The sequence below is a fragment of the Fluviicola chungangensis genome, assembly GCF_007558725.1.
GTDB lineage: Bacteria > Bacteroidota > Bacteroidia > Flavobacteriales_D > Crocinitomicaceae > Fluviicola > Fluviicola chungangensis.
This window is the reverse complement of record NZ_VLPL01000001.1, coordinates 117,326-232,668: the sequence shown is the minus strand read 5'-3', so window position 1 is coordinate 232,668 and position 115,343 is coordinate 117,326. Positions and strand designations below refer to the sequence as shown.

114 protein-coding genes and 1 other RNA gene (2 of these 115 running past the window's edge) are annotated in these 115,343 nt (G+C 41.5%); 47 read left to right on the top strand and 68 right to left on the bottom strand.

The genetic code is table 11. The annotated features are described in order from the left end of the window. The 16 genes from FO442_RS01110 to FO442_RS01035 all read right to left on the bottom strand — a co-directional run. Positions 1 to 881, bottom strand: the 5' portion of a protein-coding gene (locus FO442_RS01110) for a phosphatidate cytidylyltransferase (RefSeq protein WP_144331292.1). The gene continues 85 nt to the left of window position 1, outside the view; the window shows 881 of its 966 coding nt (coding positions 1-881); the start codon lies at positions 879 to 881; its stop codon lies beyond the left edge, outside the window. After that, positions 878 to 1,471: a CDP-alcohol phosphatidyltransferase family protein gene (locus tag FO442_RS01105; RefSeq protein WP_144331291.1), complete on the bottom strand. Its 594-nt coding sequence runs from the start codon at positions 1,469 to 1,471 to the stop codon at positions 878 to 880. Before FO442_RS01105 ends, FO442_RS01110 begins: the two co-directional genes overlap by 4 nt. Positions 1,472 to 1,474: 3 nt before the next feature. Further along, complete coding sequence (locus FO442_RS01100) at positions 1,475 to 2,221, bottom strand: hypothetical protein (protein WP_144331290.1); 747 nt, start codon at positions 2,219 to 2,221, stop codon at positions 1,475 to 1,477. A 160-nt stretch (positions 2,222 to 2,381) separates the two neighbouring features. Then, entirely contained in the window at positions 2,382 to 4,259 is a 1,878-nt protein-coding gene (locus tag FO442_RS01095) for a T9SS type A sorting domain-containing protein (RefSeq protein WP_144331289.1), read from the bottom strand. A 72-nt stretch (positions 4,260 to 4,331) separates the two neighbouring features. Further along, a complete protein-coding gene (locus tag FO442_RS01090; protein ID WP_144331288.1) occupies positions 4,332 to 6,278 on the bottom strand; it encodes a T9SS type A sorting domain-containing protein in 1,947 nt (648 codons plus the stop codon). 449 nt (positions 6,279 to 6,727) lie between these two features. Next, positions 6,728 to 7,270: an NADPH-dependent FMN reductase gene (locus FO442_RS01085; RefSeq protein ID WP_144331287.1), complete on the bottom strand. Its 543-nt coding sequence runs from the start codon at positions 7,268 to 7,270 to the stop codon at positions 6,728 to 6,730. Positions 7,271 to 7,505: 235 nt separating this feature from the next. Beyond that, complete coding sequence (locus FO442_RS01080; protein WP_144331286.1) at positions 7,506 to 9,794, bottom strand: M1 family metallopeptidase; 2,289 nt, start codon at positions 9,792 to 9,794, stop codon at positions 7,506 to 7,508. A gap of 2 nt (positions 9,795 to 9,796) precedes the next feature. Next, positions 9,797 to 10,297 (bottom strand): DUF6702 family protein, encoded by a 501-nt coding sequence (locus FO442_RS01075; protein ID WP_144331285.1) that lies wholly within the window; start codon positions 10,295 to 10,297, stop codon positions 9,797 to 9,799. Between the two features lie 252 nt (positions 10,298 to 10,549). Further along, a complete protein-coding gene (fsa, locus tag FO442_RS01070) occupies positions 10,550 to 11,215 on the bottom strand; it encodes a fructose-6-phosphate aldolase (RefSeq protein WP_144331284.1) in 666 nt (221 codons plus the stop codon). Between the two features lie 192 nt (positions 11,216 to 11,407). Next, complete coding sequence (locus tag FO442_RS01065) at positions 11,408 to 12,169, bottom strand: leucine-rich repeat domain-containing protein (RefSeq protein WP_144331283.1); 762 nt, start codon at positions 12,167 to 12,169, stop codon at positions 11,408 to 11,410. Between the two features lie 83 nt (positions 12,170 to 12,252). Then, positions 12,253 to 12,657: a hypothetical protein gene (locus tag FO442_RS01060; RefSeq protein WP_144331282.1), complete on the bottom strand. Its 405-nt coding sequence runs from the start codon at positions 12,655 to 12,657 to the stop codon at positions 12,253 to 12,255. 282 nt (positions 12,658 to 12,939) lie between these two features. Beyond that, positions 12,940 to 13,038, bottom strand: an RNA gene (gene ffs, locus FO442_RS01055) — signal recognition particle sRNA small type. A 176-nt stretch (positions 13,039 to 13,214) separates the two neighbouring features. Then, positions 13,215 to 13,724, bottom strand: a complete 510-nt coding sequence (locus tag FO442_RS01050) for a GNAT family N-acetyltransferase (RefSeq protein ID WP_144331281.1) — start codon at positions 13,722 to 13,724, stop codon at positions 13,215 to 13,217. Between the two features lie 61 nt (positions 13,725 to 13,785). Further along, positions 13,786 to 14,199: a hypothetical protein gene (locus FO442_RS01045; protein ID WP_144331280.1), complete on the bottom strand. Its 414-nt coding sequence runs from the start codon at positions 14,197 to 14,199 to the stop codon at positions 13,786 to 13,788. Then, a complete protein-coding gene (gene rpe, locus FO442_RS01040; protein ID WP_144331279.1) occupies positions 14,200 to 14,850 on the bottom strand; it encodes a ribulose-phosphate 3-epimerase in 651 nt (216 codons plus the stop codon). Between the two features lie 98 nt (positions 14,851 to 14,948). After that, a complete protein-coding gene (locus tag FO442_RS01035; protein ID WP_144331278.1) occupies positions 14,949 to 16,559 on the bottom strand; it encodes a L,D-transpeptidase family protein in 1,611 nt (536 codons plus the stop codon). Positions 16,560 to 16,614: 55 nt separating this feature from the next. On the opposite strand from FO442_RS01035, the gene FO442_RS01030 reads away from it, so the two are divergent. Genes FO442_RS01030 through FO442_RS01020 form a run of 3 tightly spaced genes read left to right on the top strand, consistent with a single transcriptional unit; the run spans position 16,615 to position 18,794 of the window. Continuing rightward, positions 16,615 to 17,241 (top strand): rhomboid family intramembrane serine protease, encoded by a 627-nt coding sequence (locus FO442_RS01030; RefSeq protein ID WP_144331277.1) that lies wholly within the window; start codon positions 16,615 to 16,617, stop codon positions 17,239 to 17,241. Continuing rightward, complete coding sequence (locus FO442_RS01025) at positions 17,242 to 18,096, top strand: aminotransferase class IV (RefSeq protein WP_144331276.1); 855 nt, start codon at positions 17,242 to 17,244, stop codon at positions 18,094 to 18,096. Continuing rightward, the gene (locus FO442_RS01020; RefSeq protein ID WP_144331275.1) at positions 18,084 to 18,794 is read left to right on the top strand and encodes a Dph6-related ATP pyrophosphatase; all 711 of its coding nucleotides are present in this window, start codon (positions 18,084 to 18,086) and stop codon (positions 18,792 to 18,794) included. Before FO442_RS01025 ends, FO442_RS01020 begins: the two co-directional genes overlap by 13 nt. Positions 18,795 to 18,847: 53 nt before the next feature. On the opposite strand, the gene FO442_RS01015 is transcribed toward FO442_RS01020, so the two are convergent. The 5 genes from FO442_RS01015 to FO442_RS00995 form a co-directional block, all read right to left on the bottom strand. Then, positions 18,848 to 20,011 (bottom strand): WG repeat-containing protein, encoded by a 1,164-nt coding sequence (locus tag FO442_RS01015; RefSeq protein ID WP_144331274.1) that lies wholly within the window; start codon positions 20,009 to 20,011, stop codon positions 18,848 to 18,850. 85 nt (positions 20,012 to 20,096) lie between these two features. Beyond that, positions 20,097 to 21,260, bottom strand: coding sequence for an AI-2E family transporter (locus FO442_RS01010; protein ID WP_144331273.1), 1,164 nt, complete (start codon positions 21,258 to 21,260; stop codon positions 20,097 to 20,099). Positions 21,261 to 21,371: 111 nt separating this feature from the next. Next, positions 21,372 to 21,920: a GNAT family N-acetyltransferase gene (locus FO442_RS01005; RefSeq protein ID WP_144331272.1), complete on the bottom strand. Its 549-nt coding sequence runs from the start codon at positions 21,918 to 21,920 to the stop codon at positions 21,372 to 21,374. A 454-nt stretch (positions 21,921 to 22,374) separates the two neighbouring features. After that, on the bottom strand, positions 22,375 to 23,022 hold the full coding sequence (locus FO442_RS01000) for a ceramidase domain-containing protein (RefSeq protein WP_186279813.1): 648 nt from the start codon (positions 23,020 to 23,022) through the stop codon (positions 22,375 to 22,377). A 53-nt stretch (positions 23,023 to 23,075) separates the two neighbouring features. Then, positions 23,076 to 23,447 carry a hypothetical protein gene (locus FO442_RS00995; RefSeq protein ID WP_144331270.1) on the bottom strand — a complete coding sequence of 124 codons (372 nt, stop codon included), beginning with the start codon at positions 23,445 to 23,447 and terminating at the stop codon, positions 23,076 to 23,078. A 279-nt stretch (positions 23,448 to 23,726) separates the two neighbouring features. Between FO442_RS00995 and FO442_RS00990 the strand changes: the two genes are divergently transcribed. From FO442_RS00990 to FO442_RS00980, 3 genes are all read left to right on the top strand, one after another. After that, positions 23,727 to 24,200: a hypothetical protein gene (locus FO442_RS00990; protein WP_144331269.1), complete on the top strand. Its 474-nt coding sequence runs from the start codon at positions 23,727 to 23,729 to the stop codon at positions 24,198 to 24,200. Positions 24,201 to 24,454: 254 nt separating this feature from the next. Next, positions 24,455 to 25,084, top strand: coding sequence for a hypothetical protein (locus tag FO442_RS00985; RefSeq protein WP_144331268.1), 630 nt, complete (start codon positions 24,455 to 24,457; stop codon positions 25,082 to 25,084). A 120-nt stretch (positions 25,085 to 25,204) separates the two neighbouring features. Beyond that, positions 25,205 to 25,531: an energy transducer TonB gene (locus FO442_RS00980; RefSeq protein WP_186279811.1), complete on the top strand. Its 327-nt coding sequence runs from the start codon at positions 25,205 to 25,207 to the stop codon at positions 25,529 to 25,531. Positions 25,532 to 25,643: 112 nt separating this feature from the next. Here FO442_RS00980 and FO442_RS00975 read toward each other — a convergent pair whose 3' ends face one another. Then, positions 25,644 to 26,033, bottom strand: coding sequence for a DUF5655 domain-containing protein (locus FO442_RS00975; RefSeq protein WP_144331266.1), 390 nt, complete (start codon positions 26,031 to 26,033; stop codon positions 25,644 to 25,646). 93 nt (positions 26,034 to 26,126) lie between these two features. Here FO442_RS00975 and FO442_RS00970 point away from each other — a divergent pair, with 93 nt between their 5' ends. The 5 genes from FO442_RS00970 to FO442_RS00955 all read left to right on the top strand — a co-directional run bounded on the left by FO442_RS00970 (position 26,127) and on the right by FO442_RS00955 (position 31,819). Beyond that, positions 26,127 to 27,674: an MFS transporter gene (locus FO442_RS00970; protein WP_144331265.1), complete on the top strand. Its 1,548-nt coding sequence runs from the start codon at positions 26,127 to 26,129 to the stop codon at positions 27,672 to 27,674. A gap of 97 nt (positions 27,675 to 27,771) precedes the next feature. Further along, positions 27,772 to 28,230, top strand: coding sequence for a MarR family winged helix-turn-helix transcriptional regulator (locus FO442_RS00965; RefSeq protein WP_144331264.1), 459 nt, complete (start codon positions 27,772 to 27,774; stop codon positions 28,228 to 28,230). 2 nt (positions 28,231 to 28,232) lie between these two features. Continuing rightward, complete coding sequence (ppsA, locus tag FO442_RS00960) at positions 28,233 to 30,677, top strand: phosphoenolpyruvate synthase (RefSeq protein ID WP_222101959.1); 2,445 nt, start codon at positions 28,233 to 28,235, stop codon at positions 30,675 to 30,677. Beyond that, positions 30,596 to 30,847, top strand: a complete 252-nt coding sequence (locus tag FO442_RS18805) for a PEP-utilizing enzyme (protein WP_222101958.1) — start codon at positions 30,596 to 30,598, stop codon at positions 30,845 to 30,847. Before ppsA ends, FO442_RS18805 begins: the two co-directional genes overlap by 82 nt. Before the next feature lie 111 nt (positions 30,848 to 30,958). After that, complete coding sequence (locus FO442_RS00955) at positions 30,959 to 31,819, top strand: M90 family metallopeptidase (RefSeq protein ID WP_144331263.1); 861 nt, start codon at positions 30,959 to 30,961, stop codon at positions 31,817 to 31,819. Between the two features lie 15 nt (positions 31,820 to 31,834). On the opposite strand, the gene FO442_RS18940 is transcribed toward FO442_RS00955, so the two are convergent. Together FO442_RS18940 and FO442_RS00950 are read right to left on the bottom strand one after the other, a co-directional pair. Continuing rightward, complete coding sequence (locus FO442_RS18940; protein ID WP_281281539.1) at positions 31,835 to 31,957, bottom strand: hypothetical protein; 123 nt, start codon at positions 31,955 to 31,957, stop codon at positions 31,835 to 31,837. 350 nt (positions 31,958 to 32,307) lie between these two features. After that, positions 32,308 to 32,730, bottom strand: a complete 423-nt coding sequence (locus FO442_RS00950; RefSeq protein ID WP_144331262.1) for a hypothetical protein — start codon at positions 32,728 to 32,730, stop codon at positions 32,308 to 32,310. Positions 32,731 to 32,996: 266 nt separating this feature from the next. On the opposite strand from FO442_RS00950, the gene FO442_RS00945 reads away from it, so the two are divergent. Continuing rightward, complete coding sequence (locus FO442_RS00945; protein ID WP_144331261.1) at positions 32,997 to 33,398, top strand: BlaI/MecI/CopY family transcriptional regulator; 402 nt, start codon at positions 32,997 to 32,999, stop codon at positions 33,396 to 33,398. A gap of 21 nt (positions 33,399 to 33,419) precedes the next feature. Next, entirely contained in the window at positions 33,420 to 35,288 is a 1,869-nt protein-coding gene (locus FO442_RS00940) for a M56 family metallopeptidase (protein ID WP_144331260.1), read from the top strand. 478 nt (positions 35,289 to 35,766) lie between these two features. Here FO442_RS00940 and FO442_RS00935 read toward each other — a convergent pair whose 3' ends face one another. Both FO442_RS00935 and FO442_RS00930 read right to left on the bottom strand, forming a co-directional pair. Beyond that, positions 35,767 to 36,231 (bottom strand): SRPBCC family protein, encoded by a 465-nt coding sequence (locus FO442_RS00935; RefSeq protein WP_144331259.1) that lies wholly within the window; start codon positions 36,229 to 36,231, stop codon positions 35,767 to 35,769. Positions 36,232 to 36,313: 82 nt separating this feature from the next. Continuing rightward, a complete protein-coding gene (locus FO442_RS00930) occupies positions 36,314 to 37,924 on the bottom strand; it encodes a hypothetical protein (RefSeq protein WP_144331258.1) in 1,611 nt (536 codons plus the stop codon). Between the two features lie 122 nt (positions 37,925 to 38,046). Here FO442_RS00930 and FO442_RS00925 point away from each other — a divergent pair, with 122 nt between their 5' ends. Then, positions 38,047 to 38,415 carry a hypothetical protein gene (locus FO442_RS00925; RefSeq protein ID WP_144331257.1) on the top strand — a complete coding sequence of 123 codons (369 nt, stop codon included), beginning with the start codon at positions 38,047 to 38,049 and terminating at the stop codon, positions 38,413 to 38,415. 217 nt (positions 38,416 to 38,632) lie between these two features. Here FO442_RS00925 and FO442_RS00920 read toward each other — a convergent pair whose 3' ends face one another. Next, positions 38,633 to 38,842 carry a hypothetical protein gene (locus FO442_RS00920; RefSeq protein ID WP_144331256.1) on the bottom strand — a complete coding sequence of 70 codons (210 nt, stop codon included), beginning with the start codon at positions 38,840 to 38,842 and terminating at the stop codon, positions 38,633 to 38,635. Between the two features lie 136 nt (positions 38,843 to 38,978). Here FO442_RS00920 and FO442_RS00915 point away from each other — a divergent pair, with 136 nt between their 5' ends. The 6 genes from FO442_RS00915 to FO442_RS00890 all read left to right on the top strand — a co-directional run bounded on the left by FO442_RS00915 (position 38,979) and on the right by FO442_RS00890 (position 45,155). Beyond that, on the top strand, positions 38,979 to 39,197 hold the full coding sequence (locus FO442_RS00915; protein WP_144331255.1) for a helix-turn-helix domain-containing protein: 219 nt from the start codon (positions 38,979 to 38,981) through the stop codon (positions 39,195 to 39,197). After that, complete coding sequence (locus FO442_RS00910; protein WP_144331254.1) at positions 39,197 to 39,619, top strand: very short patch repair endonuclease; 423 nt, start codon at positions 39,197 to 39,199, stop codon at positions 39,617 to 39,619. The genes FO442_RS00915 and FO442_RS00910 overlap by 1 nt, the downstream gene beginning before the upstream one ends. Next, entirely contained in the window at positions 39,612 to 40,853 is a 1,242-nt protein-coding gene (locus FO442_RS00905) for a DNA cytosine methyltransferase (protein WP_144331253.1), read from the top strand. Before FO442_RS00910 ends, FO442_RS00905 begins: the two co-directional genes overlap by 8 nt. Further along, positions 40,837 to 43,254: a sensor histidine kinase gene (locus FO442_RS00900; protein WP_144331252.1), complete on the top strand. Its 2,418-nt coding sequence runs from the start codon at positions 40,837 to 40,839 to the stop codon at positions 43,252 to 43,254. Before FO442_RS00905 ends, FO442_RS00900 begins: the two co-directional genes overlap by 17 nt. Further along, complete coding sequence (locus tag FO442_RS00895; protein ID WP_144331251.1) at positions 43,247 to 44,395, top strand: hypothetical protein; 1,149 nt, start codon at positions 43,247 to 43,249, stop codon at positions 44,393 to 44,395. Before FO442_RS00900 ends, FO442_RS00895 begins: the two co-directional genes overlap by 8 nt. An 82-nt stretch (positions 44,396 to 44,477) precedes the next feature. Beyond that, positions 44,478 to 45,155, top strand: coding sequence for an HNH endonuclease (locus FO442_RS00890; RefSeq protein ID WP_246073797.1), 678 nt, complete (start codon positions 44,478 to 44,480; stop codon positions 45,153 to 45,155). Between the two features lie 1,245 nt (positions 45,156 to 46,400). Here FO442_RS00890 and FO442_RS00885 read toward each other — a convergent pair. Next, positions 46,401 to 46,586 carry a hypothetical protein gene (locus FO442_RS00885; protein WP_144331249.1) on the bottom strand — a complete coding sequence of 62 codons (186 nt, stop codon included), beginning with the start codon at positions 46,584 to 46,586 and terminating at the stop codon, positions 46,401 to 46,403. Between the two features lie 58 nt (positions 46,587 to 46,644). Between FO442_RS00885 and FO442_RS00880 the strand changes: the two genes are divergently transcribed. The 14 genes from FO442_RS00880 (at position 46,645) to trxB (ending at position 62,062) form a co-directional block, all read left to right on the top strand. Next, a complete protein-coding gene (locus FO442_RS00880; protein ID WP_144331248.1) occupies positions 46,645 to 48,303 on the top strand; it encodes a T9SS type A sorting domain-containing protein in 1,659 nt (552 codons plus the stop codon). Between the two features lie 387 nt (positions 48,304 to 48,690). Next, complete coding sequence (locus FO442_RS00875; RefSeq protein ID WP_144331247.1) at positions 48,691 to 49,155, top strand: DUF4268 domain-containing protein; 465 nt, start codon at positions 48,691 to 48,693, stop codon at positions 49,153 to 49,155. 24 nt (positions 49,156 to 49,179) lie between these two features. Beyond that, positions 49,180 to 49,992, top strand: a complete 813-nt coding sequence (locus FO442_RS00870; RefSeq protein ID WP_144331246.1) for a T9SS-dependent choice-of-anchor J family protein — start codon at positions 49,180 to 49,182, stop codon at positions 49,990 to 49,992. Positions 49,993 to 50,026: 34 nt separating this feature from the next. Further along, positions 50,027 to 51,508, top strand: a complete 1,482-nt coding sequence (locus tag FO442_RS00865) for an LptF/LptG family permease (protein ID WP_144331245.1) — start codon at positions 50,027 to 50,029, stop codon at positions 51,506 to 51,508. After that, positions 51,505 to 52,671: a glycosyltransferase gene (locus tag FO442_RS00860; RefSeq protein WP_144331244.1), complete on the top strand. Its 1,167-nt coding sequence runs from the start codon at positions 51,505 to 51,507 to the stop codon at positions 52,669 to 52,671. Before FO442_RS00865 ends, FO442_RS00860 begins: the two co-directional genes overlap by 4 nt. Beyond that, positions 52,661 to 53,845: a glycosyltransferase gene (locus FO442_RS00855; RefSeq protein WP_144331243.1), complete on the top strand. Its 1,185-nt coding sequence runs from the start codon at positions 52,661 to 52,663 to the stop codon at positions 53,843 to 53,845. The genes FO442_RS00860 and FO442_RS00855 overlap by 11 nt, the downstream gene beginning before the upstream one ends. Then, entirely contained in the window at positions 53,791 to 54,258 is a 468-nt protein-coding gene (locus FO442_RS00850; protein ID WP_144331242.1) for a DUF6265 family protein, read from the top strand. Before FO442_RS00855 ends, FO442_RS00850 begins: the two co-directional genes overlap by 55 nt. A 52-nt stretch (positions 54,259 to 54,310) precedes the next feature. After that, the gene (locus FO442_RS00845) at positions 54,311 to 55,525 is read left to right on the top strand and encodes a bifunctional 3,4-dihydroxy-2-butanone-4-phosphate synthase/GTP cyclohydrolase II (RefSeq protein ID WP_144331241.1); all 1,215 of its coding nucleotides are present in this window, start codon (positions 54,311 to 54,313) and stop codon (positions 55,523 to 55,525) included. After that, positions 55,525 to 56,175 (top strand): ABC transporter ATP-binding protein, encoded by a 651-nt coding sequence (locus tag FO442_RS00840; protein ID WP_144331240.1) that lies wholly within the window; start codon positions 55,525 to 55,527, stop codon positions 56,173 to 56,175. The genes FO442_RS00845 and FO442_RS00840 overlap by 1 nt, the downstream gene beginning before the upstream one ends. Beyond that, positions 56,172 to 56,936, top strand: a complete 765-nt coding sequence (locus FO442_RS00835) for a TIGR02757 family protein (protein ID WP_144331239.1) — start codon at positions 56,172 to 56,174, stop codon at positions 56,934 to 56,936. The genes FO442_RS00840 and FO442_RS00835 overlap by 4 nt, the downstream gene beginning before the upstream one ends. A 129-nt stretch (positions 56,937 to 57,065) precedes the next feature. Beyond that, the gene (locus FO442_RS00830) at positions 57,066 to 59,117 is read left to right on the top strand and encodes a BatA domain-containing protein (protein ID WP_144331238.1); all 2,052 of its coding nucleotides are present in this window, start codon (positions 57,066 to 57,068) and stop codon (positions 59,115 to 59,117) included. Positions 59,118 to 59,121: 4 nt separating this feature from the next. After that, a complete protein-coding gene (locus FO442_RS00825) occupies positions 59,122 to 60,396 on the top strand; it encodes a dihydroorotase (RefSeq protein WP_144331237.1) in 1,275 nt (424 codons plus the stop codon). Next, positions 60,389 to 60,946, top strand: coding sequence for a class I SAM-dependent methyltransferase (locus FO442_RS00820; RefSeq protein WP_144331236.1), 558 nt, complete (start codon positions 60,389 to 60,391; stop codon positions 60,944 to 60,946). The genes FO442_RS00825 and FO442_RS00820 overlap by 8 nt, the downstream gene beginning before the upstream one ends. Before the next feature lie 168 nt (positions 60,947 to 61,114). Then, positions 61,115 to 62,062, top strand: a complete 948-nt coding sequence (gene trxB, locus FO442_RS00815; RefSeq protein WP_144331235.1) for a thioredoxin-disulfide reductase — start codon at positions 61,115 to 61,117, stop codon at positions 62,060 to 62,062. Between the two features lie 269 nt (positions 62,063 to 62,331). On the opposite strand, the gene FO442_RS00810 is transcribed toward trxB, so the two are convergent. The 3 genes from FO442_RS00810 to FO442_RS00800 all read right to left on the bottom strand — a co-directional run bounded on the left by FO442_RS00810 (position 62,332) and on the right by FO442_RS00800 (position 65,188). Continuing rightward, the gene (locus FO442_RS00810; RefSeq protein WP_144331234.1) at positions 62,332 to 63,420 is read right to left on the bottom strand and encodes a head GIN domain-containing protein; all 1,089 of its coding nucleotides are present in this window, start codon (positions 63,418 to 63,420) and stop codon (positions 62,332 to 62,334) included. After that, positions 63,407 to 63,913 carry an RNA polymerase sigma factor gene (locus tag FO442_RS00805; RefSeq protein WP_186279809.1) on the bottom strand — a complete coding sequence of 169 codons (507 nt, stop codon included), beginning with the start codon at positions 63,911 to 63,913 and terminating at the stop codon, positions 63,407 to 63,409. The genes FO442_RS00810 and FO442_RS00805 overlap by 14 nt, the downstream gene beginning before the upstream one ends. 621 nt (positions 63,914 to 64,534) lie before the next feature. Beyond that, positions 64,535 to 65,188, bottom strand: a complete 654-nt coding sequence (locus FO442_RS00800) for a hypothetical protein (RefSeq protein WP_144331232.1) — start codon at positions 65,186 to 65,188, stop codon at positions 64,535 to 64,537. A gap of 102 nt (positions 65,189 to 65,290) precedes the next feature. On the opposite strand from FO442_RS00800, the gene FO442_RS00795 reads away from it, so the two are divergent. Beyond that, a complete protein-coding gene (locus tag FO442_RS00795) occupies positions 65,291 to 66,073 on the top strand; it encodes a DnaJ domain-containing protein (protein WP_144331231.1) in 783 nt (260 codons plus the stop codon). A 68-nt stretch (positions 66,074 to 66,141) separates the two neighbouring features. Here FO442_RS00795 and FO442_RS00790 read toward each other — a convergent pair whose 3' ends face one another. Continuing rightward, positions 66,142 to 66,786 (bottom strand): protein-L-isoaspartate(D-aspartate) O-methyltransferase, encoded by a 645-nt coding sequence (locus FO442_RS00790; RefSeq protein WP_144331230.1) that lies wholly within the window; start codon positions 66,784 to 66,786, stop codon positions 66,142 to 66,144. Between the two features lie 99 nt (positions 66,787 to 66,885). Between FO442_RS00790 and FO442_RS00785 the strand changes: the two genes are divergently transcribed. The 3 genes from FO442_RS00785 (at position 66,886) to FO442_RS00775 (ending at position 71,138) form a co-directional block, all read left to right on the top strand. Next, positions 66,886 to 68,529, top strand: coding sequence for an acyl-CoA carboxylase subunit beta (locus tag FO442_RS00785; protein ID WP_144331229.1), 1,644 nt, complete (start codon positions 66,886 to 66,888; stop codon positions 68,527 to 68,529). 75 nt (positions 68,530 to 68,604) lie between these two features. After that, positions 68,605 to 69,063 (top strand): GNAT family N-acetyltransferase, encoded by a 459-nt coding sequence (locus tag FO442_RS00780; protein WP_144331228.1) that lies wholly within the window; start codon positions 68,605 to 68,607, stop codon positions 69,061 to 69,063. Then, complete coding sequence (locus FO442_RS00775; protein ID WP_144331227.1) at positions 69,063 to 71,138, top strand: M13 family metallopeptidase; 2,076 nt, start codon at positions 69,063 to 69,065, stop codon at positions 71,136 to 71,138. Before FO442_RS00780 ends, FO442_RS00775 begins: the two co-directional genes overlap by 1 nt. Before the next feature lie 163 nt (positions 71,139 to 71,301). On the opposite strand, the gene FO442_RS18935 is transcribed toward FO442_RS00775, so the two are convergent. Next, on the bottom strand, positions 71,302 to 71,430 hold the full coding sequence (locus FO442_RS18935) for a hypothetical protein (protein ID WP_281281538.1): 129 nt from the start codon (positions 71,428 to 71,430) through the stop codon (positions 71,302 to 71,304). A gap of 256 nt (positions 71,431 to 71,686) precedes the next feature. Between FO442_RS18935 and FO442_RS00770 the strand changes: the two genes are divergently transcribed. Next, positions 71,687 to 72,604, top strand: a complete 918-nt coding sequence (locus FO442_RS00770) for an SPFH domain-containing protein (RefSeq protein ID WP_144331226.1) — start codon at positions 71,687 to 71,689, stop codon at positions 72,602 to 72,604. A 42-nt stretch (positions 72,605 to 72,646) separates the two neighbouring features. Here FO442_RS00770 and FO442_RS00765 read toward each other — a convergent pair whose 3' ends face one another. Together FO442_RS00765 and FO442_RS00760 are read right to left on the bottom strand one after the other, a co-directional pair. Beyond that, on the bottom strand, positions 72,647 to 74,731 hold the full coding sequence (locus FO442_RS00765; protein WP_144331225.1) for a VWA domain-containing protein: 2,085 nt from the start codon (positions 74,729 to 74,731) through the stop codon (positions 72,647 to 72,649). Between the two features lie 18 nt (positions 74,732 to 74,749). Further along, positions 74,750 to 75,733 carry a DUF3078 domain-containing protein gene (locus FO442_RS00760; RefSeq protein WP_144331224.1) on the bottom strand — a complete coding sequence of 328 codons (984 nt, stop codon included), beginning with the start codon at positions 75,731 to 75,733 and terminating at the stop codon, positions 74,750 to 74,752. A gap of 134 nt (positions 75,734 to 75,867) precedes the next feature. Here FO442_RS00760 and FO442_RS00755 point away from each other — a divergent pair, with 134 nt between their 5' ends. Together FO442_RS00755 and FO442_RS00750 are read left to right on the top strand one after the other, a co-directional pair. Further along, complete coding sequence (locus FO442_RS00755) at positions 75,868 to 77,046, top strand: acetyl-CoA C-acyltransferase (protein ID WP_144331223.1); 1,179 nt, start codon at positions 75,868 to 75,870, stop codon at positions 77,044 to 77,046. 293 nt (positions 77,047 to 77,339) lie between these two features. Then, positions 77,340 to 77,612 (top strand): hypothetical protein, encoded by a 273-nt coding sequence (locus tag FO442_RS00750; RefSeq protein WP_144331222.1) that lies wholly within the window; start codon positions 77,340 to 77,342, stop codon positions 77,610 to 77,612. A 60-nt stretch (positions 77,613 to 77,672) separates the two neighbouring features. Here FO442_RS00750 and yajC read toward each other — a convergent pair whose 3' ends face one another. From yajC to FO442_RS00730, 4 genes are all read right to left on the bottom strand, one after another. Then, positions 77,673 to 77,936, bottom strand: coding sequence for a preprotein translocase subunit YajC (gene yajC / locus FO442_RS00745; protein WP_144331221.1), 264 nt, complete (start codon positions 77,934 to 77,936; stop codon positions 77,673 to 77,675). A 107-nt stretch (positions 77,937 to 78,043) separates the two neighbouring features. Continuing rightward, positions 78,044 to 78,454: a DUF1573 domain-containing protein gene (locus FO442_RS00740; protein WP_144331220.1), complete on the bottom strand. Its 411-nt coding sequence runs from the start codon at positions 78,452 to 78,454 to the stop codon at positions 78,044 to 78,046. Positions 78,455 to 78,458: 4 nt separating this feature from the next. After that, positions 78,459 to 79,406, bottom strand: coding sequence for a transcription antitermination factor NusB (gene nusB / locus FO442_RS00735; RefSeq protein ID WP_144331219.1), 948 nt, complete (start codon positions 79,404 to 79,406; stop codon positions 78,459 to 78,461). 23 nt (positions 79,407 to 79,429) lie between these two features. Continuing rightward, the gene (locus tag FO442_RS00730; RefSeq protein WP_281281535.1) at positions 79,430 to 80,527 is read right to left on the bottom strand and encodes a Glu/Leu/Phe/Val dehydrogenase dimerization domain-containing protein; all 1,098 of its coding nucleotides are present in this window, start codon (positions 80,525 to 80,527) and stop codon (positions 79,430 to 79,432) included. Positions 80,528 to 80,621: 94 nt separating this feature from the next. On the opposite strand from FO442_RS00730, the gene FO442_RS00725 reads away from it, so the two are divergent. Next, the gene (locus FO442_RS00725) at positions 80,622 to 82,397 is read left to right on the top strand and encodes an ABC transporter ATP-binding protein (protein ID WP_144331218.1); all 1,776 of its coding nucleotides are present in this window, start codon (positions 80,622 to 80,624) and stop codon (positions 82,395 to 82,397) included. 90 nt (positions 82,398 to 82,487) lie between these two features. Here FO442_RS00725 and FO442_RS00720 read toward each other — a convergent pair whose 3' ends face one another. Further along, positions 82,488 to 83,219, bottom strand: a complete 732-nt coding sequence (locus FO442_RS00720; protein WP_144331217.1) for a hypothetical protein — start codon at positions 83,217 to 83,219, stop codon at positions 82,488 to 82,490. A 332-nt stretch (positions 83,220 to 83,551) separates the two neighbouring features. Between FO442_RS00720 and mnmA the strand changes: the two genes are divergently transcribed. Beyond that, positions 83,552 to 84,730: a tRNA 2-thiouridine(34) synthase MnmA gene (gene mnmA / locus FO442_RS00715; protein ID WP_144331216.1), complete on the top strand. Its 1,179-nt coding sequence runs from the start codon at positions 83,552 to 83,554 to the stop codon at positions 84,728 to 84,730. Here mnmA and FO442_RS00710 read toward each other — a convergent pair. The 15 genes from FO442_RS00710 to FO442_RS00640 form a co-directional block, all read right to left on the bottom strand. Continuing rightward, positions 84,717 to 85,103, bottom strand: a complete 387-nt coding sequence (locus tag FO442_RS00710) for a helix-turn-helix domain-containing protein (protein WP_144331215.1) — start codon at positions 85,101 to 85,103, stop codon at positions 84,717 to 84,719. The two genes, mnmA and FO442_RS00710, sit on opposite strands and share 14 nt — an antisense overlap. A 125-nt stretch (positions 85,104 to 85,228) precedes the next feature. Beyond that, on the bottom strand, positions 85,229 to 85,417 hold the full coding sequence (locus FO442_RS00705) for a hypothetical protein (RefSeq protein WP_144331214.1): 189 nt from the start codon (positions 85,415 to 85,417) through the stop codon (positions 85,229 to 85,231). Positions 85,418 to 85,605: 188 nt separating this feature from the next. Beyond that, the gene (locus tag FO442_RS00700) at positions 85,606 to 86,382 is read right to left on the bottom strand and encodes a J domain-containing protein (protein WP_186279807.1); all 777 of its coding nucleotides are present in this window, start codon (positions 86,380 to 86,382) and stop codon (positions 85,606 to 85,608) included. Between the two features lie 49 nt (positions 86,383 to 86,431). Beyond that, a complete protein-coding gene (locus FO442_RS00695; protein WP_144331212.1) occupies positions 86,432 to 87,268 on the bottom strand; it encodes a DnaJ domain-containing protein in 837 nt (278 codons plus the stop codon). Positions 87,269 to 87,273: 5 nt separating this feature from the next. Then, a complete protein-coding gene (locus FO442_RS00690) occupies positions 87,274 to 87,486 on the bottom strand; it encodes a DUF3820 family protein (RefSeq protein ID WP_144331211.1) in 213 nt (70 codons plus the stop codon). Between the two features lie 9 nt (positions 87,487 to 87,495). Continuing rightward, entirely contained in the window at positions 87,496 to 88,704 is a 1,209-nt protein-coding gene (locus FO442_RS00685; RefSeq protein WP_144331210.1) for a sensor histidine kinase, read from the bottom strand. A gap of 64 nt (positions 88,705 to 88,768) precedes the next feature. Continuing rightward, entirely contained in the window at positions 88,769 to 89,437 is a 669-nt protein-coding gene (locus FO442_RS00680; protein ID WP_186279805.1) for a J domain-containing protein, read from the bottom strand. A gap of 93 nt (positions 89,438 to 89,530) precedes the next feature. After that, positions 89,531 to 90,982, bottom strand: coding sequence for an aminoacyl-histidine dipeptidase (locus tag FO442_RS00675; protein WP_144331208.1), 1,452 nt, complete (start codon positions 90,980 to 90,982; stop codon positions 89,531 to 89,533). Positions 90,983 to 91,098: 116 nt separating this feature from the next. Continuing rightward, on the bottom strand, positions 91,099 to 91,317 hold the full coding sequence (locus tag FO442_RS00670) for a VF530 family protein (protein WP_144331207.1): 219 nt from the start codon (positions 91,315 to 91,317) through the stop codon (positions 91,099 to 91,101). A gap of 188 nt (positions 91,318 to 91,505) precedes the next feature. Then, a complete protein-coding gene (ettA, locus tag FO442_RS00665; protein WP_144331206.1) occupies positions 91,506 to 93,188 on the bottom strand; it encodes an energy-dependent translational throttle protein EttA in 1,683 nt (560 codons plus the stop codon). A gap of 128 nt (positions 93,189 to 93,316) precedes the next feature. Then, on the bottom strand, positions 93,317 to 93,757 hold the full coding sequence (locus tag FO442_RS00660) for a hypothetical protein (RefSeq protein WP_144331205.1): 441 nt from the start codon (positions 93,755 to 93,757) through the stop codon (positions 93,317 to 93,319). A 72-nt stretch (positions 93,758 to 93,829) separates the two neighbouring features. Further along, positions 93,830 to 94,303: a hypothetical protein gene (locus tag FO442_RS00655; RefSeq protein WP_144331204.1), complete on the bottom strand. Its 474-nt coding sequence runs from the start codon at positions 94,301 to 94,303 to the stop codon at positions 93,830 to 93,832. 19 nt (positions 94,304 to 94,322) lie between these two features. After that, the gene (locus tag FO442_RS00650) at positions 94,323 to 94,790 is read right to left on the bottom strand and encodes a hypothetical protein (RefSeq protein ID WP_144331203.1); all 468 of its coding nucleotides are present in this window, start codon (positions 94,788 to 94,790) and stop codon (positions 94,323 to 94,325) included. 42 nt (positions 94,791 to 94,832) lie between these two features. After that, a complete protein-coding gene (locus tag FO442_RS00645) occupies positions 94,833 to 95,300 on the bottom strand; it encodes a hypothetical protein (RefSeq protein WP_144331202.1) in 468 nt (155 codons plus the stop codon). Between the two features lie 97 nt (positions 95,301 to 95,397). Continuing rightward, positions 95,398 to 95,799 carry a hypothetical protein gene (locus FO442_RS00640; RefSeq protein ID WP_144331201.1) on the bottom strand — a complete coding sequence of 134 codons (402 nt, stop codon included), beginning with the start codon at positions 95,797 to 95,799 and terminating at the stop codon, positions 95,398 to 95,400. A 265-nt stretch (positions 95,800 to 96,064) separates the two neighbouring features. Here FO442_RS00640 and FO442_RS00635 point away from each other — a divergent pair, with 265 nt between their 5' ends. Beyond that, positions 96,065 to 96,685 carry a carboxypeptidase-like regulatory domain-containing protein gene (locus FO442_RS00635; RefSeq protein ID WP_144331200.1) on the top strand — a complete coding sequence of 207 codons (621 nt, stop codon included), beginning with the start codon at positions 96,065 to 96,067 and terminating at the stop codon, positions 96,683 to 96,685. A 306-nt stretch (positions 96,686 to 96,991) separates the two neighbouring features. Here FO442_RS00635 and FO442_RS00630 read toward each other — a convergent pair whose 3' ends face one another. From FO442_RS00630 to dapF, 9 genes are all read right to left on the bottom strand, one after another. Beyond that, positions 96,992 to 98,533, bottom strand: a complete 1,542-nt coding sequence (locus FO442_RS00630; RefSeq protein WP_144331199.1) for a DEAD/DEAH box helicase — start codon at positions 98,531 to 98,533, stop codon at positions 96,992 to 96,994. A gap of 355 nt (positions 98,534 to 98,888) precedes the next feature. Continuing rightward, entirely contained in the window at positions 98,889 to 101,315 is a 2,427-nt protein-coding gene (locus FO442_RS00625) for a TonB-dependent receptor (protein ID WP_144331198.1), read from the bottom strand. Between the two features lie 139 nt (positions 101,316 to 101,454). Then, positions 101,455 to 101,898 (bottom strand): MarR family winged helix-turn-helix transcriptional regulator, encoded by a 444-nt coding sequence (locus tag FO442_RS00620; protein ID WP_186279803.1) that lies wholly within the window; start codon positions 101,896 to 101,898, stop codon positions 101,455 to 101,457. 70 nt (positions 101,899 to 101,968) lie between these two features. Next, complete coding sequence (locus FO442_RS00615) at positions 101,969 to 104,446, bottom strand: glycoside hydrolase family 2 protein (protein ID WP_144331197.1); 2,478 nt, start codon at positions 104,444 to 104,446, stop codon at positions 101,969 to 101,971. Continuing rightward, entirely contained in the window at positions 104,440 to 105,432 is a 993-nt protein-coding gene (locus tag FO442_RS00610; RefSeq protein ID WP_144331196.1) for an isoaspartyl peptidase/L-asparaginase family protein, read from the bottom strand. Before FO442_RS00610 ends, FO442_RS00615 begins: the two co-directional genes overlap by 7 nt. Before the next feature lie 3 nt (positions 105,433 to 105,435). Continuing rightward, on the bottom strand, positions 105,436 to 106,497 hold the full coding sequence (gene mltG / locus FO442_RS00605; RefSeq protein WP_144331195.1) for an endolytic transglycosylase MltG: 1,062 nt from the start codon (positions 106,495 to 106,497) through the stop codon (positions 105,436 to 105,438). Continuing rightward, a complete protein-coding gene (locus tag FO442_RS00600; protein ID WP_144331194.1) occupies positions 106,467 to 107,006 on the bottom strand; it encodes a GNAT family N-acetyltransferase in 540 nt (179 codons plus the stop codon). Before FO442_RS00600 ends, mltG begins: the two co-directional genes overlap by 31 nt. A gap of 154 nt (positions 107,007 to 107,160) precedes the next feature. Continuing rightward, positions 107,161 to 107,649, bottom strand: coding sequence for a hypothetical protein (locus FO442_RS00595; protein ID WP_144331193.1), 489 nt, complete (start codon positions 107,647 to 107,649; stop codon positions 107,161 to 107,163). Further along, positions 107,642 to 108,421, bottom strand: coding sequence for a diaminopimelate epimerase (gene dapF / locus FO442_RS00590; RefSeq protein ID WP_144331192.1), 780 nt, complete (start codon positions 108,419 to 108,421; stop codon positions 107,642 to 107,644). The genes FO442_RS00595 and dapF overlap by 8 nt, the downstream gene beginning before the upstream one ends. A 127-nt stretch (positions 108,422 to 108,548) precedes the next feature. Between dapF and FO442_RS00585 the strand changes: the two genes are divergently transcribed. The 3 genes from FO442_RS00585 to FO442_RS00575 all read left to right on the top strand — a co-directional run bounded on the left by FO442_RS00585 (position 108,549) and on the right by FO442_RS00575 (position 112,723). Further along, positions 108,549 to 110,018, top strand: coding sequence for a trypsin-like peptidase domain-containing protein (locus FO442_RS00585; protein WP_144331191.1), 1,470 nt, complete (start codon positions 108,549 to 108,551; stop codon positions 110,016 to 110,018). A 296-nt stretch (positions 110,019 to 110,314) separates the two neighbouring features. Beyond that, the gene (locus tag FO442_RS00580; RefSeq protein ID WP_124745751.1) at positions 110,315 to 111,181 is read left to right on the top strand and encodes a sigma-70 family RNA polymerase sigma factor; all 867 of its coding nucleotides are present in this window, start codon (positions 110,315 to 110,317) and stop codon (positions 111,179 to 111,181) included. A 93-nt stretch (positions 111,182 to 111,274) separates the two neighbouring features. Beyond that, on the top strand, positions 111,275 to 112,723 hold the full coding sequence (locus FO442_RS00575) for a glyceraldehyde-3-phosphate dehydrogenase (protein ID WP_144331190.1): 1,449 nt from the start codon (positions 111,275 to 111,277) through the stop codon (positions 112,721 to 112,723). Between the two features lie 258 nt (positions 112,724 to 112,981). Here the strand turns inward: FO442_RS00575 and FO442_RS00570 are convergent, their stop codons facing one another. The 4 genes from FO442_RS00570 to FO442_RS00555 all read right to left on the bottom strand — a co-directional run. After that, the gene (locus FO442_RS00570) at positions 112,982 to 113,428 is read right to left on the bottom strand and encodes a hypothetical protein (protein ID WP_144331189.1); all 447 of its coding nucleotides are present in this window, start codon (positions 113,426 to 113,428) and stop codon (positions 112,982 to 112,984) included. An 88-nt stretch (positions 113,429 to 113,516) separates the two neighbouring features. Continuing rightward, entirely contained in the window at positions 113,517 to 113,936 is a 420-nt protein-coding gene (locus tag FO442_RS00565) for a hypothetical protein (RefSeq protein WP_144331188.1), read from the bottom strand. Positions 113,937 to 113,987: 51 nt separating this feature from the next. Next, complete coding sequence (locus FO442_RS00560; RefSeq protein ID WP_144331187.1) at positions 113,988 to 114,641, bottom strand: hypothetical protein; 654 nt, start codon at positions 114,639 to 114,641, stop codon at positions 113,988 to 113,990. A gap of 15 nt (positions 114,642 to 114,656) precedes the next feature. Continuing rightward, a protein-coding gene (locus FO442_RS00555) for a hydroxymethylglutaryl-CoA lyase (RefSeq protein WP_144331186.1) crosses the window boundary here: on the bottom strand, positions 114,657 to 115,343 show its 3' portion. The gene runs 171 nt beyond the window's last position; 687 of the gene's 858 nt are visible here — the last part of the coding sequence; its start codon lies off the right edge, out of view; it ends in the stop codon at positions 114,657 to 114,659.

Sequence of the window (115,343 nt, the reverse complement as noted above, 5' to 3'; positions counted from 1 at the left end):
CCGTGTCCCGGAATGGTATTCCCTGTATCTTTCATCCCGATATCACGCTTAACCGCGGAAACAACCACGTCACCGATGAATCCGGTAACAGCTACCGACAAACAGATTAAAATGGCTTCCATTCCTGAAAACGGTGTCAAAAATCGCAGGAAATACCCGACAACAGTAGTTGTTATGATTCCACCGATGAATCCTTCCCAGGTTTTGTTCGGGCTGATCTTTGGAATGATCTTGTAACGGCCAAACATTTTTCCCCAGGTAAATTGAAAAACATCGTTCATTTCGGTGATAAAGACCACAAACAACAGCAACCCACGACCACCTGCTTTGAATCCCTGCAATTCCGGTAAACTCAGCAGGAAAGCCAAATGGCTCACTCCAAAAACTGTCAGCATCAGCTGCATTGGGAGCACTGACATGGAGCGACCGATATTTTCCGTTACACCGCGTAAAACAAGCATAAACGGAATCCACAAATGCATGAAGATCGGAATGAACGTCAGGAACAAACCGTATTGTTTGTAATAAGCGAATAAATATTGGACCGGGATTGCCAGATAGCACCAAATGAGGATCTTCCGGTCTTCCTCCCTTACATTTTTACTGATAGAGGCAATTTCCCGAAGTGCCATAAACGAAAGCGCTCCGATCGCCACAAAAGAAATAGCAGGATCCAAAACAGTCGCCACTACAAAGATCGTTGCCATCATCCACCAGGATTTCGTGCGCATTTTTAATTCTGCAATATTCGCATTGGGTTTTACTAATCCCATAATCCAGAACAGGAGCGTGGCAAAAACCAGAATACCAAAGATCAAACCGATTACGATCAATGTTTCTTTATTCTCAACGAAGGCGATTAAATCAAATTTTAAAATCATGGAAGTGTCTTTTTAATTCGAACGGCTGTACTTATAAGCAACAACAAACTACCTGCACCGAAAATATAATTCAATGCTGTTTTTATTTCAGGGAAGAAATAGAGCAGGAGGAGTGTTAATCCGACCAACAAAGCCCGGTCGCTTTTTCCCATCGGACCGTCGTAACGACGCTCGCCATTTATTGCCTTTGCCAAAACTCCCGTAAATTCATTCACGACTCCCAGGATCACAAATCCAAACAAAACCAAAGGATGTAATCCGGGAAGCAATACCAATGGCAGAAACATTGCGATATCAGCCAGGATATCTCCCAATTCGTTCAGTAATTCTCCTTTTTTGCTCTGCATGTTGTATTCGCGTGCCATCATGCCATCCAAAGCGTTTAGAGCCATTCTTACCAGTAATGAAGCAGGCAGAACAATCAGCATAAACCCGGATGGTTTCCAATAGAACAATCCACCTACAACAAAAGAAAGGACAATTGCCGACCAGGTAATTCCGTTGGCAGTAACACCCATTTTGTATAAATTGGTTAGTACCGGACGCAGAAGCTGCTGGAATTTGGGCTTTATGTTGTAGATCGAGATCATGCGCTAATTCTTTGTTAAAGGATCATGGTCCGGAGCAATCCGGTTTACCTTCGTTCCAAAATTGCCGGTTTTGATAAAATTCAACACTTCAGTACCGACTTTTTCGATGTTTGTATACATTTCATCGTGGTTTACCGGAGCATAGAAGTAATCGGAGTATTCCTGGCCCAGGGAATCCACAGACCACTTGACCGGGCCCAGGGAACTTGCTGTTTTTTGATGCCTCAGGATTAATTTCGTCGGAACTGTTTCAATAAGCAATCCGATTTTTCCTTTAAAATTTGTTATCGGCGGATAAGGAGTGGTTGCCAGTTCGTGATTGACATCGCCAATTACCAATTGAGCAATGAATTTACTGTCTTTCATCAAGACATAAGGTGCACGCTCCTGCAAGGGGCTTCTATCGTAAACAACTGTTTCAATGTTTGTTAAATTCATTCTTTGAAACCAACGGTTAAATGTCCAGCTACCGATGATATAACAGAAAAAATGGACTTTTTTGTAGGAATTCAGGTCGTGATCTTCGGAAAAACGCTCCAATTTATCAACACCTTTATCAATGCCTTTTCGATAGATGTAAGATGGCTGATAAATATCGTATCCCTTGTGTTTGAAATATTGAGCTATTTTACGTTCATTATGTACTTTGGATCCCAATCCTGCTAGAATAACAATTGCTTCACGCTCACTTTTAGGCTGTGATCCGGATTGCAGGTAAATAATGTCTCTTCCAAAAGAAAACACGCTCATAAGTAAACAGGTTATGACCAGGCAAAAAGGTTTCATTGGACGAATATATCTATTTCAACGAAACTCCATTCTATTGAGAACGAAATTAACGCATTTTAATAAAATAAAAAGGGCGTTCCACATAAGTGGAACGCCCAAGTCGCACCTAACAGATTTATAATCAATGAGAAATAACCATTCTTCCTGATACAGGAAGGTTGTTTTCTGCGTTGATCCGATAAGTATATGTTCCGTTTGACCAATGATTTACAGGAATCTCCAAAAGATTCATTTCCCCCGGAAGATCAGCACTGTAAATGATTTTGCCGCTTAAATCTGCAATTGAAACATTCTTCGAAACACCGTTTAGACCGTCTGAAAACTGAATTTGAACGAATTCTGAAGCCGGATTAGGGAAAACACTCAACATCAGTTGATCGGAAGTTTCGATGCCTGCCGCAGAAGAGATAACAAAACAACTATCTATTATACAACTGTTTGCATCTGAAATATCCACACAATAGGTTCCCGGAACTGCTGTGATTTGGCTCAAAGTCGTATTATTTGCCCATTCGTATGCGTAAGGAGCATTTCCACCGCTAACAGTTAAACTGATTGTTCCGTTGCAGGAAGCACACGTGGCATTTGTAATGACCGCAGCAACCATTATTGAGGAAGGCTCAGAAACTGTGTAAGTATCGCTATAATGACAGTTGTTCGCATCAGAAATAAAAAGATTATAGTTTCCAGCCGTAAGACCCGAAGCTGTCAGACCGGTTTGATTGATTCCATTTCCGGTCCAGGAAATCGTATACGGAGCAGTTGCACCGGTTACAGCAACAGTGATTTCTCCTTCATTTCCGGAATGACAAAGCGCATTTGTAATGGACTCAACGATACTAAATGCCGGAACTGAAACCACCTGGAAGGAAGAATCCGCCGAACAGCCAATTGCATCCGTTACCAAAACATCCACATTTCCGGCTGAAAGGTCAGTAACGTCTTCTGTCGTTTGTCCGCCTGACCAATTGTATTGAAGCGTTCCCGACCCACCGGAAATAGTCAGATCAATTGCTCCAAGGCTGTCAGGACAATCAGGTTGAAGGATTGAAGCACTTAAACTGATCCCCGGATTCACAAGCAGATTCGTTGTGTCCAGGCCATTTACCGGAGGATTACTCGATCTTACACGTAAGCGATAAGAGGCATTTAAAGTTCCGGCAGGAATGAATCCGTAAATCGTACCGCCATTCAACTGACTGTTCAATGAGCCAATTGTTACAGGTGCAGCAAATGAGCCCGCTGCATCTGATAACTCAAGTGAATAAGTATTACCGGGATTAAATGTCCCAACAGCATTAAACGTTATCTCTACACTGTCACCTTTAATAGCTGAAACACACAGTGCATTTGTTGTTTGCACAACCGGGGCCTCAATCGTATTAATTGGCGCTGTGAGCGAGCTGCCGTAAATTTCCGTGCCATTGACGATTCTCATTTTCCCCAATGAACTGCTGGCATGCCATGCTACCAAGCGGAAAACAATGCTGTCAGAAGCCGAAACCATTAACGGTGAAGCAGGAGTAATTGTAATAGAAGTAGTAGGGGCGGTTGTGGGATTTAAAATTGTATAAGTATTTGGAGCAACAGGCACAAATGCGTAGCCGGTAGCGGGAGATTTATATTGAAGGATGCATGAATCGGGACCTGCACCTGTTCTTCCAAGGATCAACAAAAGACTGTCGACCTGGAACGAAGTTGTTGAATTTGCTATGACCGAGAATGCGAAATAGCGATTCGCCGCAATTGCATCTGCAGCAGAAGTATTCTGCCATTGACCGGAATTAATCCCGTCCGCAGAAGTGGAAAACTGGTTTCCTGAACCTCTTCGGGGCTGATCGAAAGTAACCCCGGATCCAGCCGGAAGGTTTGCAAAATAATTATCCGGAGTGGTTAGCCATCCCGAATAAATTGTCGGATTGAAAGGTGTTTGCGCTTTTGCGGTATTTAATCCCAGGCTAAAAGCAGCTGCTAAAATAAGTACTGATTTTTTTTTCATGTTTACGTTATAAATGTTTAAAAGAGCCCTTCTGCCGAAACAGAAGGACTCTTCCTGTAAGAATTGAAATTCTTATTTTTCTGATTTAACCACACGAAGTGTTTGGTTTTCAGAAGCAGAAGCAATTCGGATAAGGTATGTTCCAGGAGCAAGTGCTGACAAGTCAGCCTGCATTCTGTGAATTCCTTTTTTCAACAATCCGTTTTGGATAGTTAGTTGCTCTTTTCCTGAAAGATCAAACAATACGATGGAAACTTCTTCCTCAGAAGTTGTGTTGAAATTGATCATTACTGAACCTGTAGTTGGGTTCGGATACAAATCAGCTGCAGGAGTGGTGGAACTTGTTTTTAGTGCACGACCTTCAGCACAATTTACGTTTACATTGATCTGCCCAGGAGTTGCGTTACAGTTGTTGAACGTACAGAACGTTCCGATAACGTTAATCACAGAATTAACAGATCCGATTTCAACGGTAGCGCAATTATCGCCTGTACCTGTTATAAATGCATCACCGGAAGCAACACTGTAGCTGTAAGAAGAAGCTCCGAAAACATGCGTTCCCAAACCTGTAACATCATCCTGAGAAAGTGTATCCCATTCAGTAATCAACGTAGGGAAACCTTCGAATCCAGGTAAAGCCGGATTTACAGTAATACCAGAGTAAACACATGCTTTACGCACCAATGTTTTGTTTTCAGTAGACCATCCGAAAGTAGCGCTTGTGGAATCGCTGTCTCTCCAGTTTGATCCCGGATCGTTTCCTACAGAACCAAAGATGTCTGCTACAGAAGAAGTATTTCCGTTGTACAATACCAACGCATCGTCACCGTTAAACTGCAGGTTTGCAGAGAAAATGTTCGGTGTACCACCCCAAGCCGTTGCAGACGGGTGCGCAATTACAATTGTTCCTCCTGCAGTAATAGTTCCTGAAAGTGCAATAGTGAAAGTTGGTGCTCCGGCAAATGATGCTCCATTGTGGAACGCCTGTAATTCATACCCTGCTAAATTGATGTCAGCACATGTTCCGTTGTAAATCTCTACGTATTTGTTGAATCCGCTTCCTTCTAAGTATTGAGAGAAAAATAAATCGGGAGCTTTTACCTTCGCGCAAGCCTCTACTTCTTTTCCTTCACATCCTTCCAGCGTGATCGGGCAATATTCTACCTGCGGGTAAACTAATACATACACATCTTCAGAAACAGCTTCACATCCGTCTTCGCTGCTCACTACTACATGGTAAGTTCCTGAACTTGCCGGTGTGTAAACATCCAGGTCAGCTCCTGCGATTGCCCCATCCTGATTATACCATTGGTAGAACGGATCGATGATTCCCGTTGTTGAAGTCAATTGCGGCATAGTCGCTCCGGCACACAACACAGTCGCTCCCGAAGTATTGATGGATACAGTCGGTTCTCCACAGGAAGTTGTTGATCCGCAGGTAAATGCGATGTCATCGATTCTGAACTGTGGGTTGGAAGACGAAGTACCAACCAATGTGCTTCTGAAACGAATGCGTAAGTTCGCTGCATAAGTTGCTGCAGGCAATTCCGCTCCAACCCGATACCACTTGGATGTTCCTGTTCCCGTTGGTAAAGCCGGGAATGTAATTCCTGTCCAGTTTGCCCCGTTGTCAACACTGTATTCCAGTACCAGGAAATCGATCCCGGTAGAAGCGTTCGTGTTTTTGTATAATCCGAAGAAAATCGAATCTTTTGCCTGGCAACCTGCTGCATTCACTCCCTGCATTTCAAAAATCTCCTGCGCTTGTATCAGGGAATTATAACTTCCGGATGCTCCTGTGTAACCGGTAGAAGGAGTGGTTGTTCTCATATCTGCAGTACCTGTGTATGTAAGTGCTGTCAAATCGAAATTTCCCGCCGCTTCTCTTGCGCTGATTGTCTGAGTACCGCTTCCTGCAGTCCCCATAGTTTCCAATAATTGTCCGTTAGCGACAAATCCTGTGAGTGCCAGTACACTCATTGTAAATAGTGATCTTACTACTGTGTTTCTCTTCTTCATAATTGAAATTTATTAAAGTGAATAGATGGTTTCGAAACCGAAGTAAAGTTACAACCAACTGATTTTAAAGGTTTAAAGCCAACAATAACAGTGCTTTAAGTTTTCTCAAAGCTTCCAATCAATATTAATTTTCAATGATTTAACAAAAACGAAAAAATCGATTTAGACTTATGAAAATTGAAGTAGTAGGGGGGTATTCCGTTTAAAATGTGTTGAACTTAAAAATTCTGGACTGATTTTTGATTTAAATAAGGTGATAAAAAAGAAATCAGTGCCTGTTTACCGGTTGTTATTTTTTTCGTTAAAACAGATATTAAAACACAGATTCTCAACCTTTTTTCAGAAAGCAAATACTTGCATAACATGCATTTCACAATTTGCTTAACCAACTTAAATTCGGGGTGCTTTTTTTAATAGAAGAAGCGGTTCCGTCAAGAATCAGCCAATACTTAAAAGTCACCTAAATTATCGGATAAAGCCAACAATGAAGTAAAAGAGGTGAGAAACCGCTCGAGTTCGTAACGGGTTTGGGGGTTGATATTGTCCTGCTGAATTTTCCCTTTAATTCCGGAAATCAACAAGGCAGTTTCATCCGTAAATTGGGCCATTAAGGTCTTCATCAATAACTGCAACTCTTCGTGCCCTTTTTCTCCCTGAGCAGAAGCTGTAATTAAACCACAAGGTTTATTGGAGAAAATGGTTGTGGAAACGCACCATTCAATCGCATTCTTTAAACCGGACGGAATGCTGAAGACGTATTCGGGAGTGCAGATAATGACTCCGTCTGCCTGGTCGATCAATGCCCGAAAAGCTACTATTTCCTGCGGTGTATTATTCACAGATAGTTCGGGATCAAAATGCGGAAGGGATTTTAATTCGTTAAAAACAATCCAGTTGAATTCGATCTTAGTGGAAGCTGCAAGGAATTCAACCAACTGCCTATTGGAAGAACTCTCGCTTGCGCTACCGATGATGGCGAGAATTGTTTTCATAAGCTTACTTCTTATCCCTTTTCGATTTCCACCAAACAAGCAGCATTCCAATTAATACTAATCCCATCAAGATGAGTATGGGAAGCGGAACACTTGAAATGAAAGACGGAGTAACGTTGTAAGTTTCTTCGTCTTTGGGCCAAGCCGAGGAATTTGAAAGGTTTAAAACGCTCAAAAGTTAAGAGTTAAAATGGTGATTTCGCTCAGTTACCAGCTCAGTCGCCTCCAGTTTAAATTAATTTCCGCTCTCCAAACGCTTCTGGCGCTGCATCGGGTTTTCGTTGCTTTGTTTTTGCTGGAACAACTGGAAACGTGTTGGTTTGGAAGCAGGAGGAAAGGAGTTGTTATTCACATCACAATCCGCTGTTTCCAGGAATGGGTCCAATTGGAAAGAAGCAACCGGTTTATCAAAGATCAGGACTTTGGTAACCGTGATGTCATCCATCTTCCAGATTTCAGCCGGAATACGAATTTCTTGTGTTGAACCGTCTTCAAACTTAGCCTGGACAATTAATGGAGTCACCAAACCACCTTTGTTGGTAAAGGACAATTCATAGAATTGCTTTTTGGAATCCAGTAATTTCTTTTGTTCCGGGGTTAGTTTCGACTGGAATTCTTCGTATTCCTTCTTATCCAAACGATCCACTTCATATACATTGCGCTTGGCATAGAAATCATCAATCAAGGTATCTCTTTCATTTACGGTTTGTTTGATCGATTCGCGGTTGCGGATATCGCCGATAAATTCCGGTTTTGAATCAGCTGCTTGCTTATTTGCAGCTTTCTCTATTTCCGGATTGTTCGAATTCAACTCAAAATGCTTCACATAATCCAATGAAACGTCCACGTATTCGGTGGAGTAGAACCAGCCTCTCCAGAACCAGTCCAGGTCCACTCCGGATGCATCTTCCATGGTACGGAACAAATCTGCCGGAGTAGGGTGTTTGAATTTCCAGCGCTCACAATACGTTTTGAATGCAAAATCGAACAATTCTCTTCCCATAACCGTTTCGCGCAGAATATTCAAAGCCGTAGCCGGTTTTCCGTAAGCATTATTTCCAAATTGCCAGATGGATTCTGAATTGGTCATGATCGGGGAAATGTATTTCTTGTCTCCACGCATGTAATCCGTAATCAGGTATGCCGGACCTCTTCGGGAAGGATATCCGCGTTCCCATTCCTGTTCTGTCAGGTATTGTACAAACGTATTCAAGCCTTCATCCATCCACGACCACTGACGCTCATCGGAATTAATGATCATCGGGAAGAAGTTGTGTCCGACTTCGTGAATAATCACGCCCCACATCCCATATTTGGTTTGTTCCGAATACGTTCCGTCCTCATTTGGTCTTCCTCCATTGAAACAGATCATCGGGTATTCCATACCGATTTGATTGGAGTGAACAGAAATCGCAACCGGATACGGATAGTCGATCGTGTATTTGGAATAGGTTTGGATCGTATGAGCAACCAATTTAGTGGAGTAGCGCTCCCAAAGCGGGTTTCCTTCTTTCGGGTAAAACGACATACACAGGATATTCTTTCCTTTTACGACCGTATTCTGCGCGTCCCACATGAATTTGCGGGAAGTAGCGAATGCAAAATCACGCACATTCTTCGCTTTGAACGTCCATGTTTTGGTGGTTGTGGCTTTGTTCTTTTCCGCATTTTCAGCTTCGGCCTGTGTTACGATCAAAACAGGAGTATTTGAAGACTTTGCTTTCTCCATGCGCTGTTTTTGTTCAGCTGTCATAACAGCGGATCCGTTTTGCAATTCGCCGGTCCCCGCAACAATGTGATCCGACGGAACAGTGATCGAAACTTCGTAATCCCCGAATGGAAGCGTAAATTCTCCTTTCCCCAAAAACTGTTTGTTCTGCCAGCCTTCCACATCATTGTACACGCACATTCTAGGAAAGAACTGTGCGATCGTATACAGGTAATTATTGTCCTTTTCGAAATATTCATACCCGGATCTTCCGCCGAATTTCATCCGATCATTGATATTGTACCACCATTTGATCCGGAATGAAATACTTTGTTTCGGTCCCAAAGGTTTTGCCGGATCAATGCGCATCATGGTTTTATTGATGGCATAATGCATTTTTTCTCCGTTTACAGTTGTCACCATTTCGATGTTAAATCCACCTTCAAAGGTCATCAATTTTCGTTCTACATCCCTGATTGACTGGAAATCTTCCATTTTCTCCACCGCAATCAGTTTGCTGTCGGAATCCGGTTTGAAAATATTCTGGTCGAGCTGCAGCCACAAATATTCCAGTACATCCGGTGAATTATTGGTGTATGTGATGACTTCTTCTCCACGAATCATTTGTTTGGAATCATCCAGCGTCAGGTTCATTTTGTAATCTGCTTTTTGCTGGTAATATCCATGACCGGGTGCTCCGGCTGCCGTGCGGTATTCATTCGGAGTCGGAAGCTCCACGTCCAATTGAGCAAATTTCGTTTGTGCCGAAACATTCAGCGCTGCAAGGACAAGTGAGAAAGAGAGTGTTTTCTTCATAATTACAGGGTTATGACTTCTGTAGGTTTAGCGGGCAAAAATACAGCTGTTTGTTTTTCGTTATTTCGAATAAAGGTGATTTTGTTTTGTTGATCCGGGAAGGATTCCATCAGGAGATTGAAGCAGAACGTCAATTTGGTATCTAATTTCACCGGGGCACTTTCCAAGTAAGCATACAGCATTCCATTGGGTGAGACATCGAATCCGATCAATGTCAATGAAAGCGCCAGGTCGCCATTGCTTATTTTAAAGCCTTGAGCCAGGTAAGTTTCCAAGTTTTTTTTAAAAGCCTGGTTCTTTACCTGATCCTCGATGTGTTTGTCCAGGTTGGTTCCGGATCGTTTCATATCGAATTCCACATCGTGAGCACTCATTTCCAGCGTAATCTCCAGCTTTTTGGTCGACGCATTGTATTCCACTTCACCAAAGGCAAAATAATACTCGTGAGCATTTACTGAAAACAGAACGAAAAAAAATGCAAAGACTGCAATGAGTTTCTTCATAAAGTAGAATGTTAGCACAAAAATAACAGAATGGTCATAGCACACAACCGATTTTGGACTAAAGGAAGAATAATCCGGTTGAAGGGATTGATTTTTCTGATGAGCGAAGATTTAGGTTTCTTGCTTAACTCTGTTGGTTCAAGGAAATCAAAATGTTCAAAAAGTTCAAATCTGACACATTGAACTTTTTGAACTATTGAACTTTTCCCTCGCTTTGAGCAATTTACGATTGCTCAGCTCAGTCTTCACCCGCTATTGCGGGCTCTTATTACCTTTTGCGTGATCAGCCAGGAATTGTGCCAATCCGTTATCTGTAAGCGGGTGTTTTGCCAATGCCAGGATAGCGCTTAACGGTCCTGTCATAACGTCCGAACCGATTTCCGCGCATTGAATAATATGCATCGGGTGACGGATCGAAGCAGCGAGGATTTCCGTTTCAAATCCGTAATTGTCATAAATGACACGTATTTGCTGGATCAGGTCTAAACCGTTTGTGGACACATCATCCAAACGTCCGACAAACGGAGAAACGTAACTAGCACCGGCTTTTGCAGCCAACAAAGCTTGTCCTGCGCTGAAGATCAGGGTACAATTCGTTCTGATTCCCTTGGATGAGAAATACTTGATAGCTTTGATTCCTTCCGGGATCATCGGGATTTTCACCACGATATTCTTATGTAATTCAGCCAAGGTTTCTCCTTCACGGATCATTCCTTCAAAATCCGTTGCAATCACTTCCGCACTAACCGGACCATCTACAATGTTGCAGATATCCACATAATGTTTTAAAATATTGTTCTGACCTGTAATTCCTTCTTTGGCCATTAAAGACGGATTGGTTGTTACTCCGTCCAAAATCCCTAAATCATTTGCCTCACGAATGTCGTTCAGGTTTGCTGTATCAATGAAAAATTTCATGTTTTATCTATTTGGGGAACAAAGATAAACCCATTTAGTAAGTAATTGCGAATTACAATTGCGAATCTTTGTTGTCCGGTTAAATTTCCAACCCCATCTAATAATCCTCTTTGTACCCCTACTTACCTTACAGCTTTCGCTCTAACGTTTGTCGATGTTTCGTCTTCACTTGTTTTTCGAGTATAGGTATTATTAATAAATGAATTTTGCTTTTGGCATTAGACGCTCCAATTTCTTTATTTTTTCCTTGTTAACAGGATTGTCAATTAATGTTACCTCTTTCAAATTCTTGAGCTCGATTAAATCCTCAGGTAAGGTGGTTAATTTGTTATTGTATAAGTTTAATTCTTCCAAATTACTTAGCAGTTTAATTTCTAAGGGCAATGTCTCGATGTTATTTCCGCTTAAATGAATGACACGTATTTTTTTCGCTTTTGAGATATCTATTAAGAGATGTTTAATATCTAATTCTTCTTGATTTATGAAGCCAAATTCCTCTAAGTTACTCATTCTTGAAAAGTTGATTTTTGGAGATTTCATCTGGTTACACCCAAGGTGTAATTTTGCCAATTTTGGAAATTTATGAAGCTTAGGCAAAACTGATTGGTAATCCAATTTATACATACTGGTTAAATCAAGTTCTTCTATGTTTGTAAGAGTATAGAATTCATCAGGAAAGTTTTTGATGTCAGTATGATATAAATCCAATTTCCTCAGTTTAGAGAGTTCTACAATTCTGGGATCAAAATTTGACAATTCGTTACAACAGATGTTTAAATATTTGAGGTTCCGATATAGAAACAGCGAATCTGGAATTTTATCATTTAACTTTTTACCGAGATCCATCTCTATGATGGTATCCCGATAATCTTCTCGTTGAACGTCATTTTCATTCGCTGAAGTACAACCAATGAATACAAGAAACAATAATATATAGGTTAATCGTACTAGCATTTCATTACGTTTTCCAAATAGGCAAAGGCGCCTTCTCGAATATATGCATTTTTGCGCTTTTGCTTATTTGGTGTTATAAGTATTTATTTTATTCGTACGATGTAATTTGTCAAACCTTTTATTGTGTCTTTACATATTGACATAGGTGGAATAATTGCATCTTTTATAGTATCAACTCCTTGACTTTTTGCTACAAACATTAATGCAGATGTCCAATTACAACCATCGCATCCTTTTTTTGAAGGAATCACAATTTTGCTGCCTATAAAATCCAAATGTCGCAATTTATCTGCGTTTGGTTGACAATATTTACAACAAGAGTTTGTGGTGTGATAAATTTCAATCGTGTCACCGATATTTATGGAATAAGCTGATTTGTTCTTAAATACTTTAATGTTTCGAAATTCATTATTAGGGTTTGATTGTTTATCATTCACATTGCTACATGCTGCAATTAAAAATAAAATAAAAGGTATGCTATATTTCATGTTAAATTGTGCTACAGTTGCTTATAACTTGTATATATGCGCAACTCCAAATACTTACAACCGCTTACAGCCACTTAAAATCGATTTTCAAACAGAATCTCAGAATAGTTACAAAAAGTATGGGTCACGTTATTGCTTCAATACTACACAATAATTCTGAAAGCCAGCACACTGTTTAAAAATTCCTAGGAGTTTGACGAAAAAGCCGAGGTCGGAGAAGTGTGAGTTTGAGCAAGAGTGTGAGGAGGAATTATTTTAGAAGCCAAAATATGGGCAAAAAAAGAGGGGTAAGCTACTCTTATCGCACCGCTACAACCTCTTACCTTTGCTACGTTCCCGTCCTGGAGGAATTAGAGGGAGCTGGTCGTAAAAGACTTACCCCGCCGCAAAATTAGTCATTTATTGGAGAATTGAGATAGAAAAAATGTTTTTTTCGAAATATCGGTTTAACAAAGACGTAACCGTTTCTTTTTCAGGCGATGTTGTGGATGAACAACAAAGAGGTACGAATTGGGATTACAATACTTGTAATTACCATCGCTTTTTTTGTAAACGAATTAACTAAATGGTTTACTTGCCGCCGAATAAACAAACTTCAAATAAGCTCCTTCCGGTTTATTCTCGTGAAATCCGTTCCGGCTCAATACTGTGATTGCTTTTTCATTGTCTGGTTTTGTGAAAGCAACAACTCCATTTAACACCATGTTATTCAATCCGAAATCGACCACCATTTGAAGGGAAGTTGACATGAAGCCCAAACCACGAAATGCAGCTTTCAGAACAAATCCAACCTCTCCAACACCGTTTTCAAACCCACGATAATATCCGATAAACCCCATCAATTCATTGGTCTCATTGTTTTCGATAACCCAATTAACGGAATTTCCGTCCAAGTAATTTTGATTCGTTTTTTCTACGATTTGAATTCCTTCTTCCAGGGTTGCTGCTGTTTTACCGTCGTAGGTGAGAGCTTCCAGCAAAGAAGAAACATCTTCCATACGGATTTCACGTAGAAGCAGCTCTGCGGATCTCAATTCCGGAAAAACAGCATATGGGGGGAGGTTCATTTTTTATCTAAAAATAATTCGAATGCTTCAAAATAACTAAGCACAAAATCTACTATTACTGTCATTCCACTTTTAAGAGCGTTTCATCCAAAGCTTCCAAACCGTGTTGTGCGACCAATAACTTCAACTGTCCGATGTATTGGGCTGTTTCGTGCAATGATTTGAACAGGAGTGGGGTGAGCCATTCCACATTATCCTGAAGCCCTTGGTTGAATTGCAGGAAGACGTTCATCCATTGCTTGTAATTGTCGCGCTCCAACGATTCCCAATACATTTCAGGAAGCACATCGTTCAAATCCGATTCTATTTCCAAATCCAATATCCCCGCAACTGCGATGTGTTGTGAATTGATCAGCTGGGAAACAGCAAGCTTCATATCCCAGGGAATATCCTGATCGTCTTGCGTTAAATGCACCATCCAACTCAAATTCAATTGATGGATGTACGCAAATCGCTGCTGGAAAAAATCAAGCATTCAGAGTTGTTTCAAAGAGGAAATTGTTGCCTTCGGATCTGCGCTGTTAAACACAAAACTTCCGGCAACCAGGGCCTGAGCTCCAGCTTCAACGAGTAATTTTCCGGTTTCGGTATTCACCCCGCCGTCCACTTCAATGATTGCTTTAGATCCTGATTTCGCGATTAATTCTTTGGTCTGCTTCACTTTTTCAATGGCCTGGTGAATAAATTTTTGTCCGCCGAATCCCGGGTTTACGGACATGATCAATACCAGGTCCAGATCTGCAATTACATTTTCCAGCACCGAAACCGGTGTATGCGGATTCAATGCTACTCCGGCTTTCATTCCCGCTTCATGGATTGCTCCGATCGTACGGTGCAGGTGGGTACACGCTTCGTAATGAACGGTCAGAATATCTACGCCGGCTTTTGCAAAATCAGCTACATACTGATCCGGATTCACAATCATAATGTGGCAGTCGATGGTCTTTTTCGCTACTTTTTTTAATGCCGAAATGATCGGAAAACCGAAAGAAATATTGGGAACGAATACTCCGTCCATTACGTCAACATGAAACCAATCCGCCTCACTTTGATTGATTAATTCAAAATCGCGTTCGAGGTTTCCAAAATCGCAGGATAGAATGGAAGGGGCAATGATAATCGACATGTTTTTTAATTTTTTACAAAAGTAATTTTAAAATTATGAATTAAATAACTATCAATTATTAAGTGAAAAACACTTGATAATTGAATCGTTGATAATTGTTAATTGACTTTCGGGTAAATCTTCATCATTTTCAGGTATTTCTCATCGCGGTCGTACACATCCGGGAAGAACACCAGGTTCCCTCTTTCATTTACGGTTACTGTTATGTAATCTACCTGCATTGGAATAGGTTTTCTGAGGGAAATGGTAAAGTGTTCCTTCCTTGCAATAAGTGTATCGAGTGAATCGCGTGTCATTTTCTGTTTGTCGTCGCGGGTGAGTATAAAGCGTGCCAATGAATCCGGCAGGTCGCACCGCATGCAACCGTGAGAATACGCGCGAATATCCTTATTGAAAAAGCCTTTGGCAGGTGTGTCGTGAATATATACTCCATATTTGTTGTTGAATTCGAATTTCACCAATCCCAAAGCATTGTCTTCCCCGGGTTCTTGTCTTACTCTGAACGGAAAGTTCTTTTCTTTATACCGTTTCCAGTTAATGGTGGTAGGGTCCACTTCCGTTTCACCGCGGTACACTTTGTAATGATTTTTTGCTGCATAATTTGAATTGCGTTGAATAGCAGGCAAGAATTCCTTGCTGGCAATGGATTGCGGCTGCGTCCAATAAGGTAACGAAACAATGGCCCGCAATTTTGAGCTCAGCTGCGGGGTTTGATTTTCCGGTTTACCAACAACGATACGGTGCTCCGAAAGTAAACTGTCATTGTAAAACAACCGCAATTTGTATTCCGGAATATTTACCCACAGGTATCTGTCAAGCGGAAAAGGTTCGCGCCATCTCCACCTTTCCATGGATAAAATGGCTCGGTGGCATTTGTACCGCTCTGATTCGTCCAATGCTTTACGGGTGTAAACCCCGATAACTCCATCTGCCTTCAATCCGTTGTCTGCCTGAAATCGTCCCATTGCATCCCAGAAAGACGCATCGTCTGTTTTCTTCGAATCCAGGTAATCTTTATCAATCAATGATTCTGTGGAAAGCGCAATACAACGCAACGAATCTTCCACTAACGCAGGAATTTCAAAATGAATGTCCGAAAGTTCTTTTTTGGATGCATAGCGGAACAATCCTTTAGCCAAAGCCTGGTATTCCGGCCTGGAAGGCCCCATTTTAGCCAGCCAGTTCCCCCAATTCTTTACAGTGTCCATTTGCCTGATGGATTTCCCCAATGATTTCAGATCGATAGAAACAATCGGTCTGTATGCATTGACAGCCGTATCGAGGAAACCAACCTTCAAATCCTGCTGTAATTGCGCCAAACGGGCAGTCAGTAAAAATTCCTGAATGATCGAAGAGCTTGTCAGGGAGTCCTCCTTAAATTCAAAAAAACGATTGTCCGGCAAGCCAAGTGCACACGGAAAATCCAGCAACGCCTTCCATTTGGTCCCTTTTTCCAGGAGCATCGAATCATTTGCCCAGACCGGTCTGAAATCACGGGATTCGTAGAATGCGTAAACAGAATCTCTGATCCCGTCCGGAAAATTCAGTTTTGTTAATAAATCCGACTCGATTGCCAGGGAAATGCGTTTTTTCAATGATACTTTTCGGTCAAAAACAGGATCTGTTTTATCAATTTCAGAATTACATCTTATGAGAATAAGTGTGAGGGTGGCTGTGAGAAATAGTAATAGAACTCTGCTAAATTTCATATACGGATTCAAAAATAATGAGCAATTTTAACGCAAGATACTTATTCCCCAGAACATGGAACCTCAAATTTATTCCACATACATCATTCTTGCCATCACGGTACTCGTTTCCCTGATCGGGTTTAATAATCCGCGTTTCCTCGACCGGTTCCTGTTCTGGCCTTACAAAGTAAGAGAGAAGAAACAATACTACCGGTTCGTGACCAACGTATTCCTTCACGGAGACATGCAGCACCTGCTTTTCAACAGCTTTACCTTTTTTATATTCGGACCGTACCTGGAACGGAAATTAATGGTCATTTACCACGATGTGATTATGACCCAGGTTGTTTTTTGGACACTGATTTTCGGTTCGATGATCACTTCGAGTATTTTTTCTTATTACCGTCACCGGTTCAATTATTCCTATCGTTCCCTCGGCTTGTCGGGTGTTGCCAGTGCGGTGCTCTTTGCTATGTTTACACTTGAACCGACCATGGAAATCCGGAATTTATTCCTCCCGATTCCCATTAAAGCCTGGATGTATGGGATTCTTTACCTGGGTTTTGAAATCTACTCCAGCCGCAACCCTAAAACAAATATTGCACATGATGCGCATATATCCGGTGCAGTTTTCGGGATTGTTTTCATTTTAATTACTAATATTGAGAAAGTGATTCAGGCATTTCAAAACCTACTTTAAATGAGCGATCAGGAATTATTCGTAAACAACAACGGTAAAATCATCAGTAACACAGGACCTTCCATTACTGCCGGAAACAGGGGTTACACTTACGGGGACGGACTTTTTGAAAGTATCCGGGTTATGAACGGAAAGGCTATAAACCTTTCGCATCATTTTTCACGTTTGAGTGAAGGGGCAAAAGTTTTAAAAATGCGTCTGCCGGCTTTTTACACCACTGAATTCTTCCAGCAGCAAGTGGATGAACTGATTCAATTGTGCAAGATTACGGAAGGTGCACGGATTAGACTTTCAATTGATCGTTTAGGCGGAGGAACTTATTTACCTGATACTAATGAGGTTAGTTATTTTATTGAAATCTATCCCATTGAAAACAATTTGTTCAGTTTGAACTCAAAAGGGCTGGAAGTAGATCTTTATCAGGAAATCCGGAAAACCAAAAACATTCTGTCGAACTACAAAACCAAAAACGGGATTCTGTATGTTTTAGCTGCAATTTCCGCGAAAGAAAAGGGCCTGGACGACATGCTTATCACCAATGACAACGGACAGATCCTGGAAAGTTCACACAGCAATATTTTCGTAGTCAGCAACGGCGTTCTATACACACCGAGCCTTTCGGATGGCTGCCTGGCAGGAACCATGCGCATGCAAGTGATTAACCTGGCACTGAAGAACGGACTGAAAGTTTACGAATGTCCGATCCTGCCTTCCAATCTTCTGGTAGCAGATGAAGTATTCTTAACGAACGCAGTACGCGGCATTACCTGGGTCGGGGGATACCGGACAAAACGGTATTTTAACACCACAGCGCGTAAAATTGTTGCTTTCCTGAATGAAGAATGGGACGTTTGATTCCGGCCTATTTTAATTGGAGCGGAGGAAAAGACAGTACCCTGGCGCTCTATGAAGTCCTTCAAAACAAGCAATTTGATATCCGGTATTTGCTGACCACATTCAATGAAGAAGCCGATCGCATTTCGATGCACGGAGTACGCAGTGAATTGCTTTTGGCACAAGCGGAATCGTTGGGAATTTCCGTAAAACAAGTTCAACTGCCCGCCAGCTCAGACATGCAGGCGTATGAATCAGTTATGAACAAAGCTATTCAGGAATTGAAATCGGAAGGGATCCAAGACTGTATTTTCGGTGATATTTTCCTGGAGGATCTGAGAATTTATCGGGAGCAAAAACTGCATGAAGTTTCCATTTCTGCGCATTTTCCTTTGTGGAAACAAGATACAAAAGAATTGATCAGGGAATTTATCGACCTGGGATTCAAAACCATCGTGGTTTGTGTAGATTCCTCCAAACTGGACGAATCATTTGCAGGAAGAGTTATCGATCATCAGTTCCTGGCAGATTTACCTGATAATGTAGATCCTTGCGGCGAGAACGGCGAATTCCACACCTTTGTTTTTGACGGACCGATTTTTAAAGATCCCATTCCATTTCAAGTTGGGGAGCAGGTGCTCAAAACGTATACTGCTCAGAACCAGCAAGGAGAAACTATAGAGTATGGATTCTGGTTCCAGGATCTTATTCCTCTTTAGTCTTTGAATTTCTCCGTTACAAAACCACGGTTCTTTTCCACCCGTTCAAGTTTTTAAAACAATCGATGTCCCTGCTTATCGATGAAAAACCAATTCCCGTTTTTCAGCACCAAAGCTGCTCCGTCACTAAAACCATATAAGTTCTCATACACTTCAGGAAACAATTCTTTTCCTTTTAAATCTAAAAATTGCCCATTCCCGTCACTAATTACTCCAAGGATTCCTTCACCAACCTGTATTTCATCATAAACCGCTGGAATTACCAGTTCACCTTTCGGATTGATACAACCTATTTTTTTATCGATCCAGACCCGTGCCAGGCCATCATAAAATTCATAGACATCCTTATATTTCGGTTGAACAATCATCTTCCCGGTTTTATCAATAAAACCATAATATCCATTGATACTTACAGCAGACAATCCTTCTCTAAAACTCGGAAAGCCACCATACACTAACGGAACAACTTCCTGTCCCTTTTTGTTTATGAATCCATGTTTTCCGTCCAATTCAACCAACGCCAATCCATCTCTGAAATAAAATATGAGATCATATTTTGGTTGAATGACAATATTTCCCTGCTTATCCATACAGCCTCTTTTTCCTCCGATCTCAATGGATGCCAGGCCTTCATTAAATGAAGAGATCCCTTTGGTGTTATGAGGTACCGGCTTTCTGTTATTCATTTTATCCATAAAGAACCATTGGCCGTTTTCTTTCACCGTCGTTATTTCCTCTGAAAAATCATTGGCATCATCGTATATGACCGGGATGATTTCGGTTCCTTTTTCATCAATAAAACCCCATTTATTATCCAACTTCACCTTTGCCCGACCATTTTCAAAATCGATTGCAAAATCGTATTTTAACGGGGTAATTTCCTTACCTGTAACATCAATAAATCCGTATTGTTCATCCTGTCTTACAACTGCAAACCCATTAGTAAAATCTTGTGCATAGTCGTATCGGCACGGTATGATATTTTTTCCTTTTTTATCAATGAAACCATATTTTTTATTTGCCACCACGATAGCATATCCTTCCTGAAAAGAATACACATATTGGTAGGATGCCAAAGGACGGAGGCTGTCGTATTCCTGTTCCGATTCGTGAATAAACTCTCTGTTTTTGTTGCCTGGACTGCCATAGCTGCAACTTTGGAAAATCGCCAATGACAAGAGCAGAATTACCGTTTTATATTTTGGGCTAGTATTCATAGATCACGCTATCATCATGTTTCCTGCAAAAAAACAAAAAAATAACGAACTTGTAATACAAGCTTTTGGTTCAGGGTCCAGAGCCTTATTCCGTCTTAGGTTTTGGTTTTGGTTTCGCTTTCGGTTTATCGGGATGAGGATTCCTGATTTGTTCTTTTACAATCTGCTTGGCAACTTCTTTCTTCTTCGTCCAGAACAAGGCTTTCGGCATTTCATCGCCCAATAAATAACCGTATGGCTCAAGGTTCGGAACAGCATCAAAAACGACTTTAATGATCGCGGTAATCGGAATTGCCAGGAACATCCCGGGAACGCCGGCAAGTGAACCTCCTACAATAACGCAAATGATCGAAGCCAGGGCATTGATCCGCACTTTGGAACCGACAACCCGCGGTAAGAGGATATTGTTATCAATGAGCTGAACCGCGCCGATAACAGCAATTACTCCCAAAACAGATTGTTCCAGGCTCGGATTATTGGAAAGCGAGATCAGGCAACTTAAAAAGTTCGCAACGAGGATTCCCACGTAAGGAATCAGGTTCAGCAGGGAAACCAGCAAGCCCAGAAAAAGAGCGTATTTGACACCAATCAACCACAAGCCGAGTGTCGTCAGAGTAGCAACAATGGCAATCTCCAGCAATAAACCTAAAATATACATGCGGATGATCACTTTGATGTCATTTACGATGATCTGCATGCGTTCAGAGCTTTTCGGCGGAACAAGTTTATTTAAGAACCCAAGTAATAATTCGCGGTAGAACAGGAAGAGAAACAAATACAAAGGGACCAAAATAAAATTCACCAGGGCGCCGGTAAAAGACCCAAAATTTTTCATGGACAGGAATTTCCCACCTTTCATGAAATTTTCCTTAACGATTTTTTCCTGCTGGAAATTTGTCACTCCAAACGTTTTATTGATCCAATCTCCCAGATCGTGAATCACTTTCATCATGTTTTTTTCCAGGGTAGGGAGATCGCTGAAAAAATCTTTCAATTGGAACCCGAGAAGCAACAGGATCGCTGCAAAAATGATGATGGCAATCGCAACGGTAATAATGACCGATAAAAGCTTCGGAAAGTGCCATTTGTGCTGAAAAAATGCATCGATAGGCCGGATCAGAACTCCGAAAATAAAAGCAAGGATGATGGGAAACAAAATGTCATTTCCCAGATAAATAATTGCAGCAATCACTACCAGCAGCAGAATAGTGAAGATGCGTTTCTGGTAATTCACGTGTACGTTTTCCATAAAATGACCTTTCAGACAATATTAAGAAGATTATTCGGGGAAGCGAATCTTAAAAGAGTAAAAGTGAGCCGGATAGCGTTAAAAGTACTTAAAAAGGACGTATCAATTTGTTTACTTCAGGCGCAGATGCATGGAAATCTCATCGTGGTAGCGACCGTTTTGTTTGAAGAAGCCGGGAATTCTTCCGTGTTCCGCAAACCCCATTTTCCGGTATAATGTTAAGCCTGCCAGGTTTTCAGCATACACTTGTAAAAACAGGAGTTCCAATTCGGGGTTCGCACGTCCCCAATCAATTGCAGCCTGCAAAATGGCTGTTCCCAAGCCGCATCCCTGCCAGTCTTTGTGCATACCCATACCGAAAACGGCTGTATGGCGCAGGATTTTGCGCTGATTTCCATCTACGTTGATATTTGCGACCAGTTTTCCTTCGTATTCGGCAACCAAAAACAGGGAATTGGAGCGTTCGATGTAATTGGACAGGATGTGTTCTTCTTCGTCTATTGACGGATTAAATTCTCCTTCACTCAAGGGTACGAATTCTTCTTCGTAGACGAATCCCTGTACGAACTCAATTATGCGCGGAGCATCGGAAACGGCTACGTGGCGGAGCAGGACTTCACGTTCGTCTTTCAGGCGAACTTTTCGTGGTGAGAATTTCATGGGCTTAAAATTACGAATTATGCCGGCTTCGACTGCGTTGACTTGGTTTTTGTTTGCTACCGGGACTGGGGCGACGTGCGTTTATAAACTATTTTGTGCGAAATGACTTGTAAATGGATTGGAAAGCTGCAATTTCGCGATACAGCCCCCAAACGGGATTCAAAACGTTACAATTGTGAGAAAAAAAATTGAAGTCCAACTGTCCCGATATCCTAACCTCAAGCTGTTGTAATTGGGGGAAATTATTGCTGAAATCCAGTAAAACCGTGTGTTAAATCCATAACATTTTCGTACTCTATCCATACTCTACCTATGCTCTATCCATACTCTACCTATGCTATATCTATACTTAAGGTATCCAGGAGCTATTTTGAGTCGTTTTTGAGTTGTCATTGCCCTGGTAAAAATTCACAGGTATGCGCATTCTAATTACACCGGTCAGCGAACGCATAAATTACCGCTTATTTTCGCCAGTATAGGCGTTTTTAATCAGGTATTCCCCTAAGAAATAAGCACCAAAAGCGGTGGAAATGTGCCATAACCAATGAGTTCCCCAGGGCATGAAACTGATTTCAATCTTTTCATCCAAAAAACGGAAGAGCAGGGCAAGGGAAAAGAAGGCGATGGCTGTAAATAAACGCCTGGAATTTTGGAACCTGGTTTGACGCAAAAACAAGTAGCAGGGAAGTAAGAGCATCCATCCGCGGATGAAATAGCCTGCAGAAATCTGGTTTTGTCCGTCCAGGAAGAAAGCGGATAAAAAGGTTAGTCCGAAGAAAATTACCAGAACCCAAAGCAATTGGACCTTTTTAGGCAATACTTTCAACCACATCCAGATACTGATCCCAATGACCAGGATGATGATGGGAATTGCATCCATTAACAGAAGCAGGGTAGAAGTGCGAAAAGCATGAAAAAAAGTACTTCCCAATCCGCCGATGACAAGTAAGGGGCAACAGAACCACACAATAAATGCGTAGCTGCTGTGTTTTCCGCGAAGCTGCCACAAAAAGATCAGGACCGGTATCAAAAAAGTTAGTGAAGACCAGGCATTCCAGGGTTCAACAATGAACAGGTTTAAATCGGTCGTTTCACGGTACACCGGACCGTGATCGGGAACAAAAACAAGAGATATTAACAGTCCGGGAGGCAAAATCAGAAGCCGAAGACCAACTCAGTGGATTCGCAACCGGTTTTTTGTTTCATCTGGAAAGTTCCTTCAAAAATCAAACTATCTCCCTCATCCAGCAACTTGTATGAATGCGTCTTATTTTCTCTTTTAAACATGTTATCCGTATAAACGAAATTACCTGTGCCACACCCGGGATCCGAAGTATAATGCTTGTAGGCATCATTGGTGGAAATTTCATTCCCGTCGACATACAATGTCAATTCGGTTATACCGTATGCCGTTAAATCATCTGCAGTAGCAGTTTTATACCAAAATGAGTGATTGACTGCATATTTCTCTTTCGTACACGCAAATACAGAAATCATACACGCAGACAGGATAATTAGTTTTTTCATGTTGTAGAAATTTTTTGTGCAAATTAAACAAAAAGTTCTCAAAATGAGCCTATTTTGTCCTTTGAATGAAGAATTCACCCTTCGAATTGAGTAAATCCTGTTGTCTCCTGATTGATTGCGGGTTACCCCATATCGGCTTAAAATCTTACATTCGCAGAACCAAACGAACCGCATGATGTGTTCAAACATTCAAATCTTACTACTTTTTCCGGACCCGGTATTTTTCAACGACAATGAACGGTTGATCGGTTTTGTTAAATCAACGGGCTTGTATTGATCATGAAAGACCGCTCCAGGATATTGACTCTTATTTGCTTCGGCGTGATTCTCGTTTCCATGTTCCTGCCGTTTTTTGAAGGGCCGAGAAAGGAGCTCATGCTTTCGGGCGGTTTCTCTGTTGTGGAAGTGTATGATTCGCCAGAATTCGGTTTGCGTATGTGGATTTTCAATGGTTTCGGATCTTTTTTTGCACTGACCAACCTGGCAATTGCACTGATTTTGGTAGTTTCCCGGTTCTTTTTCCCCAAATCGCTTCCCACAGCAATCCTGACCACGTTTGTTTTCGCAGTTTCACTAGTTGCACTTATTTACAGTACTTCAGAAGAGCAGAGCGGTCCGCTCCCGGATGAGATGCTTTCCGGTTTTTACCTGATGCTTGTTTCACAAGTCATCCTGATCGCCCAATCCTTCACAAAAGCGATTACCGAAGCGCCGAAAGATCAGCGGCGGGATTCGGATATTTTGGATTTTTAGTTGGAAAAGACGATCTGATTGCTTAAACCGCCTTTTTAAAGATTTGGATCGTATTATGGAAAGTATAGGTAATTGCGAATTATACGCAGTTTCCCGGTTATTCAGCCGCATGAAACAGAAACAAAACAAGTGAAAACTGTTGGATTCCGATAGCATTCCTTACGAAGTTTGAACCTTAAAAAGACCAGGTTACCCAAAATCTCAAAGTTCGATAACGTTTTTTGATTCATTTTAAGTTAATTTCACTGATCATTATGGTGTTTGAAAAAGAATTCAAGGAAGCAATCCTCCATCTGCCGATCAAGGAAAAAGACCGGCTGCTTTTGCGCTTACTGAAGCGCGATGTTCCGCTTGCAAACCAGTTGTATTTCGAATTAGTGAGTACACAAACAGTGGAAGAACGTCGCGCCGAACTGGAGGAGATGGTGAGCGAACGCGCTTTAAACAGTGCGAAACGCAGTAAATCCATTCAGCATTTGTTGCTCCAGATGCGTTCTTTGAGCGGTGATATTACGGAACAAGTGAAGATTACCAAAGATAAATTCGGTGAGATCAGCCTGAACTTACTGATGCTCAACAACATTTTGGAAGCGGTAAAGCCGCAGTCTTCTTTTTTTCAAAGGGGAAAAGTCCAGAAATTCGCTATTTATGTCGTTGCGAGAGCCTTTAAACTCCTGGTGCTGATCCGGGCAATGCACGAGGATTACCTGGTTGATTTCAGGGAAGACCTGGAGAAGCTGGGAAAATTGATGTCCCAAAACGATTTGCTGAACAGAACTGCCAATCAGCACGGGTTGGAGTTGGATTGGTTACTTTCAGGCGAAATTCCGGAGAATATCAAGGAACGGCAGGATGCATTGAAGAAACAAGGATTTTTGAAATAAATTCGTTTAGTCTATCTGTCAAATAAAGACTTTCACATTCTTTAACAACTAAAAATTCGAGGGTGCTGTAACATATCAGCAATGAATTGGTCTTACGACAAACCAATCAAATTTTTAGCTATGAAAGCAGTTATCCTATTTATCGCACTATTCATCACCACAGGCCCTGTTGTTTTGGCCGGAAACGGAGAAAACTTACTAGACCGCATCATGCACCGCAAAATTTCTTATCCTGAATCTTTACGAGAGAAAGGAATTGAGACAACGGTACGTGTGAAGGTGTATGTAGTAGCAGAAAATCAAATCGAAATCATAGAAATCGCTTCGGATTCCGAAGAAATGAAAGCAGCAGTCGAAAAACAAGTGCAGCAAATCAAGATCAGTGTGCCCCAAAACCTGGTCGGAAACACCTTCACATACACCTATAAATTTCAGGTACAGAAATAGTCAACTATTCCCGATAACTATCGGGACAAACCACTGAAAAGATGAAGGATAAAGAACGGCGAAAGCCGTTTTTTTTGTTCCTCAGTCTACTGATTTGTACACTCTTTTAACATCAACGCATAAAAGCGGTTTGTGAATCATTTCCTCCAAGTGCCATTTTCATAAACCGTTTTACCTCTTCATTCAGATCTTCTTTGTGCAGCATCCGGAAATGGTGATTAAACTGGTTGCTACCGGGGACTTGCCCTACTTTTTGGAAACAGAGGTTGTCGTAAAAAGGCTCATTGAAAGGAAACACCACATGAATAAAATTCTTTCCCAGCTGTGTGATCCAGGCTATGCGTTTTTCTCCGTTATCGACAGCAATCATTGTTTTAGTCGCTTCCAAACGAATGTTTCCAAGGTCCTCAAACCCGGATACAAAGTGTTCGAACAAACTCAGTGTATGCTCCGACTTCCCGGATAGAAAGCGGGCAATGGAAGAATTTTCGGAAGTACTCATAACACGAATGTACAATACATCGGGAAAATGAGTACATTAACTTACCCGATTCGGTGGTAAAAAAATCCGTATAACCTTAAATACGATATCATTATGTTGGAAATACCTTTTAAAAGCGCAACCGGCAGGTGGATTTTATTTTCAACAATACTGGCTACCTCTATGGTTTTCATCGACGGCAGTGCGCTCAATGTGGTTCTTCCATCCTTACAAAAAGATCTGAAAGCTACGGGTGCTGACGTTTTTTGGGTATTGAATGCCTATTTACTTGTCCTGGCAGCCATGATGTTACCGGGTGGATCACTGGGAGACCGATTCGGACGGAAGAAAATTTTCGGGATCGGGATTGTCCTTTTTAGCGTCGGATCATTGCTTTGCGGCATTTCTCCCTCGATCATTTTTTTAATTGTATCCCGATCGATTCAGGGTTTGGGAGGCGCTTTGATGGTTCCGGGAAGTTTATCACTCATTACTTCACTGATCCGGGAGCAGGAGCGGGGAAAAGCGATCGGTACATGGTCGGCGGTTACGACCATTGTGAGTATCGGCGGACCGATATTGGGAGGCGTTCTTGGTGATCACGGCCTGTGGCGTTACATCTTTTTTATCAATATCCCGATCGGGGTGGTGTCACTCATCGCACTTTGGCTAAAAGTCCCGGAAACCTCCAACGAAGAAGATCAAAGTAAAGTAGATTTTCCGGGAGCTTTTTTACTGGTAGCCGGTTTGGCTGCCATTACCTATAGTTTTTTAAAGTTTCCCATAAGCGGATTCAACGATTGGAAAGTCAACGGTATCCTGATCTTTGGAATGTTAAACCTGATCTTATTCCTGTTTGTTGAAAAGAGACGGAAGAACCCCATGATCGATCTTACATTATTCCTCAACACGAATTTTACCGGATTGAATCTGCTCACCTTTTTCCTTTACGGTGCCCTTGGCGGCGGATTTTTATTTCTGAGCCTGAACTACGTCCAGGTGCAGGGATATACCCAAACAGAATCGGGATTGACATTCCTGCCGTTTACTTTTGTTTTAGGATTGTTCTCCCGGTATATCGGCACGCTTTCCGACCGGCTCGGAACCAAACCCTTTCTGATTGCCGGTCCGTTTACAACAGGACTGGGATTCTTATGGATGTCATTTATCAAACAAACACACGGCGCATCAGATTATTGGACCTCCTTTTTTCCCGGGATGATCCTGGTAAGTATCGGGATGCTGCTGACTGTGGTACCTCTGACAACCGCTGTTATGAACTCGATTAGCCAGAACCAGGCGGGAATTTCTTCCGGAGTCAATAATGCCGTTTCCCGCATGGCGGGTATTTTCGCCAATGCTGCATTCGGAGCCCTGGCTTTATTCCTTTTCACCCATGCGGTCATTGCGGGTCTCGAACAGTCCCGATTGGATGAATCCCAAAAGAAGCACATCACTGCCGAAACAGTTAACCTGGGCAATGCCAAAGTACCGACCGATGTATACGATGCGAACCAGCGTACCCAAATCCGGCAATTGTATCACCGATCGTTTCTTGAATCGTATCAGTGCATATTAGTGATTTGTGCGTTGATGTGCTTTGTTGCTTCCTTGACTGCCTTTCTGACAGTACAGAAAAAGCGCGTCCAATCCTTGGTATAAAAGGCTTTCCAGTTTTTTAGAAGCATTTCCTTGATTTAGTTGCATTTTATATTCACTTAAATTATCTTCGCAACTAAGACATTTAGAACATAAGATAATGAGCTCAGAATTAGCTACACGAGTAAGAAAACTCAGTCAGCACTATGCCTACAATTCCCTTCAAATGCATGAAGCGGTAGCCCGCAAAGCAGGACTTTCGGGAACAGATCACAAATATTTGGGGTTCCTGATCGAAAAAGGGAAGATGACTGCCGGAGAATTATCGGCACTGACCGGATTGACTACCGGAGCTGTAACAGGTTTGATTGACCGCTTTGAGAAGAAAAAACTGGTGGAAAGGCAGTTTGATGAGGACGATCGCAGGAAGGTATACATCGTTCCCGATACGGAAATTATCCTGGGCTTACTGGCTCCACTTTATCAACATTTCCGAAGTAAAACAGAAACATTGATCGCATCCTTCTCAACGGAAGAACTGGAGACTATCCAGCGGTATTTTTCCTCGGCAATTGAGATCATGAGTGAAACCACAGAAGAATTAAGCAATAACAGATGATTATGAAGTACATACTTGATCTCCGGGAAGTAAACAAAAACGACCCTGCTTTAGTTGGTGGAAAGGGGGCAAACCTGGGAGAATTGACCCGGATGGATGAAATCCGTGTACCGGAGGGTTTTTGTGTTACAACCAAAGCTTACGAGGCGATCGTTGAAAGCAACCAAACGGTCCGGGAGTTGCTGGAACAATTACGTCCGCTAAAAGCAGGAGACCGGCAAGCCATTACCCGCATCAGCGAAAACATCCGTGAAGCCATTGAGAAAATACCGATCCCAAAAGAATTGGACACTGAAATCAGGGAAAAACTGGCATCCTTTGATCCGGATACCGCATTTGCCATTCGTTCCAGTGCCACGGCAGAAGACCTCCCGACAGCTTCATTTGCAGGTCAGCAGGATACATATCTCAATATCATCGGGAAGGATGAGATCCTGAAACATATTTCTGCCTGCTGGGCCTCTTTGTTTACAGAACGAGCGGTCAGTTACCGCATTCAAAATGGTTTTGACCATCAACAAGTCCGACTTGCCGTAATTGTTCAACAACTGGTTATCCCACAAGCGTCCGGGGTCGTTTTTACGGCAGATCCGGTAAGTTTCAACCGGAAAGTGATGCGCATTGATGCGGGATTCGGACTGGGAGAAGCACTGGTTTCCGGGATAGTCAATGCCGACAATTACGTTATCCGGGAAGGAAAAATTACCGACAACCAGGTCCCTGCGAAGAAAACCCTGATCCGTCCCACACAGAGCGGTGGTACGAAAGAAGAAGTTGTTCAGGCAGAAAAGCAGAATCTCCAGGTGTTGACTGACGAACACATTCTGTTATTGGAGCGCATTGGCAGAACGGTAGAAGCACATTTCGGTTCGCCGCAGGATATTGAATGGTGTTTGGCCGGCGATCAATTTTACCTTGTTCAGAGCCGGCCGATCACAACCTTATTCCCGGTGCCCGAAGCAAATGACACCAAAAGACATGTTTATGCATCTGTGGGGCACCAGCAAATGATGACCGATGCCTTAAAACCATTGGGAATAGCGATCTGGCAATTAAGTACCTTCCACCCGATGTATACTGCAGGCGGAAGGTTATTTGTCGACATATCCAACCAACTGGCAACCGAAAGTGGCAGGGAAACGCTTCTGAACACCCTGGGAAAATCCGATCCGCTGAGCAGGGATGCATTGATTCACATCATGGAACGTAAATTCATTCCCGAACAACCGGAAGATCAGAATACGCCCAATCCTGCACATGCCAAAAACCTTGCTTTCCGTGATGCTCCGGCCCCGGATCCATCCCTGGTACCGCAATTGATCGAGCAGAACCTGGAAACAATCAGGCAATTGAACCGGGATATTTCAGGCAAATCCGGAACGGCACTCCTGGAGTTTATCCTGGAAGATCTTCAGTCATTGAAACAACTGTTGTTCGATCCGCAAAGTTTTGCCGCATTGATGACAGGAATCCACGCGACTGCCTGGATCAATGAAAAACTATTCGAGTGGCTGGGCGAAAAGAATGCTGCAGACACCCTTTCCCAGTCGCTTGATTACAATGTGACTTCCGAAATGGGGCTGGCACTGATGGATGTAGCCGATGTGGTCCGTTCGTATCCTGAAATTGTCCGCTACCTGGAGGAAACAAAAAACGAAGCTTTCTTGGACGAGTTGCCCCGAATGACCGGCGGAAAAGAAGTGCAGGAGGCAATCACGCATTACCTGGACAAATACGGGATGCGCTGTCCGGGTGAGATCGACATTACGAAAACGCGCTGGAGTGAGAAACCCTCAATCCTGATCCCGCTTATTCTCAATAACGTGCGGAACTTTGAGCCGGGAGCTGCCAAACGAAAATTCGAACAAGGGAAAACAGAGGCCCTGGAAAAAGAAGCAGAATTATTGGCGCGGTTGAGGCAACTTCCCGACGGGGAACAAAAAGCCACAGAAACCAAAGAACAGATCGACCGGATCCGCAACTTCAGCGGATACCGGGAATTTCCCAAATACATCATGATCAGCCATTACTTTGCTTACAAACAGGCTTTGATGAAGGAAGCGGAAAAACTGGTTCTTGCAGGTAAGATCTATCACAAAGAAGACATTTTCTACCTTACTTTCGTGGAATTGCAGGAAGTGCTGCATACACAACAAGCCGACCAGGAGTTGATCGAACAGCAAAAAGAAGCTTTCAAACTTCACGAAAAGCTTGTACCACCTCGCCTGATGACCTCAGAAGGAGAAGTTATCAGCGGAAAATACAACCGCGACGATCTTCCGGAACATGCACTTGCCGGTTTAGCGGTTTCTTCCGGAATTGTTGAAGGAAGGGCACGTGTTATTTTGAAGCTGGAAGATGCTGTTTGGAAGCAGACGATATTTTGGTCACTGCCTTTACTGATCCGAGCTGGACACCGCTGTTTGTTTCCATCAAGGGATTGGTGACGGAAGTCGGCGGATTGATGACACACGGAGCAGTTATTGCCCGGGAATATGGAATTCCAGCGGTAGTAGGAGTGGAAGAAGCCACGCAATTGATCCGGGACGGAGATCAAATCCGGGTGAATGGAAGAGAAGGATGGGTTGAGGTCATTGAGGGGAGAGCGTGCGTGTGAAATGAATAGGAGTGAGGGAACAGAACCATTTCCCCATTTTTTTGAATTCCTCCCTTCAGAATTGCTGCATTTTTATGCATCTAACGATCATTTGAATTATCTTTAAGCCCCATGAACTCGACCTATATTTATATTGCAATCGGAGTTGGGATCAGTATCCTGATCGGCTATTCCCGGTATAGTTTGAAGGTGAACCGGCAAAAAAGGGAGCCTATCCGTCCTTTCCCGCACCAATGGAGAGCACTTTTGGTCCAATATGTGGCCTTTTACAATCGCTTAAACCCACCTCAAAGAAATCGATTTGAAGAACGGGTCCACACCTTTCTTTTGAATGTACAAATCGTTGGGGTAGACACTGAAGTGACGCATTTGGACCGGATCTTAATTGCTTCCGGAGCAGTCATTCCCATCTTTGGTTTTGATGCCTGGCATTATTCGAATCTGCAGACGGTAGAAGTTCACCCCGACAAATTCCTGATACCCAATACCACACAATACGCCAATGGGTTGGTTGGCTGGGGAAAAATGGAGGGCAAAGTCAAACTGTCGCGAAAGGCCCTGGTTGAAGGTTTTTATAATAACAACGATCAAAAAAATGTAGCCATCCACGAATTCGTTCATGTCCTGGATATGCAGGATGGAAAAATAGACGGGAAAATGGCAAAAATCATACGGGAAATCGATCTTAATCCCTGGCTGCAAATCATCCATACCAAAATGAAAACCATTCAAACCGGGAATTCGAGTATCCGTGATTACGCGTCTACCAGCAATGCCGAATTTTTGGCTGTGGTAAGCGAATTCTTTTTTGAAAACCCGGATAAACTCGAGCGTGAACACCCGGAGCTTTACCGGATGCTGGATGGATTTTACAACCCGAAAAATCAGCCGACAAACCGAATTAAAAACCAGTCAAAGAGTCCGTCACAAGGGAAAAGTCCGCAAGAGGTAAAATCGGCCTTGGTGAACTAATCATGTGAAAATAAGCTAGAAACTCAATTGAGCGATGTGGCAGGCACCTGCTTGAGTCGTAATAGTTCCATGCCAAAAGACATAACCGGTTTGGTCTACAATTTTAAAACTGTGTTTCGCAGTTTCTTTTTTGTACATTTTATCGGTATATAAGAACAGTCCTTCGTTACATGCCGTGAATGATATTGCCAGAAGAGATCAGATGATTATTTTTTTTCATAGACTGATTTGGACAAAATAAGGAAAAAAATATTCCTTGCAACAAAAAAAGAAGCCATCTCATGCAGCTTCTTTAAACAGTATATAAAAATGCATTGTCCTAAAGTTTAGGTAATTTTTTTTTAAAGCACGCAGATTATATGGACTCCGACATGGTCGGAGCGCAGATTTTGATTATATATTATCTGCGTAATCCGCGACATCTGCGTGAAAAATTGTTTATCACCTATATTCTGGGACACTACTTATAAAAAATAATGAGCCAATCGTTACTCCACATTCCATTCCGAAACGTGATTGTTCGCCAGGTTCTTCAATTCCATGAACGTCTTTTTTAATTGCAGCACATCGTATTCATCTGTTTGGACAGTACCCTGGAAATTAGAGGGCGTGCGCACAATGGTCAGGTGATCTGCGTCGTCTGATAGTGTATAGGTGATTGTCCATTGCAAATCCTGGTTGAATTCCGGAATCTGGTATACAAACGTTCCTGAACACGGTTGATCCTTGGGTTTACACTTGTCAAACGTAAACGCTCTGCGAATTCCCGACAAATCTTCATTACCGGTGTCTTCATAAGTAGATTTGGTCATTACCCAGGTTTCTCCACCCAAACTCTTCAAGGCTTTCTTTTCTTTGCTGCAACTTGTTATCAAACCAACTGCAAGGAATAAATACAAAATATGTTTCATGTTCTAAATCTTTAGAGCAAAGTAAGGGTAGTGGCAGGGCTATTTCAATAAGGCAAACGACGTATTTTAACACAGTTTAGGCAAAAGCTTTGTCTTCACCAGCTATAGCCGGCTCTTACCATTGCCGTAAAAAGGTGGGGGAAACCGAATTAAAAGACACTGATATTCAACAATATAAGAAGTAACTGTTTTTTCAGTTAAGAAATATTTTTTGTTAAAATACACCTACAACTTGTTTCGTACGAAAAATTTCCTACCTTTGAAACATGAAAGCAAAAAACACTGAAAATAATCCGCAATCGGAACCAACCAAATCAGAACTGGAAATTCTGCAGGTGCTTTGGGAAAACGGTCCTTCAACGGTTCGCTTTGTGAATGATTACCTGAACGAGCAGAAACGTGCCGTACAATATACTTCTACACTGAAGCTCATGCAGATCATGGCAGAGAAAGAAATGCTGGTACGCGACACTTCGAGCATGAAACATCTTTACAGTCCGGCAATCGAAGAAAACCAAACCAAAACCGTTCTGCTGGACAAGTTTATCGATACGATGTTCAACGGTTCAAGTACCAACCTGATGATGCAGTTGCTGGGCAACAAAAAGACCTCGCCCGAAGAATTGGACGCAATTCGTGCTATGCTGGACCAGTTGGACAAAAAATAATAACTTCTAAAACCCAATACTATGAACATTTTAGTGAACGACTCGATTATCAAAGCAATCAGCTGGACATTGATCCATTCGCTTTGGCTGGGACTAGCAGCGGCGGTTCTGGCAGCACTTACCCTTTTGGTGACCAAAAAATCTGCTTCGGCAACGCGTTATAACCTGCTTGCAGGATTGAGTATCGTGTTTTTGATCGCAACCGGTTTTGTTTTCTATAACGAACTCGAAACGCAGCCAACCGTTTTATCCCTTGATAAATTGGTAAAGAGCACCCTTCAGCCGGAACAGCTTGTTTCAGCCTCTCCCGCGGTCATCCAGGAAGAAGCGGGCGGACCACTTTCCATCATCACGGGATTCATCAGTAATTATGGTTCATGGATCGTATTGACCTGGTTTGTTGTCTTCCTATTCAAATGCATCCGGATAACAGGAGATCTCCGGCAGGTTTATCGTGCCCGAAATTACCAAACGATTACTCCACCCGAACTATGGCAAAACCGCTTGTCGGAACTCCAGATTTCGCTCTGCATCAAACGCAGCGTTCAATTGCTTGAATCCCGATTCGTAACTATTCCTTCGGTAACAGGATTCTTCAAGCCCGTTATTTTAGTGCCGGTCGGATTGCTGAACAACCTTCCCCAGGACCAGGTAGAAGCTATTTTACTGCACGAATTGGCGCACATTCGCCGCAGTGATTATGCGGTTAATTTAATGCAGACTTTCCTGGAGATCCTGTTTTTCTTTAATCCCGGGATTTTGTGGATTTCCTCCTTATTGAGAGACGAACGGGAACATTGCTGCGACGATCTGGCAATCGGTGTGACCAACAATAAAAAAGAATTTGTCAATGCCCTGATTTCCTTCCAGGAATACAACATGCATTCCCAGCGTTTCGCCCTGCAGTTCGGTGACCAGAAAATGAAACTGGCAGACCGTGCGAAGCGAATTCTTTTCAACACGAACAAGATGCTTAGCATCCGTGAAAAGTACTTTCTGTCTGTTTGTGCGGGATTGAGTGTCATTCTTTTCCTGGTAGTTTTGAACGTGAATTCTTCTACCGCGCAAGAACTTAAACAAGCAGCGCCGGATCTTCCACAGAAGGAAAAATACCCTCCGAAAGAAATTCCGGAAGGAACTTCCATCCGCTATGTGGAAAACGACGCGAAAGGGAAGGAGTTTCATGTGTACATTTTCAAGAGCGGGGGAGTGTTGTACCAGGTTCCGGAAAGTTTGGAGAATTTCAAGGTGGACGGAAAACTGATCACTGGTAAAGACCGGGAGAATTACCTTCCGCAAATCAACGCATTGATTGACGGGTATAAAACGGCCATTGCGACCGACATTTCAGAAGAAGAACGGATCATGAATGAAGCATCCCGGATCATAGATACGCACTCTGCAATCATTGACAAGCATGCGGCAGTGATTGATCAGCATGTGGCGATTATCGACAAACAGGTCCGGATCATTGAAGCGGAAACCCGTAAGAAAGAAGCCGAAATTGACTGGAAAAAACACGATGAAGCGCAGCGCCGTATCGAAGAAGAGCAAGCTAAGATCCAAATTGAATCCGAAAAGATTGACCGGGAATCCCGCAAAATTGACGAGCAATCCCGAAAGATCGATGAACAGTCGCGCAAGATCGAAACCAAGTTGAAACTACAGGAGAAAGAAGCACAACGCCAGGAGTCGGTTTACAAAGAGATCACCCAAACAGTAATAGATGATCTGAAAAAAGCAGGATACAATGAGCAGATCCGTTCTTTCGAACTGAACGAGAAAGTCTTAATCATTAACGGAAAAACCCAATCCGAATCACTTTTCAAAGAAGTAAAAAAGCACCTCAAACCCGGCATGCGCATCTTGTACCATATTGATACGCATTAATGCATGTCTAAACAAAGCCTAAGTAGACATCAGTACAGTTAAAGATGGGAACCCTGACATTTATCGTCAGGGTTTTTCACTTATAAAACAGCCTAATTGCTCAATCATTGTTGTCGGGCTAAATTTTCAACACTCTCAGTAATCTCTTTATCTCCTACTTTTTTCCAAGGCAAAAAAAGTAGGCAAAAATGCCTTTGCACAATTACTACCTTCAGACAACCGACCTATCCGGATCAATCCTCAAAAAGGAGGGATCAGGATCCAAAATGCAATCCTGTAGCCGTTTTGCAAACGCTACAGGATTAGCACTTTTCGGGATTGATAGCCGAATAGGTCGGTTGTCGTTTCTTCAAAAAGATTTGAAGGACGGGTAATAATTTGAAAAATCTGTAATATTCCTACAGGTCGTATAATTGTGCTTTTGGCAACTAGTATCAATCCTCCAAAAAGATTAAATCTTTATTTCAAAAGAAAAGTTTTATTCGTTCCCTTCACAAATCTTCTTCAAGCTATCCAGTGCCTTTAGCCAGGTTTCGTTGAACCAGGAAACATACTCATCCTGGGTATCCACCTCAACGGTTAAACGCGTTCCATTGGCAATCGCTTCAAAGCGGTAATTTTCATGTGCTCCTTTCCAGCCATCCACTTTTTCACCTTCCGTGACTTCCACGCCTTTTTCCAACATGCCAAGATGTTCGATGGACACGTATTTCCCCGGATCATTTTCGAGAATACGAGCAACCATTCCTTCTTTGCTGCCATCTTCCGAAATCCCGGTGAACCGGATTTTGTCGCCTTTGTTCCAGCCACCTTCCCAGGAAGAAGTCGGATTGAAAGCCGCGCACCATTGTTCGTAGGTGCGCTTATCACTGAGACCGAGCATCACGTCGTACACGCGATCTGGCGCAGCGGAGATTTCTTGGGTATAACTGAGTTTTTTCATGAGAACGTGTTTTTGCGAATAATCTAAGATAAGGAAGTTTTGGGTGGGGAACAAGGGAACGCGGTGTGAAAGTGTATGCACACTATTTCATTCTAGACTTAATGATTTCCAAACGTTTCAGAAGCCTTTCATGTTCCGGGTCAATTTTCAGGCCTTTTTCAATGGTTTGTACCGCCTCTTCGTATTGATGCTGCCGGAATAAATACGTTGCACATTCCGCATAAAGCCATCCCAGGTAGTCTTCATCTATCAATTCTTTGTCCGTAATGCGATCGATCAGGCTCTCAGACAAGTCAAAATATTTCTTGCCATTTACTCCGTCATTCTCTTTATAGTAATTCATAGAGAAGTCGATATTCGCATACAATTTCAGTAAAATAAAGCGGTTGTTCGAATCCAAATAAGGATATTTTACACAATATTTGTTGATTTCCGAATAGAACTTTTCAGCTGTTTCCAGTTCTTCATCCAGTTCTTCTTCGTCGGGTCCCTCGTCTTCTTCCGAATATTCCTCATCATACAAGTATTTAACACTCAGATGATAAGTAATCTGATCTAAAAGAGCCGATTTAACAAAGGAATTGTTTGGGGAAGAGCGATAGGCCATTTCAGAATATTCCAAAGCCTTTTCATTTTTGCGTGCTTTTGAAAAATAATCAGCCATTCCCAAATAATAGATTCCGGTTAAATCATTCAACAGGTTCGTATCCTTCACCATTCGGTTTACCAAGACTAAACTGGAATCTGCCATCGGACGATTTCCATCTGCGATTAGCCGCTGATTGATGAAGTTCGCATAGCTGTAAATGACGTATTCATTTTTGTACTTATTCCTGTTTCCGAACTCAAACAAATAGGGTAGTGAGGCCAATGACTTAAAATCTTTTTTTTCAACCAAATCAAGTAATAACTCCGATTTAAGAATCTGAGTCCGATATACATCATAAAACCGTTCAGCTTTACTGATATCACTCAGTGCCTTTTCCGTTTGATCGTTATTGACTGCGGTAATTGCATGGTTGAATAATTGGATGCCGATGAGTTGATCGATCGTCAATTTTGACCGTACATTGAAAAACAGGTCATAAACTGCAACGCTTCCCAGGGTATTGACTTGTTTGGGTGTCACGAGTTGCAACTCCAACAAATTTTCAATGGCCCGGTTAATATCTTTCCGCGGAGGAATCACAAACGCATTCTTCACCGTGGTCATTTCCACCGTGATGTTACTCGTATTCGGATAGGCCATGATTAATACATGCCCGGGTTGTTCCTGCACATAATACGGAATTCCCAACTCTTCCAAAACCAACGCAAAAAGGGCTGTTGAAGACACGCAATTGTACTCTCCGGTAACAAAGATTTCGTCAAAATCGACCAATGCCCTGTACCGGGTCAAAAACCGTTCATGCACTTGCTTATGTAAAGCACGAATTGTCTTTTCCTCGGATTGCTTCAGTATTTTTGACGCTTTTAATTCACTGATAAATGCATCAAACTCTTTCTTTGCGGCTGCTGTTTTTTGTCCGGAACAGGCGGAATCCGAGATCATGAATAATTCAAAATGAGAAGCGTTGACATCATTCAACACCTGTTTCTGATAGTCATTGACATATTTTTCAAAGAAATAATCCGATTGTGCAAAGTTCAACGAGTAAAACGCCAAAAAGAGCAGAAAAAGATGGTTTTTCATCCGGAAAATGTTTTGACAAAAGTAGTCTTTTGAGATGAAATTTAAAATAAGCAGATCGGGGACTTAAATTCATGGCTGTAAACCAGTATTCTTTATCTTGCAGCTTGTAATTTTAAGCGATCATGCAACTCTACTGCAAAAAATGCAATCAACAACTGACTGTGATGGATTTACAGCAGGTTTCTTCGCGTCAGATAAATATGAAGAAACAGGCAAGTCTAATCGATCCGGGACTTTACGTAAATGCCAGCGAAGCAGAAATTTACTTCGAAAAGCAAATCGATTTCCTTGTGAACAAACAAAGTGTCGTTCTTCAGGATCACAACGATCCAGAACGTTTTTCAGGTTGTTGCGGACCGGGTAATCTATCTGTTCTAAACCAGGTTTGCCCGAAATGCAGCGCAGAAATTGGAGTTATCGTTGAGGATTGCATATTTCCATATTTCATTGGAATTTCCGGATATACAGTAAGCACAGAACCATTGTGGTGAATCCACAACAGATTACAATCAAGCTGCGCTAATCCCGAAATGAATTCGGGACAAGCTGCTTTGGCTTTCTCGAAGCGATGCTTCTCGTGTCCTATAATGTTATTGCGTTATGTTAATATAGCTTGGGTACTCAGACCGACAGATTTCAATAGGAGGGAAGGTCTTGGGTTTTACCTCAATCTTAAAAAAGGCTCCAACTTTTATTCTTTTCCAAACCTTATTTACTACTCTGATTTCTTCGAGTAGGATATTTTACATGGCGTTCTTTAAAGTCCGAGATTTCGGCTTTCAACTTTTTATTGGCGTTCTCTAATAGTTCATTTTGGAACCGCATAATACTGATTAGGTCGTTCATTGCATTTAGGTTCTCCAACTGGCAGTAAACCAGTTCTTCTAAATCTGCTTTGGTATAAGTCCGTGCTGACATATTCTTATTTTTAATACTATTTATCCGATTTTCTAAACAAACGTATCGAATTTCGGATAAAATTCCAAATGATTTTTCAGATTTTCGGAAATTTTGTTCTGTTTAAGTAGATTTATGTTCAGAAAAACAGATAATAATGACCGAATTAGGATTGTTTCTTTCAAAAAAATCCGTGAATCGTTCAGACGTTTCCCGAAAGACTGGAATTAGTAAAACACGTTTGAGTGAATTAACAAACAATGCCAGCACTAAATTGAGGGCAGACGAATTGTATTTGATTGCTTTGGCGATTGATGTTGAACCGTGTGAAGTATTGAAAGAAGTGTGTAAAAATTTGAAAATACGAATGGAATAATGTCAGATGTTCACTCCAAAGAAACCCGGAGTTACAATATGAGTCAAATCAGAAGCAAAGACACAAAACCAGAAATGTTGGTGAGAAAGTTTTTGTTTAGCAGAGGATTCCGATATAGGCTTCACGATAAAAAAATGCCTGGAAAACCTGATTTGATCTTTCCAAAGCTAAAAACAGTCATTTTCATACATGGCTGCTATTGGCACGGTCACGAAGGGTGCAAATATTTTGTTCCTCCCAAAACCAGAAATGAGTGGTGGATGAATAAGATAAATGCAAATAAAGAGCGGGACAAAAGAAACACTATTCAACTAAATGAAAATCAATGGAATACAATTGTCGTTTGGGAATGTGAATTAAAGCCAGATAAACGAATTCACACTTTGGAGCAATTGGTTAACAAGTTAAAAATAAATGAGTAAACTTAGATATATCGATCTATTTGCAGGAGCCGGCGGTTTATCAGAAGGGTTTTATGAACAAGGGTATGAACCTGTTGCTCATGTCGAATATGATAAAGCGGCTTGCTATACTTTAAAAACAAGAGTTGCATATCATTACTTAGCAAAGTCGGGTAATTTGGAGATATACTATTCGTATCTAAAAGGTGAAATCAAAAGAGAACAGCTTTATAATGCGATACCGAAAGAATTACTGAACACAGTTATTAATGCAGAGATTGGGAGAGACAACTCATTGATTTTTGATAGCATTGATAAAATCCTGAAGGAAAAAAAAGTCGATGTCATTATTGGTGGACCTCCATGTCAGGCTTATTCGGTGGTTGGAAGAGCCCCGTTAAAGCACAAAGAAAATGACGAACGGACGAAATTGTATGTTCAGTACGGGCGTTTTTTAAAAAAATATCAGCCAAAATTATTCGTCTTTGAAAACGTTCCCGGAATGCTATCTGCCGCTAACGGGCAGTATTTTTCAAACTTGAAAAGCTATTATAAACGTCTTGGCTACGAACTTGAAGCAAGGTTATTAAATGCCTATGATTTCGGAGTGATCCAAAACAGGCAGAGGATAATTATCATAGGATGGCAAAAAGAGTTTAACTTCTCTTACCCTGAATTCAGCCAAGAAAAAATCAGGCATTTCAGAGACACTATATTTTCTGATCTGCCATCTATTCACCCAGGAGAAACAAAAAGGGTTCAGTCATATAAAAGTGAGACTAATGATTACCTATTTCAGAGCAAAATAAGAAATGGTCTTGATATTGTCACACAGCATATAACGAGGCCTCACAATGTTAAGGACCTTGAGATCTACAAACTAGCGATTGATAAACTGGAGAATGGTGAACGATTGAAAAACAATCTGATACCGGAACATCTAAGAACCCAAAAAAACGTTACGGACTTCCTTGACAGATTCAAAGTAGTAGGAGAGGAGCCTCACACCATGATTGCCCATATTGCAAAAGACGGGCATCACTTTATTCACCCCGATGTGAAGCAATTAAGGTCTATTTCTGTTAGGGAAGCGGCAAGAATACAATCATTTCCGGACAATTATTATTTCGAGGGCATTAAAGAAGATCAACCGAGGACTGCTGCGTACAAACAAATCGGAAATGCGGTTCCTCCGTTGATGGCAAAAAAAATTGCTGATAAGATCAAAAAAACTTTAAATGGGAGAAAAAAATAAGATAAAGCGACATTCTTTCCAACCAGGTGCTATGTCCATTATTCAAATGGGCGAGGAGTTAATTGGCCACCCGAGTACCGCAATAAATGAATTGGTAAAGAACGGGTATGATGCCGATGCGCTTTCAAGCAAAGTTTACTTTCACTATTCAGATATTCCGGAAGAGGCTTTTGCTGTAATTTTCGACGATGGAAATGGAATGGATTCTCCTACACTTTTTGGTGATTGGTTAAAGCCTTCCGTCAGTTCTAAAAGATCAGTAAATACAAAAAGTGAAAAGTTTAAGCGGAATTTTTTAGGAAGTAAAGGAATTGGACGTCTTGCTTCAATGGCCTTAGGTGAAAGTGTCAATGTAATTACACGAAAAAATGACACCGATGATTATAACTGGATTACAGTTAATCGTGAAGCATTTAGAGAAGAAAAACTACTATCGGAAATAAATTTTCCAGGGGATCAGATTTCAAATTTCATCTCATTATTTATTGATAACGATATTCTCCAAGAAAGAAATCAATTCGAATTACAAAAAAAACTGAGAGCATATCAGCCGAAGGATAAAGAATCGAAAACAGAAGAAATTCTTAATCACATTGTGAATAGAAACAAAAATGGTGTTATCCGATTTCTTCAATCAGCAGAACTGGAATCGTTTTCAAAGGGTACGCTTATTGTCATCGAATCATTGGACGATTCAATACTGAAAATTTTAAGAGATGAGTTTACTCAAACAGAAACTTCTGAAACTCCAATTGAACCATATAAAACCACTGAATTTTATAAGTCACTTGCAACCTTAATAACCCCTTTAACTCTTAATGATCAAATACAGGAAGAGCTTTTCAAAAAGGGAATTATTAAAGAAAAAAAAGCTGTTGCGTCCAAAACCAACAATTTCGCTATTGAATTCGCAACGAACCTAATACCTGAACAAACTGGAATCGAATGGTTGCCAATTGAACCGATTCCAGTTCAATCAGTCTTTGACTACCGTGTCTACGGAAAAGTGACAAATGAAGGGGATGTCAATGGATTAATGGCTTTTAACAGACTCGATAATGATCCATTTGAAACAGAATTCACTATTCTAAAAAAAGATCTGGATAACGATGAAGATCCTCAACTGAAGCTATTTGACGATAAAAGAACCAAGACCGGAGAATATTATTTTGATATCCGGATTTATGATATAGGTGAAAAGGATAATCTTGAAAAACTTGCAGGAAAAATTAATCTTTCAACTGGTTCACAATTCCGAAGAGTATTCAAGAATTTTCAGGGACTCCGAATTTCAAAGAACGGCTTTGGTGTAAAGCCTTATGGTGAAGAAGTAGAAGACTGGATTGAATTATCAAAAGCAAGAGTTCAAAATCCCGGACAGAATGTGAATACAAATCAAATCTTAGGATATGTATTTTTTTACTCCCCGGAAAATGATGCTTTAGAAGAGAAAACAAATAGAGAAGGGTTTCTGGAGAATAGTGCTTTCAGCCAGGTCAAATCAACATTGAAAAATATTTTTTCCGTTCTAGGAAAAAGAAGATATAATTATCGTTTACTACACGGTCTAGGGCGAGTTCCAACTAGTAAACACGACAGACCAGATTTTGAAGAATATCTTCGAATGCTTAATGAATATAACGCTGACAGCAGACTTCTTAGTTATTCAGAAAAATTCATGAAGGAAGTTACGACTGCGATGGACAACATTGAAGAATCCCTTTCTTTTTCGGAACGATTAGCGTCATTGGGAAGTGGTATTGAACTAGTTTATCATGAAATGGCTCAACCTATCTCACGTCTTCGAACCACAAAATCCTCACTTGATCTAAAAAAAGATAAAATAAATGAAGCAGTACGGGACATTTTTATATCGGACGTAAACTCACTTCATCAAGCGACTGATGTTCTTGTCGAATTACGTGGCTCTTTACAACCTGCAATTGGAAGAACCAGAAAAAAGAACTTCATTCCGTATAATACGTTTTTAAAGGTTTGTAACCTGTACAAATCAGACATGGAAGAGCATAGGATTTCGATTACTGCAGATGAACGACTAAAGGATTATGTTGTTAATGATCTTGAATATGCTTTCTGGATTACATTCCTGAATATCATAAACAACGCTGTCTACTGGCTTAAAAAATCAGAAAGACCGGGCGAAATTAAACTATTTATGGAGCAAAACGCCTTTGTAATTAGCAACTCGGGACCATTTATTAATGAAGACTTAATCGAACATATTTTCAATTATGGAGTTACGACACGTTCTGAAAAAAATGCTACGGGGCTTGGTTTGGCCTTTACGCAAAGTATTCTTAGTCGAAATAATTGGAAAATTAAAGCGGAAAACAGATCCGACGGACCAGCATTTATTATCAAAAAATCTAACTATGAATAGAGGGACTATTATTCACATTGACAGTGATCAAAAAATATTAGATGATAGCAAAAGACTCTTTGAACAAGTAATATCGGACATTAATTATATTACAATTGATAATCAAACCAGTTTCAAGTCTGAAATAGAACAGGCAATCAATGACGGCAGTTTAAAAGCTGTGATATTTGATTTAGTTGGCAAAACTGCAGGTGCTCAGGAGTTAGTTGAGGGGGATGCTGAATTTTTAAACGAAATTGAGGTTGCATTTCAATCCTACAACATACCAATTTTCATTTTCAGTGCAAGCATTCATCTAATTGAAGATAGATTCAATAACAGTGGGACAATCTATAAGATCGACAAGGCTGAAGATTTTAAAGAAAAAGTTATTGATCCGTTCGAAATGCTATTAAGTTCAGGGTTCATTGACGTGTTTTGTCCAAAAGGAATATTAGAAACTGAATTACACAAGGATCTTAACTTGGCTTTCACAAAACAATTTTTTACCGGTGAACAAATTAGACAACTAATTTCGGGTATTAATTCAACCGGAACGAATATAGACCGTGTTCAAAAGGTTTTTAAGCGAATTGCGATCAGATCACTTCTTTCAACCTTATTAGAACCTGAGACCGACGAAAATGGGAAAATAAAACCTGAATTTCTGAATCCAATTGAGCACTATATTCAGCGTATCAATTCATTTGAATTCTGGACAGGAGACATTTTAGAAAAAAAAGACAAATCTGAGTTGTTATTGATTCTCACTCCACGTTGCAATGTTGCAAGTAAATCATTAGACGAATTATTAGTTTGTAAAATTTTGCCCAACGAATTTCCTAAGGAAATTGCTAATAGAACTGAAAAAGACAAGATAGGTTATGCTTTAACAGATAAACCAGAAATAGCAGGATATGATCGCTATTTACCTCCTTCAGCTCTATTTGGAGGTGGGAAAGTAATTCTTTCCGCATACAAAATGGTTCCAAAAACAAGTTTAACAGCTGATTACGAACGTATAATTTCATTAAGTGATGAACTTACAAATGAAATACTTGGGAAATTCGGATCATATTTTTTCAGAACAGGTATCAACCCTTGGAGCAAAGAAGAAACAATTGAGCATATAAGAATTCAAGAAGCGAATGGCGAAAAATAATTGGTCAAGAGACGAACATATCGTTGCGTTCAACCTTTATTGTAAGATTCCATTCACTAAGATTAATGCAAATTATCCACCTGTGAAGGAATTAGCTCAAATTATGGGGAGAAGTAACGGATCGATTGCTATGAAACTAGCCAATTTTGCAAGGCTTGATCCAGACTTGAAAGCAAGAAATGTTTCGGGTTTGAGTCAGGGAGCAAAAGGAGAGGAGGAAGTCTGGAACGAATTTAAAGACAATTGGAATGAACTTGCATGGGAAAGTGAGCAAATTCTTGCCAAATATAAAGGACAATCTGTTGAAGCTTCCTCCGGAATAAATCTGGACAATATACCGCATGAAGGGTTGGAAAGGGAAACTCTAATAAAAGCAAGAGTCAATCAATACTTTTTCAGAAAGGCCATATTATCCTCATATAACTCGTCATGTTGTATCACTGGAATAACCTTCCCGGAACTGTTAGTTGCAAGTCACGTTGTACCTTGGTCAAAAGATACTGGAAACAGAGTTAATCCCTCTAATGGGGTATGTTTAAACTCGTTGCATGACAAAGCTTTTGACACAGGATTAATTACAATAACTCCTGACTACAAGGTAAAATTATCAGATAAACTACTAATGAATTCAAACTCAACCTTCATAAGTTTATTTTTACCATATCACGGAAAATCGATTCAATTACCAAAACGATTTCTACCAGACAAGTCATTATTGAAATGGCACAACGAAAATGTATTTGTCGGAAGCGGAATTTAATCCAGAACCCCGATCTAAAATCGGCCCTTACGCGGAAAGTGTAGAAAACAAACGGAATGGAGCGTTGTTTAACCCCTGTTTGAGCTCAGCTGTCGGATTTTTCAGCAGAAAAATTCGGTAACAGCGTGGTGAGTTGGGGTGCGAACAGTGGAATGCAGTGCTAGTTTTCAAGCTTTACGTGTACAGGCCTAGACTTACCTCACAATTTTCGCACTAACGTTTGTCATTGTTCGTCTTCAAAAGCTAGCGCTTTTTCTTGGCTCACTTTTTTGCAATGAAAAGAGCTAGCATTGCTAGCGAAGACGAAGATATTGCCTCACAAAGGCAATAAATCTGAGGTAGGTGGAAATCTCTCGAAAAAGAACGCCATAAATTCAATTCCCTGGAAAAGAATAAAAGTTGGAGCCTTATGGGAAAACCCTGCGGGTGGCGTGCGTAGGAAAAATTGCTTATAAAATCTTTCTGCAAAAATTACAGACAATGTTTTATTGATTTTTATTGGTGTCTGTGAGTGCTTCGCAATTCCGCAGGATTGCAGAAAATTTTATTGCAATGTGTGTTGGCCGTGCGGCTATTTAATATAACGTCTAATTATAGGGCAAATCCTCCGGAGGAAAATCGTGCAATCAACCAAGCCGCGCTGACGCTTTGGCTTTCTCGAAGCGATGCTTCTCGTGTCTTATAATTACTATTATGTTAAATAGTACAACCGTTCCATTTGACCTTCATTGTGCAACCCCTCGTGAATACCAAACTGGTTGACTGCTCTACTCCTGTGCCGTTTCCCTTTTCATCCGAACAACTGCCGGAACCATCTTCCCCGGAGAATCGCTTAAACTATTGCATCCGGACGTTCATTCGATTTATTCCACTTTAGAACCAAACCATTGAATTGGTTATTTTACTAAATCTCCAATTTTGAATTCTGCCTTTGGAACTGCTGAAAATTTACTTCACGAGAATCGCGTAGAATTTTCCGCACGGGACATTCTGCGAAATAATCAATTCTGACGCGTTTATTTTTTTCATCCTTGCTGCGTTAAACCTGCTGTGTATAAAAATTTCCTGATGCTTATAATCAATTGCATTGGCCGGTTGCAGATTTTCATCCGGAAAAATCGCCTAACAGAAACGCGAATTGAACCGGGATCAAACTCCCGGAGGCTCAAAACGAATTCCGATCAATTGGAATTCCGCAGCAAATTCCATGCATCAATCGGATATGATTGGACGTGTTTCTTTCAATTATGTTAAATAGGATAACTGTTGACCCTTTTCTTTCAACACCATCGCCGCTTTTGTATCAAGTCGCATCTTTTTTACATTTTTTCCAATTAAATTCATGCTGACAATCCGTTTCAATGCCAGATCATTAACTCTTAAAACCGCCATTTTCATTGACAAATCAATCAAAAAAACGGGTTTTTCCACCGAACTTTTTCACTCCAAACAGAGTCTTTCCTTTAAACCCAATTACTAAATACCGATTATGAAGAAGATTTTACTTGCATTGCTGGGTTGTTCGTCTATTTTCGCGATGAACGCTTCAGCACAACACCTTGATTCCACGTTCAACACGAACGGCTACCTCCCCTATCTCGGTCCCAACTCCAACAGTGAAGGAAACCTGGGAGGAGGAATGGCGTCGGCCATCCAGGCGGATGGAAAAATTGTAACCGTATTAAGAAGAGATCCGAATACATCCGATCTGATGATGCATGTTTACCGCTATTTGTCAAACGGAATGCCTGATCCGGCTTTCGGTACGAATGGTGCTGCGGAAATTTATTGCGGACAAGACAGCCGCGGTTACGACGTGAAAATCCAGTCGGACGGCAAAATTGTCTTTATCGGTGAATCCAAATATTGTATCAACGGCGTTTGCGGGGCCAAACAATTCATTATGATGCGTTTGAAAACCAACGGCAGCCTGGATTCTACCTTTGGAGTAAACGGGCACCTGTTGACCAATCACGTATTCGGGACAACCGGGACTTATTCGATCCCCAAAAGCCTGCACATTCTTCCCAACGGAAAATTCATGGTCGGAGGAATAGGTCCCGGCGGAAAACCGGCAATCGTTCGCCTGAATACAGATGGTTTCCCCGACAATACCTACGGAACAAACGGTGTTTTTTCCTTGACGAACGTCCCGAGATCCCGTTTTGTGGACATGGCAATCGGCCCCAATGGCGAAACTTACGGACTATTGAGAATCGATTCCTGGAATTCAACCACTTACGCGTATGATTCTGCCAATTACACTGACAATACTCTTTTTAAACTGGACCCAAACGGAACACCGGACCTGAATTTCGGCACTAACGGATTCTTTAGTTTTGGCACGGATAACACAGATGAAGCGGCTTCCATTCTATATTCAACCACCGGAAAATTGCTGGTTGCAGGTTACAATATGCCCGTAAACAATTATTATTCCAGCGGATACGGCCGGTTAAACAAAGGATTTGTGGCTTTTGTCAATACAACAGGTGCTCTGGATAACAGTATTCCCAACGGATTCGTCAATTTTGATTTCGCGCAGGACAGTGCCACTTTCTTTAGTAAGATCATCGAAAAAGGCCCGAATGAATTCCTGATTTGCGGTTTTACTTCGGATTATGTCAGTGGAAACTATCAAAATAAAGGATTGATTGTCAGCATGAATGCACAAGGTCAATTGAACAATGCATTCAATGGAAACGGCTACCTGATCTTTGACCACGGAATGGTCGGTTCATCAGGCTGGAACGGGAAACTGGCAAATTTCATGGATATAGACCTTACAAGCAATCTGGACATTATCCTGACCGGGTATCGCAACCCGATTGCCGGAGCCACAAAAGAAAGTATTTACATTCTGAAGCTAACTTTCGGAACGGACAGCAACCTGGCTGTAGGCAAATTTTCGGAAGAACAAGCCTTTTCGGCATATCCGAATCCGGTTTCAAACGGTCATTTCCTGGTAAACAGCAACGAATCCGCTTCGATCCAATTGATTTCATTGGATGGAAAGGTTCTCTATGAAAACAGCGTTTCAGAAGGAATTTCAGATATTACCCTGGTTTCAGCTTACAAAGGAGTGGCGATTTTGAAAGTACAGACCCCGGACGGGAAAGTCGGTACATACAAGTTACTTTTTGAATAAAGAATAAACTTTTCGGGCGGGTTTTCTCATAATCTTCTCGCCCGGTTCAACCGCAAAGACGCGGAGTATACAGTGCTTTTTTCATATTCTCGCGCTGTACTCTTTGGTTCTTTGCGGTTTTTTTGGCAATTTATTAATTCGTTATATTACGATATTATTGTGTCCGGAAATAAAGAAATCGCGATTTCGTAATATTACGAGCGACCTTTACCAGGATTGGTTTTCAAGGAAAAAAGAACGGTAAAAATACCCCTTTCCCTTTTGAATTTTCTACATTTAAAGTCAAATTGCTATCTATTCCTGCAATCGTTACAAGTTGTTAAATCAAAAACACGGCATTTTCATTCCCCGATTACAACTGTATATTTGCACTACAATTTCCAACACATGTATTCCAAGGAAGAAAAAAAGCAATTGAAAATTGATTTCTGGAACCGGTTTAAGGTCCACATGCAAAAAAAACGTTCTTCCAACGGACGCAGAATGAACTGGTTGGCATATCCATCCGAAGTAAAAGACATTTATATCCGTGTGGATGCAGATGACTCGGGTGCACGCCTAACCTTTGATATCCAGGGAAAAGATGCGGGTGTTCGCCAGATCCTTTGGGAACAATTGCATGAATTGAAAAATGTTCTGGAAAGCGAAATGGGGACCGATGGTATTTGGATCGAAAACGCTTCTACTTCTGCCGTTCCGGTATTTAACCGCATTCTCTGGGAACGTTCCGACCTGAACTTTTACAACCCCGAAGATCATCCCGAAATAATAAACTTTTTAGCCGATCGTTTCATTCATTTTGACGCCTTTTACCAGGAATTTAAGGATATCTTGATAAATCTGGCAATGTAGCCAAAGTCTTTGTATTTTTGTCTTATGTTAAAACAAATCGCCCTTCTTTCAAGCGTTTTCATTTCAACGCTTTCTGCCCAAGCTCAAACAACCGTCCTGGACGAGGATTTCCAACAGGGAATTCCTGCAAGCTGGACAACGGTCAAAAATGATTCGTACACGGAAGTGGAAATACCCTTTCAGGTTCCCGGGGCATGGATCAGTATGGCAGATCCGAATAATACATCGGACACGGTAGCTGCGGCAACTTCCTATTTCACGGTTGCACAAAAAGCAAATCGCTGGTTAATCTCCCCTCCTGTCACTATCGGAACCTTCGGGAATTACCTGAAATGGAACGCCAAATCCTTCGATCCGAGTTATCCGGATACGTACCAGGTATTGATCTCTGCTACAGATACGCAAATTTCCAGTTTTACAGATACCCTCTTGCGTGTTGAATTCGAATGGGAAGACTGGACGCAACATGAAGTGAATTTAAGCGAAGCCGGATATACAAATAACGAAACAATTCACATTGCATTTGTTTTGGAAACTCAGGGTGGATTTAATTTATTCGTCGACAGTGTGAATATACGCAAAGATGATCCGCTGGCGTTGGATGAGCAATCCCTGCAGCCGGAGGTGACCATTTATCCGAATCCGACCAGCAGCATGCTTCATTTTTCTACTGAAAACCTCAAAAACATCGCCATTTACAATACCGCCGGAAACCTGATTTATTCCCAGGAAAAGGCGAATCCGGTTTCAATGGAGCGTTTTGAACAAGGAATGTACCTGGTCCGGATGACTACACTGAAAGGACAAACGATTACCAAACGTGTCCAGAAGATTTAAAGGCCCATTGGTCCGCTAACAAACTGTTTACACTTTGAAAAGACTCACTGTTTTTAGCATAAAATCCTTCGCCGGTCCCTTTGTCGTGACCTTCTTCATCTCGATGGTGATGCTGATTATGCAATTTACCTGGGTCTACATTGATGATTTGATGGGAAAAGGATTGAGTGTCGGTGTAATCATCGAATTGATGTTTTACGTTTCCGCCGGACTGATCCCGCTCGCTCTTCCGCTGGCTATTCTCCTCAGTTCCATCATGACCCTGGGAAACCTGGCTGAAAACAATGAGCTGACTGCCTTGAAATCTTCCGGATTATCTCTTTTCAGAATCCTGAGACCTTTAACGCAAACCGTTATCCTGATTGCAATTGCGACTTTTTTCTTTTCGAATTACGTCATCCCGGTAGCAAACCTGAAGTGGCACACTATTATTTTTGATATCCAGGAAACAAAGGTCGGCATGTTATTGACACCCGGCTCCTACTCCAAGGAAATCGATGGGTACGCCATCAAAGTGAAATCCGGGAAAAATAACACCTTTTACGGCATTACCATTCACGATTACACGAATCCGAACGTACTGAAAACGGTTAAATCCGATTCGGGTACCGTATACAAGGGAGCTGACGGAAAATACCTCTTATTCCATTTGTCGAACGGGATCGTACACGAAGAATTGCAGGCCCAGGCACCGGTTTTTACCAACCAGGGACAACCGTTCCATTCCGGCGATTTCAGGCCCAGCAGGACCACCCAGTTTAAAGCTGCAACCTACAAAATGGAATTGGTGGGATTTGACCTGAACAAATCGGACGAGGAACTCTTTAAGAACGACTACGAAATGCTCAATGTGTTCCAGATCAACGAAGCAAAAGACTCCTTGCAGCGAAAACAAAACAAAATATTGTCTGATTTCGGAAAAACGAACCTGAACAGCCGGCCATTCAATCAATCCCTGAGTTTTGCCAAATTGCCGAAAACCGGTCCGGCAAAGAAATTAAAGGAAGCTGAAGAAATCCAGCAATTACAAAGCATTCCTTCGAAGGTGATCACCTTGTCTTCGTTAACCAAACAGGAACGCATCGCTGCTGTGAATGCAGCCATTGTCAGCGCGCGAAGTATGAAAATAAGTGCCGAAGAACAAGCACAATTTGTGGATGCTTTCCGAACGAATTACGGTCAATTCCAAATCGAGTTCCATCGGAAATTTGCGCTTTCTGGGGCAATTATCGTCCTGTTCTTTGTAGGTGCACCGCTCGGAGCAATTGTACGCAAAGGTGGTTTCGGTGCTCCGGTGGTTATTGCAGCGTTATTGTTCATGGTATACTTCGTACTGTTCAGTATCGGGCAGAATCTGGCCATGTCGGGTGTGCTTTCTCCTTTTTGGGGAATGTGGCTTCCTACGGCAGTGTTAATCCCGATCGCATGTATCCTGATGGTCGCTGCGGCCAATGATCTGGGAGTTTTCGACCGGAAACTCTGGCGTTACCTGCTAACTTTTGGCAGAAGACGATGAGAATCCTCTACATTGCCCCCAAGTCTCCTGCTCCGGTTATCGACGGAGGTTGCTTCGCCATGATGGAATGTCTGAAAGGACTGAGCCAAATTGCAACAGTAGACGGAATCATTTTCGCAACACACAAGCATCCATATACCAAAGAATCCGAACGCGTCTTAAGTCAATACCTGGAGTCCCAAACGGTTGTTCCGATCAATACGGAAATCAAAGCGACCGGTGCCCTGGTGAACTTTCTTCGCCGCAAAAACTACAACCTTTCCCGCTTCAAATCGGGTAAATTATACCGTGAACTGGAAACGAAACTCCGGGAGCAATACGATTACATTGTCTGCGACAGTTTATTTGCTGCCGCTCAATTGAGCCAGTTCGATTTCACGAAATTAGCTCCCGTGATCATTCGTTCTCACAATATTGAGTCGGAGATCTGGAAGTTGCAAGCAAGCCTTGAAACAGCCGTATTGAAGCGATTCTATTTGCGAAACCTGGAAAAAACCCTGCGCCGGGAGGAAACGGAAATCCTGAATAAAGCAAGCACTGTCTGGGCTATTTCCAACGAAGATCAGGAATGGATTGCTAAACATACCCGGCAAAAAAATACCGTGCTGCTTCCGGTTTCTGTATCCTTAAGTCCTGAAATCCAGGTAGATTATTCCAATAAAGGGTTCTTTCACCTGGGCTCCATGGATTGGAAACCAAACCAGGAAGCGGTGAATTATTTGGTAAAAACCATCTGGAGCAATCCGAAAATATCCGGGTTACCTTTAAAAATTGCCGGTTCCAAAAGTGAACATTTTCGTTTTCTCGGCACCGACTCCATTGAAGTGGTCGGATGGGTAAAAGACAGCAATGCATTCATGGCCCAATCCGGAACACTGGTCACTCCTATCCTGTCCGGAAGCGGAATCCGGATCAAACTGCTGGAAGCCATGGCCCTGGGAATCCCGTGTATTACAACTAAATTGGGAGCAGCCGGGATCGACGTATCCCAATCGGGAATCCAAATTGCCGACTCAGCGGATACATTTGTCAAATTGATCCTGGAATTTCACGAAAACGACCGGTTACGACAGGAAGCCGGAAACAAATCACGCGATTATATCTCAAAAGTTCATAGTTTTGACACTTGTATTGCATTAATGAAACACACACTTGGAGTCTAAAGAACACATCCTTTTTATCGTTTCCCGTTTTCCTTATCCTTTGGAAAAAGGCGATAAATTGAGGGCTTTTTACCACCTCAAAGAACTTTCCAGGCAATTCAATGTCACGCTGATTTGCACGACAGATATTCCGGTTTCTGAGGAACACAAGCAAATCGTTAGTCAGTTTTGTACCCGGATTCACATTTTTCAACTAACGAAATGGGGATTGTTACTCCAGCTTTTTAAAGCCATGCTTGGGTCCAAACCCTTGCAGGTACATTATTTCTACCGCAAATCCATTCATCGGCGGGTGCAGGAAATCATTGCCCAATCCAAACCGGCACACATTTATTGCCAATTGATCCGCGTTTCAGAATACGTTAAGAATGAGCATCTAATCCCCAAAACACTGGATTACATGGACGCACTTTCCAAGGGAATGGAACGAAGGATCCAAACGGAACCCTGGTACAAAAAGTGGTTTTACCGACTGGAAAGCAAACGGTTAAAAGCATACGAGCGTCGCATTTTCGATTATTTCGAACACAAAACAATTATTTCGGAACAAGACAGGAAACTGATCCAGCATCCTGAAAACCAACGGATTGTGATTGTTCCCAACGGGATTGACAACTCGTTCTTCGAGACCTTACCCATCCACAAGGATTACGACCTGGTTTTCACGGGAAATTTTTCGTACGCCCCGAATATCGAAGCGGCGGTTTGCCTGGCAGAAGAGATATTACCGCGACTTCATCAAAACGGAATTCCATGCAGATTGCTTCTTTCAGGAGCGAGCCCCTCGAAACGGGTACTGGAATTGCAATCCGGGTTTGTTACCGTTACCGGCTGGGTGGATGATATCCGCGTCAGCTACCAGCGTTCCCGCATTTTTGTAGCACCACTTTTCATTGGAACAGGGCTTCAAAACAAATTATTGGAAGCCATGGCAAGTGGTCTCCCATGCATCACTACCTCGCTGTCTAACAATGCGTTGGGTGGTGTTGACGGCGAAAATATCTTATTGGCAGAAGATATCGATACCTTTGTCGAAAAAATAACACAGGGTTTAGTTATAGAAGGTAAATTTAGTTTGATCGCAACGCAAGGCAAACACTACATTGAACGACTCTATTCATGGGAAAAACAGACTTTAAAGCTATTACAACTCTTGCAAAAGCCCTTGCTCTGACTTTCTTTTTGCTTCAATCCTGTTCCGAGCGGAACAATCTTCCCGAATGGATCCAGGGAAACTGGATCACCTCCTTGAATAATGAAACCATTCATGAAAACTGGAAACCCGGTAACAAGTGCATTTCCGGGGAAAACTACATGCATTACGAAAATAAATTCCAGAAGGAATTCCTCCGGATCTTTGAAAAGAACAACCGTTTGTATTACCAGATAGTCATAGAAAAAGACACGCTTGTTTTCACCTGTAAAAACTACCGGGAAGCCGACACATTAACATTTGTAAATAACCAAAACTCCTTCCCCAAACGGATCAATTACGTCCGGCCGGTTGCCAATAAAATGTCGGTTTGGATTGAAAATGTGAAAAACGATCCGAACGGTATCTTCTTTACATTTAAAAAAGTTAAATAGTAGCTCGCTATTGCAGAATTCGAAGTAAATTTGCGGTACTTTATTAAACAGTATGTCAGGAAAGTTAAATACAATCGAAGAAGCGATTGAAGATATAAAAGCCGGGAAAGTTATTATAGTTGTTGATGACGAAGACCGCGAAAACGAAGGAGATTTTATTGCAGCAGCTGAAATGGTTACTCCTGAAATGATCAATTTCATGGCCACACACGGAAGAGGATTGATCTGTACTCCCTTAACCGAATCCAGATGTAACGAATTGGAATTAGACCTCATGGTTACAAATAACACCGTCTTACACGAAACCCAATTCACGGTTTCCGTTGACTTGATCGGTCATGGATGTACCACCGGGATTTCTGTTTTTGACCGTGCCAAGACAATCAAAGCACTGGTTTCAGAAGATACCAAACCGGAAGATTTGGGTCGTCCGGGACATATTTTCCCTCTGCGGGCAAAGAAAGGTGGTGTATTACAGCGTACCGGTCACACAGAAGCTGCTGTTGATCTGGCTCGTTTGGCAGGTTTCAAACCGGCAGGAATTTTAGTCGAGATCTTAAATGAAGACGGATCCATGTCGCGCTTGCCCGAATTATTCAAAATTGCAAAGAAGTTTGATTTAAAACTGATCTCCATCGCCGATCTGATTGCTTACCGCATGAAGCACGAATCGTTGATCTCCCGCGAAGTTGAGGTGGAAATGCCCACTGAGTACGGTGATTTCAAATTGGTTGCATTCTCTGTGAAATCCAACGGACAAGAACATTTAGCCCTGGTGAAAGGAACCTGGGAACCGAACGAACCGGTATTGGTGCGTATGCACTCTTCCTGTTTGACCGGCGATATTTTTGGTTCTTGCCGTTGCGACTGCGGACCTCAATTGCATCACTCCATGAAAATGATCGAAGCAGAAGGCAAAGGAGTAGTCGTTTACCTGAACCAGGAAGGACGCGGAATCGGGCTGTTGAACAAATTGAAAGCCTATAAATTACAGGAAGAAGGATACGATACCGTAGAGGCAAACCTGAAACTGGGGTTCAAATCCGATGAGCGCGAATACGGGATCGGAGCACAAATTTTGCACGATTTAGGCATTTCCAAGATCCGTTTGATGTCGAACAATCCGAAAAAACGCACCGGATTGATCGGTTACGGGCTGGAAATTGTGGAAAACGTTGCCATCGAAGTAGGCCGCAATTCTCACAATGAAAGCTATTTACAGACCAAGGTTACCAAAATGGGACATTCTCTAAAACTGGATAAGTAATGCTCGTTGCAAAGGGAATTCGAAAAAGGTACGGCCAGTTAGATGTTTTGAAAGGTATTGACCTGGAAATCCAATCCGGAGAAATCGTTTCGATCGTGGGTTCTTCCGGGGCCGGAAAGACGACTTTGCTTCAAATATTGGGGACTTTGGACAAACCCGATTCAGGGAGTTTAACCCTGAACGGGATCAACCCGTTTTCGCTGAATTCAAAAGGCCTCGCTGAATTCCGGAATCAGAAGATCGGATTCATTTTTCAGTTCCACCAGTTACTGCCAGAATTTACCGCTTTGGAAAATGTCCTGATGCCGGCGCTGATCGGTGGAAAAGGAATGCATGAATCCAAGGTGCGTGCAAAGCACTTACTCGACAAACTAGGACTTGGTCAACGCGAAAACCATCAGCCAGCTGCCCTTTCAGGCGGAGAACAACAACGTGTAGCCGTTGCCCGGGCATTGATGAACGAACCGGACATTATTTTTGCTGATGAACCGTCCGGAAACCTGGATTCCAAGAATGCAGCGGAATTACACCAGTTGTTTTTCGATTTGCGGGCAGAATTCGGTCAGACGTTTGTGATTGTTACACACAATAACCTGTTGGCAGAAATGGCCGACAGAACCATTGTAATGGCCGACGGATCACTGAAATGAATACTTCCTTTTCCCAAACCGAACTGAAAGACTTTCTGAATGAAAAAGTGGAGTTGTACAACCGGCCCGATTTTATTCAGTCAGATCCGATCCGGATTCCGAAACAATTTACCCGCAAGGAAGACATCGAAATCAGTGCTTTCCTGATCTCAACGCTTGCCTGGGGAAATCGCACGGCAATCATAAAAAGCGGACAACGTTTGCTTGAAATCATGAATTTTCGGCCTTACGAGTACGTTATGGATTACGAAGAGCAAAGGCATTCATTTGTCCACAGAACCTTCAATCACGATGACCTGAATGCGTTTTTTGTTTCGCTTCAACGGATTTACCGGCAGGGTGGCTTGGAAGCTGCATTTGCACCACATACCGAAATTCCGGGTATACAAGGACGTATTATTTCATTCCGGAACACCTTTACTCAGGAACCTTTTCCCGACAGAACCCAAAAACACCTTGCCAATCCGTTAAAAGGATCTTCTGCCAAACGGATCAACATGTTTTTGCGTTGGATGGTCCGCAAAGATGAATCCGGAGTGGATTTCGGGATCTGGAATTCCATCCCTATGTCCGAACTACATCTTCCGTTGGACGTACACACCGGGAATGTTGCCCGCAAACTGGGAATACTTACCCGCACACAAAACGACTGGAAAAGTGTTACTGAGATCCAGGAACAACTCGTACAGCTCGATCCGGAAGATCCGTGCAAGTATGACTTTGCACTGTTTGGACTGGGCGTTTTTGAAGGAGTGAAATAATTGCGAATTGCGCGGAGATACTCAAACTGACAATTGACAAGTGTCAAATTGCTCTAAATTGTTCAAAAATCAGGAAAAACTCTTGGAATTCACAATTCGTGATTCGCAATTCATCATTAACTTAGCGTTATGAAATGGGTTTATCCTGAATTTTTATTTGCCCTACTGGTTTTGGTCATTCCAATACTCATTCACCTGTTCCATTTTCGCAAATACAAAACGATCTATTTTTCCAGCATCGCATTTGTCAAATCGGTTGAACAGCAGCAGAAAAATCCCCGAAAAATCAAGCATCTCTTAATTTTGTTTGCCCGTATTTTGGCCTTTACCTGCCTGGTGATTGCTTTTGCCCAACCCTACTTTCCAACATCGGATACAAACAAAAAAGATATCCGGTTAATCGGTGTGTATATCGACAATTCCTTTTCCATGTCGCGCATCGGCGGACAGGGCGAGTTGCTGGCACAGGCAAAAGAATTGGCAGGTTCCATTGTAGACAAAGCTCCAAGAAATACGCAATACGTACTATTCACCAATGAATTGAGCGGAAACGAAAAACAGACTTTAACAAAGGTGAAATTCGTGGACCAGGTGGCAAAAGTCAACTACTCTCCTATTTACCGTTCACAGGAAGAAATCCTTTCTTATTGGAACCAATGGGTGGAAGATGCACAAAAAGAGGGAAACATCAAATCCAACCCGGCTTTGGTTTATATTTCTGATTTTCAAAAAAATAACGCTATTTATTCAAATAAAAAGTTTAAATATATTCCGAGTGTTTCCCCTCTTTTACTTGTTCCTCAAAACACCGGAAATCTCTACATTGATACCATTTGGTTTGAAACCCCTATCCAAAAATTAGGCTCCGCCCAAACCCTTTCGATCCGCGTTGTAAATACCGGAAAAGAAGCCATTGAATCTGCTGTAGTTAGTGTTCAGATCGGTAAATTGAAGCGCGATTTGTTTGCTGAATTGCCTTCAAACGGATCAGACACCGTACAATTGAACTACTTCAACCAGGAAGCCGGAATCGCCCAGGGAAAGATTGCTATCAACGACAAGCAAATGACCCGCGATGATGCGTTCTTTTTTAATTACGAAGTAAAGAAAAGCAGCTCTGTATTGATCATCAACGGCGAAGATGCGGTGGAAAATGTGGGGATTGTTTTTGGATTGGACGACTTTTATCAAATCAAAGAAGTTTCTACCAACCAGGCTTCCCAGGAGAACCTGGAAGCTGTTGACCTGGTCGTTTTAAACGGTTTGAACCAGATTCCAAGCAACTTGAGCACCGAACTAACAGCCTATCACCAGGAACAGGGAGCCTTGCTGCTCATTCCGGGGACCAATGTTTCACCCGGAGGATGGAATGCCCTGTTGAACAAATTGAATCTGCCAACTATCAGCGGGACACAAACCGTTGGTTTGGGCATTCAAAAGCTGAATATCAAGGACCCGTTCTTCCAGGGAATTTTTGAGGGAAAACCGGAAAACATCTCCTTGCCGGCTGTTGCAAAAGCATATCGTTTATTGAGTAACTCAAAAACGCTTTCGAGCAACCTGATCAACTACCAGAATGGAACCCCGTTCTTTGTTAAAGGAACCGGAAAGAACAATGCCTATCTGTTCTCCACTTCTTTGAAGCCCGAATTCAGTACATTTACAAGCAATCAATTATTCTCTACCCTTTTATTGCATGCCGGAAATCTGAGCCAGCGTCAAAATCCATCTTACCTGATCATTGGTTCCGACGGAAGTTACCCGATCAATGTAAATGCTTCCAGCGAAAACCCAGTTCACCTGAAATACGGACAAATCGATTATATACCGGTCATTTTTACCAAAAACAAGCGCTCTTATCTTTCCATCCAGGGGCTCGAAGCTATCCGGATTCTCGAAGCCGGGAATTACAGTATTTCGCAGGACGGAAAGCAAAGCGGAATTCTTTCAACCAATTACAACCGGCTTGAGTCACAGACATCCGAATCTACGGGGGATGAAATCAAAAAATCTTTTGAACAAGCGGGAATCCATGTAAATACTCTATCCGATGGCTCCCATTGGAACAGTGCTTCTCTCCTCGAAATCGGTGAGAATTATGATACCTGGGTTTGGTTTGTTTTCTTTGCAGGAATATTCGTCCTGTGCGAAATGGCTTTACTAATTTTCTACAAGAAATAAAGATATGAAATTACTTATCCGGCAAGTAACGGTTATAGACAAAAGCTCCAAATGGCATGGAAAGAAAGTCGACATGTATCTTGAAGATGGCAAGGTACACGAAATTTCGGCTCATATAGAACGTTCCTGTGAATTGGAAATCCGGGAAGACAACCTGCACGTTTCAAAAGGATGGGTCGACCTGAAAGCCCATTTTGCGGACCCGGGCGAAGAACATAAATCGACTATTCAAAGCGGATTGGATGCCGCTGCTTATGGTGGATTTACACACGTAGCGGTTTTGCCATCTACTTCGCCTGTTCTGGACAACAAAACAAGCGTGGAATATGTCTTAAGAAGAAGCGAAAATGCAGTAACTTCTTTACACCCAATGGGCTGCATTACCAAAAAGAACCAAGGCGAAGCATTGGCAGAAATGTACGACATGTTCCAGTCCGGTGTGCGCATGTTCTCGGACGATTTGGTTCCGGTAAACGGAGGAATCATGTACCGCGCCCTGCTCTACTCTAAGAATTTTGACGGAATCGTGGTGGGGTTTGCACACGACAAATCCATTTCCGGAGGTGGCATGGTCAACGAAGGGGAAGCTTCCACCAAAACCGGTTTAAAAGCGGATCCTGCGATCAGTGAGATCATTCAACTGGAACGCAACCTGCGTTTATTGGAATATACAGGAGGAAACCTTCACGCAACCGGGATCTCTACAGCGGAATCCGTGGATTTAATTCGCAAAGCAAAAGCAAAAGGATTGAGTGTTACTGCAGATGTACATGCACACCATTTGATTTACAATGAAACAGCTGTATTGGATTTCGATGTGAATTTCAAATTAATGCCTCCACTGCGCCCGGAGTCAGACCGACAAGCACTTTGGGCGGGATTGAAAGACGGAACCATTGACTGCATTGTTTCCGATCACCGACCAAATGACACGGAAGAAACCGATTTGGAATTCGATCACGCAAATTTCGGGAACAGTACCATTCAAACCCTTTTTGGTGAATTGGGAGCTTGTCCTGATTTTGATTTGGAATTGGTGGTGAGCGGACTTACCGAAAAATCCAGGTCATTATTGTCACTAGATACCCTGGCAATCGAAGACCAGCCAGTAGCGGATTTGTCCTTATTTATTCCGGGAAAACCATGGGTATTCACCAAAGAAGATTTAGTTATTGCGTGCAGCAATACACCAGCATTGGATAAACAATTGAACGGATTTGTTTATGGAATTATCAATAATGGTAAATTCGCACTGAAAGAAACAAGAGAACATGTCTGATAAGCGTTCATTTATACGTAATTTCTGGAAAGAACGTAAAATGGTTGGAGCAATGGCTCCAAGCTCCAAATATTTAGCAAAAAAAATGTTGCAGAAAATTGATTTCTCAACAGCTAAAGTGATTGTGGAATTGGGTCCGGGAACAGGTGTTTTCACACGAAAAATCCTACAAAAATTAAGTCCTGATGGCATTTTATTGGTTTTCGAACTCAATGACAGCTTTATAAAACAGTTAAAGAAGGAATTCAAAGATCCGCGGGTCATTTTGATTCACGATTCCGCTGAAAAGATCGGTGAATACCTGGAGAAAAACGGGTATTCCCAGGCAGATGCTGTTGTTTCATCACTTCCGCTTGCCAATTTCCCCAGCGACCTGAAGAACCGGATACTGAAAGAAAGTCACCGGGTGATGCATTCGAATTCCCTGTATGTTCAATTTCAGTATTCCCTCAATGCGAAAAAAAACATCAAACAGTTTTTCAAACACATGGAAATTGCATTTACTCCTGCAAACTTCCCTCCTGCTTTTATCTATTATTGCAAAAAATAAACTTGGATTCCTATTAAAATCTACTTCTGTTTATACACACACTATTAAAAGCAAGAAAACCCTAATTTTATAGTCTCAAAACTAAAAAACGAATAAAAATCTGCCGCGGCAGATGATAAATAATCCACAGGAGTGGATTGACCATAAATTAAATAGTATAATAAACACATGAGCGCTGAAAAAATAAAATGCCTGATCATCGGGTCCGGTCCTGCCGGATACACTGCTGCAATTTACGCTGCGAGAGCGGAAATGAAACCTGTTATGTACCAGGGAATGCAACCGGGAGGACAGTTAACTACAACCAACGAGGTTGAGAACTTTCCCGGATATCCCGACGGTATTTCAGGACCTGAAATGATGGTGCAATTAGAAGCTCAGGCAAAACGTTTTGAAACGGATGTGCGCTTTGGCTTTATTACAAAAGTCGATTTTACCGGACCTATCCACAAATGCTGGACCGAAGACGGACATGAAATCCACGCAGAAACAGTCATTATCTCCACCGGAGCAGCTGCGAAATACCTGGGACTTCCTTCCGAACAACATTACCTTTCAATCGGTGGCGGGGTTTCTGCCTGTGCTGTTTGTGACGGATTCTTTTACCGCGGACAGGAAACCGTTATTGTCGGTGCCGGAGATTCCGCATGCGAGGAAGCGCATTACCTTTCTAAATTGTGCAAAAAAGTAACGATGCTGGTCCGTACAGATAAATTCCGTGCTTCCAAAATCATGGCAGACCGGGTACGCAACACCCCAAACATTGAAATTCTTCACAATACGGAAACAGTTGAAGTGTTGGGTGACGGAAACGGAGTAACCGGAGTAAAAGTGAAGAACAATGTTACGGGAGAAGAAAAAGAAATTCCGGCAACAGGTTTCTTCGTAGCAATCGGGCACAAACCAAATACCGATGTTTTCAAAGATTACATCAACCTGGATGAAACCGGGTACATCAAATACGAAAAGCCGGGAACATCCTTAACCAACGTTCCGGGAGTATTTGTTGCGGGAGATGCTGCAGACAAAACATACCGCCAGGCAATTACCGCTGCGGGAACCGGTTGTATGGCCGCTTTGGATGCAGAACGTTACCTGGCAAGTTTAGAACATTAATCCATTTACTGTCATTTCGAGTGCTCCGCTTGCCGTTCTTGATACATCCGACATTCCCGTCGGGATACTTGAACTGACATTCGCGGAATGTATCGAGAACTGACAGCAAAAGTTCAAAATATCAAAAGCCCCCGACTCTCCAGCGGGGGCTTTTTTCGTCAGCCGTTGCCGACTACTTTACTCTACTTAGGTTATAAACTAACTTTGCCTTGTTACAGCTTCTTTTGTTTCGAAAGGGAAACCTTCCCTTATTCATTTTAATTTCACTTTCACTTCTTTTTAACGGTCGCACTCCCACTTGTTTCTATATCAATGGAAACATTACCGGAGGCTCCTTCCACTTGATAGTAGGTCACGCTTGCACCGGATCCGTCTGCCTTAAGATTTTCAGAAACCGAAATTTCTAAATGTCCGGCACCACTATTGTCTATTTTTGCTTTTTTTACCGATAAATCCCCCAATTGTGCTTGTGCGGCCCCTGAAATATCCAAATCAACTGATTCACATGTTCCGGCAATTTCAACATTGCTTGCACCCGAAAAATCCCCCTTTAATTTTGATACTTTCAAATTTAAACTCGCATTGCTTGCGCCTGCCATATCCAATGATAATTGATCCAATCCCAATTGATGCGGACTCATTAAGCTTGTTGCTCCGCTCATGTGCAATTCATCCAAATCCTTTACACATACCCGAATCACTACTTTTTCCTTTCGATCTTTCTTTTCCGGTGTGTTTTTCAGGTAAAGCGTTCCATTCTGAATTTCCACCTGAACAAGGTCTTTAGCGGTTTCAGGTTCAATTAAAATACTGCATGCCTTCCCCTGGGATAACTCTACGTAAAGCGCACCTGAAATATGGACTTTCGTAAATGATTCCGTTACTTCAGGCCTTCTGTAAGTTGGAATTCCCCCTTTCTCATTGAATTTCGATAAACTTAAAGGAACAAGAGTTCCCATATCTTCAGGTAAATCGGGGGTTTCGGCAGTTGATTCTCTGGCTGGTTCGTCCAATATGGGAGACTCCTGATCCACAGGTACTTCTCTTTTTTTCTCTTTCAATTCCCTGGCAGGGACGGTATAAGAAACCACTTCTTTCTTTTCCGGTTTTTCCGGCATTTTGTCGGGTTTGCTGAAAATCATTACGACTCCCAAAGAAGCCCCACCCGTTACAGTTAACAACGTTGTCCACATAATCAAAGGTTTTTTAATAAGTATTAATTTCAATGTCGCTAAGATTCCAATTGTTGCACCGGCAGCTACGGCAGCATCAATCCATTGATCCACCTCGGAAATAGAAGTTTGAGCCGATTCATTTCGAATCTCATCAAACAAACCGGAAAGTCTATCTTCTGTCATAACTCAAATTATTTAATGCTACTTCTTTTTTCCCGGTCATCAATTCAACCAATTTTTTCCTGCTTCTGACCAATCGCTGTTTCACGGCATCTTCCGAAGACTGCTGTAGTTCAGCAATCTCTTTGATCGAAAATCCGGAGATCTCGAACAGGATAATACTTTCTTTTTGTAAATCCGGTAATTGAGAAATCGCTTCATACAAAGAGTTAATCTCCAAAAGTCTTTCCGTTCGATCACTTTCTAGGGAATAATTGTAGACCTGTGAATGATCGGAGAAACGCTCCGTACTGATCTTGCGGTTTTCATTTGCCAGCAAACGGATGGCAATTCCAAAGAGGAAATGTAAAAAAGCCTCTTCTTTTTTCAGGGAATCGAAACGTTCATACGCGACCACTAACGCATCATGCATCAAATCCTTGAAATTGAAATTCCCATACGCTCTTGCCTTACAAAACTTTTCGAACCTTACATGTATCGGTTCATAAAGCTCCATAAAACGTTTTTTCTTCGTGGCCGCCATCTTGCTAAATTGGTCTCTTGATAAAGTTAGTGTAACGAGTAGCGGAAAAGTGACGCGGGAGTGAAAATTATTTTAAACGGAGTGTAAAATGGTGTGAGCAAGTTAGTAAAATCACTTGATTTAAAAGTATAAACCATTTACTTTCAAGTCATTAAATCAACCTGTTAACCTTTTAGTAAATTTGCTAACAGGCTTAGTATGTTGTTGGTCATCAAAAATCAATACCGTTTGTGAACGAATTAACTAAAAGGTTTACAAGCCACATATCTTAACAGGCTGTGAATAAACCTTAGTATACCTGAAACCAATTAATTAAATGGTTTACAAGTAGCTCGGCTATCGATGAACAAAACTGGATAAACGTGAAAACCAATTAACTAAAAGGTTAATAAGTAACAATCGACGAACAAACCCGGATATAATCTGAAACCAATTAACTAAATGGTTTACAAGTAGCTCGGCTATCGATGAACAAAACTGGATAAACGTGAAAACCAATTAACTAAAAGGTTAATAAGTAACAATCGACGAACAAATCCGGATATAATCTGAAACCAATTAACTAAATGGTTTACAAACTCTCGTCATTTAAATTTAATCGATCAACTCATTTTCAATCATATCCCGTACCCCGCCTTCATGTTTCATAATGCCCTTTTTGAAATGGATAAAATAGAACAAGTACAGAATTGAAAGAAGTAACAGATAAATTGAGTGTGCTATAAGTTCAAAATCCTTTAAACGGGTGGCCAGCGAGGCAAGTTCTGGACTGTTCGAATAATACTGAACGCTTGTAAATAATACCGAACACAGTATTACGGAAAGTTCGAATATCCAAATCAATACAATCACCCGATCTGATTCTTTAGCCGAATCTCCCAAATACATGAATAAACTTTGATTCAGCTTTCTCCAGATAATGTAGTACAGAAAATAACTGACAAAGGGAAAGAAAGCCAATAACACGATTAAAAAATGAAACGATTTTCCTAAATCATTTTTCTTAACGAAACGGTTGGCAAACACTAAAAAAAGAATCAAAGCAATCAAACTGATCCAGTTCAATATCGTGTGAACTTTTATTTCCGATTTCACAAAAAAAGAGCTGAAACTCATTGATTCGGAAATGATCAATTTATCTACCAGGGAGTAGTTATACCCGTTCCAGATCAACTCCAGGATATTCACACAAATAAAAAGTCCATAAAGAACTAAATTCAGGTAGGTGATCCATTTCAGGTTTTTCATATACTTCTGTCAAAACACAAAAGTAAAACTTCCAGCCTATTTCATTTACCAATATTTGTTACTTTGGAAGTTTATCGGATTAAAATAAATAGAACTGTTCCTATGACGCTTTTTTTTCCACTCTCTTTTGAACCAGTTGCCGAACTTCCGGATTGGCTGGTCATTCTCTTATTCGGAATCCCGTTTGTCGGTGGAATAACATTATATGTTTACAAAACACGTCACGCCCGCTCCTGGCGCAAGGGAATTTTTCCTCAAAGCCTGAAACCTACGGAAGACAATTACCTCGAAGCTTATTTGGCTTTGGGAGCAAAACTGATGCTGATCAATTACCAGGAATCGAAGGAGAAAATCCAGTTCATCAACCAGTATTTTAACCGGTATTTTCCAAAAGCAACTTACAATTTCGGTGACTCGCTCCTCTTTTCACTGAAATACCCGATCCGCACGGAAACGATCACCGATTGGATGAAAATGCACCTGAAAGACGAAGGATCACGTTCACAGATCATTTATTTCCTAACCGGATTAGCTTTGATTAACGGAAAAATGAACTCTTCGGAATTAAACTTCCTGAAACAGATCAATGCTGATTTAGACTTAAATCCAGATAATCTCGCGAAGATCATTGCCATTTATGCCGCTTACAGCGAACATCGAAAAGAAAAGGAAACAAAAAAATCCGGATCTGTATCCAAAAAGTACGCGCATGAAATTTTGGGAGTTTCAAAGAATGCAACACAAGATGAGATTAAAAAAGCATATAGACAACTCGTGAAGCTTCATCACCCGGATAAATTTGCCACAGGAACCGAATCCCAACAAAAAATGGCTGCCGAGAAGTTTGTGGAAATCCAAAATGCGTATGAAAGCCTGATCCTTTGAATTATCAATTAGCAATGATTTAATTATCAAGAATGAGCTTGATCAATTGATATTAATAATTGATAATTTTATCTCACGGTTTTCTCCAGCATCGGTACAAAACTAAAGTTCCCGAATACTTCCTCTTTATATTCCGAATCTGAAATCTTTGTAATCCGGTGCATTTCCTGGGAATCCAAATCTCCCACAGGAATCACCATCATCCCTCCTACTTTCAATTGCTGAACGAGTTTTTCGGGGATAAACGGTGCGCCACAGGTCACCAAAATCTTATCAAACGGTGCAAAGGTTTCCTTCCCTTCATACCCGTCGCCAAAAAATAATTTGGGTGTAAATCGGAAATGATCGATGATCTTTTTTGCCTTAATATGCAATTCCTTCTGGCGCTCAATGGAAAAGACCTTCATACCCATCGAACAGAGGATACATGTCTGAAAACCTGAACCGGTTCCGATCTCAAGCACCTTATCACCTTTTTTCAATTCCAGGATCGATGTTTGAAAAGCAACCGTATATGGATGGGAAATGGTTTGTCCGGCCCCAATCTGAAAAGCGACATTGGAATAGGCCTGTTGCTCAAAGACCAGGTCCAGGAAGAAATGTCTCGGAATTGCATCAAATGCAGTCAGCACACGTTCATCTGTAATTCCTTTTTGACGCAATTGATCAATCAACTGCTTTCTCATTCCCTTGTGCTTGTAAGTATCTTGCATCTGACAAAAGTAATTTAGAAATCGGTCATTCTTTCGCTTTGTGCGAGAAAGTTTCTACAGTGAATTGTGTATATTTGGAACGCTAATAAACGAAAAAACATGGCAATTGATTCAAAAGAATTGGAATTCAATAAGAACGATGATGAAATGAGGCTGAAGATTTCCCGCATGGAGTCCGAACTGGCTTCCATCCTGAAAGGTGGCGGAGAAAAACGGATCGCAGCACTTCATGAAAAAGGAAAAATGACGGCCCGTGAGCGAATAGACATGCTGCTCGACGCGAATACCCCACGCTTCGAAGTAGGTGCTTTTGCCGGAATGGGAATGTATAAAGAACATGGAGGCTGCCCTTCTGCCGGAGTAGTAGTGGTTATTGGAAAAGTTTCCGGAAAACAATGCATCGTTGTAGCTAATGATGCCACGGTAAAAGCCGGAGCATGGTTCCCGATTACAGGAAAGAAAAACTTGCGTGCACAGGAAATTGCCATGGAGAATAAACTTCCGATCATTTATTTGGTCGATTCTGCAGGAGTTTACCTCCCGATGCAGGATGAGATTTTTCCCGATAAGGAACATTTCGGACGTATTTTCAGAAACAATGCCGTGATGAGCTCTATGGGAATTACTCAAATTGCTGCCGTTATGGGAAGCTGCGTAGCTGGTGGGGCTTATTTACCGATTATGTCGGATGAATCTCTGATCGTTGACAAAACAGGAACGATTTTCCTTGCGGGATCCTACCTGGTGAAAGCTGCAATCGGTGAAAACATTGATAATGAAACACTCGGAGGTGCAACAACTCACACTGAAATCTCGGGTGTTTGTGATTATAAAGTGGCAAACGACAAGGAGTGCCTGATGACTATCCGCAAAATGATGAGCCAGATCGGAGCTTCCGAATCCGCAGGATTTGATCGCATCGAATCTGTTGCACCGAAAGAAGAAGCAAAAAAGGTATATGGAATTCTACCTTCCGAAAGAGCAAAACCTTACAATGTTCACGAAATCCTGGATTGTATTTTTGACGAAGGAAGTCTGACAGAATATAAAAGCGATTACGGAAAAACCATTGTCTGTGCGTATGCACGCCTGGACGGCTGGAGTGTCGGTATCGTAGCCAATCAGCGCGAATTGTCCAAAAATGCCAAGGGCGAAATGCAATTCGGCGGTGTGATTTACAATGATTCTGCCGACAAAGCTGCGCGATTCATTATGAATTGCAATCAAAAAAACATTCCTTTGATTTTCTTCCAGGACGTTTCGGGATTCATGGTTGGATCCAAATCAGAACACGCCGGGATCATTAAAGACGGAGCAAAAATGGTAAATGCCATGGCAAATTCCGTTGTCCCGAAATTCACAGTTGTAATCGGAAATTCATACGGAGCCGGAAATTATGCCATGTGTGGAAAAGCTTACGATCCGCGTTTGATCGTAGGTTGGCCCACTGCTGAAGTTGCGGTAATGAGCGGTGCTTCGGCTGCAAAAACATTGCTTCAGATCGAAGTTGCTTCGCTAAAAGCTCGTGGAGAAGAAATTACCCCGGATAGAGAATCGGAACTTTACAATACGATCAAGGCGCGTTATGACGAACAAATTTCACCATATTATGCGGCTTCGCGTTTGTGGCTGGATGCTATTATTGATCCTGCAAAAACAAGAGAATTCCTGTCCGTTGGAATTGAAATGGCCAGCCATAAAAAAGCTGAAAAACCGTATAACGTTGGAGTAATCCAGACGTAATTATAAATTATCAATGAAAAAATTATCAAGTACATACTTGATAACTTATAATTACCCAATTAATAATTAAATAGTATGCATTTAGACTGGCAATTCAAACCGTACAGCGAACTAACACTGAATGAGTTTCACGACATTATTGCGCTGAGACTGAAAGCTTTTGTAGTTGAACAAAACTGCATGTACCTGGATCTGGACGGAAAGGATAAGAAAGCGTATCATTTGCTTTTGCGTGACGGTAAAGGCGATGTAATTGCTACGGCGCGAATTTTACACCCGGGAATTTCTTATCCGGAAGTAGCAATCGGACGTGTTGTTCTCACCAATGACTGCCGGGGAAATGGTGTCGGATACGAAATGATGGAAAAATGTATTCAATTCGCTCACGAAGAGTTCGGAAAAGTTCCTATTCGTATTTCTGCTCAGAAACATTTGGAAAAATTCTATACTAAATGCGGATTCGAATCTACCGGGAAAGAATACTTTGAAGACGAAATCCCGCATGTTGAAATGCTTTTAAACCCTGAAAAATAATGGTTAATAAAATACTACCTCTGGCAGTTATTGCAACTTCTTTAGTTGCCTGCCAACCTAAAAATTTACTGCCACCACCTCCTCAGGATGCTGTTGGTGTAACTCCTGAAAGTTCTGATAAACCAACAAGTATTGATGTGTCTTACATGGACCTTTCCATCAAGCCGCAGGACGATTTCTTTCAATTCGCAAACGGAACATGGTGTAAGAACAACCCGGTACCAAATACTGAATCACGCTGGGGAAGTTTCAACGAGCTCGATAAACGAAACAAGGCAACGCTGAAAACCATCCTTCAAACTGCCGCCGGGTCCAAAACGAAATCCTCCGGAAGCCAGGACCAATTGTTGGGAGACTATTATACTTCCTTTACAGATATGACTGTCCGTAACACAGTTGGAGCAAAACCATTAACTGATCGTTTAGATCAGATCGCAGAGATCAAATCAAAAGACGAATTGGTTGGTTTAATCGCGCGGCAACACCAACTGGGAATTGAATCTGTTTTCAGTTTTGGGATCGGTCAGGATTTGAAAGATGTCAACAAAAATGTAGCTTATTGGGGACAAGGCGGAATCGGTCTCCCGAATCGCGATTACTATTTCCAGGAAAACAAACAAGCCATTCGCGATGCGTACATCCTGCACATTCAAAAATCATTTCAAATGTTGGGTGATTCTGAGGATGATGCAAAAAAGAAAGCGAGTGATGTTTTCAATTTCGAGAAAGAATTAGCCGGGGCCATGATGACTCCTGCTGAATCTCGCTTACCTGAAAAGACCTATAATAAGTTATCGTTGGACCAGGTTGTAAAAGCCATGCCAAAATTAGACTTCGAAGTTTACCTGAGTAAAATCGGGTGCGAACACTTTGATTCACTGATTGTTGGACAGCCCGATTTCATGAAACAAATTAATTTCATGATGGAGAAAACTTCCTTCCAGTCATGGAATAATTACCTGTCCTGGTGCACAATAAATGCTTATGCAGGAAAACTGGACGAGAAATGGGTGAAACACAACTTCGATTTCTACAGCGGTGTTTTAAGTGGTACAAGTACCATGAAACCGATTGATGAGCGCTGTATCGAAGAGATTACGGGTTCCACTTTAGCTGAATTGCTAGGAAAGGCATTTGTCGATAAAAACTTCTCAGTAAATGCAAAGAACCGCGTAAACACGATGGTAGACAATTTGCTTGCAAGTTTCAGAATGCGGATCCAAAGCCTGGACTGGATGTCCGATAATACCAAAAAAGAGGCGTTGGCAAAACTGAATGCAATCGGAAGAAAATTAGGTTTTCCGGATGAGTGGAAAAGCTACAGAGGATTGGTGATCAGTCCGGTTGATTATGTTGCAAATATTGATAATTGCCGCAGTTTTGCTTTTAAGGAGAATTTAGAGAAACTGCATAAACCGGTCAACCGCAAAGAATGGGAAATGCCAGCACATTTAGTGAACGCATATTACCACCCGCTTTTAAACGAGATTGCTTTCCCTGCCGGAATCATGCAACCTCCTTTCTTTGATGAAAATGCAGAAGATGCTGTAAACTACGGAAGAATCGGAATGGTAATCGGACATGAATTCACACATGGCTTTGATGACAACGGTTCCAAATTCGCTGCAGACGGGAGTTACAACGACTGGTGGCAGGATACGGACAAGCAAAAGTTTGTTTCCAAAACAGAAATTCTGGGTAAAACATTCAGTTCGTTCTGCCCTGTTTCGGACAACTGTGTGAATCCGGAATTGACTATGGGTGAAAACATTGCAGATTTGGGAGGTTTAACCATGGCTTATTATGCATATACAATGACAGATGATTTCAAGAAAAACGTAATAATTGACGGATATACTCCGGCTCAGCGTTTCTTCATCGCTTATGCCCAGTTGTGGAAGATCAATTACACGGATGCGGAATTAAAAAAACGCATTGCAACAGACCCGCATTCACCGGGAATGTACCGGGTAAACGGGCCGCTGATGAACTGTCCGGAATTCTTCGCTGCATTCAATGTGAAACCTGGAGACAAAATGAGAAACTCGGATGAGAAGGTCGCTAAGATCTGGTAATCCGCAAATAAAATAATTGGAAAGCATCGTCAGTTTGGCGGTGCTTTTTTGTTTACCACGAGGCTCACAAAGCGCACGAGGTTATTTTTAATAATGTATCATGCACTTTTCTTCGTGCTCTTTGTGGTAAAAGAAAAAGGTCCGTTTAAGGACCCTTCTTTTATTAGTTTAAATTTAAAAGCACTTTTTTGCGCTTTAATTTCTTTACTTCCAATGATTTGCTGTAGTTCAGAATCTGACTGATAACAGCTGCGGATGGATTCGCAATCTCAGTGACTTCCTGTGTTTGCATGTTCGTCAAGTATTTATTTACCATAGGCTTAATAAAGTGCGTTTTTCCTTCTAACGCATTTCTTTTCAGTTTATTTTGTAACGGTGAAAAACTTTTTCTGAAAAATTTGAAACAGTTGATGAATCTGTTCACAGTGTCAATCTGAATCGGATCAAAAGCACGTTAGTAAACTTACTAACAGCATTTCTCACTTTTATTTCTCCCTTTTCAATTTTCACTTTTCAATTATAAGTATGTTTGCTTCAAATCACTTTTTATGGTAGAAATTAAATACATTCTAATCGGAGTTGCTGTACTCCTCCTTATTTTCAGTTTTGTAACTGTACAACAAGGAACTATTGCTGTTGTAACCATGTTCGGGAAATACCGCAGAATCATGAAACCCGGACTAAATATCCGGATCCCGTTCTTTGAACGCCTAAACAATCGGGTTTCCATTCAGAACCGCGCCATTGAAATGGAATTCCAGGCCATTACACAGGACCAGGCAAACGTCTATTTCAAAGCCATGTTGGTTTACTCTGTTTTAAATGCAGAAGAAGAAACCATCAAAAATGTAGCTTTTAAATTCGTGGACCAACGAAGCTTTATCCAGGCATTGATCCGTACCATCGAAGGTTCCGTTCGCGGATTTGTTGCCACCAAGAAACAAGCCGAAATTCTGCTGCTACGTGGTGAAATTGTTGCGGACGTGAAAGAAAGTTTGGACCATACCCTTGAAACCTGGGGATTCCACTTGATTGACCTTCAGTTGAACGACATTACGTTCGATGCGGAAATCACGACTTCCATGGCAAAAGTAGTAGCTTCCAACAACCTGAAAGCTGCTGCAGAAAACGAAGGTCAGGCATTGTTGATCACCAAAACAAAAGCTGCAGAAGCCGAAGGAAATGCAATTAAAATTGCTGCACAGGCAGAAAAAGAAGCTGCTCAGCTGAAAGGACAAGGTATCGCCTTATTCCGCGAGGAAGTGGCACAAGGTATGACCGAAGCTGCTGAGAAAATGAAAGCTGCCGATCTGGATACTTCCCTGATCTTGTTCTCCATGTGGACAGAGGCTGTAAAAGAATTCGCTGAAAAAGGAAAAGGAAATGTCATCTTCCTGGACGGTTCTGTTGATGGAATGGAAAAAACCGTGAAACAAATGATGGGAAATGATTTGTTGAAAAAATGATAAAAAAGTAGGGATTGGTCGCGACCAGCCCCTACTTTTGATTTAATAAGATCCCCACCACCTTCTCAGGAACCATTCCGCTGAAAGCAACGCAATAATCAGGACAAACATCCATTTCCAGTCAATTAATTCCTGGTATCCGGTATCTTCGTATTGGATCGTTGTAATGTCTCCACGGGTTTTAATTTCATTGATCAATGCTTTGTACTGATCCAATGTTTTATACGAACCATTCGACTGAACTGCCAATTGATTCAATGTCGAAAAATTAGCGCGTGTATCCTGGTCTTCCAGGGAAATTTCATCCACGGCAAAGGAACCTGCTTTTGTATATTTCTTCCCGTTATTGTCCGCAACCACCTTCCAATCGTATGTCCCGGATTCCAACTGCCCCACATTCAACTGGTAGAAGTTTGCTGTCGGGGAAAACAATTGCTTAAATCGATTGCCTCCGCGCTTGGTGATGGTCATTTCAACGGAAGGAGTTGTAATCAGTTCCATCGCCTCATTGTAGAACTCTGCCTTGAAAATAATGTCTTCTATGGTATTGAAACGTTTGGGCAAGGTAACGCGCAAAGGTTCCCTATTTTGCTTGATTGATATATACTGAGTCAGTTTTTGAACGAATTCTTCAAAACCAACCGTGGTTTTCTTTTGCATGAATTCTTTCATCTTCCAACGCCACAACCCTTCACCCAAAATAAACCCGATTTTTGATTTCTGGGTTTGCGAAACGGCAATCAACGGATCTTCTTTCGCAATATTTCCAATACGCTGGTTCAAGATCACTACACTATTGGCCGGAAGTTTATACCTGCCGAACTTGGTGCGCAAAGGAGTCAGTACCGGCACAATTGAGGTGAAATCTGCTGATAAACCAAAGGAATTAAAGCCTTTTGCTACGGAAGGATATACATCCTCATACTGGTTTCCGTTCGGTGCTTTCACGGCCAACCCGTAGGTTTGAAGTAAACTCGTAGTAACATTCGGTCCCAAGATCATTAAAACCGGGATTCCCCTATCCTGCAATTGTTTGAATAATGGAGCATTTGGCCGTAAGCCATTTTCATACCAAACTACAAAATCCGGGAGCTTGGTTCCCAACGAATAATTGGTCATCAATTCCGAAGAAATCACCGCTTCCTGATCCAGTTCAAATACGGAACGCAACGCCTGGATATCCGGATGTGGTGCACTGGCTAAAAGCAATACATTACTTTTCGAATCAATGACTTCCACGAAACAAGTCTGCTGATTGTTGTCTTTGGTAAACTCACCTCCTATCCGTTCTACGGAAACGGTGAAGCGCTGATAGCCTTTATTCTTAGCCAGCACCGTAAACAGGAATTCTTTTTGATCCAAATTCGTATTACTTACCACCGCTTTCTGAGACTGAACCACTTTCCCATTCTGAAGCAAACTTACCTGGTACGATCCAGGTGGAACACGCTGAAAGTCTACGAGTGCCTGGACCGGAAACTCGTTATTTAAAAAGGCGACTTCATTGGAGTTCACGGATCGCACAACAATATCGCGTTTCAAAGTCGTATCACCCACTGCAAGTGAAAAAACAGGAGTTAATTCAATGCGTTCGGCTTCATACATCGGGTGAACTCCCTGGTTGTAATTTCCATCGGAAATCAGAACAATTGCACCGATATTCCGGTTAAAGAAACGGTCCTTGATTTGTTTGAATCCGGCGGCAAGGTCACTTGATCTATCGTTCAGCGAGAGTTGCTTATCCAGATCACGCACATTCGTTCCTACGGCAAGTTCCAGGTACTCATACCCTTCGCCAAGGGCTTTTGGCAGCTCCTGTCTGAAATCACCGATCCGCCGCTTCACTTTGCTGCTGTCCTTGTAATTCATCATGGAAGAAGATGAATCCACCAGCGTAATAATCAATGGCTTTTCAGGCCGGTAAGTGATCGTTTCCCAAACCAGTCCCAGCAACAATAACCCGATCAGGAAAAGGCTCAACGTGCGCAGTGAAAACAAAACGCGCAATTGGTTCCGTTCCCAGACCGATTTTTGGTCTGTCCTGAAATAATAATAAAACGAGAAGCCTACAGCAAGTATTGATATAGGTAACAACCACCATAAAGAATGATCGGAAAAGTAATTCATGCAACGAAAATACGCTTTTTACTTTTTTGTATTCGTTAAAGTGTACGAAATTCCTAATCCCAATACCGATTTAAATTGGGTTCTTGGTCCGGTTTTCCCTTTGGAATCGCGAATATCGATATCATCATCGTAGATCAGGTTCCATTGCAGGGATGCCTGAAACCACTTATTTACCTTAAAAGTGAAGATGTTTTCAAAATTGACATCGATATTTTGGGGATTATGCACATAATTGCTAAACAATTCCAAACGTGTTTTCATTTCGATGTTCTTGAACAATTCCTTTTGGAAACGCAGCCTGAAATAAGCTCCGATCTCATTTCTGAAATGCAATCCCCTTTTCAATACGTTCCCACTTGTATCCAATTCTGCTGCTTTTACACCAAAAGCACCCGCATCTGCCAGCCGCTGATCATTTACAAAAGTCATTTTTGAGGCAATCGGGGATAAATACACATTGAAATAATCTACCGGCGCATATTCGATCCCTAAAGAGAAATTCGCATATCCGGGCGCCATGAACCGTGAAATGGGAATGGAATCATTGGGGAAACTGAAACCGTCCAGGAATTGGGTACGGAATCCTCCAATTGCCGTTAGGAACCAGTGTTTTTTGAATTCGTAACCCAATGAAGTAGCCAAATCAATCCGGTCATCCGTTTTCTGCAACCCCTGCACTTTACCAACCGAATCGGTGTAATACATCCCACCCAAAGCCAGTTTGACATCATTAGACCATTTAATCCGGCGGTGTTGGTAAATCGCAGAAAAATCAACAAATCCAAGCACAGCCACATTATTTCGACCACCAGCTGCCCAGTTTACAAAAGCTGTTTGAGAACCAGATAATCCAAACAAACTGTTCACTGTCCACTTTTTAGGCATCAATGAATCGTGCAGTGCATCCAATTTTTTAATGTCTTCGCGCAATTTTTCAGCATCAGTCTGGGAAAACACAATCGAACCGGTCAATAATGTTATTATGAGAATAATGATTTTCATAAGCAATTCGGTTTTTTTATGCTACAAATTTAGTTAAATCATAAATTAAATTCACAAACTTGATTTAGAATGCACCCAACCGCTTCATAAAAGAAGAAAAATAAGTAAATTTGGGTTCGAAATTTAAAATTGCTATGTCGAAAGAAGTATACATTATTGCTGCGGTTCGCACTCCTATGGGAGCATTTATGGGTGGTTTATCTTCCATTCCTGCTACTCAGTTGGGATCGGTTGCTATTAAAGGAGCATTGGACAGATCAGGATTGAAGCCTGAATTGATTGATGAAGTTTTCATGGGAAATGTGCTGCAAGCAGGTGTCGGACAAGCTCCTGCCCGCCAGGCAGCTTTGGGAGCAGGATTATCGAACACGGTTCCCTGTACTACCGTAAACAAAGTTTGTGCTTCCGGAATGAAAGCAATTATGTTGGGTGCGCAAACAATTCTTGCTGGCGATAATGAGATTGTTGTAGCCGGTGGAATGGAAAACATGAGCCAGGCTCCCCATTACCTGGACGGACGAAATGGTGTTAAATTCGGAAATATCCAACTATTGGACGGAATTACCAAGGACGGATTATTGGATGTGTACAGCAAAGTCCCGATGGGAACATGCGCCGAAAAGACAGCCCAAAAATATTCCTTCACCCGGGAAGACCAGGATAATTTCGCGATCACCTCATACAAGCGTGCTGCTGCAGCATGGGAATCCGGAAAATTCAATGATGAGATCGTTGGAGTTTCTGTTCCTCAGCGCAAAGGAGATCCGGTCATGCTTGTAGAAGACGAAGAATACAAAAATGTGTTTTTAGATAAAATCCCTTCATTGAAGCCTGCTTTCGATAAAGAAGGAACGATTACAGCTGCAAATGCTTCTACATTAAATGACGGAGCATCTGCATTGATCATTGCCTCCAAAGAAGCGGTTGAAAAACACGGTTTGAAACCGATCGCAAAAATCGTAAGTTATGCAGACGCAGCTCACGAACCTGAATTCTTTACAACAGCTCCTTCCAAAGCAGTTCCGAAAGCATTGGCAAAGGCAGGCTTGACAACAGACCAGGTTGATTTCTGGGAATTGAATCAGGCTTTCTCCGTAGTAGGATTGGCAAACACACAAATTTTAGGATTGGATCCTGCAAAAGTAGATGTGAACGGTGGAGCGGTTGCTTTGGGTCACCCACTTGGAAACTCCGGATCTCGTGTCATTGTAACATTGATCCACGTATTGAAACAAAACGGAGGAAAAATCGGTGGTGCAGGAATCTGTAACGGTGGCGGTGGTGCTTCTGCTATGATTATTGAGAATATCTAAGATCAGTAAATAGTATACTAGAATGCCATTCCTTTTCGGGGTGGCATTTTTTATTGCATCCGATCGATCCCTCACTTTTTAACCACAAAGGACACGAAACACCCAAGGAATTATTAGACATTACCAGAATTAAAAGCGCACCAAACACACGTTGGAAAATATCCTTGTGCTCTTTGTGTTCACTGTGGTAAATAAAAGCCGGATTTCTTTTTCTGAATGGCACCGTTTTTGTTTTAAACCTTCCCGCATATTGATAATCTTATACAACGCACGCTTACTAAAATTCAGAAATTATGAAAACAAGACACATCATTCTCAGCACATTCCTTTACGGAGCAATCTCATTAAGTATGCTGACAATTGAAACACCGGAAGGTGATTTCGCAAACAAGTCAGCAACCGAATTCGTTACCACAGGATCACCCGGTCAATTTTATGCCCAGGCAGTACCCGGAGAAAGACGAAGAGTTCGAAGACGCACCAGAAGAAGAACCAGAAGACGTGTGGAGCGCAGACAGAATGCTGCAGGTTTCGCAATGAATTTCACCAAAACATATATCGCGTAAAACAGTAGAGGCGGAAAATTTTCCGCCTCTACTGTTTTTATATCCAATTAAATTATCGGATTAAGCTTGCACTCCTAAATTTTCAGCTACTGCCGTTGAAATTGCTGATTTTTCAAAACGCAACTTAGTACCTTCGGAATTAATCAAAACTGTTGTATCTGTGATCTCAAGGATTTTTCCGTGAATTCCACCGATAGTAACCACTTTATCACCTTGCTTCAAATTCTCACGGAACGATTTAAGCTCTTTTTGTTTTTTCTGTTGCGGACGAATTAAAAAGAAGTAAAACACCACCAACATCAATACGAGCATTATAATTTGCATAACTCTATTTTTTATTTAACTATTACTTATTCAGTGTTCAACAGGTTCAAAGGATTCCAACATTCAAGATTCTGAACGATTAAACATTTTGAACGTTTTGAACATTTTTACTTAATTATTGTTGCCTCAACTACCACTTTGGTACTTGGAGGCGTTGTATTCGACAAGATAGTTACACTTCTTGTCACCGGACCTTCCGAAAAAGACTCCGTTTTTACGTCTGCTTTCACAAATCCTTTTTCTCCCGGAGGAATCGGTTCCTTACTCCAATCTGCCACCGTACAAGAACAAGATCCTGAGACATCAGACAACACCAATGGCTGATCACCTGTATTCTCTACTACAAAGTTAGCGTGAATTACCTCACCTCTTGCAATTTTTCCTGCATTAAAAACACTTGGAACTTTCATCGTCGTCTTGTATCCAACAATTTCTGAAGGAGAATCAGATTTACAAGCCGTTAAAAACGCTAAAGCCATCCCGATAACTACCGGTCCTAAAAACACGATTTTTCTCATAACATTAATCCATTAAACCTCTTCCGAGTTTAGAAATTTTTCCCTCTTTTACCAATCTATCAACGGCTTTATCGAGAATTCCGTTGATAAACCCATGACTTTTTGGAGTGGAGTAGAATTTTGATATTTCAATGTATTCGTTCAAAGTTACCTTTTTCGGAATACTCTTAAACACCTGAAGTTCCGTAATTGCCATTTTCAACAGGAGGATATCCATTTTGGCAATTCGTTCCAGCTCCCAGTTATCCGTTAATTCATCGATCAGCTTTAAATTTTCGGAATCCATTGAAATGGTCTTGCGAAGTAAAGTGCGGATGAATTCCTGCTCGTCTTCCTTGTCTTTATACAAAGGCATAGCCACAAACTTTTCTCCTTCGTCCATTGCTTTGATCGATTTAATGGCCATTTGACAAGCCAGATCGATGTCATCCAGCCAATGGATGCTTTTCTCTTCAAAGAAATGATAGATCAAAGGTGAATTGGCAATTTCTGCCTTAAACAAGTTGATCATGAAGTTCTTATCTTCCTCAAAATCGGTTGATTCGTTATTCATATGAGCAAACCAGGTTTCTCCTTCTCTCATTTGAAGATAGATCTTGCGGAACATTTCATGATGTTCATCCCCGATCCAGTTTACCGAACGGTCTTCCGAAGCTTCACGCAAGGAATAACTGTCCTGCAACGTTTGTATGATCACCGAATCCACAAACTTTCTATTGGGATTCAGATCTTCTTCTGTCGGACGGATTTTCTTTTTATTTTCTTCAATACGATGTTCCGCAATGTCTTTCAGTTCACCGAAACTCAGCAATAAATACAAGTACAGATCATAAATACGATCTACCGCCTGCATGAGTTCGTTCTCGGTTTTCTTGATGCTATCCTCATCTCCTTGGAAATAAGCATACAGCGCCTGCAAAACTTTAATTCGTAAATGTCTTCTATTCAGCATTCTAAACTACTCTCCTATCTTTTTTATAGTGGTAATTTCACTTTACCGATTGACTCAATGCGCTCTTCGGCGATCTTGTTTGCAATTTGATAGGTTGGAACACCCTCTGCACTCGAACGGGAAACAATATTTCCGATCGTTGTATAAATCTCTTCGGCTTTAGCCATAGACCATTGTGGAGACAAACCTGCCACTTCCGAATAACAGTTGATTACACCACCAGCATTCAATGCGAAATCAGGCGCATAAATAATCCCTTTTTCTTTTACCAGTTGACCGTGGATTTTCTCATTCGCCAACTGGTTGTTTGCAGCCCCGGCAATGATCGAACACTTTAAGCGGTTAATGGTATCATCATTCACTGTTGCTCCTAAAGCACATGGTGCGTAAATATCCATTGGAACATCGTAAATTTCGTCTAATCCAACCACTTTTACACCGTATTCACTCGATACGCGTTTCAAGGTATCCTGGTGAATATCCGTAATAGTTACTTCTGCACCTTCGGAAACCAGGTGTTTCACCAGGTATTCACCCACGTGACCAACTCCCTGGACAGCTACTTTTTTACCAGCCAACGAATCCGAACCGAATTGCTGACTTGCACATGCTTTCATTCCCATGTAAACGCCGTAAGCAGTAACAGGAGACGGATCACCGCTTTTTCCGGGCAAACCCACTACGTGATTTGTTTCCATAGAAACCCAAACCATGTCAACCGGAGAAATACCCACATCTTCTGCAGTAATGTATTTCCCTGCCAATGAGTTTACAAACTTTCCGAAACGGCGGAACAAAGCTTCGGACTTCATGGAGCGAGAATCTCCGATAATCACCGCTTTTCCTCCACCCAAATTCAATCCCGAAATGGAATTCTTATAAGTCATTCCTCTTGAAAGACGCAATACATCATTCAAAGCCTCCATTTCATTGTTGTACATCCACATACGGGTTCCTCCCAAAGCAGGCCCAAGAACGGTGTTATGTACAGCAATAATTGCTTTCAGACCAGTTGCAGTGTCGTTACAAAACAACAATTGCTCGTGGTTATACATACTCATTTGAGAAATAACGGGGTTTTCAGCCAGATTTAGATCTTTGACTTCTTTTACTTCAAACATACGCGACTTTTAATCTTTTATTTCAATGCGAATGGCTAATTTTGTAATTCGAACAAAATCGCATTAGCGCTCGCAAAAATAGGAAATTTATCGAATGAAGTCTCTAAGCTATTTAAACAAATATTTCATCAAATACCGCTGGCGATTACTGCTAGGCCTACTATTCATTGTTGCCGGCAACTACTTCGGAGCAAAAATCCCTGTCTTTGTCGGGAAATCCCTGAACTTTCTTTCCGGAAAGACCGAATTAAGCGCAGGACAAACTCTTTTTTGGACCGTGCTCGGACTTGCCGGACTGGTTATGCTTTTTAACATAATTAAGGGATTTTTCCTCTTCCTGACCCGGCAAACACTCATTATTATGTCACGGTATATCGAATTCGATCTGAAAAACGAAATCTTCGAAAAATACCAACAGCTCGATTATGCCTTTTATAAAAAGCAATCGACCGGTGACTTGATGAACCGCATTTCGGAAGACGTTTCGCAAGTCCGGCAATACCTGGGGCCCGGAATCATGTATACCGCCAACCTGATTGCATTATTTCCCTTCTGCTTGTATGAAATGTTAAAAATCAATACGGAATTGGCACTGTACGCTCTTGCACCACTTCCAATCATGGCAACCTTAATCTACTTGGTTTCCAACCGAATGAACAAACTGAGCAAGGACGTGCAACAGGAACAATCCCGTTTAAGCACACTGGGACAGGAAACATTCTCCGGGATCCGCGTTATCAAAGCTTACATCCAGGAAAAACACGCAAGACAAAACTTTGAAACAAGCTCACAATCTTACTTAAAGAAAACCATGCGATTGGTAAGAACAAACGCCTTGTTCATGCCGACCATCTCCCTACTGATCGGAACAAGTACGCTATTAAGTATTTACATGGGCGGGTTGCTTACTTATGGCGGAACAATCGATACAGGAGACATTGTATCAACCATTCTATTGATCTATAATTTAACCTGGCCATTCGCAAGTATCGGCTGGGTAACAAGTATCAATCAGCGGGCTGCAGCATCCCAGGAGCGCATCAATGAATTCTTAAGAACCGAACCGGCGATCAAAAACCAAACAGAAACTCCCTTGGAGCCATTCCGGGAACTCCGATTTGAAAACATGTCGTTCCGCTACGGACCGGATTCTCCCAACGTATTATCCGATATCAATTTCACACTGAAACGAGGCGAAACACTGGGAGTCATCGGGAAAACAGGAGCCGGAAAGTCCACACTCCTGCAAATGATCGTACGCCAATTGGATCCATCCGCCGGAAAAGTTCTGTATAATTCAAAAAACCTTTCCGCCATCAATCTGACCGAATACCGAAAGCAACTCTCGATTGTTCCGCAAGATGTCTTCTTATTTTCGGACACCATTCACAACAACATTGCATTCGGGGCACTGAATTTTGATACTGTAACACGAGAAGAAATTGTGAATGCGGCAAAAAATGCACACGTCCTGCACAACATAGAAGCTTTTCCCGATCAATTCGAAACCGTACTCGGCGAACGGGGAGTAAACCTTTCGGGCGGACAAAAACAACGCGTGAGCATTGCCCGCGCATTAATCCGTAAACCGGACATTTTACTCCTGGACGATTGTTTATCCGCAGTCGATACCGAAACAGAGGAAATCATTCTGCGCAATTTACAGCAGCTTAACCGGGAAAATCAAACTACTTCCGTTATTGTGAGTCACCGTATTTCCAGTCTTCGCAATGCAGATTATATCCTGGTACTGGAAGACGGCAAAATTGTGGAAGAAGGAAAACCGGCTGATCTTTTGTTGACAAACGGTCATTACCGGGAATTATACGACAAGCAATTGTTTGAAGAACCGAAGGTTTTCGAAGACTAAGGGAAATTAGCGATTATCCATGTTCTAATTATCCGAAAGATCCGATCCTTCAGTCAGCTTCTCGATAGTTGATCATTAAAACATGGATAATTATTTCTGTTTCTGGTATTCCCCTTCTTTCTCCGGATGCAATAGCAAGTAATGCTCCAGTTTATCTTTTATAAAGGTGATCAGCTCAATATCGGTGGCTGTTTTCAGGAAGTTTTCATCCATGTTCATGAAATGAATGAATTCGATGAAATCTTCGTTGTTCAGTTTAATGATATCGTACGAAACATAAAGTCTCAATAACTCCTGTACGATTTCTTCTTTTGAATCTTCGTATTGTTTTTGCGCAACCCAAGCCTTGGACTGTTCACGCTTGGAAAAACGCTGGTACAATGCCGTAATCGGGCTTTGAAAAGCTTCAATTCCTGTAATAGTCCTCGTTTCTCTTAGCGCCAAAGCCGCACGCTCTTCTTTAATTTCCTGGATAGACTTTAAAGGCTTAATCACCACTTCATCAATTTGGCGGGCTTTTCTTTCAACCGCTGCATAGACTTCAAAATGACAAGAGGAATCTCCCTTTACCCGGAATCCGTAGCGTTCATACCCTTTAATGGATAAAACAATGGAATCGTTGTTGTTTACATATACACCAAACGTTCCGTCGGGCTGACCGAAAACACCTTTTCCGTTGGAGGTATTTACGACCATTAAATTCAAAAATGCGTGTTTAACCAGGGTATCTTCCACTTTTCCCTTCAACCATACCTTCGTACACGGTTCCTGGGCATAGGCACTGCCGGATAGGATCATTAAGATTACAGTAATCAGTTTCATACGACGAAAATATCACTTTTTTCTGCGCTTTCATTTCTGTTAACTAATATTTACATTGTTTGGAACAAAATCGCTACATAGACAGATAGAATAATTCAACAGTTCAATTAAACGTTTTTTCACTTTTCACTTTATACAATCTTTTTGAACCCATTGAAGATTTTAATCTTTGAACACACAGAAATGTCAATAAGCATTCAAGAATTGATTTCTTTCTTTCACATTGAAACAAATACAAATGTAACTATCAATTATTCACTTTTGTAACTGTTAATTTTTCGAAAGAATGGAAATTTTCAAAAGTTCGTTTTAAAAGTTCGTAAATTTGCACCATGAAAAGAGTGGTTGTCGGACTCTCCGGCGGTGTAGATTCAAGCGTAACAGCACATTTATTGCAACGGGAAGGATATGAAGTAATCGGGTTATTCATGCGTAATTGGCACGATGAAACAGTTACCCTTTCCAACGACTGTCCCTGGATCGACGACAGCAACGACGCTCTTTTAGTAGCCGAACACCTTGGCATTCCCTTCCAGGTATTGGATCTTAGCAAAGAATACAAAGAACGCATAGTCGACTACATGTTTGCCGAATATGAAGCCGGCAGAACACCCAACCCGGACGTACTCTGCAACCGCGAAATCAAATTCGACGTGTTCTTAAAAGCTGCCATGGAGCTCGGCGCTGATTATGTTGCCACCGGACATTATTGCCGGAAAACCACCACAGAAGACGGAATTCATCATTTATTGGCCGGACTGGACCCCAACAAAGATCAGTCCTATTTCCTGTGCCAGTTGTCCCAAGAACAACTTTCCAAAGCCCTTTTCCCGATCGGAAACCTTCAAAAATCAGAAGTCCGGGCCATTGCAAAAGAAATCGGTTTGGTTACAGCCGAAAAGAAAGATTCACAAGGACTGTGTTTCGTTGGAAAAATCTCTTTACCTGAATTCCTTCAACAAAAGCTAGAAGTAAAATACGGTAAAATCATTGAAATCAATGAATTAGAAGACCAGTTTACCGAATATTCCAACATCCCTGTAAACCTGGAGCACGTTGTTGAATTAAGCAAAGAATTCATCTACTCACCCAACATGGGACAGGAAGTAGAAAAACACATCGGCGCACATTACTACACGATCGGGCAACGAAAAGGACTGCACATCGGCGGAAGACCCAACCCATCATTTGTAATCGGGATAGACACAGAAACAAATACAGTTTATTCCGGGCAAAAAGACGATCACCCGGGACTCAACAAATGGGCACTAAAGATCGAAACCAATGAAATGCACTGGATCAACCCGAATTTTGAAATGAATACCGGTGACGCAGCAGAATTTGAAATCCGCATCCGATACCGTCAACCGCTTCAAAAAGGCACTTTAACACGCCTGGAGGACGGATACTATATCCTGTTCGATAAAAAGCAAAGAGGAATTGCCCCGGGACAGTTTGCAGCACTATACCTGAAAGAAGAACTTATCGGCTCAGGGATTATTTCTCATTAGGAAGGAAGACGTCAAATGTAAAATCATCGTAGAACACGAGAGTCTTTACAATTTTCTTTTCAGTCCCGAAAGCTTTATCATCTTCGCAAACAGCATCAAACCCACTCTTTCGTACAGGTACGCCTGCCAACTTGTCCGTTAACAACTCAAAATCCTCCGCTTCTTTCTTTCCCTGCTTACCGGTAAAGAGCCACTCAGCGGAAACACGCGGAAAAGCACGCAACAACTTCTCAACAAAATCAAAACTGGGTTTATTGCGACCACTCAACACATGACTCACATTCGATCGCTGCACACCTATCTTATCCGCAAAAGATCCCGCATTCAATTTATGTGAATCCATAATCATCCGTAACCGATCTTTTATCTCCATGATACAAATGTATTATTTAAAATATACAATACTAAATTTTGCATTGTTTACATTTGTAACTGTTCAAGACAAAAAAAAGCCTCCCGGAATCCCGGAAGGCTAATTGAACGTATATCTTATGAAGTTTAATTGATACTATATCCAAAGAAAAGCATGCTGTTTGTTACTTGTGGTATACTTGGTCCAAATGTAACTAAATCCATTAATTGAGCAACTTCCACGATACTTAAGTTGCTATTCTTACCCATTGCCTTGTGACGCTCTAATTTTGTTTTTGCCAGGCTTACTGCGTTATTAATCATTGTGCTTTCCATATTATATAAAACTTAAATGCGATGCTGTTTTGACCCGTCTACGCCACAGTTGTAGATTAGGTTACAAATCCAATCAAAAAAAATAAAAAAAATCAGAAATTGTTTGAACAACTCATTTGAACGAAATTAAACAATCAATTAATTATCAATTATTTAAACACAAAAGCACATTTGTGACAATTTAAAAATCAATTTGAAATCAATTCCTCGTATGCATCCTGAATCTCCAAAAAGCGCTGTGCAAACTCCCTTCGCTCCTCTTCATTCAACTCCCGGTTCAGGTCCGGATGAAACTTCTTTACCAGTCTGCGGTAACTCTTTTTGATTTCTTCTTCCGTTGCAGACATTCCCAAATCAAGTATGGCCAGCGCCATGTTCCTCCGTGTTTGCCCATTTGCTATGGCATGCAAACGTTCACCACCCGCAGAGGAACCAAAAATCCGTTTGCGGTATTCAATAACCCTTTTTTCAATATACACCGACTGCACACCAATCAATTCTCCCAACCGAACTAAAGCCGTGAATTCCCTATCAATCAATTCGCTATCCACAAACACCAGATCGATTAAAAAATCAATCAGATCAGCCCGCTCCTGAGCTTCATGCATTTTTTGCACCACCCAATTGGCAACACTTCGCACATGAATAGAGGTTTCCCCAACCAATTCCAGTTCATTTGCAATAACCAGGGAATCTATATTAAACTTTTTATTGATATAAACAACTACAAACGATTGTTTTTCAAATGATTTAATGGCATTTTTACGCATCATCCATGCAGCCAGCAACACATAGATCTGGAAGATCATTTTTTCCGTCCTTTTACCGGAAGGTGGCTGAAAACTACGTTTCAGAATCAATTCAGAGCTCGTTTTCCGCTCTTTAGAATCCTTCACCTGACGCCTGATCAGCACCAAAATCAAGAAAGCAAAAACAACTCCGGATATGATTCCAAGCACCATCATATCATGCATTGATAACTTCCAAAATTAAACGAGAAGGTCCCGATCCAAATCATACCAGTAATTTAAGCAATTCCTCGTAATACAATTGCAATTCCTGGAATTTCACCTCCAGTTCTTTGTGCTCTTCCGGAGATGCATCCGGATAGCGGTCGGGATGATATTTCTTCACCAGTTTCCGGTACTTCAGCCGGAGCTTCTCTTCATCCAGCGCATCCTTTTCCATTTCGAAGTATTCCAATGCCTTACGCTCCAAATCATCCCGATAACTTATGGAATCATTTGCCTTACTCCTGTATTCATATCTTCTCGCAAAAGCACGATTGATATCTTCCATCAAAACCAGCCACTCTTCATGCACCAGGGTAAAAGCATCAATGATCCGGACCAACTCTCCTTTTTCACGTGAACCGATAACTCCGTCCTGTGCTGCCATGTGAATCAAAAAACGAACAACATCCCTATGCTGTTCTTCCTGCTGAAAACGGCTCAACCACCGAACGATTGATTCTGACCGGTATACATCCGAATAAGCCATTTTGAGCGATTCATGAAACGAACCGTGATTTTCCGGATACAGGTAAACAATGTATTCTTTCAGGTAAATACATTTCTCCTTAAAACAGTCCGGGTTTGTTCGCAACACATTCATGCTCAACAAAACCAATGCATCAATATGATTATAGGAATTGAACTTTGTTTTAAAACGGAACTCTTTCCTAAGTTTCGAAAAAACGTAACGAAACATCCAATAAGTTGGAGCAGACATGATGATTGCTGTTATCGAAAATCCGATAATCGCTTCGATCAGTTTTTGTCTGGCTACTTCTTCTTCCGCCAGTTTTTGTGCTTGCATCGCTGAAATATCCAGCAATAGAGACCAGGTCATTGTATTTATTTAGGCATTAAAGGATAAATAAGGTGTTCCAACCCATTTAGTTTAATTTCATAGATCAGCTCCAATTGTTGCCCCAACTTTCCGGCCGGAAAACCATTTTGTTTGAACCACACCAGGTAATTTTCAGGTAAATGGATCAAATAACGGTCTTTGTACTTGCCAAATGGCATTTTGGCTCTAGCCAATGACACTAATTGATGCTCATCCATGTGGTAAATTTAGCTCAAATTAGCCAGATCGAAAACATAATTCGTCCCTGAATTCCCGACATCAAGCGTAAAAGTTCCCTCCAGCTGCTCCGACATTGCCTGAATAATCTCTGTTCCGAATGAAGCAACAGAATCTTCCGACCAGGAACCATTATCACTATAAACAAGCAGGAACCGATTGGATTGATGCCCTTCCTTTTCACTCAGGTGAATACAAATTTTCGGGTTATCCTGGTACCGAAATGCGTGTTTTAAGGAATTCAGCAATAATTCATTAATCAGAAGTGCCAGAGGAACGATACTTTTCGACTTCATATCTTCCACCTCTACCCCAATAATAAATTCCGGCCTTTTGGAAATGGAATAATTAAGCAAAAGACTAGCTACCAGTGATTTCAAGTATTTTTCCAAATCAAATTTAGACAAGGAACCCGATTGGTACATTTTCTCATGAATAATCGCCATTGCCGTGATCCGGTCGATGGCTTCCTGGTAAGAACTCCCATGCTCAACATCCATGTTATTTGCCTGTAAACGAAGCAAACTGGTAATGATCTGTAAATTGTTCTTCACCCGATGATGGATTTCGCGAAGCATCACTTCCATTTCGGAATTTTGCTTCGAGATCAGCTTATTCTGGTTCGAAAGCTTTTGATTATATTCTATCAGTTCGACCCGGGAATAGTTGGTCGTCACAACATACAGGTTCAGAATGTATGCAATAGCAAAGCCTACGATCGAATATTCCAGGATGAATGTCGTTACATCATTTCCTGAAAAAGACGTGACCGACACAATATTTCCTTCGTGTAAATAGACCAGGTAATAGAACAAAACCAGGAAGTGCGCCACCAAAATCGGAATTCCCCACTTCTTTCCCAAAACAAAGAAGGTAAACATGATATTGACGATCATCCACATGGGAGTAAGGTAATGTGTAGCTTTCAGTAATAAAAACGCTCCGGACACAATACAAAAAGTCAGAATGGAGCAAATTGCTCCCACAAGCCGGTAATTCCCGGTAATCCGTATCACAAATAACCCCAGAACACACATTCCCACTGCAAAAAAATTGGGAGTAGCGCTAAAATGTTTATTAAAAAGATTGACAACTGTCACAATGGACATTAAGACCGCAAAAAAGTAGAGTAGATGCAACACCAGCCGGAATTTCATTTTTTCATGAAACTCTAACCAGTTCGTGTTCAGTTTGTCCATTATTTAGATTTCAAGAACAAATAAACGTCAAATTCTTGATTTTAAGCCTGAATGACTTAAAAACTTATTGACTATTGAGTTCAGCTGTGAGAATCTCATAAGCCTGTTGGATTTCAAGGAATTTACCAACATACTCCTTTCTCTCCCTTTCATCCAGCTCACCATGATTGTCAGGATGATAGATCTTTACCAATTTTCTATAGGCATTTTTCAGTTCTTGCAGCCCTGCACTTTCTTCCACCCCAAGTATTTTGAAATAATGCGATCGTACTTTCGTCGTACTTGCTTCCGGCTTTTTCCCTGGGATAAGAATATCCTGAATTCTTGCATCCAGATCATCCAGATCCAGGTTTAAACGCGTCAACAGATAAAAGATAAGTTCCGATTCACGCGGATTTATATTTCCATTGGTATTTCCAAGCCGAACAAGAAATTCCATTAAATGAATCTTCTGACGAATTGTTAAGCGCTCATTAGCAAGATTGGTGTATTCCGTGAGATCCACCCCAAGATCAACCACATCCTTGTAAATCTGTATCACATTGAAGCTAGCATTTGAAAAGCGTTTTCTCAAATAACAATCAATCCAATGTAGTTTTTGACTCACGGAACGCTCATTCTCACGAAAAATAAGTAAGCTTCCAAGTACGACGGCAGCACTTATGAAATCGTCAGAATAATTAACTGAATCCTGTCTTCTATACTTTCTTAAAACAAAAAGAAAGGCTACCAAAACGACAATTATCGGAATGGAATAATAGAAGAAGAACTCGGATCGAGTCATTCCTCCAATTCTCCCAACTAACGAAAACTGCATCAGGAACCGTTACGCAGGAATCTGCTTCAGAACATCCAGCAAATAATCCCAGAATTTCTGAACAGAAGAGATTTGTACACATTCATCCGGAGAATGCGCTCCACGAATATTCGGTCCGAAAGAGATCATGTCCATTCCCGGGAAATGCTTTCCTAAAATCCCACATTCCAAACCTGCGTGACACGCTTTGATATTTGGCTCCGCATTGAATTCTTGTCGATATAGATCTGCCATTACTTTTAAGATGGCAGAATCCGCATTCGGTTCCCAACCCGGATATTCTCCGCCCTGAACAACCTCCACTCCCACACTTTCAAATGCTGCACGGATCGTATTGGCCACATCCGCTTTGGATGATTCCACCGAACTGCGCTGTAAGGATTGAGTGATAAACAAATCGTCTCTGACGGTTACTTTTGCCAAACTGGAAGAAGCTTCCACCAATCCTTCAATAGCCGGACTCATTCGGTAAACTCCGTTATGAACTGCATAAATTGAATTTATAATTCGCTCAAAATCAGAATCTTTTACCACTCTATTTAAATCTGAACTTTCAGAAACTGTCCAGTTCGCATCTTTTTCAATGGATTGGTATTCCGCTTCCATTTGAGCAATGATCTGATCAACAGCTTCATGGAATTTTGTCTTTTCATCTTCAGAGACAGCAACAACAGCTGTACTTTCTCGCGGAATAGCATTTCTCAAACTTCCTCCATCCAGGCTACACAACTTCAAATCTACAGCCGATCTTACATGTTTAAACAAACGGTTCATCCATTTATTGGCATTTCCTCTCCCCAAATGAATATCCATTCCAGAATGTCCTCCAAGCAATCCACGCAACTTAATATCAAAACAAACATAATTGCTTGGAAGATCTTCGTAAGTGACTGTAGTTTTTGTATTGGTATCGATTCCACCCGCACATCCGATCGACAATTCATCATCATCTTCTGTGTCCAGGTTCAATAAGATTGTTCCCGAAATATTGGAAGCATCAACCTGCAAAGCTCCGGTCATTCCCGTTTCTTCATCGATAGTAAAAAGCGCTTCAATTGCCGGATGCACAATATCTGTTGATTTCAAAACAGCCATGATTGCAGCAACTCCAATCCCGTTGTCCGCTCCAAGCGTAGTCCCGTTTGCACGCACCCAATCACCGTCAACCAGCATCTCAATTCCTTGTGAATCAAAATCAAAGATCGTATCGGAATTTTTTTGGTGCACCATATCCAAATGCGATTGCATCACAATTGTTTGTCTGTCCTCCATTCCGGATGTTGCCGGTTTTTTGATAATGACATTACCGATGTGGTCCTGAATGGTTTTAAGCCCAAGTGACTTTCCAAAATTCATCATGAATTCGATTACGCGCTCTTCCTTTTTAGACGGGCGTGGTACCGCATTCAAATCAGCAAAATGGTTCCACAATGCTTTCGGTTCTAAATCTCTTACTTCCATATTTTTCTAGTTATTAGTGTTTAGGGATTAGTCTTTAGGGATTAGGGGCTAGGGATTAGAGGTTAGTTATTAGAATTAGGGTTTTGAGAAGTAAACATTCAACTAACCACTAAGTACTAACCACTGTTACGAATGTTTACTATTCTATTGATATACAAATCTTCCACTTTGGCCCTTGCCCACGGCGTTTTACGCAGGAATTTCAGGCTCGACTTGATACTCGGCTCATGGATAAAACAATTGATCGGGATCAGTTTTCCCAAACGTTCGAAACCAAACTCTTCCACCAATTCGGTTACTATTCGCTCTAATGTTATTCCGTGCAGAGGATCCATTTTTTTTTCAAATTGAAGGGATTTGAATTCTTCCCCCTTTGAAGGGGGATCGAGGGGGATGGCTAACGTTTCTCCGAAGCCCCCCTCCTTAGTCCTCCTCACAACTTTCGCACTGACGCTTGTCGTTGTTCGTCTTCACATACTGCGTATGCTCTTCTCAAGGGAGGAAACCCAAATCTTCTCTTTAATTAAACCAGTTTTCTATATTTAATCCGTTTCGGTGCAGCGTCTCCCAAACGTTTGCGTTTGTTCTCTTCGTACTCCGAATAAGATCCTTCAAACCAAACCACCTGGGAATCTCCTTCAAATGCCAGGATATGCGTACAAATGCGGTCCAGGAACCAACGGTCGTGGGAAATAACCACTGCACATCCCGCAAAACTTTCAATTCCTTCTTCCAGGGCACGCAAAGTATTTACGTCAATATCGTTCGTAGGCTCATCGAGCAATAATACATTTGCTTCGGTCATTAAAGTCATTGCCAGATGCAGGCGATTTCGTTCACCACCGGAAAGCACTCCTACTTTCTTGCTTTGATCGGAACCTGCAAAATTGAATTTCGACAAATAAGCACGTGCATTGAATTTTTGATTTCCAATTTCAATGAATTCATTTCCGCCTCCGATCACCTCAAATACCGTCTTTTCGGGAGAAATATCTTTATGTGTCTGATCAACATACCCGATCTTCACGGTTTCACCGATTGAAAACGTTCCTTTATCGGGCTGCAATTCGTTCATGATCATTTTGAAAATGGTCGTTTTACCCGCACCATTCGGCCCGATAATCCCAACAATTCCTGCAGGAGGCAATTTAAAGTTCAAATCGTCGTACAACAATTTATCCCCAAATGCCTTCATTACATGCTCCGCATCGATCACATTATTTCCTAAACGTGGCCCATTCGGAATCGGGATTTCCAGTTTCACCTCTTTGTCCTTCATTTCTTCGGACATCATTTTGTCGTAATTCTGGATACGTGCTTTATTCTTCGCATGACGTCCTTTCGGATTCATTCGCACCCATTCCAATTCCCGGGCAAGCATTTTCTGACGTTTCGATTCCGTCTTTTCTTCTTCTTTCAGGCGATTTCCTTTTTGCTCCAGCCAGGAAGAATAATTTCCTTTCCATGGAATCCCTTCTCCGCGATCCAGTTCCAGGATCCAACCTGCCACATTATCCAGGAAATAACGGTCGTGTGTCACGGCAATCACCGTTCCTTTATATTGCTGTAAATGTTGTTCCAGCCAATCAATGGATTCTGCGTCCAAGTGGTTGGTAGGTTCATCCAATAACAGGATATCCGGATTTTGCAACAACAAACGACACAAAGCCACACGGCGTTTTTCTCCACCTGAAAGGGTTTCGATCAACTGATCGTCCGGTGGACAACGCAAGGCATCCATCGCGCGTTCCAGTTTATTATCCAGTTCCCATGCATCAACCGCATCAATTTTGTCCTGCACCACTCCCTGACGCGCAATCAGTTTGTCCATTTTGTCCGGATCATTCAGAACTTCTTCATCCATGAAAGCTGCATTGATCTCTTCGTATTCCTTTAAAATATCCACGATATCCTGAACACCTTCCATCACGACTTCTTTCACGGTCTTTTTCAAATCCAGTTCCGGTTCCTGCGGTAAATACCCAACCGTATATCCGGGAGAAAAAACGACATCTCCCTGGTAAGATTTATCCAGCCCCGCAATAATTTTCATAACGGTGGACTTTCCGGAACCATTCAGACCGATAATCCCGATTTTTGCACCGTAGAAAAACGAGAGGTAAATATTTTTAATGATTTGTTTTCCCTGAGGAGTCACTTTCGAAACTCCAACCATGGAAAATATGATTTTCTTATCGTCAGACATATTGAATTTTTAGGAAAACAAAGATAACATTCTCCACGAAAAATGTGCGTGTACGCAGTGGAATAGAAAAACAAAAAAGAGTCCGGACATGCGATCAGGACTCTTCTATTCAAGCATTCAATCGGTTATTAGAACATTCTGCTAAATCCTGACCCAATACCGATAAAGATTAATATGATATACAGCGAAAGAAATACAATGGTAAAAATACCGGAGAATTTATAGAATGATTTCAAATTTTGGACTCCGAATTCAAACTCACTTTGTTTATTTGAATTCAACCCTTTAGTGATTGATCCTGCAAAACGAATCATATATAGTGCAGGAAAGATCATTGCAACAGTTAAACCGATGTACAGAAAAGCCATCCCAATCAACGGTCCGAATCCTGTTGAAAGGGCCGTAATCAACATAATCAAAGAGGCAATTGCTGTGAATCCCGTAAAAATAAATCCAACGATTGCCAGGAAACGAGCCCATTTTGCAGAAGTTAATAAATGTTCTCTGATTGATTGACTAACCTTTAATTTATCGCTATCCAATTCAATGTTTTGATCCAGTGTATCCATATTTATTTTTATATTTAATTTAAGTTCAATCGCTTGCAGCGTCTAATCTAAAATACTCGTCTGTATTGTTTGTTAATCCAATAAATCCGGGTTATCAGATAACTTCACTCCACCGTCTCCTTTCGGAAGCGAACGGAGCTTATTCTTCATTTCTGCAGCTTTTACCCAATATATAATAAAAATCACCAATGAACCTAAGCCAGCAATTCCTTTTAAAGCATCGATAGGAATAACACTTACAGCACCCAATATAGCCAGAACAAGTCCCAATGTTTTCAAATAATCACCTGATTGGGAAGCATTTCTTGATTCAAATTCGCGCTTAACCGATTCACTGATCTTAGAATACATAATAAACGCATAAACAATACTAAAAAAGGGAATAAACATTAACCAAACGTTCACCGGTGGCATTTGTAAGTTTGACTGATCACACTCCTTCAAAAGATCCTGAAGATTCTTCAAATAAAAGACATAGATTACTATTCCTATTGCTAATCCAATAAAAACAAAAATCCCCAAAGTCAATAACATATCTCCGTACATAACAATCTGTATTAAAAAATTAATCCAATAAATCCGAATCACTCGACATTCTCATTCCGCCATCAGCTTTAGGAAGTGTTCTCAACATGCTTTTATATTGCGCCATTTTAACCCAAAAAATAATCCCAATTACAATAAATCCAATCAGCGCCAAAATATTCAGTAAAGGAACGACCATACAACAAAGCAAGATCGGAAGAACAATTCCAAGCGACTTTCCATAATCTCCCGGCTGTGGATTGCTGCGTGAATCAAATTCACGTCTCAGGCTTTCAGCAATACGCGGATACAACATAAACGGATAAATAAATGCCCCATAAAAAGGAATGTAAAGCATCCAGACAAATCCCGGGTGAACCAATCTATTCTTGGGATCAACTTGCTTCAATAGATCCATCAAATTCTTAACATACAGAACACTCGCTGTAATAATCCCCCCAATAATCAAAAGATAAAGAAAAACGCCGATAATTATCAGACCTGCCATAAGTAAAATAGTATTAAATAATTCAGGAGACTAAAATAGAAATTAAAAGTCAGTTGAAACCGGTTTTCGGGACAATTTATTCATTTCCACCGCGTAGACTACCACAAAAGCAATTGAGAGACAATTCCACAGCAGGCCGAAAAACATTCCCGAACCTAAATTTTTGGTTATGGTGACAACGGTATAAACCGAAAAAACTACCGGGGGAATTTGTCCCAGGCAGTAAATCCAAAATCCCCAGCGCTTGAGACGAAACATAAAAATTGCACCCACAGTGCACAGAACAGGGAAAATGAACCAATTTAAAAGAAACCAAATACCGTTGTATTTATCGGTATCCACAAATGTTTTTGTGAGGTAAACATTGTTAAATGCAATCAAGTCCAAGGTAAAACGGATTCCACAACCTACCCAAGTTAAAATACAAACTACGGTCAATGCAATGGATCTCCTGTTTTTCAAGGAGATTTCCAAACTATCTACCGCTTCTTCCGTACGCCAGCTTTCCATTGAATAGAAATTTTTCTAAAATAAAAAAATCCCCGTCCGGGCTTAACCAGAACGGGGATTTTAACATATTCGTTTCAAAAAATTGAAAGAGATGTGATTACATATCTTTCAACTCTTTTTGCATTCCATCTTTGAAAGCATCTTTCATTTCTTTAGAAAGATCTCCTGACATTGAAGCAGCAGCAGCTAATCCCATTGTTAAGATGATCGCCCAAACCGTACCAACGATACCGATGATCATACCTGCGATAGCAAGACCTCTTTTACCTCCGGTCTTCTTCAATTTGCCCATTGCCATAACACACAATACGACACTTACGATGTTAACCACCAACCAAAGGTACATCAACCATCCTGATCCACCCAAACCGATAGATACGATAGCGATACCCGCCATTACGTTGTTCAATAAAAATGCTGCTAAAGCAAGGACGAATCCTGTTACTGCCATTCCTTTACCTTGAGGAGCTGTTGTTGTTGCGTCTAAATTTTCTGACATAATTATAAATTTTGAGTTACTCGGCGAAAATAATATCTTTATTCATAGATTCAGCACTATTGTTAAAAAAAGTGAATATTTTTTTATTCAGTCCTTTTAGTTGATACCCCTGTAAAAGGCTATATTTATAAGTGTTTCAGACCTTAAAAAGGATTAAAAAAGTAATTCCCGGAACAGGCAATAAAAAGGTTGTTAACAATCTATTGAATGAAATACCTGTTTTATTTTAAATAAAACTGAATTGCTTTTGTTAAAATTTAATAATATGAAAAATGTAGCCCTGTTTTTTGGAGCGTTGTTAATGGTGTTTACTTTCTCCTGTAAAAAGAAAAATTTAAAGTACGTCTTAAAGGGAACAATTACCGATTCATCATTCAATGTACCGCTTTCCGGAGCTCGTGTTACGATTTACGTCACTACTACTTCCAACTCAACGCCAGTTCAAAAAGCATCCTTAACCACCGATGCAAGCGGAAACTATTCCTATGAACTGGATCGTGAAAAATTTCAAAATGTGATTCTTTCCGTGGAAAAGGAAAACTATTTCAGCGACGGGATAACGACCACATTGGATAATTTATCCATCGACCATGACAATGTATTCAATTACGGAATTTATGCAAAATCATGGGCCAGAATTCATTTTGTCAGTGACGGAACCAAAATTATTAAATATTTCAAACAGGCCGGGAAGAACGGATGTGCGGAATGTTGCCCCACAGGTGAGATTCAACTGGACAATCTAACAGACTACAGCGTTTACTGCATCAACAATGGAAATGCGGCGTACCAGATATACTATGATGTGCAGGGAACTACAAATACCGGTTCGATCAGTGTAGTTACCGTTCCTTTTGATACGACTGAGATTTTGATCAACTATTAAGACTCTTAATTGTTAGAATCAGCCGCGACGGATTGCTAAACTACTCGGAAAAGAAAAATGGTCTTGTTGCCTGAAATGTAAACCATTTAGTTAACTTGTTAACTAAAATAACTTGTACCGGAAAACACAAACTTGTAAGTTGTTAACCTTTTAGTTAATTGGTTTACTAATGTGTATGACCCAACCATTGCCAATTACTGGTTGTTAACCATTAAGTTAATTCGTTCTCAGAAAAAAATCGAAACAACAAAAAAGGCCGCTCAACTATAGCAACCTTCTAATCATATAAGATTTGTATTGTTATTACTAATCCAATTCAGCTTCTTCAGCTTCCGCCTCGATCTCGTCAAATTTCATCCGGATCTCCTGGCGCAATTGCCGGTTATACGTTTCCATCAGGTACTTGAAGTAATTCGGGGTACTCTTAGCAATACATTTAGTGTAAAGCTTTAAGCGGTGCTCAATATGATCCTGTAATGCATCCACAATTTGAATGGCATCGTCCAGGTCTTTTGTTTTTCGCACAATCCCTTCACAATGATTTGCCAGGGAAAGATCCACTGCCAGCTTCCCTTTCTCTCCTTTGTCCAAACACTCGTAATATACATCACGGATACTGAACTCTTCCAGGAAATTGGTATCAACCAACTGCTCCATGTGACGCGGAAATTCAAATTCCACCTCAAATTCCAGGTCGTCGTCCTCACTCAGGCGCGACTCCAGGAACCGGTCCGGGAAACGGAAAGCATCCTGCCAGTTAATATAATCCTGCCAAAGACCGAAACGACGCACGTTATTTCCCAGATCTATCAGCTTGAAATTTGATTTATTGGGCAAACGGCGTGATCCACGGCCAATCATCTGGTGATACAAAGTCAATGAGCGCGTTGCACGGTTCAAAATAATGGTTTCGACTGTCGGCTCGTCAAACCCGGTAGTCAAAATCCCAACAGAAGTCAAAATGGCATCTTTGGTCGTTTTAAACCAGGACAATACATCTTTCCGGTCTTTATCGGAGAACGTAGAATCCAGGTGACGGATCTTATATCCTCTTTTCTTGAATGTTTCTTCCACGCGCAGAGAAGTTTCGATCCCCGAATTAAAAATCAAGGTTTTATCTCCTACTGCTACTTCCTCATATGCAAACAACAATTTCTCCTGCATGAAGTAATTTCCATAAACGGTCTCGGAAGAACTTACGGTAAAATCACCGTTCGTCCCGATCTTCAAACCATGTAAATTTACATCGTAGGTAAATGTTTCGGCATCCGATAAATAACCACCCTGGATCAATGAAGCGATACTCTCGCCGACCAGCAACTTGTTGTAGTGGTCATTCAAAGGCAATGCTTTATTTGAGCTCAGCGGTGTAGCTGTAACTCCCAGGATATTGGCTCCCGAATAATATTGGAAAATCTTTCTGAAACTGTTGTAATGTGCTTCATCGACAATGACCAAACCGACACCATCTACAAAATTCTCGTCTTCCTGCAAACGATTGTTCAGCGTCTCAACCATGGCAATATAGCATGGATGATGCTCTTCATCGATCAGGTTCTTTACATCACTGGAAATAACTTTATTGGAGATTCCGATCGCATTCAGCTGCTTGGATGTCTGAACGGATAATTCAATCCGGTGCGTCAGGATCAACACTTTTTTCTGATAACGTTCGATATAACTCTTGGCTACCTCGGAAAAGATCACAGTTTTTCCTCCTCCTGTAGGAAGCTGGAATAGCAGATTATAATCAGAACCATTTTTATCCAGTTCGTCTATGATTGCATTTACAGTCTTTTCCTGAAATGGATATAATTTCTTCGCTTGAAACAGCTCTTCGTCGATCATTTGTTAAAAAAAGGGCTTACAAAAGTACGGTTCTTTTAAGGATTTCCAAACAGCCTGGCTCAAATATTCTCATAATTTTATTTAAATGGTTCATTTTCGAGGCTTAAAGAAATCCAATAGTTCATTTAACACGTTTTTTAATAAATTATTATCTGATACAATAAAATCACTTATTAGGACATTTTAATAAATGAGGCCTGTTAATGGCATATTAATTGATTAAGTTTAAAAAAATGAACGTCATGAAAACAAAAACGATAAAAGAGAAAAAGCAAAGCAGCTCAAAGAGTTTCGATAAAGCTTTGATCCATTTGGGGATCCATTATCCGGTTCAACCGATTGTAATCAAAAAAGCTTAAAAATCAAAACCTCCGCCTCCATTGTTTTCATTGGAGCGTTTGTCCTCTTTGAAGTCAGTTTTCCCGAATTTATAGCGAACACTGACAATGATCCTTCTGGTTTCCCATTTAAACTGTGAAGACTGGAAAACCGTTGGCTGATCCACTTCAAAATTAAACCCTTGCGTATTGAAAATATCTGTCACCCTTAAGCCGATTCCCCACTTACCATCCCACAACGATTTGTCTGCTGAAAAATCAATAGAACCTCTCGGATTCATTTTTCCTTGAGCCGTAACGGATGGAGCATTGTATCGACCGTTCACCTGAAGGGTCAGTGTTTTCTTTAGCAAGTCTAAGGTAGAACTGAATTTCATTCCAAAAACAAATCCTTGCCTGCTCCAGTTTACACTTGGATCATCGTCTTTATACGAAATGTAATTCCCATTGAATGAAATCATATTTCTCCAAATCGGGAAAGGTTTCAACTGCATCACAATCTCTCCTCCTGAACTCACTGAGTTGTCTATATTGGCAAATGTTCCTTTGGAAGTTCCGTTTTCATAAAAGACTTTCACCCGCTGAATCACATGACTGGTATAACGCTGATACAATGCAAAGGCCAAGGTGAACTTCTTTGAGCTATAATCCAATCCCAAATCGATGGAATGAATGTATTCCGGGCGTAAAGCCGGATTTCCACTGCGTAGATTATAAGGATCAGCATAAGATGTAAACGGGTTTAAATTCCCGGAGTTCGGTCGGTTGATCCGTCTGCTGTAGCCAAGCGACAATTCCGTTCCTTTTTTCACTTCGTAACGCAACGTAGCAGAAGGAAATAAATTGAAATACTCATTCTTGAAACTCTGGCTCGTTGAGATCAGGTTCGGATTCTGGATACTGTATTCTGCACGAAGACCTGCCTGGTAGCGAAACTTTTTTAACTGGCCGCCAACAATCCCATAAGCCGAATAAATACTCTCCAGGTAGTTGTAATTGTAATTCGAAATCGTATCTGAAACATATGATCCGGATGCATCCTTTGCTTCAGAGGAAGAACGCAGGCTCATATTCCGCTGGATCATTTTCAGCCCGCTTTCGGTCCGGACCTTATGCTTTAACAAGCGGATAAAATCAAGTGAAAAAGTGGTGAAATCATTGGCTTCACGGCTAAAAATATGCTGATCTGTGGCAGGGACATTGGCCGGAAAAGCTGTCGTCTGCAGATAGAAGCCTTCATCTGTTCCCGCAGAAAGTGATTGGTAGGCATTTGCATCGAGGGAACCTTTGTCGTCTTTAAAATCCCATTTATACCCTAATGAAAAATCAATATTTTGAGTTGTACTCGGATCAGTGGCATTCCTGGTCCAAATGTCGGTCGTATCGCCGAAATTCGTGTAACGTGTATTCACCTGGTTCCCGACCCGTTTCCTATCTCCGGTATTTCCCGCAATACTCCAGGAAAGGGTATTCCGGTCTTTCACATAGACATCCATTCCAACTTTAGCCGTGTGTGTTACATTTAAGTCTCCACCGTACCTTGTTTGGTTCAAACTTACAGTTGTATCCCCCGAATAACGGTTGAGATCCGAAAAATTATTCCGGTAGCCATCCCGGTAGGAAAATGCATAATTACCATACAGATTGAACCGGGTATTCCGCACATTAAGTCCAAGGGAACCTGTGTACAAATTTCCTGTACCGGCAGTTATCCCTACGCTTCCATTCACCCCGCGCCGGGAACTTTTCTTCAAAACAATATTGATTATCCCGGAAGTTCCATCCGGATCGTACTTAGCAGAAGGATTCGTTACAATTTCAATGCGTTCAATACTACTTGCAGGAATCCCGTCCAATACGCTTTTTCCATTCCCACCTGTCATATTACTCGGTTTTCCGTCGATAAGAACCGTCACATTGCCGTCACCACGCAAAGAAATAGCACCATCCTGGTCTACTTCAACTGAAGGCACATTATTCAATACATCGGTAACTGTTCCACCTGTAGCAGCAATATCATCACCCACGTTGTACACTTTTTTGTCGAGGCCAAGTTGTAAGGGTGTTTTGTCTTGCCGGACCACGACTTCATCCAGTTCTTTGCCGGAATTTACCAATGCAATAGTTCCCAGCTTGCGCAGGTTTTTATCTGCTGAAAGTGAAATATTCGGGATCGTTTTTGTTTTGTAATCAGGATTGGAAATGACTATGTAATACGTACCATATTTGATCTCTTCCAACACAAAGAATCCATTCTCATCGGTATAGATTCCGTTTACCACCAGGGAATCCTTTGCGCTAAAAACACGGACCATGGTGTATTCCAAAGGAGTTTTTGAAACAGAATCCAATACTCTCCCATCAATGGAACCGGTGCCTTCAGGTGCTTGTGAATAAGTAAAAAGACTTGCTGAAAGAAAGAATGTAAAAAGCGTAAAGCGCATAAAAACGGGAAGAAATTTGGTGCAAAGGTAAGGTAATCCGATTGGTTCGGAAAGGGTTTTTAAAAGTTTAACCGCAAAGAGCGCAGAGTACACAAAGTTTGATTTATTTAAAATCTTTGCGCTTTTCTTTGCGGTGAAATTACCCACGTAATTTGTCCAGTAAATTGCTAAGAACTTCCGCTTCTTCTTCCGTCATGTTTCCGGTGAAGTCCAGTTCCGACTGCTGATCGTCATCGATTTGTTTCAGGATCTTCAAACCAGCTTCCGTAATTGAAACGTAAACCACTCTGCGATCAGATTCGCAGCGAACACGCTCCATCAATCCTTTATCGATCAACTTATCCATCAATCGTGTGGTATTGGGGGATTTTTCCACCATTCTTTCTTTCACCGAATTGACACTGATCGAGCCATTGGCACCGCGAAGAATTCTCAAAATATTGAACTGAGGCATCGACAAATCAAATTTTGCCATGTAGGAGTTCTGAATATTTCCCAGGTAATTCGAAGTATAACGAAGATTTACCACAGCCTTGTGCTTAGAATTTTTGAATTTCGATTGGATCACTTTTCCTATTTCCATGCAACAAAATTAATTACCGGGGTATTATTTACAAAATTTATCTCGTTAAAATTTCTAATTAATTTTCCGGTTAATGATAAAACCAGAAAAAACTGTCTTCGGTCAGCTTCCCTTCAAATTCAAATGCTATGCGGTGTTTCCCTGGAAGCAGGTGCACAAAATTTTGGTCCATTACAACCTTTCCGTCTTTGGATGTAAACCAAAAATCTTTTAAAATTGTTTCATTCTCAATATTTACAACTCCCTTTCCTGTAAGCGGATCGAGTGATTCTACAAGCACAACCGGTTCCTTTCCGGGAACTGATTTCCCGGGAACATGCTCGTGAATAAACAGACGTTCGCATTCTTTCCCTGTTTCGTCTTTCCAAATGAAACGAACGGCAAAATCCCTTCCTTTGAAGGCCTTTAGCTCCTGGGGGAACAATTCTACGGTATGCGGGTAAGCGATGGCTTGGCGACAGGTAAAACTTCCCAGGGGATTTCCTTGAAAATCGCTCACCTGAGCTTCAATTTCACACAAAAAACCGGTTGGAATGTCTGAAATCAGAACATATTTTTCTTTACCCAATGTATCAATTCGTTCTGCGATCGTCACATCTTTGAAATCGTTTTTGACCTCATACTGCAACGCTTTCCATCTTCCGAAATAATCCATACTGCTCCATGTAGGAGCCGGCCAGCAATCGTTAAACTGCCAGTACAATGTTCCCGCACACCTTGGAAAAGTGCTCCTGTGCGCAACCACTGCAATCCCGACAGCTTTGGCCTGTGTAAGCTGTGAAAAATAAACAAAACGCTGAAAATCAGCTGTTTTACCATAAAGTAAATCAGAATGTTTGGCAATCATATTGTTTCCCACATAGCTTTTCTGACGCAATTTCATCAGCGGGCTGTCCAGTTTCCAGTCTTTCGGTTTACTGAATGATAGCAATGTGGCCAGTTCGGGAAACGATTGAAAACCGTATTCAGCATTGAATCTGCCCGATTTCCGTCCAAAATCCTCTATCGGGTCTGTTCCGTGCCAAACTCCCCAGTAATGCTGTGTTCCGTCGTTATAGAACGCATCATTTCCCCAGTTGCTTAAAGGCGAAGTATGCTCGTACGGAAGATCTGTGAACTTACGAAGGGTTTCAGGGATTAATTCTTTAAATAGTTTCCGGTAATACGCACCGATCAAAACCTCATCTTTCTTAGATAAGTGATATTCTTTTTGAAACCCCCAGTTTTTCCAAGCGACATCTACTTCGTTGTTTCCGTTAAACAAGGTCAGTGAAGCATGCGATGCCAGCCTGGGTATTTGCTGGTCCAATTCGGTTTTTACATTTGCCAGAAAATCGTCTGTTCCAGGATACATGGCACAGGCAAACATAAAATCTTCCCAAACCATCAATCCGCCTTCGTCACACGCTTCCAGGAAGGATTCTCTCGGGTAAAATCCTCCTCCCCAAATCCTTACCATATTGAAATTACAATCCAGCATGGTCTGAACTGCCTTTTTTAATTTCTCATCTGTTATACGGGCCGGAAAAATATCATCCGGAATATAATCGGCACCTTTGCAAAAAACCGGGCGGTTATTCACCCTGATCTGAAAGGAAGTACCCCATTGGTCTTTTTCCTGTACCAATTCCACCTTTTTCAAACCGAAACGAACGTCTTTTTCCAAAATGACATCACCCTTTTCATTTTGCAAAATCCAATGGTCGTTATATAAATAGGCTTCTCCCTGTCCTCTCGGCCACCATAATTTCGGATTTGAAATGGTTTCGGTACGTTTTAAATACGTATTTTCACTCGTCACTTTCTGATCACCGAACAGCGTGCTTTTCCACGTAAAAGTCTCTGAACTTTCCTGTGCCAAAACCAGTGTAAATTCAGAAACTGCTTTTTCATCGGCAACTTCCAGGGTATTGGAATAGTTTGCAAGAACGCGGTTAGAGGAATAAACTTCTACTTTCACCGGCTCCCAAAATCCCATTGTCAGCATTCTCAAAGACCAATCCCATCCGAATTGGTATTGGGGTTTCCGGCAATGCGGTGCCACTTTTATTTTTCCTACATCATTTGGAGCAGGAAGTGTCACTCCCACATCCGCCATACGTGGTTTCTGGTACATGATCGGAGGTGTAAAAACGACCTTCAATTTGTTCTTTCCCGGAACGACCTTGTCCCGAACGTCAAAACGGTAACGCACAAATGCATTATTGGTTTCGGCTACCAATTTCCCATTCAAAAAGATTGAAGCATAAGTATCAATACTCGGGAAATCCAATTCAACAAATTCTCTGAGATCGGGTTCCCGTAAGAAAAATTCAGATTCAAGTGTCCATTGATAATTTTCAATCCAGTTAAACTGACTTTCGTTCATTCCTACGAAAGGGTCAGGAAGCTGGTTCGCAGCAATCAGTGCTTCCTGAACGGATCCTTTTTCCCCCAATACATACCACGCTTTAGATACCGGATGCTGCACTTTCCAGGATAGAATCTTTTGCCCTATCACTTGATTTGTCAAAAAAATCACCGCAACAAAAAGTCCGATTCTTACCATTTCCGATCAAAAGGAGTATCGATTAACTGATCTTGCGTTTCCGTTTTCAAGGCATAATTGAATCCGTTGTAAACAGAGAATCCACCGACTTCTCCTTTGGTATTGATCGCAATGAATGCACATTGTAAACCAGTCATATCCTTGTGTTTACGTATCAACCGTTCAACTGTTTCTTTACATGCCTGTTCCGGGCTTTTTCCTTGCCGCATCAACTCTACCACCGTATGCGCTCCGGCAATACGGATAATGGATTCTCCCAAACCAGTTGCAACCGCTCCTCCGACTTCCTGGTCCACAAATAATCCGGATCCAATGATCGGTGAATCACCTAAACGTCCCGGTAATTTGTAAGCCCAACCGGAAGTCGTACATGCCCCGCTGATTCGCCCGGAATGATCGATCGCCAATAAACCGATTGTATCGTGATTCTCATGGTTGATCTCCGGTTTCTTCGTAGCCGCTTGTTCCTTTTTCCATTTCTCCCATTCCTTTCTCACTTCCGGAAGCGGTGTTTTAATCGTATCAAAACCGTGTTCAAGCGCATATTTCCTAGCTCCTTCACCAACCAGCATCACATGTGGGGTATGCTGCATAATGTGTTTTGCAACAGAGATCGGATGTGCAATCCCCTCCAGGCAACCCACGGAACCGCAATTCGACTCCCAATCCATAATGCAGGCATCCAACGTCACATGGCCTTCCCGGTCCGGCATTCCACCGATCCCTACACTGCGGTTTGTGACATCACTTTCTGTTTGTCGTGCTCCCGCTTCTACCGCATCCAAAGAACTTCCTCCCGCCTCCAGCTTCTTCCAGCCCGCCTGGTTGGCCGGTTGACCGTGACTCCAGGTAGCAATCATTTTTGGTCCGCCGGTATATCCGGAAGTTCCCGTTTCCAAAGTACTTTCTTCTCTTGAAAATACGGGAGAAACTACTGATGCTGCCAATCCGACAGCACTCAATTTGACAAAAGATCTGCGTTCCATATTTTATTGATTGGCAATTTCGGATGCTAACCAATTCTGGAATTCGGCTGCATATTTTGCATGATCGGCATAATCCTTTGCAAAATTGTGCAATCCGTCATAATTTGGTTGAGCACACATGTATAAATAATCGTTGTTATCCGGGTTCAAAACGGCTTCCACAACTCCCGTCGGAGGCATGGAAATAGGCCCCGGAGGTAATCCGTTGTACAAATAGGTATTGTAAGGGCAGTCTTTGTTTCTGTGTTCATATGTCAATCGCTGTACGCCTTCCAATTGATCTCCCCAACAGAATTTAAATGTCGGATCTGACTGTAATTTCATTCCCGTATTCAACCGGTTCAGGTACAAACGGGCAATAATCGGCCATTCGGATGCATTTTTGGATTGTTCTCCGTAAACAATTGAAGCAAGGGTAACAGCCTGTGAAGGCGATTTCAAGCCCACCTTTTTCAATTGTGCCATTCTCTCCGGTGTCCAAAAATTCTTAAATTCCTTCGCCATGCGTTCCAGGAAAGCCTCTTTCCCGGTATCGTAATACATTCGGTAAGAATTCGGCATAAACAGCGCCGGAACCTGCTCAATGGTAAACCCGTATTTATTCAATGTTTCCTGGTCTGTAATGTAACTTTCCAATTCGGTACTATCTACTTCGATACACTTCGATACCTTTACACAAAGGTCATGAATGGTTTTGCAATTATTGAATGTTACCACCACTTCCACTTCAAAACTTCCACTTTTTAAGGAGTTCAATAAATCACGGTAGGAAGTACGTGCAGGGAAAGCATACATCCCCGGCTCTATATTTTCAACTGTAAGCTTTTTATAATTTGCCATCGACAAAAATGCATCCGTATCACTGATGACACCTGCCTTTTTCAGGTCTCCCGCGATTTCTTCCAAAGAGCGTCGGTTATCGATCACCACCCGTGCTTCCTTGTTGTTGGATGTTTTCTTCATGTAGATCATGAGAGGTGTCCACCCGAAAACCAGTGCAACACCGATCAACATCACAGCGACCGCTGCAAATACTAATTTTTTGTTTCTTTTCTTTCCAGACATTTCTGATATAAAATTTCATCCAACCAAACACCTTTTTCCAGGTACCAATCTTTTCTGACTCCTACTCGCACAAATCCCGCTTTTTCGAATAACCCCACGCTTGCCAGATTATCGCTGTGTATGGAACAATGCAGGTTGTGCAGTGCCAAAATCTGAGCAGCATACTTCTCCAGGATAGTCAGGGCCTCAAAAGCATACCCATGATTCTTATTGTCTTCATCGGCAATCAGGATTCCAACTGCCGCACGAAGATGTTTAAAATCTACCTGGTACAGGTCAATTGCCCCGATCGGTTCCCGCGTTCCGTTCATACAAATCATCATTCTCAACTGACCGTGTGTGCGGATGTGTTGTGCCTGATCAATGTATTCCAGAATGGCTGAAAATGAAAACGGGACTTCCGTTCCGGTAATCTTCCAATGCTTCGGGTTATTCTCCCAAAGCATCAGCTTCGTTGCGTCTTCCTTTTCAACAGCACGCAAAAAAATGGATTTACCGGTTAAACTCATGACTTATTCGTTTTAGTCGTTTTAGAAAAGCGTTCAAATGTAAATGAAAAAGTGTTAGCGTAAGAATGCGCATTTTGAATTCTTTCAACAATTTTACCACGATCAATTCTGTTCTCATAGGGAAAGAAAATTTTCTGCCCCTGCGATTATTCAATCATTTTTCATTCAACTGTGAAATCCGCTTCAAAATATCCTCCATTGAGTAATCCGGAATTCCTCTGTAACCTTCCGGTAAATTCAACCCGTTTACTTTTAGTATCAGATCTTCAGATTCTAAGTAAGTTAGCAAATTTACTAATTGGCTTACACCTTCTTGCTGCATCACTTCCCGGATCGGATGTAAGCAGGTAAGTCCACCGGCGGCGCGATCATATTTCGAGAAAACGGAAACCAAATCAGAAACGAAGACGCTTTCGGGAATTTCTATTAAAACCAGGGGAATCAATGATCTTTTCGCCTTTTTAAGCATCGAAGCTGTCAGTAAGTGTTCCGATTTCCTGTAAGTTAAACTAAAATAATCCTTACCCCTGGAAATCCCAATATGCGGCGGAACCTTATCTGCATTCCATATCCAGATAAACGATTTGCGAAGCATTTGTTCCGGAAGCTCCCGGTAAATCGTTTTAAAGTTGAATTCAGACATCCACCGTTCCTTTAAAAACAAGTTCTGCCGGACCAATCAACCAAATGTTATTAAATCCGGAATCCGTTCGGACAAACCGGACAGACAAAGAACCACCCCGGGAAATGACTTGGTATTCAAACGCACCTTTTATGTTGTTCTTTTCCCCCAACGCAAGCGCTGCTGCCGTTATGCCGGTTCCGCAACTGAGTGTTTCATCTTCCACACCACGCTCATAGGTCCTGATTTCAAAAGATTGTTCATCCAACTGGTGAATTGCATTTACATTAATCCCTTCCTGTTTGTACCTCTCCGAATAACGGATTTGTTTTCCATAAGCAACTATATCAAAATCAGCCACATTTTCTGTAAAATGAATGAAATGCGGTGAACCGGTATTCAAAACGAAATCTTTGGCCGAAGTATCCATATCGGCTACATCATTCATGTGCAAAAACACCTGATTGTCTTTTATAAATGCGTTGTGAGCGCCATCAATTGCCAGGAAGAAAACCGTATCTTTTGCAATTCCAAGTGCGTGTGCAAAAGCAACGGAACAACGGGCTCCGTTTCCGCAAAAGCTTTTGGACCCATCCGAATTGTAATAATCAACTTCAAAATCAAAACCGGGGATTGAGTTGATTAAAATCAGTCCATCCGCCCCGATCCCAAACCGGCGATCACACAGCTTTTGAACGGTTGAAACGGAAAGTTTATTCCACTCACCCGAACGGTTATCGATCATGATAAAATCATTCCCCGCTCCCTGATATTTTTCGAAAGGTAAATTCATACATCCTTTACTGTGATTGAGTTACAAGCCCATTTAGCTTAACAATCTTTAACAGCACAAAAGTAACAATCATCAATTGATAACTATTATAATTGCGTAGAAATTTAGCATAAACTAATTTAATATCATGAACAACTCATTGAAATACCTAGGACTTGGAATTGTCGGTGGAATGATTCCATTTGCTTTCGGATTCCTTCTATCTCACCAGGCGGATACTCCTCTTTCAGAACAGGTAATTGATGGTAATCGTTTAGCAAAGACCGTATCCTATAATGGAATGCCTCCTGCAGAAGGAGCATCGTTCGTTGAAGCTTCTGAGAACACGATCAACTCGGTGGTCCACGTTACCACCAAAGTCGTCCGAACACAAGTTCAGCGGGATCCTTTTTATGAATTCTTTTATGGCCCCGGGACCGGAGGACGCGAGTTCAAACAATACGGCAGCGGATCGGGATCAGGAGTGATCGTTTCCAGTGAAGGATATATTGTAACTAATAATCACGTCATCCAAGACGCTTCCGAAATCGAGGTGATTCTGAACGATAATTCGAAATACACCGCAACTGTCATCGGAACAGACCCTTCAACGGATATTGCCGTTTTAAAGATTGATGCTCCGGAATTAAAACCGATCGCCATCGGAAACAGCGATGACTTGCGTGTCGGAGAATGGGTATTGGCAGTAGGAAACCCGTTCAACTTAACATCAACGGTTACTGCCGGAATTGTCAGTGCAAAAGCAAGAAACATCAACCTGCTTTCAGACCGAACATCAAATTCCAATGTTCCGATTGAATCCTTTATCCAGACAGATGCCGCTGTGAATCCGGGAAACTCAGGCGGAGCCTTAGTTAACACACGAGGTGAACTGATCGGGATCAACACGGCCATCGCTTCGCAAACAGGTTCTTATACCGGGTATAGTTTTGCTGTTCCGGTGAACCTGGTGAATAAAGTAATGCGCGACATCATTGATTTCGGGATTGTTCAACGTGCTTATTTAGGAGTTCAGATTTCAGACATCAGCCAGGAAATCAAGGAGAAGAACAAGTTACCTTCTACAAGAGGAGTCTTTGTTTCTGCGGTTACTGAAGACGGCGGTGCCGACAAAGCCGGAGTAAAGAAAAATTGGGTTATCCTGAAAGTTGGATCCCGAGAAGTAAACTCGGTTGCTTCACTCCAGGAAGAGATCGGAAAAAGAAGACCTGGTGACAAGGTTAATTTAACGTTACGCACAGAAGACGGAACGGAAGTCATCAAAGAAATTTTACTGCGGTCGGCAGACGGTGAAACTGTTTTGAAATCAAAAGAAGAAATGAGCAAAACAACTGCTTTGGGTGGTACCTTCGCGGAACTCACTGCGAAAGAAAAAAAGGAATTAAATATCAGCTACGGAGTAAAATTAAAAACACTGGAACCAGGGAAATTGAAATCCAGCGGACTGACAGAGGGCGATATCGTTACCAAGATCAATCAGACCCAAATCGAATCGGTTGAACAGTTAACCCGGATTCTAAACTCATCAAAAGGAGGAGTCCTATTGGAAATCCTTTCTGAAAGCGGTAAAAAAGAATATGTCGGATTTGGTTTATAAATCAAACAGGTTTAACAGATTAAAATGCTCAAAATGCTTGCGCTAAAGCTTTAGCGTCGGTGCAGAATTCAAAAATCATTATTCGTTAATTTTGAACTTTTTAACGCTTAAACTTTTTGAACTTCCGTCATGAAAGTGCCGTAATTTGGGAAAGTATATTAAAAAAATGTTAAGGCATGGTTTTTGAGAGGTGAAAATCTCCCAAAAATCTGCCTTTTTTATTTGGAAATCACTTCCATTTCGTCGTAACTTTGCACCCTGATTTTCATTAATCGTTATAAAACGAAGTTCATTACATGAGACAACTTAAGATTACAAAATCGATTACCAATCGTGAGAGCCAGTCGTTAGACAAATATCTTCAGGACATTGGTAAAGAAGAGCTAATCACCGCTGAGGAAGAAGTAGAATTGGCGCGAAAAATCAAACAAGGCGATCAACGGGCACTCGAAAAATTAACCCGTGCAAATTTACGTTTCGTCGTGTCTGTAGCAAAACAGTATCAAAATCAAGGATTGACATTACCCGATTTAATTAATGAAGGGAATTTAGGTTTGATCAAAGCTGCACAGAAGTTTGACGAAACGCGTGGATTTAAATTCATCTCCTATGCTGTTTGGTGGATTCGTCAATCCATCTTACAGGCTTTGGCTGAACAAGCACGTATTGTTCGGTTACCTTTAAACCAGGTTGGTTCTTTAAATAAGATCAACAAGGCTTTTTCCAGATTGGAACAAGAATTCGAAAGACCACCTTCAGCAGAAGAATTGGCTGAAGCTTTAGAAGTTCCGGAAGATAAAATTAAAGAAAGCTTGAATGTTTCGGGTCGTCACGTATCTATGGATGCTCCCCTTTCTTCTTCTGAAGATGGTGGTACATTGATGGATGTTATGGCCAATACCGACTCACCGAAAGCTGACCATGCCTTAATGGCCGAATCTCTTCAACGAGAGATCGAACGTTCATTAAGCACCCTGACAGATAAAGAACGTGAGATCATTCGTTTGTTCTTCGGAATCGGAATGAATCACGGTCTGACATTAGAAGAGATTGGTGCCAAGTTTAACCTGACACGTGAGCGTGTCCGACAAATTAAAGAGAAGGCGATCAGACGTCTTCGACACACCTCTCGAAATAAGTTATTGAAAGCATATTTAGGATAAGAAAAAAGGCTGTCTGCTAACGCGGGCGGCCTTTTTTGCTTTATACACATGCTAAATCACTGAAAATAAACAACAAATAAATATACACTTTAGATGGAAGCTGCATTAGGCTATGAAAAAGAGTTAAACATGCACGTTCAAAAAGAACGCGCAGCTGTTAAATTGTCAAGTCACGTTGGTGAATTGCTTTACGACAAAGGAATTGAATTGGTTTTGTTCCGTAATCATCTTACAGACATTACTATTTCTGAAATCCTGAACCTGCATGAGTATGCAAAAAATGTTGTGAAGAAACCAATTGACATTGAAACAACAGCTTCTTTGGCAGAAGAGTTGTTAAAAATGGATTTGGCTCCCGCTAAAATCGACATTGGTAAGTTATCCAGTGAGTGGATTGCTGAAGGAAGTGCATTTGAGTCAAAATCAGCTTTTTTAGGTGCTAAATTAGGTAAATTCACCAGTGCTTCCGGTTCTGTTGAACCTAGAGATGTGGTTTTGTACGGTTTTGGTCGTATCGGTCGTTTGGCTGCACGCGAACTGATCAAACAAGCCGGTAAAGGTCAGCAATTGCGTTTACGTGCCATCGTTACACGTGGTGCGAGTGATAAAGACATCGTTAAACGGGCCGCTTTATTACGCTCTGATTCTGTGCACGGTGCTTTCAGAGGAAGCGTTGTGGAAGACCTGGAAAACAAAACACTGATCATTAACGGACAAATTGTTCACATGATCGATGCTTCCAACCCGGAAGATGTAGATTACACAAAATATGGAATCAGCAACGCTTTGGTCATTGATAATACAGGTGTATACACAAACCGCGAAGCTTTATCCAGACACATGGCAGCAAAAGGAGTTTCTAAAGTCCTTCTGACTGCTCCCGGGAAAGAAGTTCCGAATGTGGTATATGGTATCAACCAAGGAACATTGGATGTGGAAAATGAAACGATTTATTCTGCAGCTTCCTGTACAACAAATGCGATCTCCCCTATCCTGAAAGTAGTAAACGATGCTTTCGGAATTGTAAAAGGACATATTGAAACGGTTCATGCGTATACCAACGACCAAAACTTATTGGATAACATGCACAAATCATCCCGTCGCGGACGTTCAGCTGCGATCAATATGGTTATTACATCAACAGGTGCCGGCGCAGCCGTAACAAAGGTGATCCCTGACCTGAAGGACAAACTAACTGCAAATGCGGTTCGTGTACCTACTCCAAACGGTTCATTGGCAATTCTTTCATTGGAATTGAAAAACGGAACAACGGTTGAAGATGTGAATAACGTGGTCAGAACAGCTTCTTTGGAAGGTGATTTGGTAAACCAGATTTTCTACTCTTACGATCCGGAATTGGTATCCAGTGATATTATCGGAAATACCTGTTGCTCGGTTTACGATTCTCATGCAACGATTGTATCCCTGGATGGAAAGAACGTCGTTCTTTACACCTGGTACGACAATGAGTTCGGATATACGAAACAAGTGATTCGTTTGGCGAAGCATATTACGAAAGTACAACGTTTGATTTACTATTAATCGTTAGACGAAATAGAATAAAAAGCCGGTTTATCAGTTGATAGACCGGCTTTTTTTATCAATTGGGATAAATGTAGAGGGAGCTATGTATCATGCAATTTTTACCACTGACTTTGACGTGAACTCAGCCGAACGGTATACGGAAGTTGGCTTCTGCCGAGGTGAACACTCGCTTTCCTTGGGAGAAAAAAACGATGGGCAAGCATGGTGGTTATTCCCCGATTAAGCGCACCCCTGGTAGTTTGTAGTTTACTTATTTTACTTCTTCAAGCCATTCTGCTTCAAACACTTCATTACTTTCTTATCGTGTTTTGCGCGTTCTTCCGGTGTGGTGTTCGGAGTAGTCAATAACTCTTTGCATTTAGTATCCACATACTCCCATCTGGCCATTAACTTCTCTTCTTGTTTCGAACTCATATTGCCTTTTTCGAAAGCATCGTTAATGGAGTCATTTGCAACCACGCAGGTACAAAAATCCCACTGTTCTCCGTACTTTTTGACAATCTTCTCGTGATTTTCTATATTTTCGATTGCAACAGACTTTTTCTCTGTGTTCGTATCCTTTAAAGCCGTCTCTAAATCGTCGGCTTCAGTAATGGTATCTTTCGCGTTTTCCAGTTCGCAATCGCTGCATTCTTCATTAGAACCGCAGGAAACAGCAAACAGAACAAGAAATAAGAATTGAAAATATACTCGTTTTTTCATAAGGTTGAGTTACAGGCAAATATAAAAAGATTGTCCAAAAAGACAAGGTCAAATCAGTAACTCAAATTGACATCTCAAACGCCCAAATTTAATATTCAGGAAAAGGAATCAAAACAATCGTGTACTTATAGGAATTGTTTTTGGGCTTAAGGACGATTCGTCTTCTGGACAAGGTAACGATCTCAAATACCAGGTTTTTTTTAGTCCCCACAAATCCGAATTCCTTTTTCGACTCGTCTAACCAATAAGACATTTTGATTCCCGGTTTCGTTCCCAAAGTTTTCAGAATATGAAAATACGCATTACGCGATTCATGAAAAACGATTACTTCTTTGTATGCGATCTGGAGTGGAGTATAATCCCTGTCTCCGTCCAATTGTTTATCAACCAGCCATACCTTGGACGAATTGTCGTGAATTAAAATATAATGGTCAATCGGTTGAATGCTTGTATCTCCGCAAGCACTTAGAGTTAACAACAGGAGCAGTAATATACGGAGAGACTTCATTTTCTTTCATTTTTGAAAGCTATTCCGGATAGCTTCCCGGGTTGACTTCAATTAAAAGATCATATCATTCCGGTCCAAAATTTTCTTGATCTCAACTCCCATCGAGTCAATGAATTCTGCTTTTACTTTTCGAGGGACATCTTCATCGATCACTTCACAGTTTACATACTCATACTTGCCATCTTTCCACCTGAACACGCAATTGTAATATGTAATATTTTGATTGATATTGTCCGGGAACCGAATCACCAGGTCATTATATCCAGAAGCAGACGGGCGTTCTTCAATCAGGTTTCCGTTAAACCCGTTCAACTTCACCAGCACATCATTTTCCCGTTCGAAAATCAACAAACGCCTCAAAGGAAACCCGTTCACACCGGCTTTGATCAGCAATTTGAATCCATCTTTCAACGGGGTTTGTTTATTTAGTTTAAAAAATCGAAAGTATTTCGGGCTGCAGGTTGGATGTTCGGGATCCTCATCCGATGTTGCTTTCGGATCACACAGGTGCAATTCCTTCAAAAGTTCAGCTTCCGCTTTGGAGGAAAACGCATTCGCATTAAAATCCGTACTGATTGTCTTATCCGCCTTTTCGTTATCAGCCGAGGTGTGCCTTTTTTCAATGGTAATTTCACCATCTGCTTCATCGTCACAGGCAAAAGCCAGGAATACTGCAGGAAGAAGGAACACGAATTTAAATCTCATGGCAATGTTTACTAATTAATGAAAGATTTTGGAAGAAGTTACAAATGCTTCTGAAAAACGGATCGGATCGACACCTGTTTCAATTCCTTTTTCTTTAAACCATTCCATCATACGCTCGGTGGGCATATTTCCTGTCAGTTCATCTTTTGCCATCGGGCAGCCCCCATACCCTTTAATTGCCCCTTCAAAATAACGGCAACCTGCTTCATAAGCTGCCTGCGTTAATTTAGAAGCATTTTCCTTTAAAGTATGTAAATGCGCTGAGATCTGTATATTTGAGAACTCCGTAGAAATCGTTGAAAAAACCTGCTTCACCAGCTCAGGAGTAGCAGCACCGATAGTATCTGCCAATGAAAGACGGGAAACTTCAAATAATTGTGTCAATCGTTCTGCCCAGGTTACAATGAGGTCCGGGGACCAGGCATCCCCATATGGATTCCCAAATCCCATGGAAAGGTAAAGCATCAATTCTTTGTTTTCTTTGTGACAGATATTGGCAATTGCTTCTACCCTCCTTAAAGACTCTTCAATCGTAGCATTGGTATTTCTCAATTGAAACGTTTCCGAAATACTAAAGGGATATGCTAAAAAATGGATCCGCCCAAATTTAGCGGCATCTTCAGCACCTCTTTCATTGGGGATGACTGCCAGCAGTTTGGTTTCACTGTCGTCCAATCCTTCCAGAACAGATGCAGTATCGCG

Coding starts and splice junctions, on each gene's coding strand:
- FO442_RS01105 (WP_144331291.1), bottom strand. CDS start 1,471: ATGATCTCGATCTACAACATAAAGCCCAAATTCCAGCAGCTTCTGCGT.
- FO442_RS01100 (WP_144331290.1), bottom strand. CDS start 2,221: ATGAGCGTGTTTTCTTTTGGAAGAGACATTATTTACCTGCAATCCGGA.
- FO442_RS01095 (WP_144331289.1), bottom strand. CDS start 4,259: ATGAAAAAAAAATCAGTACTTATTTTAGCAGCTGCTTTTAGCCTGGGA.
- FO442_RS01090 (WP_144331288.1), bottom strand. CDS start 6,278: ATGAAGAAGAGAAACACAGTAGTAAGATCACTATTTACAATGAGTGTA.
- FO442_RS01085 (WP_144331287.1), bottom strand. CDS start 7,270: ATGAAAACAATTCTCGCCATCATCGGTAGCGCAAGCGAGAGTTCTTCC.
- FO442_RS01080 (WP_144331286.1), bottom strand. CDS start 9,794: ATGAAGAAAACACTCTCTTTCTCACTTGTCCTTGCAGCGCTGAATGTT.
- FO442_RS01075 (WP_144331285.1), bottom strand. CDS start 10,297: ATGAAGAAACTCATTGCAGTCTTTGCATTTTTTTTCGTTCTGTTTTCA.
- fsa (WP_144331284.1), bottom strand. CDS start 11,215: ATGAAATTTTTCATTGATACAGCAAACCTGAACGACATTCGTGAGGCA.
- FO442_RS01065 (WP_144331283.1), bottom strand. CDS start 12,169: ATGCTAGTACGATTAACCTATATATTATTGTTTCTTGTATTCATTGGT.
- FO442_RS01060 (WP_144331282.1), bottom strand. CDS start 12,657: ATGAAATATAGCATACCTTTTATTTTATTTTTAATTGCAGCATGTAGC.
- FO442_RS01050 (WP_144331281.1), bottom strand. CDS start 13,724: ATGAACCTCCCCCCATATGCTGTTTTTCCGGAATTGAGATCCGCAGAG.
- FO442_RS01045 (WP_144331280.1), bottom strand. CDS start 14,199: ATGCTTGATTTTTTCCAGCAGCGATTTGCGTACATCCATCAATTGAAT.
- rpe (WP_144331279.1), bottom strand. CDS start 14,850: ATGTCGATTATCATTGCCCCTTCCATTCTATCCTGCGATTTTGGAAAC.
- FO442_RS01035 (WP_144331278.1), bottom strand. CDS start 16,559: ATGAAATTTAGCAGAGTTCTATTACTATTTCTCACAGCCACCCTCACA.
- FO442_RS01030 (WP_144331277.1), top strand. CDS start 16,615: ATGGAACCTCAAATTTATTCCACATACATCATTCTTGCCATCACGGTA.
- FO442_RS01025 (WP_144331276.1), top strand. CDS start 17,242: ATGAGCGATCAGGAATTATTCGTAAACAACAACGGTAAAATCATCAGT.
- FO442_RS01020 (WP_144331275.1), top strand. CDS start 18,084: ATGGGACGTTTGATTCCGGCCTATTTTAATTGGAGCGGAGGAAAAGAC.
- FO442_RS01015 (WP_144331274.1), bottom strand. CDS start 20,011: ATGAATACTAGCCCAAAATATAAAACGGTAATTCTGCTCTTGTCATTG.
- FO442_RS01010 (WP_144331273.1), bottom strand. CDS start 21,260: ATGGAAAACGTACACGTGAATTACCAGAAACGCATCTTCACTATTCTG.
- FO442_RS01005 (WP_144331272.1), bottom strand. CDS start 21,920: ATGAAATTCTCACCACGAAAAGTTCGCCTGAAAGACGAACGTGAAGTC.
- FO442_RS00995 (WP_144331270.1), bottom strand. CDS start 23,447: ATGAAAAAACTAATTATCCTGTCTGCGTGTATGATTTCTGTATTTGCG.
- FO442_RS00990 (WP_144331269.1), top strand. CDS start 23,727: ATGAAAGACCGCTCCAGGATATTGACTCTTATTTGCTTCGGCGTGATT.
- FO442_RS00985 (WP_144331268.1), top strand. CDS start 24,455: ATGGTGTTTGAAAAAGAATTCAAGGAAGCAATCCTCCATCTGCCGATC.
- FO442_RS00980 (WP_186279811.1), top strand. CDS start 25,205: ATGAAAGCAGTTATCCTATTTATCGCACTATTCATCACCACAGGCCCT.
- FO442_RS00975 (WP_144331266.1), bottom strand. CDS start 26,033: ATGAGTACTTCCGAAAATTCTTCCATTGCCCGCTTTCTATCCGGGAAG.
- FO442_RS00970 (WP_144331265.1), top strand. CDS start 26,127: ATGTTGGAAATACCTTTTAAAAGCGCAACCGGCAGGTGGATTTTATTT.
- FO442_RS00965 (WP_144331264.1), top strand. CDS start 27,772: ATGAGCTCAGAATTAGCTACACGAGTAAGAAAACTCAGTCAGCACTAT.
- ppsA (WP_222101959.1), top strand. CDS start 28,233: ATGAAGTACATACTTGATCTCCGGGAAGTAAACAAAAACGACCCTGCT.
- FO442_RS00955 (WP_144331263.1), top strand. CDS start 30,959: ATGAACTCGACCTATATTTATATTGCAATCGGAGTTGGGATCAGTATC.
- FO442_RS18940 (WP_281281539.1), bottom strand. CDS start 31,957: ATGTACAAAAAAGAAACTGCGAAACACAGTTTTAAAATTGTAGACCAA.
- FO442_RS00950 (WP_144331262.1), bottom strand. CDS start 32,730: ATGAAACATATTTTGTATTTATTCCTTGCAGTTGGTTTGATAACAAGT.
- FO442_RS00945 (WP_144331261.1), top strand. CDS start 32,997: ATGAAAGCAAAAAACACTGAAAATAATCCGCAATCGGAACCAACCAAA.
- FO442_RS00940 (WP_144331260.1), top strand. CDS start 33,420: ATGAACATTTTAGTGAACGACTCGATTATCAAAGCAATCAGCTGGACA.
- FO442_RS00935 (WP_144331259.1), bottom strand. CDS start 36,231: ATGAAAAAACTCAGTTATACCCAAGAAATCTCCGCTGCGCCAGATCGC.
- FO442_RS00930 (WP_144331258.1), bottom strand. CDS start 37,924: ATGAAAAACCATCTTTTTCTGCTCTTTTTGGCGTTTTACTCGTTGAAC.
- FO442_RS00925 (WP_144331257.1), top strand. CDS start 38,047: ATGCAACTCTACTGCAAAAAATGCAATCAACAACTGACTGTGATGGAT.
- FO442_RS00920 (WP_144331256.1), bottom strand. CDS start 38,842: ATGTCAGCACGGACTTATACCAAAGCAGATTTAGAAGAACTGGTTTAC.
- FO442_RS00915 (WP_144331255.1), top strand. CDS start 38,979: ATGACCGAATTAGGATTGTTTCTTTCAAAAAAATCCGTGAATCGTTCA.
- FO442_RS00910 (WP_144331254.1), top strand. CDS start 39,197: ATGTCAGATGTTCACTCCAAAGAAACCCGGAGTTACAATATGAGTCAA.
- FO442_RS00905 (WP_144331253.1), top strand. CDS start 39,612: ATGAGTAAACTTAGATATATCGATCTATTTGCAGGAGCCGGCGGTTTA.
- FO442_RS00900 (WP_144331252.1), top strand. CDS start 40,837: ATGGGAGAAAAAAATAAGATAAAGCGACATTCTTTCCAACCAGGTGCT.
- FO442_RS00895 (WP_144331251.1), top strand. CDS start 43,247: ATGAATAGAGGGACTATTATTCACATTGACAGTGATCAAAAAATATTA.
- FO442_RS00880 (WP_144331248.1), top strand. CDS start 46,645: ATGAAGAAGATTTTACTTGCATTGCTGGGTTGTTCGTCTATTTTCGCG.
- FO442_RS00875 (WP_144331247.1), top strand. CDS start 48,691: ATGTATTCCAAGGAAGAAAAAAAGCAATTGAAAATTGATTTCTGGAAC.
- FO442_RS00870 (WP_144331246.1), top strand. CDS start 49,180: ATGTTAAAACAAATCGCCCTTCTTTCAAGCGTTTTCATTTCAACGCTT.
- FO442_RS00860 (WP_144331244.1), top strand. CDS start 51,505: ATGAGAATCCTCTACATTGCCCCCAAGTCTCCTGCTCCGGTTATCGAC.
- FO442_RS00850 (WP_144331242.1), top strand. CDS start 53,791: ATGGGAAAAACAGACTTTAAAGCTATTACAACTCTTGCAAAAGCCCTT.
- FO442_RS00845 (WP_144331241.1), top strand. CDS start 54,311: ATGTCAGGAAAGTTAAATACAATCGAAGAAGCGATTGAAGATATAAAA.
- FO442_RS00840 (WP_144331240.1), top strand. CDS start 55,525: ATGCTCGTTGCAAAGGGAATTCGAAAAAGGTACGGCCAGTTAGATGTT.
- FO442_RS00835 (WP_144331239.1), top strand. CDS start 56,172: ATGAATACTTCCTTTTCCCAAACCGAACTGAAAGACTTTCTGAATGAA.
- FO442_RS00830 (WP_144331238.1), top strand. CDS start 57,066: ATGAAATGGGTTTATCCTGAATTTTTATTTGCCCTACTGGTTTTGGTC.
- FO442_RS00825 (WP_144331237.1), top strand. CDS start 59,122: ATGAAATTACTTATCCGGCAAGTAACGGTTATAGACAAAAGCTCCAAA.
- FO442_RS00820 (WP_144331236.1), top strand. CDS start 60,389: ATGTCTGATAAGCGTTCATTTATACGTAATTTCTGGAAAGAACGTAAA.
- trxB (WP_144331235.1), top strand. CDS start 61,115: ATGAGCGCTGAAAAAATAAAATGCCTGATCATCGGGTCCGGTCCTGCC.
- FO442_RS00810 (WP_144331234.1), bottom strand. CDS start 63,420: ATGACAGAAGATAGACTTTCCGGTTTGTTTGATGAGATTCGAAATGAA.
- FO442_RS00805 (WP_186279809.1), bottom strand. CDS start 63,913: ATGGAGCTTTATGAACCGATACATGTAAGGTTCGAAAAGTTTTGTAAG.
- FO442_RS00800 (WP_144331232.1), bottom strand. CDS start 65,188: ATGAAAAACCTGAAATGGATCACCTACCTGAATTTAGTTCTTTATGGA.
- FO442_RS00795 (WP_144331231.1), top strand. CDS start 65,291: ATGACGCTTTTTTTTCCACTCTCTTTTGAACCAGTTGCCGAACTTCCG.
- FO442_RS00790 (WP_144331230.1), bottom strand. CDS start 66,786: ATGCAAGATACTTACAAGCACAAGGGAATGAGAAAGCAGTTGATTGAT.
- FO442_RS00785 (WP_144331229.1), top strand. CDS start 66,886: ATGGCAATTGATTCAAAAGAATTGGAATTCAATAAGAACGATGATGAA.
- FO442_RS00780 (WP_144331228.1), top strand. CDS start 68,605: ATGCATTTAGACTGGCAATTCAAACCGTACAGCGAACTAACACTGAAT.
- FO442_RS00775 (WP_144331227.1), top strand. CDS start 69,063: ATGGTTAATAAAATACTACCTCTGGCAGTTATTGCAACTTCTTTAGTT.
- FO442_RS18935 (WP_281281538.1), bottom strand. CDS start 71,430: ATGCAAACACAGGAAGTCACTGAGATTGCGAATCCATCCGCAGCTGTT.
- FO442_RS00770 (WP_144331226.1), top strand. CDS start 71,687: ATGGTAGAAATTAAATACATTCTAATCGGAGTTGCTGTACTCCTCCTT.
- FO442_RS00765 (WP_144331225.1), bottom strand. CDS start 74,731: ATGAATTACTTTTCCGATCATTCTTTATGGTGGTTGTTACCTATATCA.
- FO442_RS00760 (WP_144331224.1), bottom strand. CDS start 75,733: ATGAAAATCATTATTCTCATAATAACATTATTGACCGGTTCGATTGTG.
- FO442_RS00755 (WP_144331223.1), top strand. CDS start 75,868: ATGTCGAAAGAAGTATACATTATTGCTGCGGTTCGCACTCCTATGGGA.
- FO442_RS00750 (WP_144331222.1), top strand. CDS start 77,340: ATGAAAACAAGACACATCATTCTCAGCACATTCCTTTACGGAGCAATC.
- yajC (WP_144331221.1), bottom strand. CDS start 77,936: ATGCAAATTATAATGCTCGTATTGATGTTGGTGGTGTTTTACTTCTTT.
- FO442_RS00740 (WP_144331220.1), bottom strand. CDS start 78,454: ATGAGAAAAATCGTGTTTTTAGGACCGGTAGTTATCGGGATGGCTTTA.
- nusB (WP_144331219.1), bottom strand. CDS start 79,406: ATGCTGAATAGAAGACATTTACGAATTAAAGTTTTGCAGGCGCTGTAT.
- FO442_RS00730 (WP_281281535.1), bottom strand. CDS start 80,527: ATGTTTGAAGTAAAAGAAGTCAAAGATCTAAATCTGGCTGAAAACCCC.
- FO442_RS00725 (WP_144331218.1), top strand. CDS start 80,622: ATGAAGTCTCTAAGCTATTTAAACAAATATTTCATCAAATACCGCTGG.
- FO442_RS00720 (WP_144331217.1), bottom strand. CDS start 83,219: ATGAAACTGATTACTGTAATCTTAATGATCCTATCCGGCAGTGCCTAT.
- mnmA (WP_144331216.1), top strand. CDS start 83,552: ATGAAAAGAGTGGTTGTCGGACTCTCCGGCGGTGTAGATTCAAGCGTA.
- FO442_RS00710 (WP_144331215.1), bottom strand. CDS start 85,103: ATGGAGATAAAAGATCGGTTACGGATGATTATGGATTCACATAAATTG.
- FO442_RS00705 (WP_144331214.1), bottom strand. CDS start 85,417: ATGGAAAGCACAATGATTAATAACGCAGTAAGCCTGGCAAAAACAAAA.
- FO442_RS00700 (WP_186279807.1), bottom strand. CDS start 86,382: ATGATGGTGCTTGGAATCATATCCGGAGTTGTTTTTGCTTTCTTGATT.
- FO442_RS00695 (WP_144331212.1), bottom strand. CDS start 87,268: ATGACCTGGTCTCTATTGCTGGATATTTCAGCGATGCAAGCACAAAAA.
- FO442_RS00690 (WP_144331211.1), bottom strand. CDS start 87,486: ATGGATGAGCATCAATTAGTGTCATTGGCTAGAGCCAAAATGCCATTT.
- FO442_RS00685 (WP_144331210.1), bottom strand. CDS start 88,704: ATGGACAAACTGAACACGAACTGGTTAGAGTTTCATGAAAAAATGAAA.
- FO442_RS00675 (WP_144331208.1), bottom strand. CDS start 90,982: ATGGAAGTAAGAGATTTAGAACCGAAAGCATTGTGGAACCATTTTGCT.
- FO442_RS00670 (WP_144331207.1), bottom strand. CDS start 91,317: ATGGATCCTCTGCACGGAATAACATTAGAGCGAATAGTAACCGAATTG.
- ettA (WP_144331206.1), bottom strand. CDS start 93,188: ATGTCTGACGATAAGAAAATCATATTTTCCATGGTTGGAGTTTCGAAA.
- FO442_RS00660 (WP_144331205.1), bottom strand. CDS start 93,757: ATGGATACACTGGATCAAAACATTGAATTGGATAGCGATAAATTAAAG.
- FO442_RS00655 (WP_144331204.1), bottom strand. CDS start 94,303: ATGTACGGAGATATGTTATTGACTTTGGGGATTTTTGTTTTTATTGGA.
- FO442_RS00650 (WP_144331203.1), bottom strand. CDS start 94,790: ATGGCAGGTCTGATAATTATCGGCGTTTTTCTTTATCTTTTGATTATT.
- FO442_RS00645 (WP_144331202.1), bottom strand. CDS start 95,300: ATGGAAAGCTGGCGTACGGAAGAAGCGGTAGATAGTTTGGAAATCTCC.
- FO442_RS00640 (WP_144331201.1), bottom strand. CDS start 95,799: ATGTCAGAAAATTTAGACGCAACAACAACAGCTCCTCAAGGTAAAGGA.
- FO442_RS00635 (WP_144331200.1), top strand. CDS start 96,065: ATGAAAAATGTAGCCCTGTTTTTTGGAGCGTTGTTAATGGTGTTTACT.
- FO442_RS00630 (WP_144331199.1), bottom strand. CDS start 98,533: ATGATCGACGAAGAGCTGTTTCAAGCGAAGAAATTATATCCATTTCAG.
- FO442_RS00625 (WP_144331198.1), bottom strand. CDS start 101,315: ATGCGCTTTACGCTTTTTACATTCTTTCTTTCAGCAAGTCTTTTTACT.
- FO442_RS00620 (WP_186279803.1), bottom strand. CDS start 101,898: ATGGAAATAGGAAAAGTGATCCAATCGAAATTCAAAAATTCTAAGCAC.
- FO442_RS00615 (WP_144331197.1), bottom strand. CDS start 104,446: ATGGTAAGAATCGGACTTTTTGTTGCGGTGATTTTTTTGACAAATCAA.
- FO442_RS00610 (WP_144331196.1), bottom strand. CDS start 105,432: ATGGAACGCAGATCTTTTGTCAAATTGAGTGCTGTCGGATTGGCAGCA.
- mltG (WP_144331195.1), bottom strand. CDS start 106,497: ATGTCTGGAAAGAAAAGAAACAAAAAATTAGTATTTGCAGCGGTCGCT.
- FO442_RS00600 (WP_144331194.1), bottom strand. CDS start 107,006: ATGAGTTTAACCGGTAAATCCATTTTTTTGCGTGCTGTTGAAAAGGAA.
- FO442_RS00595 (WP_144331193.1), bottom strand. CDS start 107,649: ATGTCTGAATTCAACTTTAAAACGATTTACCGGGAGCTTCCGGAACAA.
- dapF (WP_144331192.1), bottom strand. CDS start 108,421: ATGAATTTACCTTTCGAAAAATATCAGGGAGCGGGGAATGATTTTATC.
- FO442_RS00585 (WP_144331191.1), top strand. CDS start 108,549: ATGAACAACTCATTGAAATACCTAGGACTTGGAATTGTCGGTGGAATG.
- FO442_RS00580 (WP_124745751.1), top strand. CDS start 110,315: ATGAGACAACTTAAGATTACAAAATCGATTACCAATCGTGAGAGCCAG.
- FO442_RS00575 (WP_144331190.1), top strand. CDS start 111,275: ATGGAAGCTGCATTAGGCTATGAAAAAGAGTTAAACATGCACGTTCAA.
- FO442_RS00570 (WP_144331189.1), bottom strand. CDS start 113,428: ATGAAAAAACGAGTATATTTTCAATTCTTATTTCTTGTTCTGTTTGCT.
- FO442_RS00565 (WP_144331188.1), bottom strand. CDS start 113,936: ATGAAGTCTCTCCGTATATTACTGCTCCTGTTGTTAACTCTAAGTGCT.
- FO442_RS00560 (WP_144331187.1), bottom strand. CDS start 114,641: ATGAGATTTAAATTCGTGTTCCTTCTTCCTGCAGTATTCCTGGCTTTT.